Origin of the sequence: Mesorhizobium sp. AR02, from assembly GCF_024746835.1 — a bacterium.
Lineage (GTDB): Bacteria > Pseudomonadota > Alphaproteobacteria > Rhizobiales > Rhizobiaceae > Mesorhizobium.
On sequence record NZ_CP080531.1, the window covers coordinates 794076 to 908627 of the forward strand.

At 64.0% G+C, this 114552-nt stretch carries 100 protein-coding genes and 2 pseudogenes (2 of these 102 running past the window's edge); 48 read left to right on the forward strand and 54 right to left on the reverse strand.

Translation table 11 applies throughout. From position 1 onward, the window contains the following. Together DBIPINDM_RS08400 and DBIPINDM_RS08405 are read right to left on the reverse strand one after the other, a co-directional pair. On the reverse strand, window positions 1-417 hold the 5' portion of the coding sequence (locus DBIPINDM_RS08400; RefSeq protein WP_258585303.1) for an amino acid synthesis family protein. It extends 168 nt beyond the left edge of the window; only the first 417 of its 585 coding nucleotides appear in the window; it begins with the start codon at window positions 415-417; its stop codon lies off the left edge, out of view. Next, window positions 414-998: an amino acid synthesis family protein gene (locus tag DBIPINDM_RS08405; protein WP_258585304.1), complete on the reverse strand. Its 585-nt coding sequence runs from the start codon at window positions 996-998 to the stop codon at window positions 414-416. The genes DBIPINDM_RS08400 and DBIPINDM_RS08405 overlap by 4 nt, the downstream gene beginning before the upstream one ends. A 256-nt stretch (window positions 999-1254) precedes the next feature. On the opposite strand from DBIPINDM_RS08405, the gene DBIPINDM_RS08410 reads away from it, so the two are divergent. The 6 genes from DBIPINDM_RS08410 to DBIPINDM_RS08435 all read left to right on the forward strand — a co-directional run bounded on the left by DBIPINDM_RS08410 (window position 1255) and on the right by DBIPINDM_RS08435 (window position 7902). Further along, the gene (locus DBIPINDM_RS08410; protein WP_258585305.1) at window positions 1255-2259 is read left to right on the forward strand and encodes a BMP family lipoprotein; all 1005 of its coding nucleotides are present in this window, start codon (window positions 1255-1257) and stop codon (window positions 2257-2259) included. Window positions 2260-2402: 143 nt separating this feature from the next. Further along, window positions 2403-3920: an ABC transporter ATP-binding protein gene (locus DBIPINDM_RS08415; protein WP_258589221.1), complete on the forward strand. Its 1518-nt coding sequence runs from the start codon at window positions 2403-2405 to the stop codon at window positions 3918-3920. Next, window positions 3920-4960 (forward strand): ABC transporter permease, encoded by a 1041-nt coding sequence (locus DBIPINDM_RS08420; RefSeq protein WP_258585306.1) that lies wholly within the window; start codon window positions 3920-3922, stop codon window positions 4958-4960. Before DBIPINDM_RS08415 ends, DBIPINDM_RS08420 begins: the two co-directional genes overlap by 1 nt. Then, the gene (locus DBIPINDM_RS08425; RefSeq protein WP_258585307.1) at window positions 4948-5934 is read left to right on the forward strand and encodes an ABC transporter permease; all 987 of its coding nucleotides are present in this window, start codon (window positions 4948-4950) and stop codon (window positions 5932-5934) included. The genes DBIPINDM_RS08420 and DBIPINDM_RS08425 overlap by 13 nt, the downstream gene beginning before the upstream one ends. Window positions 5935-5944: 10 nt before the next feature. Further along, window positions 5945-6958 (forward strand): nucleoside hydrolase, encoded by a 1014-nt coding sequence (locus DBIPINDM_RS08430; protein ID WP_258585308.1) that lies wholly within the window; start codon window positions 5945-5947, stop codon window positions 6956-6958. Window positions 6959-6969: 11 nt separating this feature from the next. Beyond that, complete coding sequence (locus tag DBIPINDM_RS08435) at window positions 6970-7902, forward strand: nucleoside hydrolase (RefSeq protein WP_258585309.1); 933 nt, start codon at window positions 6970-6972, stop codon at window positions 7900-7902. Window positions 7903-7939: 37 nt separating this feature from the next. On the opposite strand, the gene fghA is transcribed toward DBIPINDM_RS08435, so the two are convergent. After that, window positions 7940-8812 carry an S-formylglutathione hydrolase gene (gene fghA / locus DBIPINDM_RS08440; protein ID WP_258589222.1) on the reverse strand — a complete coding sequence of 291 codons (873 nt, stop codon included), beginning with the start codon at window positions 8810-8812 and terminating at the stop codon, window positions 7940-7942. A gap of 74 nt (window positions 8813-8886) precedes the next feature. Next, window positions 8887-10956, reverse strand: coding sequence for an NAD(P)-binding protein (locus DBIPINDM_RS08445; protein WP_258585310.1), 2070 nt, complete (start codon window positions 10954-10956; stop codon window positions 8887-8889). A 272-nt stretch (window positions 10957-11228) separates the two neighbouring features. On the opposite strand from DBIPINDM_RS08445, the gene argE reads away from it, so the two are divergent. Then, window positions 11229-12395 carry an acetylornithine deacetylase gene (gene argE, locus DBIPINDM_RS08450; RefSeq protein WP_258585311.1) on the forward strand — a complete coding sequence of 389 codons (1167 nt, stop codon included), beginning with the start codon at window positions 11229-11231 and terminating at the stop codon, window positions 12393-12395. Between the two features lie 12 nt (window positions 12396-12407). Here the strand turns inward: argE and DBIPINDM_RS08455 are convergent, their stop codons facing one another. The 11 genes from DBIPINDM_RS08455 to DBIPINDM_RS08505 all read right to left on the reverse strand — a co-directional run bounded on the left by DBIPINDM_RS08455 (window position 12408) and on the right by DBIPINDM_RS08505 (window position 26683). Continuing rightward, the gene (locus DBIPINDM_RS08455; RefSeq protein ID WP_258585312.1) at window positions 12408-13343 is read right to left on the reverse strand and encodes a LysR family transcriptional regulator; all 936 of its coding nucleotides are present in this window, start codon (window positions 13341-13343) and stop codon (window positions 12408-12410) included. A 50-nt stretch (window positions 13344-13393) separates the two neighbouring features. Beyond that, window positions 13394-14884 (reverse strand): aldehyde dehydrogenase, encoded by a 1491-nt coding sequence (locus DBIPINDM_RS08460; RefSeq protein ID WP_258585313.1) that lies wholly within the window; start codon window positions 14882-14884, stop codon window positions 13394-13396. 40 nt (window positions 14885-14924) lie between these two features. Continuing rightward, complete coding sequence (locus DBIPINDM_RS08465; RefSeq protein WP_258585314.1) at window positions 14925-15599, reverse strand: DUF1028 domain-containing protein; 675 nt, start codon at window positions 15597-15599, stop codon at window positions 14925-14927. Between the two features lie 5 nt (window positions 15600-15604). After that, complete coding sequence (locus DBIPINDM_RS08470) at window positions 15605-16021, reverse strand: RidA family protein (protein WP_112394870.1); 417 nt, start codon at window positions 16019-16021, stop codon at window positions 15605-15607. 44 nt (window positions 16022-16065) lie between these two features. Next, the gene (locus DBIPINDM_RS08475) at window positions 16066-17340 is read right to left on the reverse strand and encodes a flavin-containing monooxygenase (protein ID WP_258585315.1); all 1275 of its coding nucleotides are present in this window, start codon (window positions 17338-17340) and stop codon (window positions 16066-16068) included. Window positions 17341-17573: 233 nt separating this feature from the next. Beyond that, window positions 17574-19949 carry a beta-glucosidase family protein gene (locus DBIPINDM_RS08480; protein WP_258585316.1) on the reverse strand — a complete coding sequence of 792 codons (2376 nt, stop codon included), beginning with the start codon at window positions 19947-19949 and terminating at the stop codon, window positions 17574-17576. A gap of 79 nt (window positions 19950-20028) precedes the next feature. After that, entirely contained in the window at window positions 20029-21099 is a 1071-nt protein-coding gene (locus DBIPINDM_RS08485) for an ABC transporter ATP-binding protein (protein WP_258585317.1), read from the reverse strand. A 2-nt stretch (window positions 21100-21101) separates the two neighbouring features. Further along, window positions 21102-21986 (reverse strand): carbohydrate ABC transporter permease, encoded by an 885-nt coding sequence (locus DBIPINDM_RS08490; protein WP_258585318.1) that lies wholly within the window; start codon window positions 21984-21986, stop codon window positions 21102-21104. Continuing rightward, entirely contained in the window at window positions 21983-22858 is an 876-nt protein-coding gene (locus DBIPINDM_RS08495; protein ID WP_258585319.1) for a carbohydrate ABC transporter permease, read from the reverse strand. Before DBIPINDM_RS08495 ends, DBIPINDM_RS08490 begins: the two co-directional genes overlap by 4 nt. Before the next feature lie 122 nt (window positions 22859-22980). Continuing rightward, on the reverse strand, window positions 22981-24216 hold the full coding sequence (locus DBIPINDM_RS08500) for an ABC transporter substrate-binding protein (protein WP_258585320.1): 1236 nt from the start codon (window positions 24214-24216) through the stop codon (window positions 22981-22983). A 100-nt stretch (window positions 24217-24316) separates the two neighbouring features. After that, window positions 24317-26683 (reverse strand): beta-glucosidase family protein, encoded by a 2367-nt coding sequence (locus DBIPINDM_RS08505; RefSeq protein WP_258585321.1) that lies wholly within the window; start codon window positions 26681-26683, stop codon window positions 24317-24319. 194 nt (window positions 26684-26877) lie between these two features. Between DBIPINDM_RS08505 and DBIPINDM_RS08510 the strand changes: the two genes are divergently transcribed. Beyond that, on the forward strand, window positions 26878-27921 hold the full coding sequence (locus DBIPINDM_RS08510; protein ID WP_258585322.1) for a helix-turn-helix transcriptional regulator: 1044 nt from the start codon (window positions 26878-26880) through the stop codon (window positions 27919-27921). A 68-nt stretch (window positions 27922-27989) separates the two neighbouring features. Here the strand turns inward: DBIPINDM_RS08510 and DBIPINDM_RS08515 are convergent, their stop codons facing one another. The 12 genes from DBIPINDM_RS08515 to DBIPINDM_RS08570 all read right to left on the reverse strand — a co-directional run bounded on the left by DBIPINDM_RS08515 (window position 27990) and on the right by DBIPINDM_RS08570 (window position 41774). Continuing rightward, entirely contained in the window at window positions 27990-29261 is a 1272-nt protein-coding gene (locus DBIPINDM_RS08515) for a GMC family oxidoreductase (RefSeq protein ID WP_258585323.1), read from the reverse strand. A 10-nt stretch (window positions 29262-29271) separates the two neighbouring features. Next, window positions 29272-30075 (reverse strand): ABC transporter ATP-binding protein, encoded by an 804-nt coding sequence (locus tag DBIPINDM_RS08520; protein ID WP_258585324.1) that lies wholly within the window; start codon window positions 30073-30075, stop codon window positions 29272-29274. A gap of 13 nt (window positions 30076-30088) precedes the next feature. After that, a complete protein-coding gene (locus DBIPINDM_RS08525) occupies window positions 30089-30901 on the reverse strand; it encodes an ABC transporter permease (protein ID WP_258585325.1) in 813 nt (270 codons plus the stop codon). 151 nt (window positions 30902-31052) lie between these two features. Next, window positions 31053-32042, reverse strand: coding sequence for an ABC transporter substrate-binding protein (locus tag DBIPINDM_RS08530; RefSeq protein WP_258585326.1), 990 nt, complete (start codon window positions 32040-32042; stop codon window positions 31053-31055). 333 nt (window positions 32043-32375) lie between these two features. After that, complete coding sequence (locus tag DBIPINDM_RS08535) at window positions 32376-33119, reverse strand: amino acid ABC transporter ATP-binding protein (protein WP_318036929.1); 744 nt, start codon at window positions 33117-33119, stop codon at window positions 32376-32378. Then, window positions 33116-34090, reverse strand: coding sequence for an amino acid ABC transporter permease (locus DBIPINDM_RS08540; RefSeq protein WP_258585327.1), 975 nt, complete (start codon window positions 34088-34090; stop codon window positions 33116-33118). Before DBIPINDM_RS08540 ends, DBIPINDM_RS08535 begins: the two co-directional genes overlap by 4 nt. A gap of 158 nt (window positions 34091-34248) precedes the next feature. Continuing rightward, on the reverse strand, window positions 34249-35082 hold the full coding sequence (locus DBIPINDM_RS08545) for a transporter substrate-binding domain-containing protein (protein WP_258585328.1): 834 nt from the start codon (window positions 35080-35082) through the stop codon (window positions 34249-34251). Window positions 35083-35347: 265 nt separating this feature from the next. Continuing rightward, window positions 35348-36175, reverse strand: a complete 828-nt coding sequence (locus tag DBIPINDM_RS08550; RefSeq protein WP_258585329.1) for an alpha/beta fold hydrolase — start codon at window positions 36173-36175, stop codon at window positions 35348-35350. Between the two features lie 2 nt (window positions 36176-36177). Then, window positions 36178-37254 (reverse strand): LLM class flavin-dependent oxidoreductase, encoded by a 1077-nt coding sequence (locus DBIPINDM_RS08555; RefSeq protein WP_258585330.1) that lies wholly within the window; start codon window positions 37252-37254, stop codon window positions 36178-36180. A 28-nt stretch (window positions 37255-37282) separates the two neighbouring features. Continuing rightward, window positions 37283-38794: an aldehyde dehydrogenase gene (locus tag DBIPINDM_RS08560; protein ID WP_258585331.1), complete on the reverse strand. Its 1512-nt coding sequence runs from the start codon at window positions 38792-38794 to the stop codon at window positions 37283-37285. A gap of 22 nt (window positions 38795-38816) precedes the next feature. Next, window positions 38817-39800, reverse strand: a complete 984-nt coding sequence (locus tag DBIPINDM_RS08565) for a flavin reductase family protein (protein WP_258585332.1) — start codon at window positions 39798-39800, stop codon at window positions 38817-38819. 174 nt (window positions 39801-39974) lie between these two features. Further along, a complete protein-coding gene (locus DBIPINDM_RS08570; RefSeq protein ID WP_258585333.1) occupies window positions 39975-41774 on the reverse strand; it encodes a helix-turn-helix domain-containing protein in 1800 nt (599 codons plus the stop codon). Between the two features lie 162 nt (window positions 41775-41936). Between DBIPINDM_RS08570 and DBIPINDM_RS08575 the strand changes: the two genes are divergently transcribed. Both DBIPINDM_RS08575 and DBIPINDM_RS08580 read left to right on the forward strand, forming a co-directional pair. Then, window positions 41937-42527, forward strand: a complete 591-nt coding sequence (locus DBIPINDM_RS08575; RefSeq protein ID WP_258585334.1) for an amino acid synthesis family protein — start codon at window positions 41937-41939, stop codon at window positions 42525-42527. 117 nt (window positions 42528-42644) lie between these two features. Further along, a pseudogene (locus DBIPINDM_RS08580) lies at window positions 42645-43144 on the forward strand (peptide deformylase). A 51-nt stretch (window positions 43145-43195) separates the two neighbouring features. On the opposite strand, the gene DBIPINDM_RS08585 reads toward DBIPINDM_RS08580, so the two are convergent. Then, on the reverse strand, window positions 43196-44413 hold the full coding sequence (locus DBIPINDM_RS08585; RefSeq protein WP_258585335.1) for an NAD(P)/FAD-dependent oxidoreductase: 1218 nt from the start codon (window positions 44411-44413) through the stop codon (window positions 43196-43198). Window positions 44414-44427: 14 nt separating this feature from the next. Then, on the reverse strand, window positions 44428-45192 hold the full coding sequence (locus DBIPINDM_RS08590; RefSeq protein ID WP_258585336.1) for an HpcH/HpaI aldolase family protein: 765 nt from the start codon (window positions 45190-45192) through the stop codon (window positions 44428-44430). A 119-nt stretch (window positions 45193-45311) separates the two neighbouring features. Here DBIPINDM_RS08590 and DBIPINDM_RS08595 point away from each other — a divergent pair. From DBIPINDM_RS08595 to DBIPINDM_RS08680, 18 genes and pseudogenes are all read left to right on the forward strand, one after another. Next, a pseudogene (locus DBIPINDM_RS08595) lies at window positions 45312-45395 on the forward strand (NAD(P)-binding domain-containing protein); the annotation flags it as partial. Window positions 45396-45514: 119 nt separating this feature from the next. Further along, window positions 45515-46327, forward strand: a complete 813-nt coding sequence (locus DBIPINDM_RS08600) for a shikimate dehydrogenase family protein (protein ID WP_258585337.1) — start codon at window positions 45515-45517, stop codon at window positions 46325-46327. Continuing rightward, window positions 46320-47126: an SDR family NAD(P)-dependent oxidoreductase gene (locus DBIPINDM_RS08605; RefSeq protein ID WP_258585338.1), complete on the forward strand. Its 807-nt coding sequence runs from the start codon at window positions 46320-46322 to the stop codon at window positions 47124-47126. The genes DBIPINDM_RS08600 and DBIPINDM_RS08605 overlap by 8 nt, the downstream gene beginning before the upstream one ends. A gap of 40 nt (window positions 47127-47166) precedes the next feature. Further along, window positions 47167-47514, forward strand: coding sequence for a RidA family protein (locus DBIPINDM_RS08610; protein WP_258585339.1), 348 nt, complete (start codon window positions 47167-47169; stop codon window positions 47512-47514). 175 nt (window positions 47515-47689) lie between these two features. Continuing rightward, window positions 47690-48478 carry a FadR/GntR family transcriptional regulator gene (locus DBIPINDM_RS08615; protein WP_258585340.1) on the forward strand — a complete coding sequence of 263 codons (789 nt, stop codon included), beginning with the start codon at window positions 47690-47692 and terminating at the stop codon, window positions 48476-48478. 287 nt (window positions 48479-48765) lie between these two features. After that, entirely contained in the window at window positions 48766-49476 is a 711-nt protein-coding gene (locus DBIPINDM_RS08620) for an SDR family oxidoreductase (protein ID WP_258585341.1), read from the forward strand. A gap of 12 nt (window positions 49477-49488) precedes the next feature. After that, on the forward strand, window positions 49489-50238 hold the full coding sequence (locus tag DBIPINDM_RS08625; protein ID WP_258585342.1) for an SDR family NAD(P)-dependent oxidoreductase: 750 nt from the start codon (window positions 49489-49491) through the stop codon (window positions 50236-50238). An 81-nt stretch (window positions 50239-50319) separates the two neighbouring features. Next, entirely contained in the window at window positions 50320-51267 is a 948-nt protein-coding gene (locus DBIPINDM_RS08630) for a LysR substrate-binding domain-containing protein (protein ID WP_258585343.1), read from the forward strand. An 88-nt stretch (window positions 51268-51355) separates the two neighbouring features. Further along, the gene (locus DBIPINDM_RS08635) at window positions 51356-52390 is read left to right on the forward strand and encodes an amino acid ABC transporter substrate-binding protein (RefSeq protein WP_258585344.1); all 1035 of its coding nucleotides are present in this window, start codon (window positions 51356-51358) and stop codon (window positions 52388-52390) included. A gap of 82 nt (window positions 52391-52472) precedes the next feature. Next, window positions 52473-53639, forward strand: a complete 1167-nt coding sequence (locus DBIPINDM_RS08640; RefSeq protein WP_258585345.1) for an ABC transporter permease subunit — start codon at window positions 52473-52475, stop codon at window positions 53637-53639. A 3-nt stretch (window positions 53640-53642) separates the two neighbouring features. After that, entirely contained in the window at window positions 53643-54716 is a 1074-nt protein-coding gene (locus DBIPINDM_RS08645; RefSeq protein ID WP_258585346.1) for an amino acid ABC transporter permease, read from the forward strand. 12 nt (window positions 54717-54728) lie between these two features. Next, a complete protein-coding gene (locus tag DBIPINDM_RS08650; protein ID WP_318036930.1) occupies window positions 54729-55493 on the forward strand; it encodes an amino acid ABC transporter ATP-binding protein in 765 nt (254 codons plus the stop codon). A 54-nt stretch (window positions 55494-55547) separates the two neighbouring features. Further along, window positions 55548-56954 (forward strand): FAD-binding oxidoreductase, encoded by a 1407-nt coding sequence (locus DBIPINDM_RS08655; RefSeq protein WP_258585347.1) that lies wholly within the window; start codon window positions 55548-55550, stop codon window positions 56952-56954. Window positions 56955-57070: 116 nt separating this feature from the next. Next, window positions 57071-58741: a thiamine pyrophosphate-dependent enzyme gene (locus tag DBIPINDM_RS08660; RefSeq protein ID WP_258585348.1), complete on the forward strand. Its 1671-nt coding sequence runs from the start codon at window positions 57071-57073 to the stop codon at window positions 58739-58741. Beyond that, complete coding sequence (locus tag DBIPINDM_RS08665) at window positions 58738-60834, forward strand: hydantoinase/oxoprolinase family protein (protein WP_258585349.1); 2097 nt, start codon at window positions 58738-58740, stop codon at window positions 60832-60834. Before DBIPINDM_RS08660 ends, DBIPINDM_RS08665 begins: the two co-directional genes overlap by 4 nt. Beyond that, the gene (locus tag DBIPINDM_RS08670) at window positions 60831-62450 is read left to right on the forward strand and encodes a hydantoinase B/oxoprolinase family protein (RefSeq protein WP_258585350.1); all 1620 of its coding nucleotides are present in this window, start codon (window positions 60831-60833) and stop codon (window positions 62448-62450) included. The genes DBIPINDM_RS08665 and DBIPINDM_RS08670 overlap by 4 nt, the downstream gene beginning before the upstream one ends. Beyond that, complete coding sequence (locus DBIPINDM_RS08675; protein WP_258585351.1) at window positions 62447-63649, forward strand: pyridoxal phosphate-dependent aminotransferase; 1203 nt, start codon at window positions 62447-62449, stop codon at window positions 63647-63649. Before DBIPINDM_RS08670 ends, DBIPINDM_RS08675 begins: the two co-directional genes overlap by 4 nt. A 3-nt stretch (window positions 63650-63652) precedes the next feature. Beyond that, complete coding sequence (locus tag DBIPINDM_RS08680) at window positions 63653-64465, forward strand: NAD-dependent epimerase/dehydratase family protein (RefSeq protein WP_258585352.1); 813 nt, start codon at window positions 63653-63655, stop codon at window positions 64463-64465. A gap of 65 nt (window positions 64466-64530) precedes the next feature. Here DBIPINDM_RS08680 and DBIPINDM_RS08685 read toward each other — a convergent pair whose 3' ends face one another. Then, window positions 64531-65565 carry an aldo/keto reductase gene (locus tag DBIPINDM_RS08685; RefSeq protein WP_258585353.1) on the reverse strand — a complete coding sequence of 345 codons (1035 nt, stop codon included), beginning with the start codon at window positions 65563-65565 and terminating at the stop codon, window positions 64531-64533. A 186-nt stretch (window positions 65566-65751) separates the two neighbouring features. On the opposite strand from DBIPINDM_RS08685, the gene DBIPINDM_RS08690 reads away from it, so the two are divergent. From DBIPINDM_RS08690 to kdgD, 4 genes are all read left to right on the forward strand, one after another. Then, window positions 65752-66843, forward strand: coding sequence for a sugar ABC transporter substrate-binding protein (locus DBIPINDM_RS08690; RefSeq protein WP_258585354.1), 1092 nt, complete (start codon window positions 65752-65754; stop codon window positions 66841-66843). A 142-nt stretch (window positions 66844-66985) separates the two neighbouring features. Continuing rightward, complete coding sequence (locus DBIPINDM_RS08695) at window positions 66986-68059, forward strand: ABC transporter permease (RefSeq protein ID WP_258585355.1); 1074 nt, start codon at window positions 66986-66988, stop codon at window positions 68057-68059. Further along, the gene (locus DBIPINDM_RS08700; RefSeq protein ID WP_258585356.1) at window positions 68056-68883 is read left to right on the forward strand and encodes an ATP-binding cassette domain-containing protein; all 828 of its coding nucleotides are present in this window, start codon (window positions 68056-68058) and stop codon (window positions 68881-68883) included. The genes DBIPINDM_RS08695 and DBIPINDM_RS08700 overlap by 4 nt, the downstream gene beginning before the upstream one ends. 85 nt (window positions 68884-68968) lie before the next feature. Beyond that, window positions 68969-69901, forward strand: coding sequence for a 5-dehydro-4-deoxyglucarate dehydratase (kdgD, locus tag DBIPINDM_RS08705; RefSeq protein ID WP_416361746.1), 933 nt, complete (start codon window positions 68969-68971; stop codon window positions 69899-69901). Window positions 69902-69949: 48 nt separating this feature from the next. Here the strand turns inward: kdgD and DBIPINDM_RS08710 are convergent, their stop codons facing one another. Next, window positions 69950-70681 (reverse strand): FadR/GntR family transcriptional regulator, encoded by a 732-nt coding sequence (locus DBIPINDM_RS08710; protein ID WP_258585358.1) that lies wholly within the window; start codon window positions 70679-70681, stop codon window positions 69950-69952. A gap of 155 nt (window positions 70682-70836) precedes the next feature. Between DBIPINDM_RS08710 and DBIPINDM_RS08715 the strand changes: the two genes are divergently transcribed. Further along, window positions 70837-71664, forward strand: coding sequence for an NAD-dependent epimerase/dehydratase family protein (locus DBIPINDM_RS08715; RefSeq protein WP_258585359.1), 828 nt, complete (start codon window positions 70837-70839; stop codon window positions 71662-71664). 224 nt (window positions 71665-71888) lie between these two features. Here DBIPINDM_RS08715 and DBIPINDM_RS08720 read toward each other — a convergent pair whose 3' ends face one another. Then, window positions 71889-73484 (reverse strand): GMC family oxidoreductase, encoded by a 1596-nt coding sequence (locus DBIPINDM_RS08720; protein WP_258585360.1) that lies wholly within the window; start codon window positions 73482-73484, stop codon window positions 71889-71891. Window positions 73485-73699: 215 nt separating this feature from the next. Between DBIPINDM_RS08720 and DBIPINDM_RS08725 the strand changes: the two genes are divergently transcribed. The 4 genes from DBIPINDM_RS08725 (at window position 73700) to DBIPINDM_RS08740 (ending at window position 78368) form a co-directional block, all read left to right on the forward strand. After that, on the forward strand, window positions 73700-74782 hold the full coding sequence (locus tag DBIPINDM_RS08725) for a sugar ABC transporter substrate-binding protein (RefSeq protein ID WP_258585361.1): 1083 nt from the start codon (window positions 73700-73702) through the stop codon (window positions 74780-74782). Window positions 74783-74903: 121 nt separating this feature from the next. Then, window positions 74904-75887: an ABC transporter permease gene (locus tag DBIPINDM_RS08730; RefSeq protein ID WP_258585362.1), complete on the forward strand. Its 984-nt coding sequence runs from the start codon at window positions 74904-74906 to the stop codon at window positions 75885-75887. A gap of 5 nt (window positions 75888-75892) precedes the next feature. Beyond that, a complete protein-coding gene (locus DBIPINDM_RS08735) occupies window positions 75893-77395 on the forward strand; it encodes a sugar ABC transporter ATP-binding protein (protein WP_258589225.1) in 1503 nt (500 codons plus the stop codon). A gap of 4 nt (window positions 77396-77399) precedes the next feature. Beyond that, a complete protein-coding gene (locus tag DBIPINDM_RS08740) occupies window positions 77400-78368 on the forward strand; it encodes an ABC transporter permease (protein WP_258585363.1) in 969 nt (322 codons plus the stop codon). An 83-nt stretch (window positions 78369-78451) separates the two neighbouring features. On the opposite strand, the gene gloA is transcribed toward DBIPINDM_RS08740, so the two are convergent. Beyond that, on the reverse strand, window positions 78452-78862 hold the full coding sequence (gloA, locus tag DBIPINDM_RS08745) for a lactoylglutathione lyase (protein WP_019856614.1): 411 nt from the start codon (window positions 78860-78862) through the stop codon (window positions 78452-78454). Between the two features lie 161 nt (window positions 78863-79023). Here gloA and DBIPINDM_RS08750 point away from each other — a divergent pair, with 161 nt between their 5' ends. The 3 genes from DBIPINDM_RS08750 (at window position 79024) to DBIPINDM_RS08760 (ending at window position 82837) form a co-directional block, all read left to right on the forward strand. After that, entirely contained in the window at window positions 79024-80466 is a 1443-nt protein-coding gene (locus tag DBIPINDM_RS08750) for an FAD-binding oxidoreductase (RefSeq protein WP_258585364.1), read from the forward strand. Window positions 80467-80469: 3 nt separating this feature from the next. Beyond that, window positions 80470-81267 (forward strand): FadR/GntR family transcriptional regulator, encoded by a 798-nt coding sequence (locus DBIPINDM_RS08755; RefSeq protein WP_258585365.1) that lies wholly within the window; start codon window positions 80470-80472, stop codon window positions 81265-81267. 373 nt (window positions 81268-81640) lie between these two features. Further along, a complete protein-coding gene (locus DBIPINDM_RS08760; protein WP_258583994.1) occupies window positions 81641-82837 on the forward strand; it encodes an IS256 family transposase in 1197 nt (398 codons plus the stop codon). 281 nt (window positions 82838-83118) lie between these two features. Here the strand turns inward: DBIPINDM_RS08760 and DBIPINDM_RS08765 are convergent, their stop codons facing one another. Together DBIPINDM_RS08765 and DBIPINDM_RS08770 are read right to left on the reverse strand one after the other, a co-directional pair. Continuing rightward, on the reverse strand, window positions 83119-84426 hold the full coding sequence (locus DBIPINDM_RS08765; protein ID WP_258582665.1) for an IS4 family transposase: 1308 nt from the start codon (window positions 84424-84426) through the stop codon (window positions 83119-83121). A 292-nt stretch (window positions 84427-84718) separates the two neighbouring features. After that, window positions 84719-85624 carry an NAD(P)-dependent oxidoreductase gene (locus DBIPINDM_RS08770; RefSeq protein WP_258585366.1) on the reverse strand — a complete coding sequence of 302 codons (906 nt, stop codon included), beginning with the start codon at window positions 85622-85624 and terminating at the stop codon, window positions 84719-84721. Window positions 85625-85763: 139 nt separating this feature from the next. Between DBIPINDM_RS08770 and DBIPINDM_RS08775 the strand changes: the two genes are divergently transcribed. Beyond that, entirely contained in the window at window positions 85764-86504 is a 741-nt protein-coding gene (locus DBIPINDM_RS08775) for a FadR/GntR family transcriptional regulator (RefSeq protein ID WP_258585367.1), read from the forward strand. An 8-nt stretch (window positions 86505-86512) separates the two neighbouring features. Here DBIPINDM_RS08775 and DBIPINDM_RS08780 read toward each other — a convergent pair whose 3' ends face one another. From DBIPINDM_RS08780 to DBIPINDM_RS08800, 5 genes are all read right to left on the reverse strand, one after another. Next, window positions 86513-87235 carry an ABC transporter ATP-binding protein gene (locus DBIPINDM_RS08780; protein ID WP_258585368.1) on the reverse strand — a complete coding sequence of 241 codons (723 nt, stop codon included), beginning with the start codon at window positions 87233-87235 and terminating at the stop codon, window positions 86513-86515. After that, window positions 87232-87954, reverse strand: coding sequence for an ABC transporter ATP-binding protein (locus DBIPINDM_RS08785; RefSeq protein ID WP_258585369.1), 723 nt, complete (start codon window positions 87952-87954; stop codon window positions 87232-87234). Before DBIPINDM_RS08785 ends, DBIPINDM_RS08780 begins: the two co-directional genes overlap by 4 nt. Continuing rightward, window positions 87951-88964 (reverse strand): branched-chain amino acid ABC transporter permease, encoded by a 1014-nt coding sequence (locus DBIPINDM_RS08790; protein ID WP_258585370.1) that lies wholly within the window; start codon window positions 88962-88964, stop codon window positions 87951-87953. The genes DBIPINDM_RS08785 and DBIPINDM_RS08790 overlap by 4 nt, the downstream gene beginning before the upstream one ends. Next, on the reverse strand, window positions 88961-89833 hold the full coding sequence (locus DBIPINDM_RS08795; RefSeq protein WP_258585371.1) for a branched-chain amino acid ABC transporter permease: 873 nt from the start codon (window positions 89831-89833) through the stop codon (window positions 88961-88963). The genes DBIPINDM_RS08790 and DBIPINDM_RS08795 overlap by 4 nt, the downstream gene beginning before the upstream one ends. 100 nt (window positions 89834-89933) lie before the next feature. After that, on the reverse strand, window positions 89934-91139 hold the full coding sequence (locus DBIPINDM_RS08800; RefSeq protein ID WP_258589226.1) for an ABC transporter substrate-binding protein: 1206 nt from the start codon (window positions 91137-91139) through the stop codon (window positions 89934-89936). 185 nt (window positions 91140-91324) lie between these two features. Here DBIPINDM_RS08800 and DBIPINDM_RS08805 point away from each other — a divergent pair, with 185 nt between their 5' ends. Continuing rightward, window positions 91325-92311, forward strand: a complete 987-nt coding sequence (locus tag DBIPINDM_RS08805) for an aldo/keto reductase (protein ID WP_258585372.1) — start codon at window positions 91325-91327, stop codon at window positions 92309-92311. Here DBIPINDM_RS08805 and DBIPINDM_RS08810 read toward each other — a convergent pair. The 3 genes from DBIPINDM_RS08810 to DBIPINDM_RS08820 are packed head-to-tail and all read right to left on the reverse strand — an operon-like array spanning window position 92283 to window position 95039. Further along, complete coding sequence (locus DBIPINDM_RS08810) at window positions 92283-92840, reverse strand: 4-vinyl reductase (protein WP_258585373.1); 558 nt, start codon at window positions 92838-92840, stop codon at window positions 92283-92285. The two genes, DBIPINDM_RS08805 and DBIPINDM_RS08810, sit on opposite strands and share 29 nt — an antisense overlap. Window positions 92841-92851: 11 nt before the next feature. Further along, a complete protein-coding gene (locus tag DBIPINDM_RS08815; RefSeq protein WP_202351108.1) occupies window positions 92852-94126 on the reverse strand; it encodes a metal-dependent hydrolase family protein in 1275 nt (424 codons plus the stop codon). Between the two features lie 28 nt (window positions 94127-94154). Beyond that, entirely contained in the window at window positions 94155-95039 is an 885-nt protein-coding gene (locus DBIPINDM_RS08820) for a fumarylacetoacetate hydrolase family protein (RefSeq protein ID WP_258585374.1), read from the reverse strand. Between the two features lie 145 nt (window positions 95040-95184). Here DBIPINDM_RS08820 and DBIPINDM_RS08825 point away from each other — a divergent pair, with 145 nt between their 5' ends. Next, complete coding sequence (locus DBIPINDM_RS08825) at window positions 95185-95886, forward strand: GntR family transcriptional regulator (RefSeq protein ID WP_258585375.1); 702 nt, start codon at window positions 95185-95187, stop codon at window positions 95884-95886. Between the two features lie 72 nt (window positions 95887-95958). On the opposite strand, the gene DBIPINDM_RS08830 is transcribed toward DBIPINDM_RS08825, so the two are convergent. The 10 genes from DBIPINDM_RS08830 to DBIPINDM_RS08875 all read right to left on the reverse strand — a co-directional run bounded on the left by DBIPINDM_RS08830 (window position 95959) and on the right by DBIPINDM_RS08875 (window position 106146). Continuing rightward, a complete protein-coding gene (locus DBIPINDM_RS08830; protein WP_258585376.1) occupies window positions 95959-97005 on the reverse strand; it encodes an extracellular solute-binding protein in 1047 nt (348 codons plus the stop codon). A 31-nt stretch (window positions 97006-97036) separates the two neighbouring features. Continuing rightward, window positions 97037-97840 carry an ABC transporter permease gene (locus DBIPINDM_RS08835; protein ID WP_258585377.1) on the reverse strand — a complete coding sequence of 268 codons (804 nt, stop codon included), beginning with the start codon at window positions 97838-97840 and terminating at the stop codon, window positions 97037-97039. Then, window positions 97840-98706 (reverse strand): ABC transporter permease, encoded by an 867-nt coding sequence (locus tag DBIPINDM_RS08840; protein WP_258585378.1) that lies wholly within the window; start codon window positions 98704-98706, stop codon window positions 97840-97842. Before DBIPINDM_RS08840 ends, DBIPINDM_RS08835 begins: the two co-directional genes overlap by 1 nt. Window position 98707: 1 nt before the next feature. Continuing rightward, the gene (locus DBIPINDM_RS08845) at window positions 98708-99706 is read right to left on the reverse strand and encodes an ABC transporter ATP-binding protein (protein WP_258585379.1); all 999 of its coding nucleotides are present in this window, start codon (window positions 99704-99706) and stop codon (window positions 98708-98710) included. A gap of 177 nt (window positions 99707-99883) precedes the next feature. After that, window positions 99884-100975, reverse strand: coding sequence for an ABC transporter ATP-binding protein (locus DBIPINDM_RS08850; RefSeq protein ID WP_258585380.1), 1092 nt, complete (start codon window positions 100973-100975; stop codon window positions 99884-99886). 4 nt (window positions 100976-100979) lie between these two features. Beyond that, window positions 100980-101909, reverse strand: a complete 930-nt coding sequence (locus DBIPINDM_RS08855; protein WP_258585381.1) for an ROK family protein — start codon at window positions 101907-101909, stop codon at window positions 100980-100982. Beyond that, on the reverse strand, window positions 101909-102952 hold the full coding sequence (locus tag DBIPINDM_RS08860; RefSeq protein ID WP_258585382.1) for an SIS domain-containing protein: 1044 nt from the start codon (window positions 102950-102952) through the stop codon (window positions 101909-101911). The genes DBIPINDM_RS08855 and DBIPINDM_RS08860 overlap by 1 nt, the downstream gene beginning before the upstream one ends. A 57-nt stretch (window positions 102953-103009) precedes the next feature. Then, the gene (locus DBIPINDM_RS08865) at window positions 103010-103885 is read right to left on the reverse strand and encodes a carbohydrate ABC transporter permease (protein ID WP_258585383.1); all 876 of its coding nucleotides are present in this window, start codon (window positions 103883-103885) and stop codon (window positions 103010-103012) included. A gap of 8 nt (window positions 103886-103893) precedes the next feature. Further along, complete coding sequence (locus DBIPINDM_RS08870; RefSeq protein WP_258585384.1) at window positions 103894-104781, reverse strand: carbohydrate ABC transporter permease; 888 nt, start codon at window positions 104779-104781, stop codon at window positions 103894-103896. 96 nt (window positions 104782-104877) lie between these two features. Further along, complete coding sequence (locus DBIPINDM_RS08875) at window positions 104878-106146, reverse strand: ABC transporter substrate-binding protein (protein WP_258585385.1); 1269 nt, start codon at window positions 106144-106146, stop codon at window positions 104878-104880. A gap of 176 nt (window positions 106147-106322) precedes the next feature. On the opposite strand from DBIPINDM_RS08875, the gene DBIPINDM_RS08880 reads away from it, so the two are divergent. Together DBIPINDM_RS08880 and DBIPINDM_RS08885 are read left to right on the forward strand one after the other, a co-directional pair. Then, the gene (locus DBIPINDM_RS08880) at window positions 106323-107360 is read left to right on the forward strand and encodes a Gfo/Idh/MocA family protein (RefSeq protein WP_258585386.1); all 1038 of its coding nucleotides are present in this window, start codon (window positions 106323-106325) and stop codon (window positions 107358-107360) included. Window position 107361: 1 nt separating this feature from the next. Next, the gene (locus tag DBIPINDM_RS08885; protein WP_258589227.1) at window positions 107362-108147 is read left to right on the forward strand and encodes a GntR family transcriptional regulator; all 786 of its coding nucleotides are present in this window, start codon (window positions 107362-107364) and stop codon (window positions 108145-108147) included. Between the two features lie 65 nt (window positions 108148-108212). Here the strand turns inward: DBIPINDM_RS08885 and DBIPINDM_RS08890 are convergent, their stop codons facing one another. Continuing rightward, window positions 108213-111053, reverse strand: a complete 2841-nt coding sequence (locus DBIPINDM_RS08890; RefSeq protein ID WP_258585387.1) for an ATP-dependent Clp protease ATP-binding subunit — start codon at window positions 111051-111053, stop codon at window positions 108213-108215. A 337-nt stretch (window positions 111054-111390) separates the two neighbouring features. Between DBIPINDM_RS08890 and tssA the strand changes: the two genes are divergently transcribed. The 3 genes in view from tssA to tssC are tightly spaced (at most 6 nt apart) and all read left to right on the forward strand, a layout consistent with a single transcriptional unit that may run on beyond the window. Further along, complete coding sequence (gene tssA, locus DBIPINDM_RS08895; protein ID WP_258585388.1) at window positions 111391-112563, forward strand: type VI secretion system protein TssA; 1173 nt, start codon at window positions 111391-111393, stop codon at window positions 112561-112563. A gap of 6 nt (window positions 112564-112569) precedes the next feature. Then, window positions 112570-113109 carry a type VI secretion system contractile sheath small subunit gene (gene tssB, locus DBIPINDM_RS08900; protein ID WP_258585389.1) on the forward strand — a complete coding sequence of 180 codons (540 nt, stop codon included), beginning with the start codon at window positions 112570-112572 and terminating at the stop codon, window positions 113107-113109. Window positions 113110-113112: 3 nt separating this feature from the next. Next, a protein-coding gene (gene tssC / locus DBIPINDM_RS08905; protein WP_258585390.1) for a type VI secretion system contractile sheath large subunit crosses the window boundary here: on the forward strand, window positions 113113-114552 show its 5' portion. Its footprint extends 66 nt past the window's final position; 1440 of the gene's 1506 nt are visible here — the first part of the coding sequence; its start codon is at window positions 113113-113115; its stop codon lies off the right edge, out of view.

The following is a 114552-nucleotide window of genomic DNA, read 5'->3' on the forward strand; positions in this document are numbered from 1 at the left end:
GTCTTTGTGGCCGAGCGGAATGTCGAGCGGCACGCCGAGACCGCCGCGCTTCTTCGATGAGGGAATGAGCGCGGCGCCCTTGCCCAGCACGTCGCGGAACGGGGCGCCAAGCGTTGGGTGAAGAATGGCGGCGGCATGTTCAAGCTCGCCGTCGGCGCCGACGGCGGCTGCCTTGCCGAAGCTCTCGACCTGGTCGCCGGCAATGCCAAGAGCAGCCACCGCACGCCTGGGCAAGATATCGCCCAGCGCTTCGCCAATATCGCTCAACGCCGACAGATCCTCGACAAACGTGCCGGCATAGGGATTGCGGATCACCGCGATCGCCGCGGCACGCCGGGTCGGCGGGTCGACGGGGCGGCCGCCTTCGATCCGGGTTTCCTCAACGATGGTGATGATGCGGCGGATTTCCATGCTCATCGCAATCCGTCCTCGCCCTTGATGTCGGCCGCCGCCAGGCCGCCGACCCGCGCATGAACGCGGGCACCGGTGGTCATCGCCAGGATCACCGCCATCTCGTCGCTGCGCGGTGCATCGCCAACGCCGATCTCGATCGCGTCGAAATGGCTGCGCACATAGGAGGCGTTGATGTGGGTGATCGGAATATCGATACGCGTCCCGGGGCCGCCGACCTTCTTGGTCGAGGGCACGATGGCCTTGGCGTCGCCAAGAAGTTCGCGCATCGCGTAGCCGCCTGGATTGTGCCAGAGCGCACCATGTTCAAGCTCGCCGGCGGCGCCGACGATGGCCCCCTTGCCATAGCCTTCGACAGCGGCGACGCCATCGCCTATGGCATCGATCAGGCGCCGCGCCATTTCGAGGCCGAGCGGCTTCAGATCCTCCATGAAGCCGGTGATCTCTTCGACGTAGCGTCCGGCAAAAGGGTTGGCGATGACGGCGACGATCGCGCCACGCTTGGGCGGGCGTGCGGCGGGGGGCCCGCCCTCATGGAATATCTCCTCGACCTGGACCAGAAATTTCCTGACCACCACAGCTGGCATTGCGCGTATCCTTCGTCCCGTCACTCATGAAAACTCGTTAGAGTATCAACAATTATGCATCGCCGATATTTGTCAAGCGGCGAGGTGGAGGACGCGGATGACAGGCCCAAGAAAACTGCATCGGATGACGATTGACAGCCTGTTTAGCCGCTCCTAAACTCATATGACCATCAACGAACTCGCCGGCATTCCGGCGATATGTGGGGGATGGTCAAGGCGTGGCTTCAAAAGCTGAAAAAAGCTGAAGGGGAATAACATGACAAGGGCGCTCAAGAGTTTGTTTCTGGCCGGCACGATGCTGGCCGTTTCGTTGGGATCGGCCGCCGCACAGGCCAAGGTTTCGGTGGCCGCCATCTCGGGATATTTCGCCCAGGGTTTTGGCGTTTCGATCGTCAACGGCCTCAACAAGGCCAAGGCCGATTTCGGCATCGACCTCAAGCTGGTCGACACCGGCAATCGCGCATTGGACTATCAGGAGCAGTTCGAAAACCTCGCCAAGGGCAAACAGTACGACCTCATCTTCGTGATGGGCTGGGAGCTGGTGGATTCGCTGCAGAAGGTCAGCAAGGAATATCCAGACCAGCGCTTCGTCTTCATCGACGGCGTGCTCGACAATCCCAAGATGATCTACGCCAACTTCGCCGAAGAACAGGGCTCCTTCGTCGCCGGCGCGCTGGCCAGCATGATCGAGGCCAAGGGCAGCGAATTTCCCAAGATCGGCGACGGCAAGGCAATCGGCTTCGTCGGCGGCCGCGACATCCCGGTGATCCGCAACTTCCTTGGCGGCTATGAGCAGGGCGCCAAATACGCCGCGCCCGACGTGAAGGTGAATTCCGTCTTCGCCGGCACTTTCGATGATCCGGCCAAGGGCAGCGAGCTTGCCCAGGCGCTTTACGGCCAGGGCTCCGACATCGTCTATAACGTCGCCGGCCCGACCGGCGAAGGCGTGATGCAGGCCAGTGCCGCCGCCGACAAATATTCGATCGGCGTCGATATCGACATGTGCGGCACGGCCCCCGGAAATGTGCTCGGCAGCATGCTGAAGCGCGGCGACATCGCCGTCTACACGCTAATCAAGGACGAGGTCGGCGGCAACAAGGTCACCGCCGGCACTCGCACCTTCGACCTCGCATCGGGCGGCGTCGAGTTCAAGGTCTGCGACGACATCGCGCCGAAGATCCCGGCCGACGTCACGACCAAGCTCGACGAGATCAAGAAGGGCATCCTCGACGGCAAGATCGTGATCGCCAAGGCGAAATAGGCCAGCAACAGCGCATCCCTCCCAAGAAAGCGCTACACTGATCCGCCGCGGCTTGCCGCGGCGGATCAGTGTCCAATCTGCCAGTCTGCGAGAGCATCGTGTCGAACGCGCCGGAGTCCCCGACCCTGCACAGCACAGCCGCGATGGCCGTCGAGTTGACGGCTATCACCAAGCGTTTTGGCGCCTTCATTGCCAATGACGGCATCGACCTTGCCGTGCGCCGGGGCGAAATCCACGCCATCATCGGCGAAAACGGCGCCGGCAAGACAACGCTGATGAACATCCTGTTCGGCCTGCTGCAACCCGACGAAGGCTCGATCCGGCTGAATGGCGAGGCGACGGTGGTCGCCGACCCGGCGGCCGCCATCAAGGCGGGCCTCGGCATGGTGCACCAGCATTTCAAGCTGGTGCCTTCGCTCTCGGTCGCCGACAATGTCTTTCTCGGCATGGAAATCCGCCGTCATGGGTTGATCGACCATGCCGCGCAGATCGCGCGCACACACGAACTGTCGAAGCGTTTCGGCCTGCATGTCGATCCGACCGAGCGCGTCGGGCTGCTCTCGGTCGGCATCGAGCAGCGCATCGAGATCCTGAAAGTTCTGGTGCGCGGCGCCCGCACCATCATCCTCGACGAGCCGACCGCGGTGCTGACGCCGCAGGAGAGCCGCGAACTGTTCCAGACGCTGCGCAGCTTCGTGGCCGAGGGCATGACGGTGATCTTCATCTCGCACCATCTGGAAGAGGTGATGGAGGTGTCCGACACGGTGACGGTGCTGCGCAACGGCCGCAAGGTCGCGACCCGCCCGACGTCGGAACTCAACAAGGACGAGTTGGTGCGCATGATGGTCGGCCGCGAGGTCAGTTTCGACCGGCGGCCGCGAGCAGCCCTGCACGGCGACATCGTGCTGGACGTCAAGGATCTGTGGGCTCGTGATGATCGCCGCTTGCCGGCCCTTCGCAACGCCAGTTTCACTGTCCGTTCCGGCGAGGTGGTGGGGATTGCGGGCGTCGCCGGCAATGGGCAGACGGAACTGGCGGAAGTGCTTTCGGGCCTGCGGCCGGCAAGCCATGGCGAGGCCCGGCTGAAGGGCCAGGACCTCACCACGCTCTCCCCCGCCGCAATCCGCGAGGCCGGCCTTGCCCATGTTCCGGGCGACCGCATGGTGCGCGGGGTCGATCGCAATGCCTCGATCGCGGCGAACACGCTGATGGGCCGCCAGCACCGCGCACCGTGGAGCCGCAGCGGCCTGCTCGATTGGAAGGCGATCGCCGGGAATGCCGGAGCGCTGATCAAGAGCTTCGATATTCGCGCGCAAGGAGCGGGCGACGCCGTCAAGCGGCTTTCCGGCGGCAACATCCAAAAGGTCGTGCTGGCGCGCGAATTCACCAATGGCGCCGACTTCCTGCTGATCGATCAGCCGACGCGCGGCGTCGATATCGGCGCCCAGGAAGCCATCCATGACGAGATCATGCGCCAGCGCGCGGCCGGCCGGGCGATCCTGCTGATTTCCGTGCAGCTTGACGAACTGGCGGCGCTCGCCGACCGCATCCTGGTGATGTTCAACGGGCGGATCATGGGTGAAGTCGCCGGCGACGATGCCGACGAAGACAGGATCGGCATGATGATGGCGGGCGTGTCGCCGCAACTGGAGCCCGCATGATGAGCGACCGTTTGCGCGCCTTTTCCGGCCAGATCATCGCCGTGGGTGTAGCCTTGCTGCTGGGGGCGATCATCATCCTCCTGGTCGGCGAAAGCCCGGTGCGTGTCTTGATGACGCTGCTGCGCGGCGCATTCGGCGACCAGGAAAAGGTTGCCGGCACCCTGCTGCAGACCACGCCGATCCTGATCTGCGGCGTTGCGGCCTGCATCGGCCTGCGCGGCGGCATGTTCAATGTCGGCATCGAGGGCCAATTGTTCCTCGGCGGATTTGCCGCCGCCTGGGTCGGCTTCAGCTTTTCCCTGCCCGCGGGCATCCACACCCTGGCGGCGCTGGCGCTTGCTGTCGTCGCCGGTGCCGCCTGGGTCGCCATCCCTGCCTATTTCCGCGCCCGCTACAACACCAACGAAGTCGTCTCGACGATCCTGTCGAACTACATCGCCGTGCTGCTCACCTCCTACTTCACCATCTTCCTGTTCAAGCGGCCCGGCGGCTGGTCGGAGACGCCGCCGATCCTGGCGACAGCCTATCTGCCGGAGATCTTTGCCTTCTCGCGGCTGAACTGGGGGCTGGTGATTGGCCTGCTGCTGGCAGTCGGTGTCGCATTGGTCTTCCGCTACACCAGCTGGGGCTATGGTGTGACCATGGTCGGATCGGCGCCGAAATTCGCCGAATATGGCGGCGTCAACGTGAAGCGGCAGGGCTTTGTCGTGCTGCTGCTTTCGGGCGCCGTCGGCGGCCTGGCCGGTGGCGTCGAGACGCTCGGTGTGCATCACCGGTTCATGGAGGGCTTTGCTCCAGGCTTCGGCTTCGACGGGCTGATCGCCGCCCTGCTCGCCAACGGCTCGCCGGTCGCCACCATCGTCACGGCACTGTTTTTCGGCGCGCTGCGCAGCGGCTCGCTGCTGCTCGAGGTCGACACCAGCGCGTCGCGCGAAATCATCACCGTGATCCAGGCGCTGATCATCCTCAGTGTATCGGCGCAGGTCCTGATCAAACGCCGCGGCGATAGCCAGGCGGGGGAGCGGCGATGGAAATTCTAGACAAGCTGATCAACGTCGCGCTGATCGCGGCGACGCTTCGCACCACCGCGCCAATTCTCCTGGTCGCGCTTGGCGGGTCGTTCACCACCAAGGCCGGCATCTTCAACATCGGGCTCGAGGGCCAGATGCTGGCCGGCGCCTTCTTTGCCGTCATCGGCTCGATCTGGACGGGTTCGGCATTCGCGGGGGTTGCTTGCGGCGTTGCCGCGGCGCTTGCCTTCGCGCTCGCCTTTGCCGTGCTGGTGGTGACGTTCCGGGCCAATGAAGTGGTCGTCGGCCTGGCGCTCAATATCCTTGCCGGCGGCATGACGATCTCGCTGATGAAAGCGATTTTCGGCACGCGCGGATCGATCGTCGGTCACGGCATCGTCGGCCTGCCCAAGGTGCAGATACCTGGCGCCCAGGCGCTGCTCGGCTCGTGGGCGCCGCTGATTTCGGGCTTCACGCCGATTGTCTATGTCGCGTTCATCGCTGTGCCGCTGCTGGTGCTGTTCTACAACCGCACCCGGCTCGGCCTCTATATCCGCGTCGTCGGCGAAAAGCCCGAAGCCGCCGAGGCGCTCGGCATCTCGATCACCCGCGTCCGCTACACCGCCTCGCTGCTGTGCGGATTGCTGGCAGGCCTGGCCGGCGCGCATCTGTCGCTTGGCTACATCACCATGTTCACCGAGAACATGTCCTCGGGCCGTGGCTTCATGGCGGTGGCCATCCTGATCTTCTCCAATGGCGATCCGCTGAAGGTGCTGGCCGGCTGCCTGCTTTTCGGTTTCGCCGATGCCTTCTCGCTGCGCCTGCAGACCTTTGGGTTTCCGTCCTATCTGGTGCTCACCGTGCCCTATGTCGTCGCGCTGACCGCCCTGTTCGCGCTGTCCTACCGGGCACGGCCAAGGATCATCAAGGAGACGCTGGCGTCGATGCAGAAACTGCTGTCGGTGGACAGGAACAACGCCCCGGTCGACAAAAATCCGCAATGAAGGAACTCTCATGGAACGCATAATCCTCGACGTGGATTCTGCCGGCGACGATATTCTCGCCGTGCTGTTTGCCGCGGCGAACCCGAATGTCCGGCTCGAAGGCGTCACCACAGTCACGGGTGCCGCCGGCCCGATCGAACAGGTCACCAATGTCGTCCTCAACACGCTGACGCTTGCCGGGCGCGACGACATCCCGGTTCACGCCGGCGCGTGGCGGCCGATCGTCGGCAATGCCAAGGCCGACATGGAGGCGCCGGTGCATTTCGAAAAGCGGCTGGTTGCCCGCTTCGGCGACCGGCTGAAGAAGTTCAATCCACCAGCGCCGACCCCCTCACGCCAGGCGACGCCGGGGCATGCCGTCGACTTCATCATCAACACGGTGATGGCCAACCCGGGTGAGATCACGCTGGTGACGACGGGGCCGCTGACCAATGCGGCGATGGCGCTGCTGCAGGAGCCGCGCCTGACGGGCGCACTCAAGCGGCTCTTGGTGCTAGGCGGCAACTTCCAGACGCCCGGCAACATGACGCCGCTGTCGGAGTACAACATCTGGGCCGATCCGGAGGCGTCGCGCATCGTGCTCAACGCCGATGTCGACAAGATTCTGGTGCCGCTCGACATCTGCGAGGACAACCGCGTCGCCGCCTCGATGCTGACGCGCGACGACATTGCCGACATGCAGGCCGTTACGCGGAAGAATGCCGTCTTCGACATGATCGCCGACAGCTTCCCGATCTATATCGACATCTGGCGCGAGTTCTTCGACCTGGTCGGCTTTCCGATGGACGACGTGATCACCGTGGCGCTGGCCTTCGACCCGACGCTTGCCACCATGACCGAACCGCTCTTCGTCGATGTCGTGCTGGACGGGCGTCTCGCACGCGGACAGACGGTTGCCCATCGCGGCCGGCAATTGCTGCCCGGCGGCGGGCCGAAGACCACGCGCATCTGCACCGATCTCGACGGCCGCCGCTTCCTGAACATCTTCAAGCAAACCATCGCGCGCTACGAACAAGCGGCGTGAGGACCGATAAAATGACCATTGCAACTCCCATCCTGTTCGATTGCGATCCCGGCCATGACGACGCCATCGCGCTGGTCATGGCGCATCGTTCGCCGGCCATCGAACTCATCGGCGTCACCACCACCTGCGGCAATGCCGAGGTCGAGAAGACGACGGCCAATGCGCTGCGCATCCTCGAGTATATAGGCGCCGGCGACGTACCAGTCGCTCAAGGGTGCCATCGTCCGCTGGCGCGGCCGTTGGTGCTTGGCACCGCCGATGGTCCGAGCGGCCTCGAAGGCTCGCCCTACCTGCCGCAGGCCACAATCAAGCCGGTCGACCAGCACGCCATCGATTTCCTGGCCGACAAGCTGCGCGCCGCGCCCGAACCGATCCTGGTCGTCGCCACCGGCCCACTGTCCAACATCGGCCTCATGATCCTCAAGCATCGCGACGTGCTGCCCAAGATCAAGGAATTGATCTGGATGGGCGGCGTCTTCTACCGCAAGAGCGAGATCATCACGCCGACGGAGTTCAATGCCTTCTGCGATCCGGAGGCGCTGAAGATCGTGCTGGACAGCGGCGTGCCGATCCTGATGGTCGGGCTCGATGTCACCATGCAGGTGCTGATCGAGGCGCCGCAATATGCCGAGCTCGCCACGATCGACACGCCGCTGGGCAGGCTCGTCAACGACTGGCTGCTGTTCTACGAGAAGCTGCACCGCAACTCGATGGGTGTCGGCGGCGCCATGCACGATCCGTTGGCGCTGGCGCTGGCCATCGACCCGACGCTGGTGCGCACGCGCCCGGCCCATATCGGAGTCGATCTGTCCGGCACCTATGCCTTTGGCGCGACGGTTGCCGATTTCTGGGGCGAGCGCGGCGAGAAGGACAATGCCCGTATCGCCCATGAGGTCGACGCGGATCGTTTCTTCAAACTGATGTTCGACCTGCTGCGGGATTAGGAGCCGCGAGAACCCGCGGCCGAAACATTCCCTTGCTTCAGCGTGACCCGGTGCCGAGGACCGGGTCAGACAATCTTTCGGCATGCCATCTCAGATGGTCGTCCATGAATGTCGAAATGAAGAAATACGAGTGATCGTAGCCGTCCTGCATGCGCAGGGTCAGCGCAATACCGGCCTTGGCGCAGGCCGCTTCCAGAAGCCAGGGTCTCAGCCCGTCGTTGAGAAAACCGTCCGACGTCCCTTGGTCGACGAAAAGCTCGGGGAAGCGGTGGCCATCCTCGATGAGCAAGGTGGCATCGTAGCCCCGCCATGATGTCTCGTCCGCGCCGAGATATTTTTCGAGGGCCGGCCGCGACCAGCCGGCAGTGCTCGGCTGCACGATCGGCGCGAAGGCCGAGCAGCTTTTGAAGCGCTCGGGATTTTTGAGCGCGATCGTCAGTGCGCCATGCCCACCCATCGAGTGGCCGAAGATCGCCTGGCGCGTCATGTCGGCCGGAAATTCCTGTGCGATCAGCGCCGGCAATTCCTCGGTGACATAGGAGTACATGCGGTAGTTCGTGGCGTAGGGCGCTTGCGTCGCATCGACGTAGAAGCCGGCGCCGCTGCCGAACTGCCAATTGTCCTTCTCGTCGGGAATGTCGGCGCCGCGCGGGCTGGTGTCGGGACAGACGACGATCAGGCCAAGCTCGGCGGCCATGCGCCTGTACTCACCCTTGTCCATCACATTGGCATGGGTACAGGTGAGGCCGGAGAGATACCACACGACAGGGCAAGGCTTTTCACGGGCCTGCGGCGGCACGAAGACGGCGAAAATCATGTCGCAGGCGCAGACATCCGAAGCGTGGGAATAGACGCCCTGCACGCCGCCATGCGACCTGGCCGAGGAGATGGTCTTCATCCGGTCCGACATGTTCTTTTTCTCCGCCATCGGCAAACTTCAGGGCTGCCTGTCTAAGGACCATGGTTGCCAGGCGCAAGTCCCGCCTATTCCGCCGCCAGCGCCGTCACTTCCCGCCGGAACGGCAGCGCATCACCGATATCGTCTTCGTCCAGTTCGCGGGCGAAGCGGTGGCCGGCATAGGTTGCCCAGGCGATAGGACCCGGCGCCTCGGCATCGCCTATGACCTTGATCGAGCGAATGCCGTTGTCGGCCCATTCGTCGCGCCGCGCTTTCAGGTCGCGCCAGACCTCGTCGTCCTGCTGGCGCGACGTCACCAGCACCACGGCGTCGGCGGCGATGTCGCGTTCGGCGCCAGTGTAGGCGCAGGCGGTGGCAACGCCTCCCGGCACGACGCGCGTCACGGTCCGGTTGAGCACGATCTCGACGCCAAGCTCGGCCAGACGGCGGTGGATGGCGCCCTGCTCCAGCGTGTTGCGGGTCCAGTCCGACACATAGGCGGACGGCGTCACCAGCGTCACCCTAGCGCCGTTGCGCGCCATCAGCTCGGCCAGGACGCCGCCCATATAGTAGTGGTCGTCGTCGAACAGCACGACGTTGCCGGCAGGCACATTGCCGCCCATCAGGTCGTCCGGCGTGTAGACCGGCATGGCCGGGTCGACCGGCATCGGCACGACATGGGCGCGCGCCACGCCGTCGCGGCGCCATGTCGAGCCGGTGGCAAGCGCGATGTTCTGAAAACCGAAGGCCAGGATGTCTTCGGCCGACAAACGGCTTTCGAAATAGACATCGACATTGGACATCTGGCTGAGCTGGTACTGGCGATAATCGCGCACGCGGCCCCAGGCCGACAGTCCAGGCAAGCGACACTCGCGCGCGACGCGGCCACCGAGTTCGGTGCCGGCTTCGGCAATGGCCACCTGATAGCCGCGTAGGCCGAGCGCGCGGGCGGCCTCCAGTCCGGCGGGGCCGGCGCCGACGATCAGTACGCTGTCGCTGTCGCCCTTGGCCTGCATGCGCTCGGGATGCCAATCCTTGCGCCATTCTTCCATGAAGGTCGGGTTCTGCGTGCAGCGCGAGATCGACATGGTCATGTCGCCGGTGATGCAGATGTTGCAGCCAATGCACTCGCGGATGTCCTCGATCCGCCCCTCCTCCACTTTCTTCGGCAGGAAGGGATCGGCGATCGACGGGCGGGCGCAGCCGATGAAATCAAGCGTGCCGGACTTGATCATCCTGACCATGACGTCCGGCGAGGTGAAGCGGCCGACACCGACGACAGGCTTCGACGTCAGCGTCTTGATGCCGGAGACCAGGCTCTCTTGCGCGCCCTCCTCCTTGAAGCGCGACGGCCCCGAACAATCCTCCCAGGCACCATGCGCCAGGTCCCAGAGGTCGGGCAGCTCGGCATGCATCTCGATCATGTCGCGCACCTCGGAGTTGGCGAAGCCAAGCTCGCCGATCATCTCGTCCAGCGACAGCCGCAGTGTCAGGCCGCAGGTGTCGCCGATGGCATCCCTGCCTTCCTCGATCAGTTCACGCATCAGCCGCGAGCGGTTTTCCAGCGAGCCGCCATATTCGTCGCTGCGCTGGTTGGTGGCGGTGGACAGGAAGTGCTGGATGATGCCGAAGCCATGCGCGCCGTAGAGACACACCAGGTCGAAGCCCGCCAGCTTGGCGCGTTTGAAGGCATTGCGGTGCCAGCGCCTGAGGTCGCGTATATCCTGCTTGTCCATGGCGCGGGCCTGAACCGGATCGTTGGTGAAAGTGCGGATGGGCAAGGCCGACGGTCCGCGTGGCACCTCCTTGGTGTAGAGGTTCGGGCCATTGATGCCGGAATAGGCCAGCTGGATGCCGGCCAGCGCGCCATGCTGGTGCATGGCCTTGGCCATTTTGGCCAGCGCCGGGATATCGGCGTCGTCCCACAGCCGGAGTTCGATGAAGGGCGTGATCTCCGAAGTGTGGTGCATCTCGGTCTGCTCGGTGAAGATGACACCCCAGCCGCCTTCCGACTTGATGCGCCGCATCTCGGCCGCGGCGGAGGGATCGCGATAGCCGCCGCCATTGCAGTGCGGCACCTGGTAGAAGCGGTTCTTGGCGGTCACCGGACCGATCTTCACAGGCTCGAACAGAATGTCGTAGCGTGGATCACGCATGGTGCTTCCTTCCTGCCAGCGTCGCATCGCGGCATGCGCGGTGATGGTTTGGCGCAAGCCGGTCCGCCCGGTGGGTAGATGCCGTGAGCCTACTCATAAGTTGCGGCGCGTGCCGGAAAACTACAGATTTCTTCTGTGCCGATTAGGACGCGCCTAATCAGCCCTCGCCGCCTGGATTAGCATCCGGCAAATCCCGGCTGAGCCAAATGCGACTTCAAGGCTATGGCCACGCGATGCTAGATAGCGCACACGGCCAACGAGACGTGAGACGCATGGACAGCATCCAGATCCTTGAAAAGCTGATCGCCTTTCCGACGGTCAGCCGCGACTCGAACCTCGACCTCGTCGGCTACGTGACGGAGTTGCTGGCGGCACAGGGCATTGCTTGCCAGATTATCCGCAGCCCGGATGGCCACAAGGCGAACCTGTTCGCCACCATCGGGCCGGCCGACGCTCCTGGTGTCATGCTGTCCGGCCATACCGATGTCGTCCCCATCGACGGCCAGGACTGGACGCTGCCGCCTTTCGAGATGACCGCGCGCGACGGCAAGCTGTATGGCCGTGGTGCTGCCGACATGAAAGGTTTCGTGGCCTGCGCGCTTGCCGCGTGTCTCAAGGCCGCGAAAATGGGCCTGCAAACGCCGTTGCATCTGGCGCTTTCGTATGACGAGGAGGTCGGCTGCATCGGCGTGCACAGCCTGATCGACATGCTGCGGTCCGCGCCGCACCGGCCATTGCTGTGCATCGTCGGCGAGCCGACCAACATGCAGGTTGCGACCGGCCACAAGGGCAAGCTTGCGGCGCGCGCCATCTGCAATGGACGCGAAGGCCATTCGGCGCTCGCCCCCCTGGCGCTCAATGCCATTCATCTCGGGTGCGACTTCGTCTCCGCACTGCGCCGAGAACAGGACCGGCTGGCGCGCGATGGCGCGCGAGACGGCGACTACGACATTCCCTACACGACCGTGCACGTCGGCAAGATGAATGCCGGCGTGGCGCTCAACATCGTGCCGAACCTCTGCCAGCTCGACTTCGAGATCCGCAATGTCGCGGCCGACAATCCCGACCAAATCCTCGATGGCCTACGCGCGGAGGCCGCGCGTATTGCCGCGGCCGCGTCAACGATCGCGCCGGAGGCGGCCATCGACATCGATATCACCAACGCCTATCCGGGCCTGGACACGCCGGCGAATTCGCAGGCCGTCGCCTTCGTCAAGTCATTGACCGGGGCCAACGATACCATCAAGGTTGCCTTCGGCACCGAAGGCGGATTGTTCAGCCGCGACCTCGGCACGCCGACCATCGTGTGCGGGCCGGGGTCGATGGCGCAAGGGCACAGGCCGGACGAATTCGTCAACGTCGAACAGATGCGCCGCTGCGACGACATGCTGGACAATCTGCTGCAACGGCTTGCCGATCACCAACTGCAGGTCGCCTGACAGAGGTCGCCGCTATTCTACGACCCGCCCGCTGCCGAACACGCCCTGCTCGACGACAAAACGGCGGCAATGATCGATGAATGCCTGCACCGTCTGGGTGCGGTGCTCGGCATTGGGCAAGGCGACCCCCATAGTCAAAGGCCGCAAATCCCCCGCCAGGGGCACGAAGACCAGCGGCTTGCCGTCCGGCGCCAGCGTGTTGAGCGGCCGCATGTTGGCGATGCCGTAGCCGAAGCCGTTGGCAACCATCGACCGCATCACCGCGATGTCGCCGGTGCGCTCGGCAATGTTCGGCCTGATGCCCCGCATCTGGAAGGCCGAGAGAAAATATTCGCGGCTGTATGGCAGGTCGAGCAGCACCATCGGCTCGTCGACCAGTTCTTCCGTCGTGATCGAAGCCTTGCCGGCGAAGCGGTGCCCTTGCGGCAGCATGACATAGGCCGGCACCAGCATCAGCGGTTCGAACGTCGTGTCCTGCGACAGTTCGAGATCGTAGGTCAGCGCCGCGTCGATTTCGCCTCGCTGCAACATTTCGAGCAACTGGCCCTGGTTGCGCTCGAACTGCCGGAACCGCACCTCGGGATAGGCGCGCTCGAACTTCATGCGCAGCGTCGGCATGACGATCTGCGCGAAGGTCAGCAGGCATCCGACCGCCAGCGGCCCACGCACCTTCTCGGCGATGTCGCCGGCAATATCGTGCAGAGCGTCGGCGTCGGCCAGCAGCCTGGCGGCCTCCTTCAGGAAAACGCGCCCGCCAGCCGTGAGCGACAGGCCATGCGAATGCTTGCGCACAAAAAGCTGGACGCCGAATTCGGCCTCCAGCTGCGCGATCGACGCCGAGATCGAGGGCGGCGAAACATTGACCTGTTCGGCCGCCTTGGTAATGGAGCCGGCTTCGCCGACGGCGACGAAATACTCCAGTTGTCTCAGCGTGAAGCGTAACGGCATGGGCTTCTATGTTGCCGGTTTGGGCGCTGCGATCAAGCGATCGCTTTGCCTCAGTACTTGATCCATGTCGTTTTCAGCGCGGTGTACTTGTCCAGCGCATGCAGCGACAGGTCGCGGCCGAAGCCGGATTGCTTGATGCCGCCGAACGGCGTCATCGGGCTCAGCGCATCGACCGTGTTGACGGAAACCGTGCCAGCGCGGAGCCGGCCCGCAACGCGGTGCGCGCGCGAAAGACTGTCGGTCCACAGCGATGCGGCCAGCCCGTACGGGCTGTCATTGGCGATGCGGATAGCCTCCTCTTCACCGTCGAAGGCTATGACCGAGAGCACCGGCCCGAATATCTCATCCCTTGCAATCGGGTCGTCATGGGCAACGTTGTCGAAGATGGTGGGCTGTATGAAGCTGCCGCGACCATTGATCGTGACCCGATCGCCGCCGGCAACCAGGCGCGCGGTCTTCTTGCCGGCCTCGACGAAGCGCATGACGTTGGCCGCGTGGCGAGCATCGACCATAGCGCCCATTTTCGAGGCCGGGTCGAGCGGATCGCCTGGCTGGGTGGCCGCCGCGCGCCCAGCCAGTTTCTCCACGAAGGCATCCTTGATGGAGCGTTCAACGAGCAGGCGCGAATTGGCCGAACAGACCTCGCCCTGGTTGAAGAAGATGCCGAAGGCCGCCATGTCGGCCGCCGCATCGAGATCGCCGCAATCGGCGAAGACAAGGTTCGGGCTCTTGCCGCCTGTTTCGAGCCAGACCTGCTTCATGTTCGACTGGCCCGAATACTGCAGGAACATCTTGCCGACCGAGGTCGATCCGGTGAAGGCAAGGCAATCCACATCCATGTGGCGGCCGAGCGCCTGTCCGGCCGTCTCGCCAAGGCCAGGTACGACATTGAGCACACCGGCGGGCAGGCCCGCCTCCATGGCGAGCTCCGCCAGCCTGAGCGCAGAGAAAGGCGACTGCTCCGCCGGCTTCAGCACCACCGAATTGCCCGCCGCCAGCGCCGGCGCGCATTTCCAGGTCGCCATGTCGAGCGGGAAATTCCACGGCACCACGGCACCGACCACGCCGAGCGGCTCGCGCCGCACCAGCACCAGATCGCTGCCGCCGGTCGGCGCCACTTCGTCATAGATCTTGTCGATGGCCTCGCCATACCACTGGAAGATCGCTGCAGAACCCGGGACATCGACAGTCGCTGCATCGGTGACCAGCTTGCCCATGTCGAGCGACTCGAGCAGGGCAAGCTCCTGCAGGTTTTCGCGCAGCAGCCGCGCCAGCCGCAGCAGCACCTCCTTGCGGTGGGCCGGGCTCGTGCGGGACCAGACGCCGGCCTCGAAACTGCGGCGCGCCGCGGCAACGGCCAGATCGATATCCTCCTCGCCGCACGACGCCACCTCGGCCAGCGTTTCGCCGGTGGCCGGATTGATGCTGGCGAAGGTGCGGCCCGAACGCGCGGCAACCGTCTTGCCGTCGATGAACGCCCGGTCGCGGAAACGGAGCGCGGATGCCTTGCCGATCCAGTCCTTGTGACTGAGTTCGCTCATGCGAATGCCTCCCCCTATGTGTTGGCTGCTCGCGTGCCGGCTACTCGTCGCCGGGCACGCCGTAGCTCGGCGCATCGGACGGATTGATCGCACGGGTCACATAGGCATCGAGCTGCGGCTTGTAGCGATCCCACAAGGCCGCCAGTTCCTCGATCGGGCAGCTTTCGCTCCAGTCGCAGCGCAGGTCCGCGACGGGCCATGCGACCTCGCGCACCAGCTTCATTCCAGCCGAATGGACCGGGCCCGCCTCGCCACCCGCCTTTAGCGCGGCGCGCATGGTCGCGATCAGGCGGTCGCCGAGATGCCCTTCAGAGGCGAGGAAAGCCTCGACCATGGCTTGCGGCACGCCGTCATGGGCCAGCATGTTGCCGCCGCAGGCGACATTGTCCGCGCGCGCTTCCGCCCAGATGCCGAGCGCCCTGGGCCCGGAATGGATAGAAGTGATCCCGGCGGCATCGACAGCCAGCACCTGCCGGTAGTCGCTGTAGGCGCCAGTGCGCTTGAGGATAGCAACCGCCTCGGCGGCCGAAGCGCCGCGCGCCAGCAGTTCGAGGCCCCTTGTGCCGAGCGTCGGATCGGTGACGTTCTGGCTGGCGACTGCGCCGACGCCCGCTTGCGCATAGGCGCAGCGCGCCGCCACCGCCGGAGAGGAGGACGACACCGCGACGCCGAACATGCCGGTGCGGCTGCATCGCGCGACAATGGAAAACGTCATAAGAATCAATCCGGAATGACGGCGGTGCCGTCGATCTCGACCAGCCAGTCCGGCCGCGCCAGGGCCTGCACGACGAGGCCGGTCGAAACGGGATGCACGCCTTTGATATACTCGCCCATGGTGCGGTAGACCGCCTCGCGATGGCGCACGTCGGTGATGTAGACCACCACCTTGACCAGATGCTCCATGGTGCCGCCGCACTCTTCGATGAGCTGCCTGATGTTCTGCATCACCTTGTGCGTCTGCTCGGCCGGATCGTGGCTGTCGATATTCTTGGCGGTGTCGAGATCCTGCGGACACTGGCCACGCAGATAGACCGTCCGGCCGCCCCGCGTGACGACCGCCTGGCACAGATCATTGTCGAGTTTCTGCTCGGGATAGGTATCCTTCGTGTTGAACTTGCGGATTCTTGTATGCGCCATCCTGGTCTCCATCAGATCGGGCTCGTGGCTGTTGTCAGCGTCGGTCAGGCGTCCACTGTCTCGCGCTGCGCGGCAGCGTGATAGGCCAGATATTTGCGCTGCGTCGAAATACGGTCCGCGACATGCTTGGCATCATGCCAGACACCCCAGATGAAACTCGACCCTCTTCGCGACTGCCAAGGCAACCCCAAGAAGTAGATCCCAGGCTCGGTCGAGACGCCGCGCTGGTGCCTTGGCCGGCCCTTCTCGTCAAAAGCATCGACCTTCAACCAGCTGTAATCGACGGCAAAACCTGTCGCCCAGATGATGGCCGCTATCCCGGCGCCAGCCAGATCGAGCTCACGAAGCGGGTTTGCCAGACAGTCCGGATCCGGGTCGATCCGCCGGGCCGCAGGCTCCTCCGGGAGGTCGAGACCGTTGCGCGCGACATAGGCGTCGGCCTCGTCCAGCAGCGACATCAGGTTGGCGTCACCGCGGGCAATGTTCTTCGCCAGATCGGGCGCGAAGGTCAGCACGCCGTCCTGATATGTTTTGGTCATGCCGACCAGGGTGAGCCCCTGCGCGGCCAGCCGACGGAAATCAATGGTTTCGCCGCCACGCGCGCCGCTCACCGCGATCGTGACATGCTCCGTGCCAGGCCCCGGGGTTTCGAGGTCCCATTTGCCGAGGACGCCAAGCCACCAGCAGAAATCGCGTCCGCGATAGGCGCGCGGCGGGCGGTCGTGCGGGCCGACCGAGAGGTAGACGCGCCGCCCCGAGCGCTGAAGCTCATCAGCGATCTGCACACCTGACGATCCCGCCCCGACCACCAGCACCGCGCCCTTTGGCAACTGTCCGGGGTTGCGGTACGCGCTGGAATGAATCTGCAGAATACAGGCATCGCCGGGGACAAGAGCGGGAATGACGGGGACCTGGAAAGGTCCGGTTGCCGCGACGATGCTGTTGGCTTCGATCACCCCATCCGACGTCTCGACGCGGAACCCGGGTCGACCGACATTTCTTTGCGCGAGCTTGACCTCGACGCCGCAGCGAATCGGCGCATTGATCTGCCTTGCATAAGCGGCGAAATAGTCCGCAACCTCCTCCTTGGAGGGAAAGCCGTCGGGACCCGTCACGGGAAATTCCATGCCCGGGAAACGGTCATGCCAGGCCGGGCCATTGGCAACGAGCGAGTCCCATCGCTGAGAACGCCAGCGCTCGGCGATCCGGCCACGCTCGAGAACGAGATGCGGCACCGCGCATTTGCTCAGATGCTCAGACATAGCCACCCCCGCCTGGCCACCGCCGACGACAAGCGTGTCTATTTTTTCCACCGACATTTCTGCGTCCTTTCCCCCCAAGAGTTTCTGCGGATGCGAGGAGGTCAGATCGCTGGTGTACTGGAGGGACTGATTAGCGAAAATTACGATTTCACGTGGCAGTGGTTAGCTTGTCCCTAAATGCCGGGAGAGACGTCCGGACATGCAGAGCGCGAACCGCGGCGTGCGGCTTCATCGCACCCGATGTGGGCGCGATTGCCAATCACGTCCGGGAAGCATCGGCCGCCAGGAGATCAGGCGGCGCGACGCTCCTGCTCGTCCGCCTCCTGATTGATCTCGGCAAGCAGCGCCTCGATGTCGGCCTTCGGGAAGGTGCGGCGGAAACGCCGATCGAAGGTCGTGAAGATGCCGACGAACGAGTTCGTGCAGTGTTCCAGCATGCGATCGGCATCTTCGGCAGAAATGTCGAGCTGTTTCTGGAGAAAGCGGTTGAACTTGCGGCGAGCGGCCGGGTTTTCCAGAATGAAGATCGGTTGCGTATCCCGTTCGATGCGGCGGTGAACCGCGACGGCGGAGACCGTCTGCAATTCGGCGCTGAGACGGATATCGCGTGACGACGACGCCACCTCGATGGTGACCGCGTCATTGTCGAGTACCCAGGCTTGAACGGCGGTATCGTAGACACAAAGATCCTCCGCGGCGATTTCCACCGTCACCGTCCGGCTCTCACCGGGCTCCAGCTCGACCTTGGCAAAGCCCTTCAGCTCGCGCACCGGGCGCTTCAGCCTTGGCTGGCCGTAACGCGCATAGACCTGGCAGATTTCCTTGCCGCCGACCTTGCCGGCGTTCGTTACGGTAAAGCTGACCGCGACCTTCTCGCCGGACCGCAGGATGGTGCGGTCAAGCGCCAGATTCGAATAGGCGAACGCGGTGTAGCTCAGGCCGAAGCCGAACGGAAAAAGCGGCTCGATGCCACGCGCGTCATACCAGCGGTAGCCGACGAAAATGCCTTCGCTGTAGACGTGCCGCCCGTTTTCGCCGGGATAGGTGAGATAGGTGGGCATGTCCTCCATGCGCTTCGGGAACGAGGTCGTCAGCTTGCCCGACGGGTTGACGCGGCCAAACAGGATGTCGGCGACGGCACCTCCTGTCGCTTGACCGGAGAAAAACATCTCGATGACTGCCGGCACCTCACCGATCCAGGGCATGGCGACCGCATCGGGGCTCGATATGACGACGACAATGTTCGGATTGGCGCGGGCAAGCCGCTCCACCAGCGCGTCGTGGCCTGGCGCGAGGCCGAGCGAGCGGCGATCGGACCCTTCGCCGTCATAGCCATTTTCCGTATTCACGAAGACCAGCACGATATCGGCGCCGACCACGCCCTGCACTGCCTCGTTGACCAATGCCTCGCGCTCGGACGCGATCTCGCTGGTTCCCTGGAAGACATCGATCGAGATCTCGCTGCCGGCGAGCTTGCGGATTTCGTCCACCGGGACGTCCCTGGATGTCGGCGTCGTCGTCGCACAGCCCGAGCCCTGGATGACGGGAGCCGCGGCCCCCTCGCCCACGATCGCGATCCGTTTGACCTTGGTTTGAGAAATCGGCAGAAGGCCGCCGTCGTTCTTCAAGAGAACCATGGAGTCCGCGGCCAGGCGGCGGGCAAGCGCGTGATGCTGCGCCCGGTCGAACGTCACGGTCCGGTTCTCTCCTTGCCTGGCCTTGCGGACCAGTTCGAGAACCCGCTCGCAGGCGCGATCGACGAGTGCCCGATCGACATCGCCCGCTTCGATCGCCGCCAGAAGATCGGCCTTGCGGGTTTCGCTTTCCGGCATGTCCAGGTCATTGCCGGCGATCAGTGACGCCGGCCTGTCCTTGACACCGTGCCAATCGGAAACGACCAGCCCGTCATATCCCCATTCATCGCGCAAGACCTTGGTCAGCAGCCAGGAATTTTCAGCGGCCTGAACGCCATTCAGCCTGTTGTAGGAGCTCATGACCGTCCATGGCTCGCTTTGGCGGATCGCCCGCTCGAAGCCTTTGAGGTAGATCTCGCGCAGCGCCCTTTCCTCCACGACCGAATCCATCGTGGTGCGCTCGACCTCCGAATTGTTGCAGGCAAAGTGTTTCAGCGAAGCGCCGACACCGTTTTCCTGCAGGCCGTTGATGACCCCGGCGGCAAAATCGCCGGTCAATATCGGGTCTTCCGAATAATACTCGTAGGAGCGCCCGCCAAGCGGCGTGCGCCGGATGTTGATCCCGGGGCCAAGCAGCAGATGCACGCCGAATTCCTGGCACTCCCGGGCCAGCGCCTCGCCCAGCCGGTGCGCGAGGTCGATGTCCCAGGAACAGGCCAGGCTGGTCCCGTTCGGAAAGCAGGTGGCCGGCTTCATCTGCCCCCACGCGGTCTGCACATGGTCCGCGCGCTGGTTCACCACCGAAAGGAACGCCGCGAAATCCATGCCACCGGCCTGATCATCGTCAATCTGCGGGATGGAGTAGCGCACGCCATAGGTGCCATCGGTCATCACCATGTGCGGGATATCAAGTCGTTCGATCGCCTGTGTCTTCCACATGCGATGGCCGGCGAGCAGCGAGACTTTCTCCTCATCCGTCATCTGCGCGACCAAAGCCCTGAAATCGCCGGCCTTGAATTGCTCACTGGTCATTTGACGTCTCCGGAAATCGCTGTGGAACAAGAGCGGCAGGGCCGCGCGTGGCAGGGTTGCGAAGAGAGGAACGCCGCCGTCATAGCCGGCGCTCCGTCGCTGCCGAGAAGAACGATGCCTTGGACATGTTGAACCGAAAGCCAACGTCCTTTTGCATGGCCCGGGCCGCATCGACCGTCAGCTTCACGCTGAACCGCTGGCCGAGGCAGTCGAACCAGCCGAGCGCGTCCGCACCCAGAAGTTCGGTGAACGCGAGCGTCGCGGGAATGCTGTCTGGTGCGCCACGCTCGACGACATCAACATCCTCGCAGCGGATTCCCAATATGACCTCTGCCGCCGTCGGCCCGTCCGCGAAATCGTAAGACGACGCATCGAGGCAGATATCGTGCGTCTTGAACCGCAGCGTCCCTTCCAGATGCCCCTTGAGGAAGTTCATCGCCGGAGAGCCGATGAAACCGGCGACGAACAGGCTGGCCGGTTTTTCGTAGACCGTCTGCGGCTCCGCGAACTGCTCCACCTTGCCCTTGTGCATGACCGCCACCCGGTCAGCCATGGTCATGGCCTCGATCTGATCATGCGTCACGTAGATCATCGTCGACTTCAGCGTCTCGTGGAGTTGCTTGAGTTCCACCCGTGTCTCCGCGCGCAGCTTGGCATCGAGATTGGAAAGCGGTTCGTCAAACAGGCAGATGCTGGAGGAGCGGACCAGGGCCCGCCCGATCGCCACACGCTGACGCTGGCCACCGGAAAGCTGGCTTGGTTTGCGCTCGAGCAGCGCCTCGATCTGCAGGAGCCTGGCGGCCCATGCGACCTTCTCGGCGATCGTCGCCTTGGGCGTGCCGGCGATTTCCATGCCGAAGGACAGGTTGCGCCGCACCGTCATGGCCGGGAACAATGCATAGGACTGGAACACCATCGCCAGGCCGCGCTGGCTCGGCTCCAGGTGGCTGACGTCGACGTCGTCGATGAGGATCTGGCCGGAATCGCAATCATCGAGGCCCGCGATGACGTTGAGCAAGGTGGATTTGCCGCAACCCGAAGAGCCGAGAATGACCACGAATTCGCCCGGCGCAATCTCCATGTCGACGGAGTCCAGCACGGTCAGGCCGGCGAAGGATTTGCGGATCTGGCGGATGGATACGCTTGACATTTCTATCCCTTGACCGCGCCGGCGGCGATGCCGCGCACGAAATAACGACCTGAAAGAAAGTAGACCACCAGCGTCGGAATGGCGGTGATGACGGCGGCAGCCATGTTGACGTTGGGCGATACCGAGCCGCGGGCGTTGTTGACGATGTTGGTCAGTTGCACCGTCATCGGCAGATTGTCGTTACCGGCAAAGATCAGGCCGAGCAGATAGTCGTTCCAGATGCCGGTGAACTGCAGGATCGCCACGACGACGAGGATGTTGGTCGAAATCGGCAGGATGACCGACCAGAATGTCCTCAGGAAACTGGCGCCTTCCATGCGGGCCGCCCGGCTGATCTCGTCGGGCACCCCGACATAGAAATTGCGGAACAAAAGCGTCGTATAGGGCAGGCCGTAGACCACATGCACCAGGACGATGCCCGCATAGGTGCGGAACAGCCCCATGCTGCTCAGGATCTTGACCGTGGGGTAGAGCATGGCCTGGTAAGGGATGAACAAGCCTATGGTGACCAAAAGCATGATCAAATTGGCGCGCCGCGATTTCCATTGCGCCAGGGCATAGCCGTTGAGCGCACCCACCAGGGTGGAGATCGCAACGCTCGGCACCGCGATCTTGATCGAATTCCACAGCCCGGGGCGAACCCCGCCGCATTCGAGCCCGGTGCAGGCGCTTTTCCAGGCCGTGATCCAGGCATCGAAAGTCGGCCTGACCGGCAGAGCGAGGAGATTGCCCTGCCGGATCTCCTCCAGCGGCTTGAGCGAATTGCTGATGATCAGGAGCAGGGGCAGCAGAAAGAACGCCGCTGACACGATGAGAAACGCGTAGAGGCCGAAGCGCGCCACGCGCGGCCCGAACACCGGTCTGTCGACATGAACGGCGTGGCTCATATCCGCTTCCTGAATTCGCTGTAGAAGTAGGGCGCCAGCATCACCAGCGAGATCAGCAGCATGACGATCGAGGCCGCCGAGGCCAGGCCCAGATTGACGCGGGCGAAGTAGAAATCGACGGCGAACTTTGCCGGCATTTCCGTGGCAATGCCGGGTCCGCCCTTGGTCATGGCGATGACCAGATCGTAACCGCGGATGACCTCGGACATGAGCAGCACGACGCAGGATGCAATCACCGGCCGCATGCCGGGAAAGATCACCTGCAGATAGGCGCGCCAGAGCGGAACGCCTTCCATGCGGATCGCCTTCCACAGATCATTGTCGACGCCGCGCAGACCGGCCAGGATGATGACCATGACCAGGCCCGTCGAATGCCAGATGCTGGCAATGACAAGCGTGTAGATGGCGCGGTCGGGATTGGTCAGCCAATCGAAAGTGAAGCTTTCCCAGCCTGCGCTTCGCATCAGGCCCTGCAGACCGTTCACCGGGTCGAGCACCCATCGCCACGACAGTCCGGTCACGATCAGCGACACGGCAAGCGGGTAGAGAAAGATGGTCCGAAACAGCGATTCAGCCTGGATGCGGCGATCCGCGAAGATGGCGAGCAGCGCGCCGAAACAAAGGGTTCCGAGGATGAACAGGACACCGAAGATCACCATGTTCATGCACGACACGAGCCAGCGATAATTGGTGAACAGCTTGATGTACTGATCGAAGCCGATCAGCTCATAGCTGGGCATCAGCGTCGACCGCGTCATCGACATATAGAAGGTCCAGAGGATCGACCCGTAGAAGAATATGGCGACCACGCCGAAGAACACGGCAACCGTGACATCCGGCTTGAAACTCTGCCGATGCAGCCAGGTCCTCATTCTGCCTCCAGACCGCGCATCGATGGCAGGGCCGCGCTCATAAACCCATTCCTCTCAGCACCTTCCATTCCCCGATTACAGCGGCTGTGCCGGGTCGCGAGTTCGCGGCCCGGCTCACCTTACTATTCGCTCTGCAGGATTTTCGAGAAGCTCTCGACCGCGGCTTGCGTCGTCATCGACTTGTCGGTCCAGAACTGGGTGGCAAGGTCGGTCACCTGCCCGTTCAGGTCGCCTGCCAGCGCATCATAGGCCGCCTGCACCGCGGCACCCGGCGTGGCGAGCGTCTTGGCGCCAAGCTGCGCGCAGATATCGAGCTTTGTCGTGTCCACGTCGGTGCGGGACGGCACCGAGCCCTTGACCTCAGCAATCTGCTCCTCCACCGCGGGGTCCATAACCGACTGGGCAAGCAGGGTCTGGCCCTTGATGCGGTCCTCATCCTTGTTCACCGGGAAGGCGAAGACATCGATGAGGATCGCGTAGCTCGGCTTTTCGGCGGGCGTGAGGAAACAGCCGAAATCCTTGCCGGCAACCTTACCAGCGGCGAGGAACTCGCCGCGTGCCCAGTCGCCCATGAACTGGAAGCCGGCCTTGCCGGTGACGACGAGGTTGGTGGTGTCGTTCCAGGAGCGGCCCGGGCTGGCGGGGTCGGCATAGGTCGATACCTTGCGGAAGGTGTCGAAGGCCTTCGCCAGGACCGGCGACTTGAGCGCTTCTGGCGAGCGCTTCACGATCAGCTCGTTCCAATAGTCGGGGCCGCCGATCGCAAGGATCGAGCTGAACAGGATGCCGACTTCCTGCCAGGGTTCGCCGCCGACAGCTATGCCGATGCGGCCGGACGCCTTGATCTTGTCGGCCGCCGCGAAGAGGTCGTCGAAGGTCTTGGGCTGCTCGATCTTCAGTTCGTCCAGGAGGGGCTTGGAGTACCAGACCCAGTTCTGCGCATGGATGCCGACGGGCAGCGCAACGAGGTGGTCACCGACGTTGAGCTTGCTCCACACGAGCGGCGACATCACCTTCTGCCAACCTTCCTTGGCGGCGAGATCGTCGAAATCGCGAAGCTGGCCGGAAGCGGCAAGGTCGCGCAAGGCAGAGTTCGGCGTCATCAGGATGGCGGAGGGCGGTTCGCCGCCGGCAATGCGGCTTGTGGCGGCCGCAAGGGCTGCGTCGAAGTCGGCCGATGGACTGTCGATCCACTTGCCGCCCTTCGACTTGAAGGCATTGGCCACCGTGTTCATCGCCTTGGATTCACTGGAGCTCGTCCAGTAGTGCTGCACGTCGACGGTTTGCGCCAGCGCGGCATTGGAACCGGCGAGCAGGCCGAGTGCGGATAGCGTGAAAGTAAAGCGTCTTAAGTTCATCTCAGTTCCCCTGATGCTTTGTTGATCTCAAGCCCCGGGACGTCCGGGGCGGCGGTCCGGTCACCGTGTTCGGTCAGCGTCGAACGGCGCCGTCATCACGTCATGCTGCCTTGCTGACCGTCTCTGCGATCTCCTTGTTGAGACTGTCGAGAAATGCCGCCATCGTGGCTTTGGAGATCTTTTCGCCGGCCACCCAGGACACGGTCTTGTAGATCCCCAGGAAGGAGCTGGCGCAGTACTCCATCATCCTTGCGGCCTCTTCGTCGTCGAGATCGAGCTGTGCCTTGAGGAAGTCGCGGAAGCGGCGACGGGCGAAATCCTGCTCCAGCACGAGGAAAGGCTGGCTCTCCACGTCGAGGATCGTCGACGGCAGCGCCGGCGCGTCCACCGTGACCGTCTTCTCCAGACGAATGTCGCGCGAAGATGCCCCGACCTCGAAGTCTATCTGGCCCGCATCGAGGAGCCATTGCCGATAGGCAGGGTCGTAGTAGCGCAGATCGCTGCTCTCGACCGTCACCTCGACGCGCCTGGTCTCGCCGGGCTGCAGCTCGACCTTGGCAAAGCCCTTGAGCTCACGGATGGGCCGCGTCAGCCGGGGACTGTGCGGCCGCGCATAGACCTGGGCGATTTCCTTGCCGGCGAAGCTGCCGGTGTTCGTGATGTCGAAGGCTATGCGGATCGTGCCCGAACCATCGATGCGGTCGGTGCTGGTGGCGATGTTGGAATACTCGAACGTCGAATAGCTGAGCCCGAAGCCGAATGGAAACAGCGGGGCAAGCCTGCGCTTGTCATAGTGGCGGTAGCCGACATGGATGCCTTCGCTGTAGACATGGCGGCCGTTCTCGCCGGGATAGCTGAGATAGCCGGGGATGTCCTCCATCTGCACCGGGAACGTCACCGTCAGCTTGCCGCAGGGGTTTTGCCGGCCGAACAGGACATCGGCAATGGCCTTGCCCATGCCCTGCCCGCCGAAGAAGGCAGCAACCACGGCCTGAACGCTGTCGATCCACGGCATGGCGACCGCATCCGGAGCAAACAGGATGACGACGATCCTGCCATTGCGCTTGCCGAGACGCGCGATCAGTTCGTCTTGTCCGGCGTGAAGGTCGAGATGGGTGCGGTCGGAGCCCTCGCCGTCATAGCCGACCTCGGTATTGCCGAAGAACAGCACCACATCGGCGGCATCGACAGCCGCGAGAGCCAATTGTTCGGACGCGCTGCCGGCTTCAAAATCGGCAACGGCATGGAAGCTGACCGCGGCGCCGGGAGCAAGCTTGCGGATTTCATCCAGCGGAATATCCACTTCGGTCGGACGTGTCGTCGCGCAGCCGGAACCCTGGATGACCGGCTCGGCGGCAGCCGCGCCGACCACGGCGATCTTGCCGACGTTTGCCGCATCGACCGGCAGGATCGCCATCTCGTTTTTCAGCAGCACGATCGATTCCGCCGCCATGCGCCGCGACAGCGCGTGGTGCTTCCTGAAGTCGGCCTCGGCGTTCGGCCTGATGGCGTTGCGTGCCGAGCGAACAAGCTTGAGGACGCGCAGGCAGGATCGGTCGAGCGCTTCCATCGGCACCCGGCCGTCCTTGACCGCGTCGATCAAGTCCTGCTTGCGCGCGCCGCTTTCCGGCATGTCGAGATCATTGCCGGCATTGATCGAGGCGGGACGATCCTTGATCCCGTGCCAGCCGGAAACGACAACGCCGTCGTAACCCCACTCGTCGCGCAGCACCTCGGTCAGCAGCCAGTGGTTCTCGGCCGTCTGGACGTCATTCAGCCGGTTGTAGGAGCTCATCACCGTCCAGGGATTGCCCTTGCGGATGGCCCGCTCAAAGCCCGCGAGATAAATCTCGCGCAAGGCGCGCTCATCGACGACGGAGCTCATCGTCGTGCGCTGGACTTCCGAATTGTTGCAGGCGAAGTGTTTTAGCGAGGCACCGACGCCGTTCTGCTGCAGACCGTTGATGACGGCCGCGGCGATCTCGCCGCTCAACACCGGATCTTCGGAATAATATTCGTAGCTTCGGCCGGCGAGCGGCGTGCGCCGGATGTTGATGCCGGGACCGAGCAGAATGTTGACGCCGAAAGCCTGGCATTCGGCAGCCAGCGCCTCACCAAGCGCATGGGCCAGACCAACATCCCACGAGCACGCCAGTGAAGAGCCGTTTGGAAAGCAGGTTGCCGGACGGGTGGAGCCGAATGCGCTTTCGACATCAGTCGAAAGATCCGTGTTGACGACACCGAGGAACGCGGCGAGTTGCCCGTCGTCGTCCTGCATGCCGTCGATCTGATCGATCGAATAGCGCACCCCATAGGTGCCGTCCGTCATCAGCAATTCGGGTATGTTGAGGCGATAGTTGGTCGCGGTGCGCCACAATCCGTGACCGCTGACCGCGGCGACTTTCTCTTCGACGGTCATTTCCGCGACGAGGGCACTGAGTTGCCTATCGGAAACATTCCAGCTCATGCACGTTTCATCCGCTTTGCCATGCGCCGCAGGCTCGCCGCCCACGAATTGCCGGGCAGCGCCTGAGCGTCCGATCTCTTCCAGGACGACGATTTGATGACATCCGGCGGGGCGCAAATCTAGCCGCGAAACTTGTACTGGAAGTACGACAGTTTTTGATGCTTACTGAGCGATGCCTTGACGGAGGATGAGAGATGAACATCGCCTATTTGCGGCCCGGTGAGCTGCGCGGCAAGCAGGATGCCGGCTTTGAAAGCCATGCCCCCACGGCGACACGGCACTTTTGGGCGTTCGTCCACGGCGCCATAGACGTTCCGTATCACTGGCATCGCGAGATGGAGATACTTCTTGTGCTGCGCGGCCGATTTCGACTGGTGGTTGATGGACAGGTCTGCGAGATGAACCAGGACGACGTGATCGTCATCAACTCGGACGTGCCGCACAACTCCACGTCGGTCTCACACGATGCGCTGATCTGCGGTGTGCATCTCGACGCCGCCTATTTCGATCGGCTGGGTTTGCCCGGCTTTTCGTCCCGGCATTATCTGTGCCGCACCTTCCTGCACGGCCGCTCTTTCATGGACAGGATCGCTCCCATGAAAGCGCTGATGGCGCGGCTGGTGCTCGACCAGACCGGGCATCCCGAGGAGATGATGGTTCGCGACACAATCGCCAATCTCCTCGCCTGTTTCGTCTACCGCGCGATCCCCTGGGAGGAGCCGGATGGGGGCGCGGCCCAGCTCCGCTCCGCCAGCCGCAGTCGAATACTCAAGATCATGGACACGGTCGGGGAACAGCAGGACAATCAATCCCTGAGCGAGATCGCGGCTGCCGAAGGTTTGACCTTGAGCCACCTTTCGCGCCTGTTCAAACGTCATCTGGGGATAGGCTATCGCGATTATTGCCAGAACCAGCGGCTTGACACCGCCGCGCATGAACTTCGCATCACCGACCATACGATCAGCGTGATCATGGAGCGCAACAGTTTCGGCAACCCGGCGGTCTTCTACAACAAGTTCAGGGCCCGCTTCGGCTGCAGCCCCGCCGAGTTTCGGCGTGGGCAGGGGCTGCGCGGCGCAAAGAGCAAACTGACCGAGGAAGACGCGTCCGAGACACTTCGGATACTCACGCACCATGCCGCCGAAATCGGCAGGGCCGCGGAAGTCTCCGTTGGCATCGGCTTGATGGGGCGCCGGCAGGTCACGCTTCGCGCTCCCTACAATGCAAGCGCTCGCTGAGGACGCTGGAAGAAGACGCCCCGCGATTGTTCCGTCTCTCGTGCAATTCGGGGTTGCCCCGAGGAGTGCTATGACAGCATCGCCCTGGCTGCTTTTTCGCCGATCATCATGGACGGCGCATTGGTGTTGCCGCCGATCAGCGTCGGCATGATCGAGGCGTCCGCCACGCGCAGATTGTCGAAGCCGCGCACCTTGAGGCCGGCGGGATCGACCACCGCCATGGTGTCGTTGCCCATCTTGGCTGTGCCGACCGGGTGATAGACGGTGAGCGCCTCGGCACGCAGATAGGCGAGGATTTCGTCGTCGGTGATGACATCGGGTCCCGGCAGGATTTCCGGGCCGCGAATATCGGCAAAGACCGGCGAAGCCAGGATCGATCGCGCCAGCTTGATGCCTTCGACAAGGGTCAGGGCATCCTGTCCGTCACTGAAGAAGCGGTGATCGATCAGCACGTTGCGGCGGGTGCCGTCACGCTCGAGCGTGATTTCGCCGACGCTTCCGGGCCGCAGCACGCAGGTGTGCACGGCATAGCCGTGGCCATATTCGACGAGCCGGCCGCGATGGCTGCGGTAGCCCGGAACAAAGTGGAATTGGACATCGGGAATATCGCCGGCATATCTGGTCTTGGCGAAGCCGCCGGCCTCGACGTAATTGGTCGTCAGCATGCCCTTGCGCCGGACGAAATACTGAAAAGGCGCCGCCAGCACCGCCGGCAGATTGGCGAGCGACAGGCCGAGCGTCCTGGTGCTGTTCGATCGCATCGTGATCATGCCGTCGACATGGTCGCGCAAATTCTTGCCGACGCCGGGCACATTCATGACCGGTTCTATCCCCGCCGCCTTCAGCTCCACCCACAGGCTGGATACGGCGTTGGGATCGCGCGGATTGTCGACCAGCAGTTCGCCCTCGAAGCCGTGATAGGCCGGGTTCTGCGACAGGAGGTTCCGCTCCAGTCTCTTGAACACCGGCAGCACATCGGCATAGGACCACCCCGCGCAGCCAAGCGCTGCCCACTCATCGTAGTCCTGCGCGGCGCCGCGAATGTAGACCATGGAATTGATCGAACTCGACCCGCCAAGAAGCTTGCCCCGGTTGACCGGTATGCGGCGGTTGTTGAGCAGCGGCTGCGGCACGCCCTTGTAGCCGTAATCGAAGTTCGGATTGCCGTAGAGCGAGAGGATGCCGGCCGGCACGCGCACCCTTGTGCGGTCGTCGCTGCCGCCGGCCTCGATGAGGCAGACGCGGTTGGCTGGGTTCGCGCTCAGCCTGTTGGCCAGGACACAACCGGCCGAGCCCGCGCCGATGACGATATAGTCGAATTCCGCAGCCTCGATGCTCATGCCATGCCTGCTAGTGCTCGTCGTCTTCGTCGTTCTTCAGGAGCTCGAGGATTTCCCGCTTCATGGCGATGAAGTTCGGCTCCATGACCAGATCCATGCTGCGCGGACGCGGGAGGCTGACGCGGATTTCCTTCTTGATCTGGCCGGGCCGGCCGGACATGACGAGCACCCGGTCCGCCAGCAGGATCGCCTCGTCGATGTCGTGCGTGACGAACAGGACCGTTTTCTTGGAATGGTCCCAGATCCTCAGGAGAAGCTTCTGCATTGAGTGGCGGGTCTGGCTGTCGAGCGCTCCGAAGGGTTCGTCCATCAGCAGCACCTGCGGATCGTTGGCGAGCGCACGCGCAATCGCCACGCGCTGCTTCATGCCGCCCGACAGCTGCGAGGGATAATGGTTGGCGAATTTCGCCAGGCCGACCTCATGCAGAAAATGCTCGACGATGGCCCTGCGCTCGGCCGCCGACATGCCCTTGCGCTTGGGACCGTATTCGACGTTCTGCGCCACCGTCAGCCAAGGGAACAGCGTGTAGGCCTGAAACACCATGCCGCGGTCCGGGCCTGGCTCGGTAACCGGCTTGCCACCGACCGAGATCATGCCGCCGGTGCGCTCCTCGAGGCCGGCGATGAGATAGAGCAGGCTCGACTTGCCGCAGCCGGATGGACCGACGATCACGCAGAACTCATTGGGCACGACATGGAACGAGATGCCGTCCAGCGCCAGCACCGCGTTGTCGCCTGTGCCGTAGCGCAGGACGACATTGTCGATGGCGATGTCGGAACTCTTCGGTTTCGTCGCGAGTGTCAGGGCGTCCATGTCAGCGAATTCCTCAATTGGCCCAGGGAGCGACGAGGCGGCGGATGCCCCGGAACAATTGGTCGGTGCAAAGACCAAGGATGCCGATCATGGCGATGGCCATGAAGATGACGTCGACCTGGAAGCCGCGCATCGCCTTGAGCGAGATGTAGCCAAGCCCGCTGCGGGCGGCGACAAGTTCGGCAACGACGAGATAGGTCCAGGCCCAGCCCATGGTGACGCGCAGCACGTCGAGCACGTTCGGAAGCGTGGCCGGAAAGACGATGTGGAAGACCGTGTCGCCGCGTTTCGTGCCGAGCGTATAGGCTGCGTTGACGAGGTCGCGCTGAACGCCGCGGGCGCTGTCGGCGATCATCACCAGCTGCTGGAAGAAGATGCCGAAGATGATGACGGCAACGCGCTGCTCGATGCCGATGCCGATCCACAGGATGAACAGCGGCACGAAGGACGTCACCGGCAGATAGCGGATGAAATTGACGAGCGGGTCGAGCGCGGCCTGGACGATGCGGTAGGTGCCCATGGTCAATCCGAGCGGCACCGCCACGATGCTCGAAATGACGAAGCCGATCAGCACCACCTGGACGCTGGCGAGCACGTGCTCCCACAACGACCCGTCAAGCGCCATGCTGATGGTGGTGGATAAGACGGATTCGGGGCGCGGCAGGAACATTTCCTTGACCGCTCCGGAATAGGTCAAGGCGAACCAGCCGCCAATGACCGCGCCCCAGACCAGGATGCTGAGCGTGATGGAGAGAGGGCGCGACACGGCCTGAAAAGGCGTGGTGATAGCCTTCCAGGCGGATCGACCGGGCTGATTTTTTTCCACGCTCGTTGTCACGATATGGCTGATGGGAGACGTTGCATTCGGTGCCAATGTCACAGGGAAACCCTTTGGGCGGCTAGGACCGCAGGCGAGAGGCTCGGCCTGCGGTCCAGCGACCTCACTTTACAAGGCCAGATCACTTCGTGAGGCCAGATCACTTCGCAAGAAAGGACGGATCGACGAGGTCGTCGAATTTGATGTCCATCTTGAGCTTGCCGAAGCCGCCCCAGACATCGCCGCCGAGCTTGATCAGCTTGCCGGCTTCGCCGCTCTCGCCGCCGGCGAAAAATTCGGCATTGCGCGCCTTGCCGTAGAAGTTCACGCCCGCGGCGGAGGAGGCGAAGTCCTTCGGATCCTTCAGCCAGCCGCCGACGCCCTTGGCCATCACCTCGTAAGCCTTCTCGGGATTTTCCTTGATGAACTCGTTGGCCTTGTAGAGCCCCTTCACCAGCGCCTCGACATCGCCAGGGTTCTTCTTGATGTAGTCGCAGTTCAGCGCCACCACATCGACGATCAAGCCCGGCGTCTTCGAGGAGTCGATCAGCACCTGTCCCTTGTTTGCCTTCTTGGCCAGCGTCAGATGCGGCTCCCAGGTAACGGCAACAGGAATGCGATCGGCCATGAAGGCCGCGGCGGCATCATCCGCCGTCATGTTGGTGACCTTCACGTCGGCCTGGCTGAGACCGGCCTGCTTGAGCAGGATGTTGAACCAGAACTGGGACACCGAGCCTTCGTTCAGCCCGACTTCCATGCCCTTCAGATCGGCGACGCTCTTGACCTCGGTGGGCGCCAGGACGCCGTCGCCGCCATGGCTGTCGTCCAGGGCATAGACCGATTTGAAGCAGACATCCTTCGAGCGGTATTTCATGATTTCGTCGATGGTCGAGGCGCTGCCGTCGAGCTCGCCGGCGGCGACGGCCGCCATGTACATCGACGCTTCCTCGATGATTTCGAGCGAGACATCGAGGCCCCCTTCCTTGAAGTAGCCCATGTCCCGCGCAAGGAAGAGCGGGCCGTATCCGACCCAGGTCGTCATGCCCAGCCTCAAGCTGCCAGCTTCGGCGTGGAGGCTCACCGAAAGGGCGCTGAGGGCAATGCCGGCCGCAAGCGCGGCGCGGCGAAACTTCGAGATTATTGTCGTCATCACGTTCCCCTGTCTTTTTCTGAGGTCAGACGCTGTCGGCGCCAAAACAACCCGCTTCGGACGCATCGCCGAAGGCTGCCGCCTGACGTTCTTTTTGTTGTCTTTCAGCCGGCAGATGGAGCAAAGCACGCTGTGTGCGATGCACAAATAATGATTTTCGATAATTCTGCTTAGGCTGGGCCTAACCAGGCCGGCGCTGACCGCGCTCGGGCCTTAGGCGCATGCATGACGGCCTCAGTGTCGAGGCGGCTGTGCGAAGAACACGGGCGTTCGCAGCGCCCCCTGGATGCCGTGCCGACAGAGCATTTCCGTAAAACGGTGGAAACGCTCCGGTCAGTGCTTCAAGATCTGGCTGAGGAACAATCTGGTTCGATCGTGGCGTGGCTGGCTGAAGAATTCGTCCGGCGTACCCGCCTCGACGATCTGCCCGGCGTCCATGAAGATGACGCGGTCGGCCACGGCTCGGGCAAAGCCCATCTCATGCGTCACGCACACCATGGTCATGCCGTCGCGCGCAAGTTCCGTCATGGTGTCCAGCACCTCCGAGACCATTTCCGGGTCGAGGGCGGAGGTCGGTTCGTCGAACAGCATGACAGCCGGTTGCATGCACAGGCTGCGGGCAATCGCCACACGCTGTTGCTGGCCACCAGACAGCTGGACGGGAAACTTGTTCGCCTGCTCGGGAATGCGGACCCGCTCGAGGAACTTCAGCGCGGTCTTGCGCGCCTCTTTTTCCGGCACGCCTTTCACCCACATCGGGCCAGCCATGCAGTTCATCAGCACCGTCATGTGCGGAAACAGGTTGAAATGCTGGAACACCATGCCGACGTTGGAGCGCACGTCGGCGACGTTGCCCATCTTGCCATGCAAGGCAACGCCGTTGACGGTGATATCGCCCTCCTGATGCGCCTCCAGGCGATTGAAGCAGCGGATGAGTGTCGATTTGCCGGAACCCGAAGGCCCGCAGATGACGATCCGCTCACCCTTGTGGACGGTCAGGTTGATGTCCTTCAGGACGTGAAAGGCGCCGTACCACTTCGATACGTTGCGCGCTTCGATGATGGCATGAGCGCTCATCTGATCTTGCTCCTGCGGTAATGCCGCTCGATCCGCGCCTGGATCAGTTCGAGGCAGATGGACAGCATCCAGTAGATCATGGCCGCCGAGATCAGCATCTCCATGTGCTGGAAGGTCTTCTGACCGAGTGTGCGCGCCAGGAACATCAGCTCCCACACGCCGATGACCGAGACCAGCGAGGAATCCTTCAGCATCGAGATGAACTGGTTGCCGGTCGGCGGAATGATGACCGGCAGCGCCTGCGGCAGGATGATGCGGCGCATGGTCAGCGCGAAGCCGAAACCCATGGAGCGCGACGCCTCCCACTGGCCGCGATCGATGCTTTGTATGCCGGAGCGGAAAATCTCGGTCATATAGGCGCCATAGCAGAGCGAAAGCGCCAGTATGCCGGCAGGCACGGCATTGATGACGAAGCCGAGTTGCGGCAGGCCGAGATAGATCAGGTAGACCTGCATGAGCAGCGGAAGACCGCGGAAGAAGGAGGTGTAGAAGCTGGCGATGGCGTAAGCGAAGCCATTGCTGGAGAGCTTGGCAACCGCGCCGGCCACCGCGATGACCGAAGCGATGACGATGGAAATCGCCGAGACGTAGAGCGTGGTGACAACGCCCTGGCTGATCAGGAACGGCAGCTTCTCCCTGATGAAGGGCAGGCTGAGGTGGAACGTCTCGAAGAAGGCAATGAACAGCAGCAGCAGTTCGAGCCAGACGATGCCGATCTGGAACTTGATCGGCGCGAAACCGATCAGCACGACGTTCAAGCTGAAGATCACCGCTATGGCGAAGGCAATGGCAAAGCGGCCGTAGAAGCCACTCACCGACGGTTCGCCGATCACCGGACGCATCAGTTCGGCGAAGCTGGTGCCCGACATGTTGAAAGCCATGAAGAGAAGCAGAACGATGCCGAACATCGTCGCCACGAACCAGGGTTTGTGGACGAGGATTTCGGCTTCGACGGTATCCGGATAGAGCATCTTTGAGCACCGGCTGTTCGGCGACCTGCCCGAGGGCAGGCCGCCTTTGAAGGGGCCTAGAGCAATTCCAGGAAAAGTGTGAAACGGTTTTCCGCCCGGAATTGCGCCAAAACACAGAGTTAGAGCGGTTCGCCGTTTCCGTGAAACGGCGAAAGGCTTTAGTTGGTCTTCGAATAATCCTGCCCGTACCACTTTTCGGAAAGCTTGCTCAGCGTGCCGTCCTCCTTCATCGCCTTCACGGCGTCGGCGATCTTGGCGGAGAGTTCCGGATCGCCGCGTTCGATGGCGATCGCAAGCGGCTCGTAGAAGACCGGATCGCCCAGTTGCTTGATCGGGTAACCGGCCTTCTCGGCATCGAGGATCGACGGCAGTGAAGAGACCACCGCGTCGAGACGCACGCCGTCGCCGAGGCGGAGGTCGTCGAAGGCGGTCGTCGAATTCTCGTAGGAGTGGACCTCCTTCGGGTTGAGCTTGTACTCGAATGGCGGCGCGCCGGCGGCGTCGAGCGTCAGATCCTTCTTGGCATAGGCCTCGAAAGTGGAGGTGCTGGTGGCGCCGACCACCTTGCCGTCGAGATCGGCCAGCGTCTTGGCCTTGCTGTCCTTGTGCACAGCAACGGCCGCCGGTGTGTAATAGTAGACCGCCGGAAAATCGAAGATCTCGGCGCGCTTCTTGGTCGGCGTCATCGAGCCGGCATGCATGTCCCAGCGCCCTGCCCAATGGCCGGCGGTGATGATATCCCAGCCGGGCGTGATGAACTCGACCTTGACGCCGAGGTGCTTGCCGATCGCCTTGGCGACGTCGACATCGAAGCCGTCCAGCTCGTTGCTGGCATTCACGAAGGACTGCGGCGCCCAGTTGGCATCAGTCGCCACCTTGAGCGTGCCGGCCGCCATCACGCGGTCGAGCACCGCGCCGGCGTGAGCAGGATATGCGCCAAGCGCAAGCGCCACCGCGGCTATCGTCACTTGTCGTCTGTTCCAGATTGTCATGTGCGTATTCCCCTGTTGTTGTTCAGTCCCTTGCGGTCACGATGGTTCAGCCGGTCGTGACGTCGCAATTTCGTGCCGACCAGGTCGGCGTCCTCTCCCAAAGGCTCGTGGATTTAGCGACGCCGCCACGGGTCCGGTCTTCCGATGTCGCGGAGGATGTTTGCCGTCGCCATTCCCCCGATCACAGGGAAGGTCCCGGGCTGTTGCCTGCGAGCCCTCGTACAGCACCTGCTGTCCGATATTCTCTGCCGCATCGCGAACGCTGCTATTCATGGGCGGTGGCCCCTTCCCCACTGTCAGCGTCCAGCAGGAAATCACCCATCACGGCGGCAACCCGAGCCGGCGCCTCGATCAGGATCGAATGGCGAAGTCCGGGCAGGATGGCGAGCTGCGACCCTTGCACCTGCTCGTGCATCAGCCGTGCCATGCGCGGGCTGGAACCCTGGTCGTCCTCGCCGGTCACGATCAGCGTCGGGCAGGTGATGCGGTCGAGAATGCCGCCGAAATCGGTCTCGGCCAGAACGCGATAGGCGGCCGCGTAGCAGTCGCGGTCGTTCTCGGCGTCACGCCGGCGCAGCTCGGCGATGACGTCCGGGTTGCTGTCCTGAAAATCCTCGGTCAGCCAGCGTGACAGCGAGGCGGCGTGATGCGCGGAAGCATCGCTCGCCATCAGCGCCGCAAGCCGGCCGCGCACCGCGTGCCGCTCCTCGGGCGTGCGGCCGGCAACCGTCGAGAGCAGCACCAGTTTTTGCAGACGCTCGGCATGCGTCAGCGCCAGGCGCTGCGCGATGAGGCCACCCAGCGAAAACCCGGCCAGATGGAAGGTGGCAAACCCGACATGGTCGGCCAGCGCCAGCGTCTCCTTGACGAAATCGTCGATCTCGTAGCGGCCTTTGACCCGGCTGGAGCGGCCGTGGCCGCGCAGGTCGAAAGTGAGGACAGCAAAGCGATCTTTCAGTTGCCCGGCCACGCCATTCCAGGCTTCGAGATAGGAGCCGACCCCATGGATGCAGACCAGCGGCACGCCACCCTCGCCCTCAAGGCGCCAGTTGAGCAGCACGCCCTCGACATCGAGCTGGCCGGAGCGCGCCATGGTCAGGCCCTCGCCGCCTGGCGCACCCTGTCGCGCTCGCGCGCGGCAAAAACCGGCATCACCTCGTCGACCCACAGCTTGATCGTCTTCTTCTGCAGCTCGAACGGCAGGTTGAACGTCAGGCCGAGGCAATATTGGTCGACGCCCGCCGCTTCATAGTCGAGCAGCTTCTCGATCACCTCGTCCGGCGTGCCGAACATCAGGTTGCGGCGGATGTTCTCGGGATTGTAGTTGTCCTTGCCCTTGACGCTCTCGTAGGGGACAGCTTCGGGAAAGCCGTTTTGCACGGTGCCGATGTTCTGGAACAGGTTCTCGAAGGCACGGCCGTAGTCGATGGCATGCCCGACCGCGATCTCCCAGTCCTGCACCCGTTCGTAGACGCAGGTGCGCCGCTGCATCATCAGGCGCGGGCGCGGCACCTCGGGATGATCGGCGACGGCCTTGCGGAATTTCTCGCCGAGCACGGCGATCTCGGCCGCCGGCGCCGACAAGGGCGTCGACAGGATCGAGGCGCCGATGCCCACCGCCCAGTCGAAGGTTCCCGGATCTCGCGCGGCCACCCAGATCGGCGGATGCGGCTTTTGCAGCGGCTTCGGGACGCCGGCGGCGAGCGGGAACTTCCAGTAGTGGCCGTCATGGGCATAATCCTGCGCCCACAGTTTCTTCACCGCCGGCACCAGCTCCTTCAGATAGGCAACGCCTTCCTGCTGCGGCATGCCGCCGGCCATGCGGTCGAACTCATATTGGTACGAACCGCGCGCGATGCCGAACTCCAGCCGACCGCCGGTCAGGTGATCGCAAAGTGCCGCCTCCCCTGCCAGCCGGATCGGGCTCCAGTAGGGCGCGACCAGCGTCGAGGTGCCGAGCCGGATCTGCTCGGTATGCTGGGCAAGCCAGGTCAGCGTCATCAGCGGGTTGGGCGAGATCGTGCATTCGATCGTGTGATGCTCCGCCGTCCACAGCGTCTCGAAGCCGCCTTCGTCGGCCAGGCGCGCCAGCTCGAGCAGATTGCTCTTCACCTTCGACATCGGGATGTCGGGCGAGAAGCGTTCCATGGTCAGCGAAACAGCGAATTTCATGTCGGTCTCCCCAGTGCGTCGGGTTTGGTCAGCGAAGGCGGATAATGAAGGGGTCCTGCATGGCGCCGGAGTAGTCGATGACGACGTTCTTCAGGCGCGAGAACTCCTCCATGGCGTCGAAGCCGCCGCGCCGCCCATAGCCGCTCTCCTTGAAGCCGCCATTGGCTGACATGAAGGAGGAAGCGCGGTAGGTGTTGATCCAGACCGTGCCGGCCTCGACATTCCTGGCGAAGCGCAGCGCGCGGTTGATGTCCCGCGTCCAGATGCCCGAGGCCAGCCCATAGCGTGTGTCGTTGGCGAGCCGGATCATCTCGTCTTCCGACGAGAACGGCATGACGCCGACGACCGGACCGAACAGCTCCTCCTGCATGAAGTCCATGCCGTTGTCGGCATCGGTCATCACAGTCGGCTCGAAATACCAGCCGCCGGCAAGCTCGGCCGCCTGCGGACGCCGGCCGCCCGCCGCGATCCGGGCGCCCTGGCGCACGCCCGAGGCGACATAGCCTTCCACCTTGGCAAGCTGCGCCGACAGAGCCAGCGGTCCGATGTCGGTTTCTTCCAGCATCGGCAGCCCGACCCGCACGCGCTTCGTGCGCTCGACCAGCGCCTCGACGAAGCGATCGTAGACGCTGGCTTCGACGAAACAGCGCGAACCGGCGACGCAGGTCTGCCCCGCCGCCGCGAACACACCGGACACGACGCCGTTGACGGCATGGTCGATGTCGACATCGCCGAAGACGACATGCGGCGACTTGCCGCCGAGCTCCATTGAGCAGGGAATGAGGTTCTCCGCCGCATTGGCGGCAATCCGCCGGCCCGTCGCCGTCGAACCAGTGAAGACGAGTTTGGCGATGCCCGGATGCCGCGTCAGTGCGTCGCCGGCCACAGCACCCGTGCCGGTCACAACGTTGACGACGCCGGCCGGGAAGCCGGCCTCCATGATCAGCTCGGCCAGAGCGAGCGTGGAAGCACTGGCATGCTCGGACGGCTTGACGACCACCGTGTTGCCGAGCGCCAGGCATGGCGCCAGCGTGCCGGTGAGCAGCATCAGCGGCGAGTTCCATGGCGTGATCATGCCGACGACGCCGATCGGCTCGCGCAGGTTGAAGTTGAGCATGTCGAGCTTGTTGACCGGAATCGTGTCGCCGAGCAGCTTGTCGGCCATCCCTGCGAAATAGGTGTAGCTGTCGGGCATGGCGCGCATCTGCGCCCGCATTTCCTTGAGCAGCTTGCCGTTGTCGCGCGTCTCGATCAGCGCCAGCTCGTCGGCGTGCTCCAGCACCAGTTCCGCCAGCCGGCGCACCAGCCTGCCGCGGTCAGTCTGGGTCATACGCCGCCAGGCCGGATTGGCGAAGGCAGCACGTGCTGCCTCGACAGCCGCGCCGACATCCTCGGCGCCGGCCTCGGCGAACTGGTACCAAGGTTTGCCGGTGGTCGGATCGAAACTGTCGATGTATTGCCCGCTCCTGGGCGCCACGAAAGCACCGCTGATGAACAGGTTCTGGCGTGAGCCTTCGAGCGATCCGACCGTCGTTTTCATGCTGTCTGTCCTGCGTGAACCATCATTCGGACACGGCCTGCGTCCACGATTGCGACTGGCCGTCGATCATGGCGACGCGGCCGCCGTCACCGGTGTCGATGTAGATGCCGAAGCGCTTGTCCTGGCGCTCGCGCGCATAGCGGCGCAGCATGGCGCGCAGTTCATGCGTGGCGATCCGCTCATAGGGCAGCGCGTCGATGGAAAAGAAGGCGTGGCCATCCGGAAGTGCGGCTTCAGCGCTCTCACGGCTCAGTTCGGCACGGTAGATGAGATAGCCAGGGTCGCTGTCGGCGACGTCGAACACCGAATAAAGGAAGGTGTTTTCCGGGACGAGGCTCAGCGCCTCGCCGCCATCGAGGACGAGCTGGCTGTCGGCCTTGCGGCGCCGCGCCGTCGGCAGCACCCAGCTTCCCTTGCCATCGCTGCGCAAAAGGATGCGGTCACCAGCTTCGACCAGATAGCCGATGATCATGTCCTGCGAGGCCAGCCAGCCGGCGGGCAGCGGATCCTTGACGCTGGCGTAACGGCCGCGGCAAAATCCGAGCGGCGCCGATGGGCTAGTGCCGAAAGCCTGGACCTGGCCGATCAGGATGATGTGGTCGCCGGCCTCGATGCGGTTGTGAACGGTGCAGTCGAACCAGGTCAGGCTGTCGGTGAGGATCGGCGCGCCGGTGTGGGCGCGGTCATGGTTGACCGACTGGAACTTGTCCGCCGCTTTGGACGCGAACACCGAAGAAACATCGACCTGGCCTTCATGCAGGAAATTGACCGCGAAGGACCGTGTTTCGTTGAAGGCGGGAAAGCTCGCCGCCGCCTTGCCGACGCAGACCAGGAGCAGCGGCGGGTCAAGCGAGACCGAGGTGAAGGAGTTGGCGGTCATGCCGCGCGGATTGCCGTCGCAGTCGCGCGTGGTGATGATCGTGACGCCGGTGACGAAGGTGCCGAAGGCACGACGCAAGGCGATCGGATCGATCGTCCTTTGTGCCACGGCCGTTGCGTCCGTCATTGCTCTCCCTCCGCGTTGTCGGACGAAAGCTAGGCAGGAGCCGGTCCCCGTTCTTCCTCTGGTCTGTAGGAAAGATGTCGCGGCGTGCTGCTGCCATCCCGAGCAAGTGCAGGCGCGGCGAGCCTGCGCTTGGCGACTGCCGCGTCGCAACAGTGGCGGCGAGGTCAAGAGAGTCTAGCGGGCTGACGGCACGCGGCTGTCGATGATGCCGCTGAGACGGATCGCGAGTTCAACCGCGAAGCGCTGTTCGGGCGTGTCGAGCCGGATCCCGAACAGTTCCTCCATGCGCGACAGGCGATAGCGCAAGGTGGTGACATGCAGGCCGATGGCGTCGGCGCAGGCCTGGCTGCGGCAACCCTCGCGCAGATAGGCAAACAACGTGTCCAGATAGGGCGTGCCGTGCTCGCGGTCGTGCGCGATCAGAGCGCCGACACTGTCCTCGACGAAGCCGCGCACGTCGGGAGCGTCGGCAGCGGCGACCAATATCGGCAGCGGACCGAAATCCTGGCCGGCGAAGACACCGGTGCGCCCGAAGGAACGGCCGATCCGGATCATGCGGCGGCACCGCTCCCAGGCGATGGGATAATCGGCCAGCGCGGCACAGGCCTCGGACAGCACGACCACCGGTTCGCGTTCGAAATAGCGGCCGAGCTCGGCCGCGATCCGGTGCGGCAATTTCCCGAGGCGCGCGCCGTCCTGTCCGGCATCGGCCGGAACGAGGCAGACAAGGCCGTCTTCCACCGCGATTGCCGTGCCGGCAATGCCGGCCTGCTGCAGCAGGCGCACGAGCGCGTGATGCGGATCGGCAAGGCCGATGGCCCCGTTCTTCACCTGCTCGGCGAGATCGACGACGATCATCTTGTGCGCAACGGTCAGATCGAGCCCCAGCCGGCGTGCCCGGTTGACGATATCGGCCTCGTCGCGCCAGCGGCGCTCCGCCACCTCCAGGAAAAGCTCGGTCAGCGAACGCGTCTCGAAACGGAAGCGGACGAAGCTGCGCATCATCTGCACGCTGAGCGCGAATTTGGTGCTGTCGAGCAGCATCTGGTCGAGCTGGCCCGATGCCTGCGGCGTCGGAAAAATCATCAGCGCGCCAACCACTTCGGCGTCGATGGTGAGCGGCTCGATGCGCACCGAAAGCTTGAGCTGGCGCTTGCCGTCATCGACGAACAACGTCTCGGTGTGACGTCCGTCGGACGCGCCGCGCGCTATCTTGAAGATCTGCCGGCTGAGCGTTCCGCTCACCGTCTGCTGCCAGGAGGCGACGTCGAAATGCGCCTCGCTCGGGGAACGGCCGGACACGACCAGATTGGCATGGAAATCGATCACCACCACCGGATTGGGCAGAAGCTCGCTGACCTTTTCGGCGAGCGAAACCACCGATCCGTCCGATAAGGCCTGCTGCAGAAGCGAGGTGTGCGCCGAAAGGGCGCGTTGCAGGCGTTCGCCGGCCTGCTTCTCCTGGCGCAGCCGATGCTGCTTCTCGACCGCGATCTCGCCGAGATGCACGATCATGCCAATGAAGGCGATATCCTGCGCCGTCACTTCGGTGATCTCGCGCGAGACGACGGTCAGCACCATCGGCCGGCCGTCCTCGTCGACGCAGTTCATCGGCATGACCAGCACGCTGCGGTAGTCACGCTCGAAGGCCTCGCGGCGATAGCCCGGGAACTCCTCCGACACCCGCGCGTCCCTGATATAGACCGGCTCATTGCGGTTGAGCGCGACGATCGAAGGACTGGTGGCCAGTTCCCAGCGATCCGGCAGCGTGCGGTGAATGAGCGTCGGGTCGTGGCGCACGATGACATAGGCGTGGCCATGCGGTGCATCGATGCCCATGATCGAGCCCAGTGTCCATTTGGCATGACGGCAGGCCGCCAGCACGAGGTCGCGCAGCACGGACTGGAGATCGCCGCCCGAATTGATGAGGCTGGCGGCGTCCCGCAAGGAGAGAATTTGCGACTCGTGGTCCACGGTGATTTTCCGCCACTCGCGAAGGGCGAATTTAAGCCGTCGCGGATATACGAACGCTACACCGCTTCCAAGCGGGGTGCACGCCGATTCTTCCTACGAACCGGAGGAATACCCGCCGATTGGCGCACATTAGATTTGAGCTTCCACGTGGAGAGGCCAATCATGGAATTGCGAAAAATCTGCACCTTCATCGAGGAAGTGCACTTTGAAGGCAGCAGGGCGGCCGCCAGGCCGGTGACATCGATCGTCGTCGCCGCCGTCTTGGGCAACCCATGGGCCGGGCGCGGTTTCGTCGAGGATTTGCGGCCGGAGATTGTCGCCATCGCGCCCCGGCTCGGTCAGGAACTCACGCGCCGCCTGATTGGGCTGATGCCGGCGGAACGCATCGAAAGCTACGGCAAGGCCGCAGCCGTCGGAACCGCCGGCGAGATCGAGCACGCCTCCGCCATGATCCACACGCTGCGCTTCGGCAATGTCTTCCGCGACGCCGTCGGCGGCACGACCTATCTCGAATTCTGCAACACACGCAACGCGCCTGGCGCGCTGCTGTCGCTGCCGATGATGCACAAGAGCGAGAACGGCCGCCGCTCGCATTTCATCACCGCCAACTTCCAGATCGCCGACGGGCCGGCCGCGGACGAGATCGTCGTCGCCATCGGTGCGGCGGATGGCGGCCGCATCCATCCCCGCATCGCCGACCGCTTCCAGGACATGGCCGAGATGGAGCAAGAGCGGCTCGCCGTTCAACCCTGACACAGGCATAGCCGGGCTTGGCTGCGTTCTTTTGCGTTGCGGGCATGGTCATTCCAGCTACTCTGGGGGAAGAGCCGCGCAGCTTGAGGTTGGCCTCTGCGAATGCGGGAGTGACATGTGACGATACGGCCAATCGTGAGATTTCCCGATCTTCGTCTGCGCTCCGTCGCCGAGCCCATATCGGTCTTTGACGAGGACCTGCACCGGCTTGCCGGCGATCTCACCGACACGATGCGCGCCGCTCCAGGCATCGGAATCACCGCCCCTCATATCGGCATCCTGAAACGGCTGGTGGTCCTCGAACTGTCGCCCGCGGCGGGCCTGCGCAGCTACGTCAATCCCACCATTCTTTGGGCATCCACTGAGATGATCCGCCATGTCGAAGGCAGCGTGTCCATGCCAGGGTCACCGAGGAAATCGAACGGCATGCACGTGTCCGCATCGGCTACCGAACCCTGGACGGCGACGAAGCTATAGAGGAGGCCGAAGGCCTGCTCTCTGTCTGTCACCAGCACGAGATCGACCAACTCGACGGTCTCTTCTGGATCGAGCGACTCTCCCGCCTGAAGCGGGAGCGGCTTGTCAAACGATATCAGAAACAGCAACGGGGCTTTTAGCCGACGGCGTCCACGTATCCGCCGTCGCCAGGCTGCCAGACGCCCCTCGCCTCAGATCACCGCTTCTTCCAGGAACGGCTCGTTGCGTGCAATGCGCTCGTAACAGAACGGCGACAAATCGAGCGTCTGGAAAGCGCCGTGAACGATGAGTTCCGACACCGCGCGGCCCACGGCCGGCGACTGTTGCAGCCCGTGCCCGGAGAAACCATTGGCGAACATGAAGTTGGTCACCTCCGGGTGGAAGCCGACAATGCCGTTGTGGTCGAGCATGTTGTATTCGTAGTGGCCGGTCCAGCTGGTCTGGACCTTCAGCGCATCGAAGGCGGGGATGCGGTGCCAGAGCGCCGGCCAGATATAATCGTCGAACTCTTCAAAATGCATTTCGAAGTCGTTGTAATCGGCCGGTCCGTCGCCCTGCGGCGTGTTGCCGGTGAGGAAAAGCTCGCCTTCCGGCCGCACGAAGGCGCCGGAGAGGTCGATGACATTGGGCATGCGGCCGGGGATCGGAGTGGCGCTGGCGAAGACGAAGCTGTAGCGCTTGTAGGGGGCGACCGGGATGGACAGGCCGGCCATGGCGGCGACCTGCTGCGCGCGCGGGCCGGCGGCGTTGACCAGGGTTCCGCAGGAAATCGTCTGGCCGGTCGCAAGCCGGGCCGCGACGACGCGCCCGTCGACGAGCTCCAGTCCGGTCACGGCGTTGTCGATGTATTCGACGCCGCTGGCACGCGCCGCGCGGCGGAAGCCGTTGAGCAGGCCCATGGAATCGAACCAGCCCTCTTCGCGCGAGCCCCAGGAGCCGCCGCCAAGATCCTCGACATTGAGCCAGGGGAAACGTTCCTTCAGCGGGCCCGGCTCGAGGAAGACGGTGTGGGCGCCGAGGCTGCGCTGCAGATCCACCCTTTCACGCGCGGCCTCCACGCCTTCAGGCGAGCAACAGTAGAGATAGCCATATTCCTTGAAGCCGAGATCAGGCGCCGGCTCATCCTTGTAGAACGGCGCCATCCGCTCCGGGAAATTACGGATGATGTCGATGCCGAACTGGCTGATCTTCACATTGATCGGATTGGAATATTGCTGGCGGATGGCGCTGGTGGAGAGTGCGGTCGAAGAGAAGGTGTAGCTCGAGTCGCGCTCGACCACGAGGATCGAGGCGCCATTGCCCAGCGCCTGGCTCAGCCAGTAGGCCGTCGACGAACCGACAACCGCGCCGCCGACGATGACGATGTCATACGCCGTCCGCGAGGGGGCCTTGTAAGGAGGAATTGCCACGGTTTGTCTCCGGTCTACTGGTTGAAGGAAGCGATCAAGGCATCCGAGCCCCGCGCCAGCAGGCCGAGGTCCGATCCGACGGCGACCATGGTGAAGCCATCGGCAAGATAGCGGTCGGCATCGGCCTTTGCCGGCGCCAGTATGCCGCTGGCCTTCCCTGCGGCGGCGGCCGCCTTGCGCACCGCGGCAATCGCCTCCTGGACATGCGTGGCGCCCGGATTGCCCATCGCGCCCATATTGGTCGAGAGATCGCCGGGGCCAACGAAGAGGACGTCGACGCCGTCGACGGCGGCGATCTCGGCGGCATTGGCCACGCCTGTCTCGCACTCGATCTGCACGGCGAGAAGCTGCTGCTCCCGCGCCTTGGCGTGGTAGCCGGCGATGCGGCCGAAGGCGTTGGCACGGTGACCCACCGAGAAGCCGCGAAACCCGCCAGGTGCGTAGGTCATGGCGGCGACGATGGCGCGGGCCTGATCGGCCGTGCGCACATTGGGGATCATCAGGCTGCGCGCGCCGATGTCGAGCGCCTGCTTGATCAGATTGGGGTCGTCGGAAGGCAGCCTGACGACGGCCTCGCTGTCGAAGCCGCCCATCACCTGAAGCTGCGCCATGATGCTGCGCAGATCGTTCGGGCTATGCTCGCCATCGATCAGCACCCAGCCGGCTCCGGAGCCGGCGACGATCTCCGTGGTGAGTGCGGAAGCCAGCGAGCACCAGATGCCGATGTGAGCCCGGCCGGCCGTCACGGCGGCCTTCAAAGTGTTGCGGCGCTCCTGCATTTTTGCGGTGGTCTCCAGCCAAAGAAGGTGCATTGAAATTTGTATGATGTCCTATATCATATGGCTGACTTTGGCTGCAAGGCCGGTTTCACCAGCGGTGTCTCCCAGGGAGTTTGGACATGAAGATCGGCTTCATCGGGCTTGGCGTCATGGGTGCACCGATGGCGCGCCATCTCGCCGATGCCGGGCATGAGATTGTCACCGTTCTGAACCGCTGCCTGCTCGGCCCGTACGGGCGGCGCGGACGCCGACCACTCCTCCCTCGTCAAGGCGCTCGAGATGCTGGGCGACCATGAACTCTCAAACGGAAAGGAATAAATCGATGCGCGGAACCGGCAAGGCCGATGTCTTTGTCATGCTGGCCCATCCCGTGGGCCATGCCAAGAGCCCCGGCATGTTCAACGAGATCTTCGAGCAGAAGGGACTGGACAGCCTGATGGTGCCGCTGAGCTGCCGCCCGGAGGATTTCGACACCTTCTGGGCCGGCCTCACGGCGGCCGAGAACATTCGCGGCGTCATCATCTCGGTGCCGTACAAGGTCGCGGTCTACCACAAATGCTCGGCCGCGCATGACCGTGCGGCGCGGGTTGAGAGCGCCAATTCCGTGCGGCGGCTGCCCGATGGAAGCTGGTACGCCGACAATTTCGACGGTGTCGGCTTCATCGACGGCCTGAAGGCGGGCGGGCATCAGATTGCCGGCCGCCGCATTCTCCAGGTCGGTGCCGGCGGCGCCGGCGCGTCGCTGACCTACTGCCTGGCCGAGGAAGGCGCGGCGGAAATCCGGCTGACCGACATCGACAGGGGACGCGCGGAGAGGCTGGCCGCGCTGGTCGGCAAGTCTTTTCCAAAATGCCGTATCGAGGTCGGCCAGCCCGATCCGTCCGGCATGGACATGGCGATCAACGCCACGCCCTCCGGGCTGAAGGCCAGCGATCCGCTGCCCATGGACGTGAGCAAGCTGACTCCGGACATGACGGTCGTCGACATCATCATGGAACCGGCCGAGACGGCGCTGCTCAAGGCAGCGAAGGCGATCGGCTGCCGCGTCCAGCCAGGACGCCCGATGATGGACTTCCAGGTTGAAGCCATGGCCGAATTCTTCGACATCGAGCGCAGGGATCGCGGTCATGGCTGAGACATTGACGGCCGTCGTCATCGGCGGCACCTCGGGCATAGGCCGCGCGATCGCCCAGCGCTTCGCCGAGGACGGCTACCAGGTCGCCGTCGCCGGCCGGGACGCGACACGAGGCAAGGAGGCGGCCAGCGCCTGCGAGGCAGCGGGCGCCCCGCGCACTTTGTTCGTTCAAACCGATGTCGCTGAAGCCGCCTCGGTGGAGTCGCTGGCCGAAGCGGTCGTCGCTGCGTTCGGCGCGCCTGGGGTCGTCGTCAACTGCGCCGGCATCCTGCAGAGCGGCAAGCACGTGCTCGACCAGGACCTGGACGAGGACGAGAAGATGTGGCGGGTCAACTATCGCGGCACGCTGCTGGGTTGCCAGGTGTTCGGCCGGCTGATGTCGGCTGCCGGGCGCGGCGCGATCCTGAATGTCGGCTCGCTCGCCTCTTTCGCGCCGCTGTCGTTGCCGGCCTACACGCCTGGCAAGCACGCTGTCCTGGCGCTGACACAGATCCTCGCCGCCGAACTCGGCCCGCACGGAGTGCGCGTCAACGCGGTCGCGCCCGGCTACACACTGTCCGATGGGCTGAAGGCCAGGATCGCCAAGGGCGAGCGCAATCCCGAAGCGATCCAGGCCACGACGGCGCTGCGCCGCTTCGTCGAGCCGCGCGACGTGGCCGAGGCGGCCCTGTTCCTGTGCTCGGACCGTGCCGCGTCGATAACCGGCGTCACCTTGCCTGTCGACGCCGGTTGGCTCGTCCAGGCGCCTTATGCGCAGTACCTGCAAGGCAACCCCATCCGTCGCACGCCGGCAATCTGACCCCATCCGGCGGACGCCGGAAATCTGACGAGGACAACCAGTGAACGATATCCAGCGTTTCGACTTCGACACCCGCATCCACCACGGCGTCATCCACAATGGCACGCTCTATCTCACTGGCCAGGTCGCGAGGCCGGGTCAGTCCGCCGCCGACCAGATGCGCGAGGCGCTCGGCAAGATTGATGCACTGCTGGCCAAGGCAGGCGCGGACAAGACCCGCATCCTGCACGTGCAGATGTGGCTGGACGACGTCAGGGATTTCGACGAGGTCAACACGGTGTGGGACGCCTGGATGCCGAAAGAGCATGCGCCGGCGCGTTCTTCCGGCGAAGGGCGGATGGCCAAACCTGGGATGCTGGTCGAACTGATCGTCACAGCGGCGGTTTGAATGGTCCTGCCGGTTCGGGCATCATGGCGAATCTGGCGAGAGCAATTCCAGGAAAAGTGTGAGCGGTTTTCCCGGGAAAAGCGCGTAGCGCTTTCCCCAGGAAATTGCGTCAAAACAAAGAGTTAGAGCGGTTCGCCGTTTCCATGAAACGGTGAACCGCTCCAGAGGGAGACAGATGACGAAGCGCAAGCCGCTTTCCACCGTCGTGGCGGAGAGCCTGTCCGAAAAGATCCGTTCCGGATCGCTGCTTCCCGGCGCGCAACTGCCGACCGAGGCGGAGCTTTGCGCCGAATACGATGTCAGCCGCACGGTGGTGCGGGAAGCGGTGGCACGGTTGCGCTCCGACGGCATGGTGGTGCCGCAGCAAGGGCGCGGCATGTTCGTCAGCGAAACGCCGGCGCCGCGCAATTTCTCGATCCCGGACGAGGCGTTGAGGACCTTGCCGGAAACCATCGCCTTGCTCGAATTGAGGTTGAGTGTCGAAGTGGAGTCCGCCGGGCTCTGCGCGGAACGGCGAACCGACGCGGAGGCGAACGACATCCGCGCGCTGATGGAACAGGTCGACGCCCAGCAAGCCGATCCGGCCGTCGTCCAGATCCACTACGACTATGACTTCCACCTGGCGATCGCCAAGGCGGCGCGCAATGAATTCATCCACGGCTTCCTCGCCTATCTCAGGCCGATGATCGTTCCCCGCTTTCAGCTTGGCTACGTGGTCACGCCAGAGCGCAAGGACAGCTACTACACGCGCATCCACAACGAGCACAAGGCCATCGTCGACGCCGTCGAAAGGCAGGACGGCCGCGCCGCACGCCAGGCGATGCGCAAGCACCTGCACAACAGCCTCGGGCGTGTGCGCGCGCTGGCCCGGGCCTCCGGCGTCGAGGCGACGGAGGCGGAGCAGAAGGCGGCAGCGGCCTCGCTGTTCACCGATATGAAGAGGCCCTCCCCGACCGGCGGGTAGCTGGCGACTTCGATCGCACAGGTATTCGCCGGGGCTCAGATTAGCCATGCATTGCGAAAGCCATGTTTTGCTCCGCCGGCTGACCGAAACCGTTTCTGGCAGGCTTAGAATGCCGTTATCCGCCCGTTTCCCTGGATTTGCAGCCTCGGCACCGGGGTGACCATCTGCCCGGTTTTCGGGCGGGAAAAGAGAATTCGAAAGTTTATCTTTCCTTTTTGCTGGTTTTCTTGGTTTCGCGGCGCCGGCCTGCGCCGCACACTCAAATCCAGGCAAACGGGGAAGCCCAGGTGACGACAGCCTTCATCACAGGAGCGACGAGCGGCATAGGTCGGGCCATGGCGATCGCGTTGAGCGATGCCGGTTACGACGTCTATGCGGTCGGGCGCAGCCAGGCCGCGCTCAAGGCGTTGCAGGCCGAGCGGCCCGGCATCGTGCCGATCGCCGTCGACATCACCGATCGCGAGGCGCTGGAGGCGGTTCTGGCGGATCTGACCATCGACGTGCTGATCAACAATGCCGGGATCATGCCGCCGCTTGGCAATTTCGCCGACATGAAGATATCAGACATCGACACCACGCTGGAGATAAACCTCAGCGCGGCGATCCTGCTCACCCGCCTTGTCGTTCCGCAGATGCGCGAGCGGCAGTCTGGCCACATCCTGTTCACCGGCTCCGTCGCCGGCCACACAGCATTCTCCAACATTGCCGTCTACGCCGCCACCAAGGCGGCGATATCAGGCTTTGCCGGCGCGCTGCGCGCCGACCTCTCCCCATCAGGCATACGCGTCACCGAGATCGTCGCCGGCCGTGTCGAGACGCAGCTCTATCAGGACATACTCGACGCCAAGGCGCGTGCCGCCATGTACGCCAGCAAAGTCGTGCAGCCGGAGGACGTGGCCAGGATGGTCGTCGCGGTGCTTGCGCTCCCCGCATGGGCCGACGTCACCCGTTTCGACATCATGCCGACCTGGCCGACCTCGCCAAGCGGCACCAAGTAAGGAAAACTTTAAATGAAGGATCTTTCCGTTCTGATCGTTGGCGGCGGCGCCGGCCTCGGCGCCCTCCTGGCTGAGATGGCCGTCGAGGCCGGGGCAGCGAAGATCGGCATCATCGACATCAATCAGGAGGCGGCCCAATCCGCGCTAGCGCCAGCGAAGGCCAAGGGCCTGCCGACCGCGGCCGCCGCCTGCGACATCCAGGTCGGCCCGCAATGCCACACAGCCTTCGACGCCATCGTTTCCAAGCTCGGGCGCATCGACACGCTGATCAATTGCGCCGCGATCTACCCGCGCCGTCCGCTTCTGGAAATCAGCGACGCCGATTGGGACGCCTCCAATGGCATCAACATCAAGGGTACCTATCACATGATGGTGGCGGCGGTTCGCCATATGCAGGCGCAAGAGCCGAAGGCCCACGTGCGCGGCCGCATCGTCAACCTGACTTCGGTCGACGCTTTCAAGGCGCATCCGCAGAACGCCCATTATGCGGCAACCAAGGCCGCGGTCGTCAGCCTGACACGGTCCTTCGCCCACCACGTGGCGAAGGACGGGATCCTGGTCAATTCGGTGGCACCGGCCGGCATGGCCACGGAGAAGGCCAAAGCCCTCGGCTTCCTGGAGGAGCTGGCCAAGGCAAGCCCGCTTGGCCGCGGCGCCGAGCCGACCGAGATCGCCGAATGGGTGCTCATGACGGGTGGCCCGAAGAACACTTACATGACCGGCGAAAACGTCATTGTTTCAGGTGGTTATATCTACGCCTGAGGCGGCTTTCCGCAACCGGCGGTGACTGAGTACGGCAGTGCATGATCAACGGAACCTCGAGCGGAAGGAGCGGAATTTTCGATGACCGGCAAGCTGCGTCTTCCCTCGCTGAACGCACTTCGCGTCTTCCACGCCGTGGCGCAGCACAAGAGCTTTCGGCAGGCGGCGGATGAATTGCTGGTCACACCGCAAGCGGTCGGCCAGCAGATCAAGCTTCTGGAAGACACGCTTCAGGTGACGCTGTTCGAGCGCAAGGGCCGGTCGATCGAGTTGACCGAGCAGGCCATCCTTCTCTCGCACTACATCAAAGCCGGCTTCGACGAGTTTTCGGAAGGCGTGCGCCGCGTCACCAAGTCGACCTACCGCGACCGCATCAACCTCAATGCCAGCCCGTATTTCGCCACGCACTATCTGCTGCCCAGGCTTTCGCTGTTCCGGGAAATCCTGCCGGGCGCGGACCTGCGCCTGACGACGATGGTCGACCTGCCCGATTTCGGGCGCGACGATATCGATATGACGGTGCAGTGGGGCTACGGCAACTGGCCGGACTACGAAACCACGCTGCTGGTGCCGGACCCGAAGATCATCTGCTGCACGCCTGACATCGGCGAAAAAATCAAGTCGGCACATGACCTGACGAAATTCACGCTGCTCGACACCGTCAAGTCGAAGCGCCTGTGGCCGGACATATTGCGCCACCTTGGCGTCGAGCTGACGGATGGCGACCGCAGCATCAGCTTCGACGATGCGGCGACCATGCGCCGGGCAACCCTGCAAGGCATCGGCGTGGGCCTGGTTTCCGTCATCGACGCCGAGGAGGATTTCCGGGCAGGCACGCTGGTCGCGCCGATCGGCCGCGACGCCATCGCCGATATGCGGCCGGAGGAAGTCCCCGGCTTCTATCTTGTCGTCCCGCGCGGACATCTGCGCGTGAAGGCAGTCGCCGCCCTGCATCGATGGCTGGCCCAGCAGGACTGGCGAAGCGACCTCACCATCTCCTTGCCGAAACCGACCCCGCTTTCCGACTAGGAAGCGGCTTCGAGACCGGGCCCCGAAAGCTCTTTTTCGCGGCTCCAACAACAAGAAACGGAACAACCTCAACAGCGGAGACGACAACATGAAGACGATGAAATGGGGGGCTGCGGCCCTGGCCCTTGGCCTCGTGCATTTTTCGGCGCCGGCGCAAGCCGCCGGCGGCAAGACACTCGAAACAGTCAAGGCACGCGGCGTGCTGAACTGCACCGGCCATGACGGCTCCTATCTCGGCTTTGCCGAGGTGGACGACAAGGGCAACTGGAAGGGCATGGACATCGACCTCTGCAAGGCAGTGGCCACGGCCGTCTTCGGCGATCCGACCAAGCTGAAGGTCGTTCCGATCAGCTGGGCGCAACGCTGGCCGGCTTTGCAATCGGGCGATGTCGACATCATCATCAAGGCGTCGGGCGGCACGCTCAGCCGCGACACCGAACTCGGGCTGCAGTTCTCGATGTCCTACTACCTCGGCACGACCAAGGTGATGGCGCACAAGGAACTCAATCTGAAGTCGCTCAAGGATGCCGCGGGCGGCACGATCTGCATTCCCGCCGGCACCTCGCAGGAGCAGCAGGTCGCGGCCTATACGGCCAAGCTCGGCATCAAGCTCGAGCCCGTGCTCATCGAAAAGACCGAGGAACTCGAACAGGCCTATTTCTCGGGACGCTGCGATCTCTATGCGCAGTGGGGTCCGACGCTGGCGATCGCCCGCATCGCCAAAGGCAAGGTCGAAGACCATGTCATCCTGCCCGACGTGCTGGCGGTCGAACCCGAAGTGATGATCATGCGGCAAGGCGACGACAATTGGGTCGACATCGCCAACTGGACGCTGAGCACGCTGATCTTCGCCGAGCAGGAAGGCATCACCTCCAAGAATGTCGACGAGATCAAGGCCAAGCCGACCTCGCCGCAAGTGGCCAAGTTCCTCGGCGTGACGCCGGGCATGGGCAAGGGTCTCGGGCTCTCCGACGACTGGGCCTACAAGGTGATCAAGAATGTCGGCAATTACGGCGAAATCTTCGAGCGCGATCTCGGCAAGGATTCGCCCTACAAGATGGACCGTGAGCTGACCAATTTGTGGAACAATGGCGGCGTCCTGTTCCCGCTGGTCATCGACTGATCGGGTCTGAACGCATCCTGTTCCAGGCTCTGCCCGGCCTTTGCCGGGCGGAGCCGACGGCAATTTCGAGGAAGATTGATCGATGGTCAGCCTGCTGAGAAATCAGAAGGTCCGCAACACGCTGTTGCAGGTTCTCTATGTCGGCTCGATCGCAGCCCTGGTGCTCGCCGGGGTCGTGATCGCGCGACGGAATCTGGCTGAGCAAGGCATCACCTCCGGCTTCGACTTCCTGTTCAAGTCGACAGGCTGGGACGTGAACTTCACGCTGCTGCCCGCCACCGCCAATGACCCCTATTGGTGGTTCTTCCTCATCGGCATCACCAACACACTGTTTCTGGGGACCGTCGGCCTGATGCTGGCGACAACAGTCGGAACCATCGTCGGCCTGGCGCGCACCTCCACCAACGAATTGGCGCAGTTGCTCGGCCGCACCTATGTCGACATCTTCCGCAACATACCGCTGATCCTCCAGGTCTTCTTCTGGTACGCGCTGATCACGCATTTGCCGGCACCGCGCGCCGCGCACGAAGCCTGGGGCTTTCTGCTCACCAGCCGGGGGCTCTACATCCCGTTCCCGAATGTCGGCGGCGTGACAATGGCGCTGGCCCTGTTGGCCCTGGTCGCGGCAATAGCGCTGCCGCTCTGGCTGGGCAGCACATCGCGGCTCAGCCAGGCGATCGGTCAGCGGCGTGGCATCCAATTCGCCACTGCTGCGGCAGCGCTTGCCTGCGCGGCGATCATTCTTCTGGTGATCGGCCGCCTGCCCGACGCGCCATTCATCGACTTTCCGGCACTGCAAGGCCTGAACCTCAGGGGTGGCCTGCGCATTCCACCGGAGTTTTCCGCGCTCGCCATCGCCATCGCGATCTATGGCGGCTCCTACATCGCCGAGATCGTGCGCGGCGGCTTCAAGTCCGTCGGCAAGGGTCAGATGGAGGCGGCGCTCTCGCTGGGCCTCAGCCCCTGGCGGGTGTTCACGCTGGTGCGGCTGCCGCTGGCGCTGCGCGCCATGCTGCCGATCCTTGCCAACCAGTATGTCTGGTTGATGAAGGCGACCACGATGGGCATTGCGGTCGGCTTCACGGATTTCTTCATGATCGTTGCGCTGACGATCAATCATTCCGGCCAGACCCTCGAAGTGATCGGCATCCTGATGGCGGGCTTCCTCGCCATCAATCTCAGCCTGGCCGCGCTGTTTAATCGCCTCAACAAAGCCATTGCCCTCAAGGGCAATCAGTTGAGGGGCTGAGATATGGACATTGTTGCTCCGCCCGCCCCCGGAAAGCTCGAGGATCTGAAGCGACGGTTTTTCGCGACGCCGCTTCAGGCCGTGATGTCGCTGATCTGTCTGGCGATCATGGCTTTCATCGTCTGGAAGCTGCTCAACTGGGCGGTCTTCTCCGCCGTCTTCACCACGAGCGGCGGGCCGGAAGCCTGCCAGGCCGCGGCCGGGGCGTGCTGGTCGGTCATCGCGGCGAGGTGGCGCATCATCCTCTTCGGCCTCTATCCCTATGAGGAGCAATGGCGCTCGGCGCTCGCCTGCGTGGCCGTGGTGGTGATGACGGTGCTGAGCTGTATTCCAGCCTTCTGGACGGGCCGCCGCATCGCGCTGGTATGGGGGATCGGAACCACCGTCTTCTACGTGCTGATGAAAGGCGGCGTGCTCGGTCTGCCTTTCGTCGGCGAGGAAGCCTGGGGCGGGCTGGCGCTGACCCTGTTCATCTTCGTCACCACCTGCCTGATCGGCTTCCCGCTGGCGATCTGCCTGGCCTTGCTGCGCCGGTCGGAGCTGCCCTGGATTTCCCGCACCACCGGCCTGATCATCGACGGTGTGCGCTCGCTGCCGCTGATCTCGATCCTGTTCACATTCGCCATCGTCCTGCCCTTCGCGCTGCCGCAATGGCTGCAAGGCGACAAGCTGTACCGGGTGATCCTCGGTTCGGCCCTGTTCTTCTCCACCTACCAGGCGGAGATCGTGCGCGGCGGCATGCAGGGCGTTGCCAAAGGACAGGAAGAAGCCGCCATGGCGCTTGGCATGCGCTATTGGCAACGCATCGGCCGCATCCTGCTGCCACAGGCCATGCGGAACGCTTTGCCGGCGACGATCAACCAGTTCGTCATCTCGTTCAAGGAGACCTCGCTGGTGGTCATCGTCGGTTTCTTCGAGATCCTGGCTTCCGGCAATGCCGCCTACGGAACCGGCGAATGGCGCTTCGCCTATGTCGAGGTCTACGCCTTCATCGCCTTCATCTACTTCGTCTTCGTTTTCAGCCTGTCCCGCTACGGCGCCTTTCTTGAACGCCGCATGTCGGTCAGCGAACGTTAAGGAGGCGCGGACGTGATCTCAGGCAAGTCGACCCCATCAGCAGGGCTAGCACTCCGCATCGAAAACCTCGACAAATATTACGGGACGTTCCGCGCGCTGCGGAGCGTGAACCTGTCGGTGGAGCGCGGCGAAAAGATCGTCGTCTGCGGTCCCTCCGGCTCGGGCAAGTCGACCATGATCCGCTGCATCAACCGCCTCGAACAGCACAATGGCGGCCGCATCACCGTGCTCGGCACCGAGCTCAACGACGATGTCGGCAACATCGACGAGATCCGGCGGGAGGTCGGCATGGTGTTCCAGCACTTCAACCTGTTCCCGCACATGACGGTGCTGGAGAACTGCATGCTGTCGCCGATGATCGTGCGCAAGCAGCCGCGCGCTGAAGCCGAGGCAACCGCCCGGCGCTATCTGGAGAAGGTCCGCATTCCCGAGCAGGCGATGAAGTTTCCCGGCCAGCTCTCCGGCGGCCAGCAGCAGCGGGTCGCGATCGCGCGGGCGCTTTGCATGCAGCCGCAGATCATGCTGTTCGACGAGCCGACCTCGGCGCTCGATCCGGAAATGATTTCGGAAGTGCTCGACGTCATGGTGACGCTCGCCTCCGAAGGCATGACGATGATCTGCGTCACGCATGAGATGGGCTTTGCCCGAAGGGTCGCCGACCGGGTGGTCTTCATGGATGGCGGCGAGATCGTCGAGGAGGCGCCGCCGGAAGAATTCTTCACCGCGTCCCGCAACGAGCGCACCCGACAATTCCTGTCGCAGGTGCTGGGGCATTGAACAGCATTTTTGAAGATGCAAGGTTTGAAGCAGCACACATCTTCAGGTAGTTCCATGACTGACCCCACAGCCGCACTGCGCGCGATCCTCGGACCGAAAGGCTGGCTTTCGGGCGCCGATGCCGCGCCCTACCAGCGCGATTGGCTCAACCGTTATGGCGTCGCACCTCTCGGCGTTGCGAGGCCGGCCACCACCGCTGAAGTGGCCGCGGTCGTCACGGCGTGCCGGGAGGCCGGGCTGGCGGTGGTGCCGCAAGGCGGCAACACCGGGCTTTGCGGCGGTGCCGTCGCGGAGCAGCCGAACGCGGTGATCGTCTCGCTCTCGCGTATGACGGCGATCGGCGAACCGGATCGGGAGAGCGGATCGATCACCGTCGAGGCAGGCGTCGTGCTCGCCGCGCTGCACGAGGCGCTGGAACCGCATGGCCTGATGTTTCCCATGCATCTCGGCGCGGAAGGCAGCGCCAGGGTCGGCGGCCTGATCGGCACCAATGCCGGCGGCAGCCAGGCTTTCCGCTATGGCATGATGCAAGATCTGGTGCTCGGCCTCGAAGTCGTGACACCGGACGGCACGGTTTGGGACGGACTGCGCGCCGTGCAGAAGGACAATGCCGGCTATCAGCTGCGCAAGCTGTTCTGCGGCGCGGAAGGCACGCTCGGCATCGTGACGCGCGCGGTGCTGCGGCTCTATCCCGTGCCAGGGCAGCAGGCGGGCGCGCTCCTCGTCATGCCCGACTTTGCCGCCGCCGTGTCGTTCGGCGCCTTCCTGCGCGGCGAGGCAGGCGAATTCCTCACCGGCCTCGAATTCTTCAGCGATGTCGGCCTGGCACTGGCGCTCAAGCACTTGCCCGATCTCGCCTATCAGTTGGAGACACGCGGCGACGTCTATCTGCTCGTCGAGCTGGCCTCCGGCTCGCCCCGCGTTCCCCTGGACGACATCCTGAATTCGGCGTTGGAATGGGGCATGGAGCAAGGCCTGGTCCTGGATGGCGCGCTGGCGACATCGGGCGCACACCGGGCGCAGTTCTGGCGGCTGCGCGAGGAGCAGCCGGAAGGACAGCGCCTGGAAGGCGAACAGCTCAAGCACGACATCTCGGTGCCGCCGGGTGCGATCGCCCGCTTTGTCGAGGCCGGTGCAAAAATCTGCCACGAGATTCTGCCCGGCGTGCGGATCAATCCGTTTGGCCATCTCGGCGACGGCAACATCCACTACAATCTGTCGCCGCCGGAAGGCCGTGCCGATTTCGACGGCAAGGCGGGGCAGTTTGCCGAGGCACTGTCGGCGCTTGCCACGCAAATGGGCGGCAGCTTCGCGGCCGAGCATGGGTTGGGCCGCGCCAAGATCGCCCTGGCCGAGCGCAATCGCGGCGCGGTGGAGCGGCAGCTCATGGCGCGGCTGAAGGATGCGTTCGATCCGCTGGGCACGATGAACCCCGGCGTTCTGCTGCGGACTGCTGGGTAAAGAAAAACTTTCGAATAGACGGCATTTCTTGATTTCGTCCCACTGCGCCAGCGTGCACGTATGAATCCGAAAGGCAGGCTGGATCCGCTTGCCGCCAGACCGAGGATGTCGAAAACATGATCCGCAATGGCGGCCGCCTTCTTGTCGAATGCTTGATCGCGCTCGGCGCAACCAAGAGCTTCGGTGTGCCCGGCGAAAGCTATCTGGCCGTTCTCGACGCGCTGCACGACACGCAGGGCAGCCTGGACTATGTGCTCTGCCGCAATGAGGGTGGCGCGGCGTTCATGGCTTCGGCCTATGGCAAGCTGACGGGATCGCCGGGCATCTGCTTCGTCACGCGCGGCCCGGGCGTCACCAATGCCAGCATCGGTGTCCACACGGCCATGCAGGACAGCTCGCCGATGATCCTTTTCGTCGGCCAGGTCGGCACCGACATGAGGGGCCGCGAGGCTTTTCAGGAGATCGACTACCGGGCTGTCTACGGCACCGTCGCCAAGTGGGCGGTCGAGATCGACGACGTCTCGCGCCTGCCGGAGATCGTCGCGCGAGCCTGGACCACTGCCTCGACCGGACGGCCCGGCCCCGTGGTGGTCGCCCTGCCGGAGGACATGCTGACCACACTGACCGAAGCCGCTCCGCTAAACGGGCCGGCGGCGATTTTCGAAGCCGCTCCGGCACAGGATGCGATGGCTGCGGCGCTCAAGTTGCTGGCGGCCGTGGAAAAGCCGGTCCTGCTCATGGGCGGCGCCAACTGGACAGAGGATGGACGCACGGCGCTGCAGGCTTTCGCCGAGGCCTCCGACATCCCGGTCGTGGCGGCCTTCCGCTACCAGGACCAGTTCAACAACCATTCACCCGCCTTCGTCGGCGAGGCCGGCGTCGGCATGGTGGCGCATGTGAAGAACCTGATCCGCGACGCCGATGTGATCCTGGCCGTCAATGTGCGCTTCGGCGAGATGACCACGGATGGCTACACGCTGCTGTCGGTGCCGCAGCCGCGCCAGAAGCTGATCCATGTCCACGGCTCCGACCGCGAGATCGGTAAGATTTATGTGCCTGCAATCGGCATCCATGCCGGCCCGAATGCCTTCGCCAGGGCGCTGACCCCGGTCAAGGGCGCCTGGGCCGACTGGCGCGCGGCGGCGCGCAAGGCCTATGAAGGGACATTCGCGGCACCCGTCCAGCCCGGCCCGGTGGATATGGTGGCTGTCAGCGCCTGGCTGCGCGAGACCTTGCCCGCCGACGTCATCCTCACCAACGGCGCCGGCAATTTCACCGTGTGGCCGAATAAGTTCTTCAAGTTCGGGCCGCAGGCACGGCTCCTTGCGCCGCAGTCGGGCGCCATGGGCTACGGTCTGCCGGCAGCTGTCGCCGCCAAGGTCGTATTCCCTGAGCGTACGGTCGTCTGCTTTGCCGGCGACGGCGATTTCCAGATGAATTGCCAGGAGCTTGGAACCGCCATGCAGGCGGGCGCGCAACCGATCGTGCTGATCATCAACAACGGTATCTACGGCACCATCCGCGCGCATCAGGAGCGCCACTATCCCGCCCGCGTCTCGGGAACCTCGCTCGAGAACCCGGACTTCGTCACGCTGGCCAAGGCCTATGGCTTCCACGCCGAACGGGTCGAATCCACCGGCGATTTTGCCGCGGCATTTCAGCGAGCGCTCGCCTCGGCGACAGGCGCCGTCCTCGACATCGCCATCTCGCCCGAAGCGCTGACGCCCCGGCAGACCCTCTCCCAGATGCGCGAAGCCGCGCTCGCTTCGCAGAAGGCCAAGGCATGACCTCCAGAACCGACGATATCCGTCTTGGCGCTGATATAGGCGGCACGTTCACCGATATCGCGCTTGAGCTCCGGGGAACGCTGTTCTCCACCAAAGTGCTGACCAATTATGCGGCGCCCGAGCAGGCGATCCTCGACGGCATTGCCGTCGTTACCCGCGATGCCGGGATTTCGCCTGCCGAGATCGGCATCATCATCCATGGCACGACGCTCGCCACCAACGCCCTGATCGAGCGCCGCGGCGCCGAGACCGCACTGGTCACGACCGAAGGCTTTCGCGACGTGATCGAGATGCGGACCGAAAACCGCTTCGAGCAGTATGATCTGAACCTGCAACTGCCGACGCCGCTCATCCCGCGCGAACACCGCTTCACGGTCAAGGGCCGCATCGGCGCCGAGGGGCAGGAGTTGCAGCCGCTCGACGAAGCCGCCCTGGAGGAGATTGCAGAGCGGATCGCTGCCGGCGGCTTCGGCTCGGTGGCGATCGGCTTCATCCACGCCTACACCAATCCGGTTCATGAGCGCCGTGCGCGCGAAATTCTCTCCCGTAAGCTGACCATCCCGATTTCGATCAGCGCCGAAGTGTCGCCACAGATGCGCGAGTTCGAGCGCTTCAACACGGTCTGCGCCAACGCCTATGTGCGGCCGCAAATGGCCGACTATCTCGCCCGCTTCCAGACGCGGCTGAAGGAGATGGGCGCCGAATGCCCGGTCTTCATGATCCATTCGGGTGGTGGCCTGATCTCGGTGGAGACGGCTTCCGAATTTCCTGTGCGCCTGGTCGAGTCCGGCCCGGCCGGCGGCGCCATCTTCGCCGCCGATATCGCTCGGCGCTTCGGCCTGGAAAAGGTCGTCTCCTACGACATGGGCGGCACGACCGCGAAGATCTGCCTGATCGAGGACTTTGCGCCACGCACGGCGAGAACCTTCGAGGTGGCGCGCACCTACCGCTTCTGTAAGGGCTCGGGGATGCCGATCTCTATTCCCGTGATCGAGATGATCGAGATCGGCGCCGGCGGCGGCTCGATCGCCTGGGTCGACGCCATGGGCCGGATCCAGACCGGACCGGAAAGTGCCGGGTCGGAGCCGGGCCCGGCCTGCTACGGCCGCGGCGGCAAGCGCCCGGCGATCACCGACGCCGACCTGGTGCTCGGCAAGCTCGACCCCGACAATTTCGCCGGCGGCGCGATCCGGCTCGACACGGCAGCATCGGAACAGGCCATCCTGCGCGATGTCGGCGAGCGCCTGTCGCTCGACGCCATGTCGACGGCCTTCGGTATCTGCGAAGTGGTGGACGAAAACATGGCCAATGCCGCCCGCGTCCATGCGGTCGAGAATGGCAAGAACATTTCCGACAATCTGATGATCGCCTTTGGTGGTGCTGCTCCCCTTCACGCGGCAAGGCTTTGCGAAAAACTCGGCATCGAACGCTGCATCGTCCCCAAGGGCGCAGGCGTCGGGTCGGCCATCGGCTTCCTCAAGGCGCCATTCGGCTACGAGGCGCTGGCGTCGAAGCTCACACGCCTGTCGCGGTTCCAGCCGGCCGAGGTCAATGCCTTGCTTGGCGATCTCAAGGCATCAGCCGAAAGCTTCGTGCGCAGCGGCGCCAGCGGCAGCATCACCTGCGAAATCACCGCTTTCATGCGTTATGCCGGCCAGGGCTGGGAAATCCCGGTGCCGGTGCCGGATGAGCCGTTCGGCGAGGATGCCGTCGCAGGGCTCAGGGACCTGTTCGAGGCGAACTACGAGCGCTTCTTCGGCCGCGCCATCGAAGGGCTCGATGGGCTGGAGATCGAGATCGTCACCTGGTCGGTCAAGGCGACGGATATCCGGCCTGATGTCGCCAGGCATGAACTTACGGCAGGCACGCGGACCAGCCAGCCGGCCACCACTCGCGCGGTGTTCGATCCGGCAAGTGGCGAGCCGCAAACCTATGGCATCGTCGAACGTGATACGCTCTGCGCCGGCGACCGCGTCGCGGGGCCAGTGGTCATCGTCGAACGCGAGACGTCCACCGTCGTCACCACCAGCTTCGACGCCGTCATCCAGAGCGATGGCGCCATCCTTCTGATCCGCAAAGGCAGCCAGTCATGAGCGACATCGGCGACATCCGCATGCAGGTGATGTGGAACCGCTTGATCTCGGTGGTCGAGGAGCAAGCGCTGACCTTGCTGCGCACCGCCTTCTCGACCTCGGTGCGCGAGTCCGGCGACCTGTCGGCGGGCGTGTTCGATCCGCGCGGCCAGATGCTGGCGCAGGCGGTGACCGGCACGCCCGGCCATGTCAACACCATGGCCGAGGCCGTGCTGCATTTCATGAACGAAATCCCGCGCGACGCCATGTTCGAGGGCGACACCTATGTCACCAACGATCCCTGGCTGGGCACCGGCCATCTGCACGACATCACCATGGTGTCGCCGTCCTTCCTGAACGGCGAGCTGGTGGCTTTCTTCGCCTGCACCGCGCATGTCGTCGATGTCGGCGGGCGCGGCTTCGGCGCCGACGCCAAGTCGGTCTATGAGGAAGGCATCCAGATCCCGATCATGAAGTTCGCGGAAAAGGGCAAGGTCAATCTCGACCTCGTCAGGATCCTGCGCGCCAATGTCCGCGAGCCGAACCAGGTGGTCGGCGATTTCTATTCGCTCGCCGCCTGCAACGAGGTCGGTCATCGCCGTCTCGTCGACATGATGAAGGAGATCGGGCTCTCCTCGCTCGACGGGCTCGGCGGCTTCATCTTCTCGCGCACAAGCGACGCCATGCTCGAACGCATCAAGGCGCTGCCGAAGGGCAGCTGGTCGAACGAACTCGTCACCGACGGCTATGACGCGCCGGTGAAACTGGCGGCAAAAGTGTCGGTCCGCGACGACCATGTCGAGGTCGATTTCACCGGCACCGACCCGATGAGCCGCTGGGGCATCAACTGCCCGATCATCTACAGCAAGGCCTATGCCTGCTACGCGCTGAAATGCGTGGTGGCGCCCGACATTCCCAACAACGCCGCTTCGCTCGCCTTCTTCACCGTGACATCGCCGGTCAACATCCTCAACGCGGTGCGGCCGGCGCCGGTGGCGCTCAGGCACATCTTCGGCCACATGGTCCCCGACCTGGTGCTGGGCGCGATCTCCCAGGCACTGCCCGGCAAGATCCTTGCTGAAGGCGCCGGCGCGCTGTGGAACATCCACATCTCGGCGCGTCCGGTCGCGGGCGGCCACGGCCGCCGCGCCGAAGTGCTGATGTTCAATTCCGGCGGCATGGGCGCGCGCCCGGGCCTCGACGGCCTGTCGGCGACGGCTTTCCCGTCGGGCGTGCACACCATGCCGATCGAGGCGACGGAGCATACCGGGCCAATCGTCATCTGGCGCAAGGAGCTGCGGCCGGACTCCGGTGGCGACGGCGAATTCCGTGGCGGCCTCGGACAGATTATCGAGATCGCCGCGATCGAAGGCCATGAGTTCGACTTCTCGGCCATGTTCGACCGCGTCAATCACCCGGCCCACGGCCGCAATGGCGGCGAGCCCGGAGTGGCCGGGGTCGTCAAGCTCGACGATGGCACGCAGATGCGGCCCAAGGGCTGGCAGCACGTTCCGGCCGGCCGGCGGCTGATCCTGGAATTACCGGGCGGCGGCGGCTATGGCGATCCGGCCAAACGCAGCACCGAGGCGCGGGCGAACGACCGCTCCAAGCAATACATTTCGGAGGACGGCAAATGAGCTACATTGCCTCGCGCCTGTCGGCGGTGAAGCCCTCGGCCTCGATGGCTGCCTCGCAAGCCGCCAAGGCGCTGCGCGCCAAGGGCGTCGACGTGATCGATCTCGGCCTGGGCGAACCGGATTTCCCGACGCCCAGCCACATCATCGATGCCGCCCATTTCGCAGCGAAAGCCGGACAGACGCTCTACACCGGTGCTGCCGGCACGGCCGAGGTGCGCGAAGCCATTGCCGGCAAGCTCCGGCGCGAGAACGGGCTGGATTATACGGCCGACGACATCGTGGTGGCCAACGGCGCCAAGCAGATCATCTTCAATGCCCTGATGGCGACGCTGGAGAGTGGCGACGAGGCCATCCTGCCGGCGCCCTATTTCGTCTCCTATCCCGAAATGGTGAAGCTGCTCGGCGGCACGCCTGTTACCGTCGAATGCCCGGAGACATCGGGTTTCCGGCTGACGCCGGACGTGCTGGAGAAGGCCATCACGCCAAGGACGAAATGGCTTTTCCTCAACATGCCAGGCAACCCGTCCGGTGCGGTCTATTCGCAATCGGATCTGCAAGCGCTGGGTGCGGTTCTGGCAAGGCATCCGCAGGTGCTCGTGCTCTCCGACGAGATTTACGAGCACATCCTTTTCGACGGCCGCGAATTCGTTTCGTTCGGCAAGGCCTGCCCGGAACTCAGGGATCGCACACTGATCGTCAACGGCGTCTCGAAATCCTATGCGATGACCGGCTGGCGTGTCGGCTATGCGGCCGGACCGGCGCCGCTAGTGAAGGCGATGTCGACCATCCAGAGCCAGTCCTGCACCTCTGTCTGCTCCATCGCGCAGGCAGCGACGGTGGCCGCGCTCAACGGCCCACAGGACGAGGTGGCACGATTCCGGCAAGCGTTCGAGGCGCGCCGCGATCTGGTCGTCGATGGGATCAGGAAGATCAATGGCCTCGCATTGTCACCGCCGGACGGCGCCTTCTATGCCTATATCGGCTGCGCCAGCCTGATCGGCCGCAAGACGCCGAAGGGCATTGTGCTGGACGACGATACGGCGGTCGCAAACTATCTTTTGAACGAAGGCCGCGTGGCATCGGTGCCGGGTGCTGCCTATGGACTTTCACCCTATTTTCGTATCTCGACCGCGACCAGCGAAGAGGTGCTGACCGAGGCGATCGCGCGGATCAACGCCGCCGTCGCGCAAGTGGAGTAGATGATGCCGCATTACGACCGTATCCTGATCACCGGTGCTGCCGGCCGCCTCGGTTCGGAACTGCGCAAGGGCCTGGTGCCGCTGGCGAAGACGATCCGCCTGGCAGGACGTGAACCGTTCGGCGATCTCGCGCCGCACGAAGAAGAAGCGGTGTTCGACCTCGCCGACATGGAGGCGACGATCGCCGCCACCAAGGATTGCGACGCCATCGTGCATTTCGGTGGCGCGCCGCTCGAATGCGAGTGGCAGACGATCCTGGATTCCAGCATCCGCGGCTCCTACCATATCTACGAAGGCGCCCGGAAACACGGTGTGAAGCGCGTCATCTACGCTTCCTCGGTGCATGCCATCGGCTATCATGAGGTCGAGGCCCATATCGGCGTCGACGCGCCGGTGCGCCCCGACAGCCTCTATGGCGTGTCGAAGAATTTCGTCGAGAGCCTCAGCCGGCTCTACTGGGACAAGTTCGGCATCGAGACGGTGTGCCTGCGCATCTTCTCGTCCTTCCCCGAACCGGCGGACCGGCGCATGATGTGGTCCTACCTTTCCTTTGCCGACTGCGTGCGGCTGGTCGAGGCATCGCTCACCGCGCCGCGTGTCGGCCACACGATTTCGTTCGGCATATCCGATAACAGGCTGAAGATGGTCGACAACAGCGGCGCCGACCATCTGGGGTTCATCCCGCAAGACAGCGCCGAGCCGTTCCGCGCCGCCGTGGAAGCAAAGACCCCCGTTCCCGATCCGAAAAGACCGTCGGTAAAATATCTAGGCGGCTGGTTCTGCGAGCTCGGGCATCCGGACGACAAGCCCGCGTGACAGAAGAGCGATGCGCCGTCCGAGGCATTTCTCCGACATGCCGCTGAACTGCCGGCCATCGCCAATCACGCCGCGGGAACAGGTGCGCCGGCTTCGATGAGACCGGCCTGCTTGAGATCGGCCCACAGCGCTGGCGGAATATCCTCTCGCAGATAGGCCAGATTCTGCTTCAGTTCCTCGGCCGAACGGGCGCCCGGGATGACGCTCGACACCAGGGGATGGCCGAGCGGGAACTGGAGGGCGGCCGCCGGCAGCGATACATGATGGCGGGCGCACACCGCTTCGATGCGGCGGACGCGTTCGAGCACCGGCTCGGGCGCCGGTCTGGTGTTGAAGGTCGCGCCCTTGACGGCGCCCGTTGCCAATATGCCGGAATTATAGGGGCCGCCGATGATGATCCTTGTGCCACGCTGCTCGCAGAGCGGCAGCAAGGTCGCCAGCGGCTCCTGTTCGAGCAACGTGTAGCGGCCGGCGAGCAGGAAATAGTCGAACGCACCTGCGACGACGAAATCAGACAGCATCTGCCATTGGTTGATGCCGACACCGACCGCCTTGATGACGCCTTGCGAACGCAATTCGTCGAGCGCCGGATAGGCGCCGTCCATGGCTTCCCTGAAACGGCTTCTGGCATAGGGGTCCTCGCCCGGAGCGAAATGAATGGCCTCGTCCGGATCGTGGATCGAGACCATGTCGACATAGTCGGTGTCGAGCCGCTTCAGCGTGCCCTCGAGCGAACGCATCACGGCATCGCGTGAATAGTCGAACTCGGCGCGGAAGGAGCCGGGCTGGTCCCACAGTGCCGGCTTCAGCTCCTCCGGCGGAATGGGCACGAGGTCGTAACCGATCTTGGACGAGATGACGATGTCGGCACGCGGCAGCGACTTGATCGCCAACCCAAGCCGGGCCTCGCTGACGCCGAAGCCATAGACAGGCGCGGTGTCGAAATAGCGGATGCCATTGTCGTAAGCCGCCTGTACGGTCTTGACCGCGGCGTCGGTATCGACGGCGCGGTACATGTTGCCCAGGCCGGTGCCGCCGAGCCCGATCGTCGTCACCTTCAGGCCATTCTTCGCGACAGCCCTGAATTCGATTTCAGCCATTTTCTCTTCCTGTAATTCCTGATCGTCCATTTGTGCCGCCCAGACGGCCGTCTTCCCGCGCCATTGAGACCGCAGAGGGCCGTCCTGAACTCGGCGGCGAAAAAGCATTGACACAAAAGTTGTCATATAACAATGTAACCAGACGACAAATGCAGCGACGCCTACAAAGTGACAAGGGAGGAACGCATGGACGACGAGACGAAAAATCAGATGGAGATGGTGAATGCCGGCATCAGCCGGCGCAGTGCCTTCGCACTGGCCGGGAAGCTCGGCCTCGGCGCAGCGGGCCTCGCCAGCGGCCTGGCGGGCGCCGGCCTGGCTGGCGGCATCAGCGCTGCCCGGGCAGCCGATTCATCGCCCGGGCTGCCGAAGAAGCCCTACAAATTCCACTTCGTCTGCCATGTGACGCTCGACCAGTTCTTCACCCCGACCGTCTACGGCATCCAGGATGCCTGTGCCGCCTTCGGCTGCAGCTATCAGTGGACGGGTTCGCAGAAGAATGTCGTCTCCGAAATGGTCAGCGCCATGCAGACAGCGATCGCGCAGAAATCGGACGGCATTGCGGTGTGCCTGGTCGATCCGACGGCTTTCGACGCCGCCACCGACATGGCCGCCCAGGCTGGCATCCCGGTCGTTGCCTTCAACGCCGACGTGCCGGTCGGCAGCCCCAACAAGCGGCTCTCCTATGTCGGCCAGCCGCTCTATCAGTCCGGCTACAACTCGGCGCTGAAGTGGCTGAAGCTGATCCCCAAGGGCGGCCACGTCATGCTGTCGATCGGCGTGCCGGGCTCGCTCAACACGCAGCCGCGCCTCGACGGCTACATCCAGGCGATCAAGGACAGCAACAGCGGCGTCACCTACGATGTCGTCAACACCGGTCCGGATCCGGCAACCGAAATCTCGCGCGTCGAGAGCTATTATCTCAGCCACAAGACCGTCAACGGCCTGTTCGGCACCGGCGGTTCCGACACCTATGCCTGCGGTTTCGTGTCCAACAAATACGGCCTGGTGAAAGCTGGCGGTGCGGTGGCCGGCTTCGACCTGTTCCCGCAGACGCTGGACTTCATCAAGGCCGGCGACGTCAACTTCACCACCGACCAGCAGGCCTATCTGCAGGGCTTCCTGCCGGTGCAGCAGATGTATCTCTACAAGCTGTCGGGCGGCCTCGTCGGCCCGGCCAACAGCGACACCAGCCAGGCCTATGTGACCAAGGACAATGTCGACGCCTATGTCGGCAAGTCGCGCTTCGAGGGCCGCAGCGACGTCGAGCCGACCTGACACGGTCAACCCCGTGAACGCCTGCCCTCGTCGCTTCATTTCGGATGATGTGGCGGGGGCAGCAACGGCTGCCGATCTGGCGGCTTTCGCCTTCGTCGCCGATCCGGTTCTTCGCCCAAAGTTCGCAATCAGGAAGACAAGAGTGCCGCCCACAGAAACCAAACCTGCGAAGAAGAGCGCCGTCGGCGTCAAGGTCCCGCACACGATGACGGAAAGGCTGCTGATCCTTTTGTCCCGCTATCGCGAGGCCAGCATCGCCGTCGTCGCCATCGTGCTCGTCATCTATTTCCAGTTCGGCAGCGATGGCGGTTTCCTGTCGCCGCAATTCATGAGCGTGGTGCTGCGCGACACCGGCCGGCTCGGCCTGATCGCCGCCGCCGAGGTGATGCTGATGATCACCGGCGAGATCGACCTGTCGCTCAGCGCCATCTTCTCGATCGCCCCCTATGTCATGGCGCTGCTGTCGGTCACATATGGCGTGCCGCTGGCCGTCGGCGCGCTGATCGGCGTGCTGATCGGCATACTGGTCGGCGCCATCAACGGCATCATCACCGTGCGCTTCAAGGTGCCGTCGCTGATCACCACCGTCGGCATGCTGTTCTTCCTGCAAGGCATCGTCGTCTCGATCTACAACAGCCAGCCGATCGTGGCGCCGGTCGAGCAACCCTTCAACGCCATCCTCGGCCAGAGCCTCTACCAGCCGTCGGATACGCTCTTGTCCTGGCACGGCATTACGGCGTTCACGCCCTTCCTGTGGGCGGTGCTGGTCGTGCTGGTGCTGGCGCTGGTGCTGAACCGCACGACTTTCGGCCTGCACACCATCGCGACTGGAAGCAACATCATCGGCGCCCGCGAGATCGGCGTGCGCACCGACCGCATGAAGATCTACAATTTCATGATCGCCGGCGGCTGTGCGGCCTTTGCCGGCATCATCAACACCGCCCAGTTCACCTCGGCCGACCCGCAGGCCGGCAGCCCGTTCCTCACCTTGCAGGCGATCGCGGCCGCGGTCATCGGCGGCACCTCGCTGCTGGGCGGCTCCGGCACCGTCATCGGCGCGCTGATCGGCGCCTTCGTCGTCGCCTCGCTCAACAACGGCCTGGTGATGATCGGCGCCCAGGCCACCGTATCCGACATCTATCTCGGCGCGGCCATCATCGCCGCGATGATCCTCTCAATCCAGGTCGACCGCCTGCGCACACGGAGGCGCGTATGAACACGCAAGATATTCCACCCCTCAGCAAGGATTCGCCCGTCGTGCTGGAGATGTCCAACATCTCCAAGAGTTTCGGCGCCGTCACCGCCCTCGTCGATGTCTCGATCAAATTACGCCAGGGTGAAGTCCTGGCGCTGGTCGGCGACAATGGTGCCGGCAAGTCGACGCTGATCAAGATCCTGTCCGGCTTCCACCAGCCCGATACCGGCACGATCGTCTCGCAAGGCAAGGAGGTGCGTTTCGCCTCGCCGCGCGATGCGCGCGCCCAAGGCATCGAAACCGTTTATCAGGACCTGGCTCTGATCGGCGACCTCAGCGTCTTCCACAACATGTTTCTGGGCCGCGAGTACCACAAGCGCTTCCTTGGCCTGAACCTGCTGGACAACAGGAAGATGCGCGAACAGGCCCAGCTCTATCTCGATACGCTCGGCATCTCGATCCCCAGCGTCAACAGCACGGTCGACCTCCTGTCGGGCGGACAGCGCCAGTGCATCGCGGTCGCCCGCTCGATCTATTCGTCACCCAGGATTCTGGTGCTTGACGAACCGCTGGCGGCACTGGGCGTGCGTGAGAGCGCGCATGTGCTGGGCCTGATCCAGAATTTGCGCCAGCAGCGCCAGGTCTCGGTGATCCTGATCGTCCACAACTACAACCAGATTTTCGAAGTCTGCGACCGCATCAACTTCCTGCATTCGGGCGAGGTCGCGCTCGACGCCTCCACGGCCGACACCAGCGAGGAGGAATTGATCCGCATCGTCAAATCGGGCCTCGGCCGCAAGGCGATCGACGCCGCCGCGGCCGAAGTGCGGCCGGGCCTCGTATGAACCCGCCGTCGGCAAACGCCACCGCCGCCAAAATCCCTGCCGACAAGACCATCCACTTGCCGGCTCCCTACATGGAGTGCTTGTTTTGACGTTCTCACCCACCGAACTGACCAGATCCCTTGGCCGCGGGCTGCTGTCCTTTCCGCTGACCTTCTTCGACGATGACGGCGCCTTCAACGAAGCCGGCTATCGCGCCCATGTCGCCAGCCAAGGCGATGCCGGCGCGAGCGGGCTTTTTGCCGCCGGCGGCACGGGCGAATTCTTTTCGCTGACGCTCGAGGAGTACAAGCGCGTCGTGCGGGCGGCGTCTGACGAGGTGCCCGATCATCTGCCGTTGCTGGCCGGCGTCGGCTACGGCACGCATATGGCGGTGGAATTCGCCAAGGCCGCTGAAGCCAATGGCGCCGATGGACTGCTGGTGCTGCCGCCCTATTTGGTCAAGTCCGAGCAGGAAGGCCTGCGCCGCCACTTGACGGCCATCTGCCGTTCGGTCGGCATCGGCGTCATCGCCTACAACAGGGACAATGCGGTGCTGACGCCCGAGACGCTTGAGCGCCTGGCGCAGGATTGTCCGAACCTGATCGGTCTCAAGGACGGCGTCGGCGACATCGAGCTTCTCACCGCCTTGCGCTACCGCATGGACGATCGCCTGATCTTCATCGGCGGCATGCCGACGGCCGAAGTCCATGCCACTGCCGCGGCGGCCATCGGCATGACGACCTATTCGTCGGCGATCTACAATTTCGCGCCCGAGATTGCGCTGCGCTTCTTCAATGCGCTGCGCGCCGGGCGCACGACCGAGGTCGGTGATGTCATCCGCTCGTTCTTCCTGCCCTACCTCGCCATCCGCAACCGGCGCGCCGGCTATGCCGTGTCGATCGTCAAGGCCGGCGCGCGCATTGCCGGGATCGACTGCGGCCCGGTGAGGTCACCGCTTCTGGACCTGACTGATGATGAGGAGCGGCAGCTCGCGGCGCTCATGCAGTCCTGCAAAATGCCGGTCGCGGAGCTGGCGTAGGACGGGATGATCTGCGGAAGCGGATCGAAGACCGGAGTTGACGGCTTGCTACGATCTGGCGTGACCATCGACCATGCGGCGATAGCGTTCCCGCCCGGCTTCGAGATGTTCGCGCAAGGTGAAGCGGGCGGCTTCGACATTCTGCCGCTCGATGGCCTGATAGATGCGGCGGTGCTCCATCTGGACCTGCTCCAGATAGTGCCGCCGCTGCTCCGGCGTTTCGTCCCGCGGGCGGATCGATTGGCGAGGAATGACGACAGGTCCGAGAAAATGCATGAAGCGCTCGAAATAGGGATTGCCGGTGGCCGAGGCGATCGCCCGGTGGAAGGCAAAATCCGGCTCGATGGCGCTCTCTCCCGCTGCGATCGACGCATCGATGGCGTCAAGACAATCGCGCATGCGGGCAAGGTCGTCGTCGCTGCGCTTCTCGGCGGCGATGCCGGCGGCTTCCTGTTCCACAGCAAGCCGAAGCTGCAGCACGTTCTGGACTTCCGTCAGCGAGTGCAGCTCGTCGGAGACGATGCGGAACGTGGTGCTGGCCTGATGGTCGGCGACGAACACGCCGGATCCCTGTCGGCTGACGACAAGGCCCTCCGATCGAAGAGAAGCCATGGCTTCGCGGATCACCGTGCGGCTGACACCGAATTGCGCGATCAGTTCCTGCTCGGTCGGCAGTTTCTCGCCGCTCGTCAGATGGCCGGCACGTATTTCGCGCGCAAACCAGTCGGCAACCTGCGCCGTGCGGCTGATCTGCGGGGGAAGGCCAAAGGAACGTTTCATCGCCACCAAGCAATAAACGAACCGCCGTCCTTGGCAACCCATTATTTATACGGTGATATGATGACATTTGCGACGCGTTTGCCGCGACCAGCCTTCATTCGCCTTGCCAGCTCCGCGCGAACATATCTGCGGCCTCAGCGAAAGGACAGGGCGTGATGATCCCCGACAAACCGGTGCTGTTGACCGGAGCCTCCGGCACGATTGGACGGCTGCTCTCAGCCCGGCTGGCGGCGCTGGGCTGGACCTTGCGGCTCACCGATGTCGTGCCGTTGCCGATCCCGCTGCCGCCAAACGCAAGCTTCACCATCGCCGATCTCGAGGACCAGCGGGCGGTGAACGATCTGGCGGAGGGTTGCGGCCTGATCCTGCATTTCGGCGGCATCTCCACCGAGCAATCCTTCGAGACCGTGCTTGGCCCCAATTTTCGCGGCACCTACCACGTCTACGAGGCGGCGCGCAGCCAGAAGGCGCGCGTGGTCTTCCCGTCTTCGGTGCATGCGGTCGGGCTCTACGAGCGGACGGAAATCCTCGACCAGGACTGCCTGCTGCGCCCGGACGGCTATTACGGCCTGTCGAAGGCCTATGGCGAGATGCTGGCGCGGCTCTACTTCGACAAGCATGCGGTGGAAAGCGTGCTGATCCGTATCGGTTCGGTGTTGCCCGAGGTGCCCGACGAACGCATCCTGTCGACCTGGATATCGCACGACGATTTTGTCCGCCTGATCGAGCGCTGTGCCGAAGCGGAGCGCGTCGACTGCTCCGTCATCTGGGGCCAGTCCAACAACAGCCGTGGTTTCTGGCGGCACGATGCCCGCAAGAAGATCGGCTGGACGCCGCTCGACAGTTCCGACAACCAGGCCGAGCGCGTGCGCGGCAAGGTGACGGACAACCCAGTGGTCGAGCGCTACCAGGGCGGCAAGTTCATTTTGGTGGACTACAGCCGCGATGATTTTCCGCCAAGCGCGATGTTTCCGGCGGAGTGAGGTTGTTGCGCTGTCAGACTATCGCCTATGGCGCTCCCCCTCTCCGTCTCGGCTTCGCCGAGCCACCTCTCCCCCGCTCCCGCGGGGGCGAGGAACCCAAGCCTTTGAAGGCCGCGCCCTCTGCGATTAGCGTTTCCTCGCCCCCATGAAATGGGGGAGAGGTGGCTCGGGCGAAGCCCGAGACGGAGAGAGGGGGCTGGCGCGACCGTATGCGATTATCCTACTTACGCCGTCGGCAGCTTCCGCCCCACAATCAGATCTGCCGCCTTCTCGGCGATCATGATGACGGCGGCGTTGGTGTTCGAAGACACGATGCTCGGCATGACCGAACTGTCGCAGACACGCAGACCCTGAAGGCCGCGCACACGAAGCTCGGGATCGACGACGCTGTCGGCATCGCCGCCCATGCGGCATGAGCCGACCGGGTGGTAGGCGCTGCGACCGTGTTCGCGGGCGAAGGCTTCGAGCGCCGCGCGTCCCTGCATTGCCGCGCCCGGAAGGTGCTCGCGGCTGATGTATTTTGAAAAAGCCGGCTGCGACAGGATCTCGCGGCTGATTTCGATACCGTCAATGGCGCGCTCCAGATCGTAGCGCTCGGCGAAGGGATTGGGATCGATGATCGGCTTGTCGCGCAAATCCGCCGAGCGCAGCGTGACGCTGCCGCGCGAACGGGGGCGGACATGGTAGGAATTCAGCGTACAGCCATTGCCGCCGGGCACCGAGCCGATGCCTTCCTCGACGCCGGCGCCGGGCAGGAAATGGAACTGGATGTCGGGCGTCTTCTCCGCACGGTCGCCCCACCAGAAGCCACCGGCCTCGACGATGTTGGACGCCACCGGCCCCTTGCCGAACAGCGCGTATTCCAGGCCGGCGACGGCCTGCCAGCGCTTCTTCTTGTAGCGGTCGATGCCATGCGGCCCGTTGAGCTCGGCGACGACGTCGACATCCATGTGATCATGCAGGTTCTGGCCGACGGCGGCGAGATCATGGACCACCTCGATGCCATGCTCGCCGAGATGCGCGGCCGGGCCGATGCCGGACAGCATCAACAGCTTCGGCGAGCCGATGGCGCCAGCGGTGACGATCACCTCGCGCTCGGCGCGCAAGAGTTCGCTACGGCCGTTGGCGATGATCTCGACGCCGATGGCGCGGCCGTTCTCGACGACGATGCGGCCGACCGTCGCGTCGGTGCGCAGCCTCAAATTCCTGCGGCCAAGCGCCGGCTTGAGATAGGCGACCGCCGTGCTTGAGCGTTTCCCCTGACGGGTCGTCGTCTGGTAGAAGCCGGTGCCTGCCTGCTCGCCGGCATTGAAGTCGGCGCGAAAGGGAAGACCCGCCTGCTGCGCCGCCTTGACGAAGATGCGGGTCAGCGGATGCGGGGCGCCGCTGGAAACGCCGAGCGGTCCATCGATGCCGTGCTCACGGCCGGCGAAGGTGTCGTTGCCCTCGGAGCGGATGAAATAGGGCAGCACCTCGGTGTAACTCCACCCCACGCAGCCATCGTCAGCCGCCCAGCCGTCGTAATCCTGCGGGCAACCACGCGTGAAGACCTGGGCGTTGATCGAGGAGCCGCCGCCGAGCACCCGCGCCTGCGGATAGACCATGATGCGGCCGTCGATCGCCTTGCCGGGGGCGGTGTCATAGCCCCAGATCAGCGGTCCCGACGTCATCTTGAAGAAGCCGACCGGCAGATGGATGTAGCGATCGGTGTCGGGCGGACCGGCCTCGGCCAAGGTGACCGACACGTCCGGATCCTCGCTCAGCCTGGCGGCCAGAATACAGCCGGCCGAGCCGCCGCCGACGATGATGTAGTCAGACATTCTCACTCCCTTGGCAGCGCGAAATCAGTGCCCTGCTCTCCTCCACGCAACGATCTCAAGTCGCTTGTGTCGCGTCAAGAGAAAGGGTATGGTTATCGTGTTGAAGGGTTGTCGTACAAGTGGAGGAGCTTGGCAATCCATCGATCGGAGGCCCGGCCGCGCCGTCAGCGCATGCCGCCGGGCGGGAAACAGAATTCAATCGGGAGGTTCGAACAATGAAGGACAAGACAGATTTTACGCTTACCGGCAGGGTCAACCGCCGGACGCTGATGATGGGCGCCACCGCCGGCGTGGCGGCGCTCGCCATGCCGACTGTATTGCGCGCCGCCGACAAACCGACGCTGGTGACGTCGATCCGCTCGCTCTCCAACCCCTACCACGCGGTGTGGAAGACGGGTGCGGAGGCCTATGCCAAATGGGCGGGGCTGGAACACGTCACACTGGTTTCGGAAGGCAACAGCGAGAAGGGCATTGCCGACATCAAGGCGATGCTGGCCAAGACCGGCGGCAATATGGTGCTGAATTCCGATCCCAATGACACGCCGGATGCGCGCCCCATCGTCGAGGCCTGCGCCAAGGCCGGCGCCTATGTCGTGACGCAATGGAACAAGCCGGCGGATCTGCATCCGAAGGACTTCAACCCAAACTATGTCTCGCATATCGAGTTCGACGGCATCGCCAGCGGCAAGACCATTGCCGAGATCCTGTTCAAGACTATCGGCGGCAAGGGCGGCATCGTCGCGCTCGGCGGCCTGATCTCGACCACGGCGGCGATCGAACGCAAGAAGGGGCTCGACGCCGCACTCGCCGCCAATCCCGACATCAAGCTGCTCGACTTCCAGGTCGCCAACTGGAAATCGACCGAGGCCTTCGACCTGATGGGCAATCTGCTCACCCGCTTCGGCGACGACATCAAGGGCATCTGGGCCGCCAATGACGATATGGGCTCCGGCGCCTTGGAAGCGTTGCGCGCCGAAAACCTTGCCGGCAAGGTGCCGATCGTCGGCGTCGACGGCATCAAGACGGCGGTCGACGCGGTGCGCACCGGCGAGTTTGCCTGCACCGTCACCTCGGATCCGTTCTGGCAGGGCGGCATGGGACTGGCCATCGGCTACAACGCCAAGATCGGCAAGTTCGACCCGACCAAGGAGCCGCCGGAACATCGTGAATTCTACGGCAAGGCGGTGCTGATCTCGCACGACAATGTCGAGGAATATTATAAGACCAATGTCGATTCCAAACCTGAGATCGACTGGAACGACCTCTGGGGCCGGGTGACCGGAGCGATCCGGACCTGACCGCCGGGCGGGCCGCTGCTCCCTGGCGGCCCGCTCCCCTTTTCAGCAGACGGGAAGCGGTTTCTTGACAATCCATACAGAACCCCTGAAGTCCGTTTCGGACATCGAGCGGACGACGCTTATGACAGTTCTCCCCGGCCGCATCGCCACTGTGTTCGGTGGCAGGCGCTGGCGCAGCCTGGCGCCGCTGGCGGTGCTGATCGTACTCTGCCTGCTGATCGCCATCGCCAATCCCAATTTCATCGAGCTGCGCAATCTGGTGCGGCTTGCCAACTCGGCCGCCGTGCCGCTGACACTGGCGATGGGGCTGACCTTCATCATCCTGATGGGCAGCATCGATCTTTCGGTCGAAGGCACGCTGTCGGTGTCGGCGATGGTGGTGGTGCTGCTCGCCGCCAATGACGGCAATGGCAATGATTATGGCTGGTGGGCGGTGCTCGCCGCCGTGGTCGCCGGCACTGCAATGGGTTTCATCAGCGGCCTCGTCCAGACCATGCTGCGCATTCCCTCCTTCATGGCGACGCTCGGCATGTGGTTCATCGGCCTTGGCCTCTCGGTCTATATGCTGGGCGGCTCGGCGATCCGCCTCAACGACGCCTCGATCCGCGACCTGGCATTGCACCGTTTCCTGGGCTTGCCGGTGGCGGTCTGGGTCGCATTTGCAGCGTTCCTGCTCGCCGCTGTCATCCAGTACCACACCAAGCTCGGGCGCCACATATTGGCGATCGGCGGTGACGAGGACGTCGCCAAGCTCTCCGGTGTCAACGTGGTGCGCGTGCGCATCACCGCCTTTGCGCTGGCCGGTTTTTTCTTCGGCATATCAGGCGTGCTTGCCGCCGCGCAGCTCGGCCAATCGCATGCCGTGATCGGCGACGGCAGGCTGTTCGCAGCCGTCACTGCGGTGGTCGTCGGTGGCACGGCGCTGACCGGCGGCGAAGGTGGCGTCGTCAACACGCTGATCGGCGTGCTGATCGTCACCGTGCTTGCCAACGGCATGATCCTGCTCGGCATCTCGCCCTATATCCAGCAGACGGTACAGGGCCTGATGATCATCGCTGCAGTGGCGCTGTCGCTCGACCGCGTCCGCCTCAGGATCGTGAAGTGAGCGCCATGCTGAACGCATCCGGCATCATCAAGAACTTTCCTGGCGTCCAGGCCTTGCGCGATGTCTCGATCGAGGTCCGCCCGAACGAGGTGGTCGGGCTGATCGGCGAGAATGGCGCCGGCAAGTCGACGCTGATGCGCGTGCTGGCCGGCAGCTACCGCCCTGATGGCGGCAGCCTGACGCTGGACGGCGAACAGCTGCGCATGCGCTCCCCGCGCGACGCGGCCCGGCACGGCATCGGCATGGTCTTCCAGGAACAGTCGCTGGTGCTCAATCTGACGGTCGCCGAAAACATCTATCTCGGCGAGGAGGGCCGTTTTACCCGCTTCGGCATCGTCAACTGGCGCGCCATGAACGCGGCGGCGCGCCGGCAACTGGCCAAGATCGGCATCGATATCGATGTCACGGCGCGCACCTCCGAACTCACCTTCGCCGCGCGCCAGATGGTCGAGCTGGCCAAGGCGCTGACCTTGGAGGAAGTGGTCGAACGGCAGTTGCTCATCTTGCTGGATGAGCCGACCTCGGTACTCAACGCCGCCGACATCGAGGTGCTGTTCGCGCGCGTGCGCTCGCTCAAATCCCGCGCCAGCTTCGTCTTCGTCTCGCATCGCCTCGACGAGGTGCTGGCGATATCGGACCGCGTCTACACGATGAAGGATGGCGCGGTGGTCGCCGAGCACCGCGCGGCCGAGGTCACTGCGCCGGAATTGCACGAGATCATGGTCGGGCGCGGCCTGCAGGCCGAATATTACCGCGAGGCCCGCCAGCAGGCGCCGCGCGAGACGGTCATGGTCGAAGCCAGGGGGCTTGGTGCGAATGGCTGTTATCACGGCGTCGACCTGAAGATCAGGGCCGGCGAGATCGTCGGGATTGCCGGCGTCGTCGGCTCCGGTCGCGAGGAAGTAACGCGCACCATCGGCGGCTTCCTGCAGCATGATGCCGGGGAGATGAAAATCGCCGGTGATCCCGTGCATTTCAGCTCACCGGAACCCGCGGTGCGCAGGGGTATCGGCTATGTGCCGCGCGAGCGCAGGCTTGAGGGGCTGGTGATGTTCCTGTCGATCGCGGAAAACATTTCGCTCGCCGATCTCTCCAGCGTCATGCGCCATGGCGCCATCGACTATGGCAAGGAGCGGCGGCTTGCCGCCGACTGGATCAAGCGGCTGCGTATCAAGGCGCCCGGCCCCGATGCCGCCTGCCGCAAGCTCAGCGGCGGCAACCAGCAGAAGGTGGTGCTGGCGCGCTGGATGACGGCGGGCTCGCGCATCCTGGTGCTCGACCACCCGACGCGCGGCCTCGATGTCGGCGCCAAGGAGGAGGTCTATGAACTTGTGCGCGATCTCTCCGCGCAAGGCGTGGCGATCCTTTTGATTTCCGACACGCTGGAAGAGACGATCGGCCTGTCGCACCAGGTGCTGGTGATGCGCGACGGCGAGATCACCGCGCGCTTCGACGCCAGCCCCGGCAAGAAGCCGAACCAAGTCGACCTGTTGCGAGCGATGGTGTGAGCCGATGAACGAACCTTTCCCCTTCAGGCAGGTGTTCGAAGGCAAGTGGACGCAAGGCGCCATTCCGCTGGTCCTGCTTGTCGCGCTTCTGCTGATCATCGAGATCGCCGCGCCCGGCTTTCTCACCGGCGAGACCGTGGCGCTGCTGTTTGCCAACACCGCGGTGCTGTTCATCCTGGCGACGGGCGTCACCTTCGCCATCCTGCTCGGCGGCATCGACCTGTCGATCCAGGCCGTCGCCTCGCTGGCCAGCGTCATCCTGGCGCAGCTGCTGCCCTCGCTCGGGCTTGCCGCCTTCCCGGTGGCGATCCTGTCCGGCCTTGCCTTCGGAACGCTGAGCGGCATCGTCCATGTCAAGCTGCGCGTGCCTTCCTTCGTGGCGACGCTCGCCACCGGCGGCGTCGTCACCGGCCTGGCGCTCTGGGTCTCCAACGGCCGCGCCATCACCATCGAGGAAGGCGGCCGCGAAAACACCGCCTGGATCAATGCGACCGTCGCCGGCCTGCCTGTGGTGGTGCTGATTTCGGCGGTCATCGGCATCGCCGCCTTTCTGGCGCTGCGCTACACGCGCTTTGGCCGCCAGGCGATCGCGGTTGGCGCCGGCGAACCGGCCGCCTGGGCGGCGGGCATCAATGTCGACCGCACCAAGATCATCGCCTTCGCCGCCTCCGGCATGCTGGCGGCCATTGCCGGCGTCGTGCTGGCGGCCAGATTGTCGAGCGGCTCGCCGGTGCTGGCCAACCAGCTGCTGTTGCCGGCCATCGCCGCCGTCATCGTCGGCGGTACCGCCATCACCGGCGGGCTGGGTGGCGTGGCGCGCACGGCGGTCGGCGCGCTGATCATCTCGATCGTGCGCATCGGCATGACCTTCGTCGGCGTCAACATTTTCTTGGAAAACATGGTGTTCGGCGCGGTGCTCATCGCCGCCGTCGCCATCACCATCGACCGCAGCAAGATCGCGGTCATCAAGTGACAGATCGATCCGCACCGCCTCCCAAGCCAGCGCGGACAGGACGGGGTCGCATCACAAGCCCGATGCGACCCCGCCCGGCCGGATCACATCGTGTCGAGGCCGATCAGTTCGATCTTGTAGCCGTCCGGGTCTTCGACAAAGGCGATGTGGGTGGTGCCGTGCTGCATCGGGCCGGGCTTGCGCGGGATCTTGGCGCCGCGCTTTTCCAGTTCGGCGCAGACGGCGTAGATGTCGTTGACGCCGAGCGCCAGGTGGCCGAAGCCGGTGCCGATCTCATAGGGCTCTTCCCTGCCCCAGTTCAGCGTCAGCTCGACGACGGCCTCCTTGTCCTCGGGACCGTAGCCGACAAAGGCGTTGGTGAACTTGCCGCCGGGATAATCGTCGCGGCGCAGCAAGGTCATGCCGAGAACCTCGGTGTAGAAGGCGATCGACTTGTCGAGGTCGAGCACCCTGATCATGGTGTGCATATAGCGAAAGCCCGGGGCGTCGCTCATTGGGAAAGTCCTCCGAATTGGGTGATTTGCGGGTCTGACCATCCACATCAAACAGCTGGTTGGAACGTGACCTCGCTTGATGTTCTAAATCAGGGTTGTATGATAACACGACAAGAATGGTGGTTGTCCAGTCGTTTTCCCCCGGGGTGCAGAGTCAATTCATGAATGCCGTGCCGCCCACTTCCGCATCGCTGATCGCAGCCCTTGCCGGCGTGCTGCCGAATGGCGGGCTGCTGACCGAGGACGCGGATCTGGCGCGCTACAGCCGCGACTGGTCCGGCGATCATTACGGCCGCCCGCTGGCGGTGGCGCGTCCGGCTTCGGTCGAGGAGATGTCGGCGCTGATGCGGCACTGCCATGCCGAGCGCATCCCTGTCGTGCCGCAAGGTGGCCTGACCGGCCTCGTCGGCGCCGCGGTGGCGGCCGATGGCGGCGAGATCGTCATCTCGCTGGAGCGCATGAGCCGGATTCGTTCGATCAGCCCTATCGACTTCGCCATGGTGGTCGAGGCCGGCTGCATCCTCGAGGACGCCAAGCGCGCCGCCGAGGACACCGACTGCCTGCTGCCGATCACCTTCGGCGCGCAGGGAAGCTGCCGCATCGGCGGCAATGTCGCCACCAATGCCGGCGGCTTCAACGTGCTGCGTTACGGCATGACGCGCGACCTCGTGCTCGGCCTCGAAGTGGTGCTGGCCGACGGCCGCATCTGGAACGGGCTGAAGGTGTTGCGCAAGGACAATCGCGGCTATGACCTCAAGCAGGTCTTCATCGGCAGTGAAGGCACGCTCGGCATCGTCACCGCCGCGGCGCTGAAACTCTTCCCCAAGCCGACGCAGATCGAGACCGCGCTGGTCGGCCTGCGCTCCGTCGAGGATGCGATGGCACTCTATGCCCGCGCCCGGCGCGATTGCAGCGACCTGCTCACCGCCTTCGAACTGATCCTGCGCGGCGGCATCGAGATCACCATGCGCGAGGGCAAGGATTTTCCTGATCCGCTCGGCAAGGCCTATCCGGCCTATGTGCTGATCGAGGTTTCCTCCGGCGGGCTGATCGACCTGTCCGCCATGCTGCTGGGGTTCCTCGACGGTGTCTCCGATCTGGTCGAGGACGGCATCGTCGCATCGACGCGGGCGCAAGCCGAGCGGCTGTGGCTCTATCGCGAGATCATGGTCGAGCGGCAGGGACGCGGCGGCCGCTATCTGCGCACCGACGTCTCGGTGCCGATCTCGAAACTTGCCGATTTCGTCAGCGACGCGCTCGCCGAATTGCAGCGGGCGCGCCCGGACGCGCTGGCCGTCACCTACGGCCATGTCGGCGATGGCAACATCCATCTCAATGTCGTGCCGCCGGAAGGCATGGGCGTGGAAGCGATCGAGCATCTGTTCGAGGAGGCGGAAGCCGAGATCTTTGCCGTCGTCGACCGCTATGGCGGCTCGATCAGCGCCGAGCACGGCATCGGCCGCGTCAAGCAGAAGGCATTCCTAGAACGCATCGATCCGGTGACGCTCGACCTTGCCGCAGGCATCAAGGAGGCGTTCGATCCGCGCCACATCCTCAGCAACGGCCGCATTCTGGCGTCCGCATCCGCCGTCGACTATAGGTGAGCGATGACGCTGAAACTCGACAAGGTCAATCGCGGTCCGCACCTCTCCACTTTGGTGGCGAGTTCCATCTCGCGCGAGATCGCGCAGGGGCGCCTGAAGCCAGGCGACCAGCTGCCGACCGAGCAGGCGCTGGCAACCACCTTCGGCGTCAGCCGCAACGTCGTGCGCGAGGCGATCGCGCGGCTGCGCTCGGAAGGCCGCATCTGGTCGCAGCAGGGGCGCGGCGCCTTCGTGGTCGAGAGCAACAACCCGACGGTGCTGACCATCGACTATGAGGCGCTGCAGCGCGCCGATTCCTTCCGCAACCTGTTCGAGTTGCGCGGCATCCTCGAAGTGCAGGCGGCAGCCTTGGCCGCCAAGCGGCGTTCAGAAACCGATCTCACCGCGATGGGCGATGCGCTGGCCGGCATGCGCGCGGCACCCTATGGCAGCGTTGCCTGGCTGCGCAGCGACCTCGAATTCCACCGCACCGTCGCCGAGGCGACGCGCAATTCCTACATGGGCCAATTCCTGGTCTTCGTGTCCGAACGCGTGCGCGAAAGCATCCTTGCCGCCGGCAACCAGCAGAAATCGGACGACATGGCCCGCATTACGCTCGGCGAACACGAGCGCATCCTCGCCGCCATCCGCGCCGGCGACGCGGAAGGCGCGCAAGCGGCGATGCGCGACCATCTGGCAGGCGCGGCGCTGCGGGTGGGGTTGCTTGATGGGGAGGCGGCGGAGCCGGTAGCGCCGGCGCAGGAGGTGCCGTCTCCGGTGCGGCATTCGCGGCTGCGGAAGGCTGTGCGCGGGCGGGCGTAGGGATAGCGGCATAGCCGCTGCCTTTCGTTGCAAGGTCATCAACCGGCAAATCGCGTATGGGCAGCGCCGGCCCCCTCTCCGTCTCGGCTTCGCCGAGCCACCTCTCCCCCACGTCCGTGCTACGCTATGCACACATTCTGTGACTGGCGTGACTGATCGCCCCGAGGCTTGATTGCCACGTGGTTCCCCCAATCCGTCGCTGCTTCGCAGCGCCACCTTTCCCCCCTCCGGAGGGAAAGGAAGGGAGCGTTGCTGGCAAAAAGCTTGGCGCCTTCGGTAGTGTGCTGAGAGTTCTGCAAATTCGCTGAGAGAGGGGCGGTCATGGCAGGCTGGTGATTGTTCACGTCACCGATTCCCGCGAAGGAACGCCACCATGACCAAGATTGAAAGTAAGACCGCCAGCGCCTCCGTCAAAGACATTCTGCTTTCGAACCCGGACGGACTTCACGAAGTGATCCGTGCGGTGATGCAGGAGGTGCTCGAGGCCGAGATGGATGAGGCGCTGAGTGCTTCGAAGGGCGAACGCACGCCCGAGCGGCTTGGCTATCGCTCGGGTTACTATGGCCGCACCCTTGTGACGCGCGTCGGCAAGCTTGAGCTGCGGGTTCCGCAGGACCGCTCGGGGCGCTTCTCGACCGAGTTGTTTGAGCGCTATCAGCGTTCGGAACGGGCTTTGGTGGCGACGCTGGCCGAGATGTATGTGCAGGGCGTGTCGACCCGCAAGGTGAAGGCGATCACCGAAGAGCTGTGCGGCCATGCTTTCTCGGCCTCGTCGATCTCGGCCATCAACAAGCGGCTGGACGAGAGCCTCGCTGCCTTTGCCAGGCGTCCCCTTCAAGAGCCGTTTGCTTACCTCATCCTCGATGCGCGCTACGAGAAAGTGCGTGAAGCCGGCGTCGTCATGAGCCAGGCGGTGCTGATCGCGGTCGGCATCGACTGGGACGGCCGGCGCCAGATCCTGGCTGTGGAGATGGCCAATCGCGAGAGCCGTTCGGCCTGGAAAGACTTTCTCGTCTCACTGAAGGCGCGCGGCCTCAAGGGCGTCGAATTGGTCGTGTCCGACGATCACGCCGGCCTGGTGGCGGCGATCGGCGAGGTGATCCCGGAAGCCGCCTGGCAACGCTGCTACGTGCACTTCCTCAGGAACGCGCTCGATCATCTGCCGCGCAAGCACGGCGATGACTGCCTGCAGGAGCTGCGCTGGCTCTACGACCGACGCGATCTCGCCGAGGCCAGGGCCGATCTCGCCGCATGGCTTGCCAAATGGTCACCTCGCTATCCGCGCCTGACAGGCTGGGCCGAAGATGCCATCGAACAAACTCTGACCTTCTTCAGGCTGCCGAGACAGCACCACAAGCATCTCAAGTCCACCAACATGCTCGAGCGCCTCAACGAGGAAATCCGCCGGCGCACCTATGTCGTACGCATCTTCCCCAACGCCGAAAGCTGCCTGCGCCTTGTCAGGGCCTTGGCTGTCGAGACCAACGAAAACTGGATGGAGGCCAACCGCTACATCAACATGGACGACCTGCGCGAGCACAAAAAGCTCGCTCTACGCCAAGCCGCATGACCAGCACTATGGCCGCCCCTTTTTGCAGAACTTGACGCACACAACCGCGCCTTCCTCTACCCCGTCGATCGGGGGAGAGGTGGCTCGGCGAAGCCGAGACGGAGTGGGGGTCGACCAGCGCAGCATAAGAAAATGCATGCGCCAAGCTGCCATGCACGCTGTCGCCAAAGACCAGCTGCTTGGAAATGTGTGCATGCCGTAGCACGTCCGTGGGGGCGAGGAACCCAAGCTTCCCAAAGCCGCGACCTCGGAGATTGGCGTTTCCTCTCCCCCATGAAATGCTACGGAATGCACACATCTCTGAGTTCCCAGCCTTTTGCGATGGCACGGAAGTATTCGAGGCCGTGTCGGAAGGTGATGGGACCAGGTGGTTTGGAGGAGGGATAGCCATTCCAGCCGCCAAGGCGGGCAATGATCCAGGCGGCCCATGCGAGACTGTGCCTTGGGTGCGGGTTGTTTTGCAAGGCAGTGCGACCTTGATAGCTGGCATCGAGGCTGTCGAGCACGGCGATGTCGGAAGTGCTGAAGGCATTGGCGGCGTGTTCGCCACCAATGCCTTCGCGGGCCTGGACGAGTTGCAGGATAACCGCCGCAGCCTTGGTGGCGATGGCGGCGAGCTTGATCAAGACCTCGGCGCTGGCGAGTTGGCTGTCCTCGAGGCGCAGGCCGTGCGTCTTCATCAGACGGAACAACTGCTCGATGGTCCAGCGCCGCCTGTACCAGTCGACGATCTGCCAGGCGGCGGCGACGTCGCTGATCTCATGGGTGGTGAGCAGACGCCAGTGCACTGGCTCGGCCGCGGCTGGAGGACCAAGTTCGACGACTTCGACAAGGTTCAGCGTCACGGTCTTCGGCAAATCCCTGGCGCCGGGATTGTCGGGACAGCACACCTCGACCTTGCTGAAGCGCAGGCTCACCTGGGTGCTGCGTGCCGCCCGCTTGTGCGTGGCCAACAACTCAAGCCTGCGCGCGGCCACGAACGGCAGCGCTGCCGTCACGCTCGACAAAGTACCGCCGCCCGCTACGGCACGATCGTGCATCACACGCGTCAAAAGGTGGACATTGCCGCCGGGCAGTGTCGCCCATTCGGCATAGATGTCGCTCTCGCGGTCGGCCACGATCGTAACAGTGGCGGCTTTGGCCAGCACGCTTCTGGCCTGAAGGGCCGTGTCGATCCAGCGGCGCGATTCCTTGTCCTTGAGCGAGCGCTTGGCGTGCGGTGTCTCGACCCGGCCCTTGCGCGTGTAGACGCTGCCGGCCACCAGCCCCAGACAACCGCCGCTCACCGCATCGATGGCCACCATCGCATGCACCAGCACGCCGCGCCCACCACCTTTGCCGATCTCACCCAGGCCGCGTCGCCGCTCGGGCGTGGTGGCAAAGGTGATCTCGCTGGTGTCCTGGATCGCCAACACATGCCGCTCGGCGGCCGCAGACACCGTCTGTTCGCTCCAGCCTTGGATCAACCGCTCGATCGTCACCTTGTCATTGGCCAGCAGGCGATGGAACCCGACCTCCTGCGCCCGCCGGCCCTCGCCAAGCCGGCGCAGGCAGATATCTTGGCGCGCAACCATGCGGTCGAGCAGCATCGCCCCCTTTTGTCGAGGCGCAAATCCCCGAAACGGCCCAGCGACGGTTGCTCAACAAGCATGCGACACCTCGAATCAAGCAAAGTGCCTGACACAGAATCACGCCGAAAGCCGAGACCGCCAGCCCTCCTCAAGCCGAGAGTCAATCCGCCGCACCCCACTCCTAGATGTGTGCATTCCGTAGCCATGAAATGGGGGAGAGGTGGCTCGGCGAAGCCGAGACGGAGAGGGGGAGCGCCATATCCGATTGCCCAGCCCTTGGGGAGAAAGGGGGGCAATTCCATCCCTTCCGTCACATCTCTGGCGCCTCCACCAGCGACACCCCATTCAACCCCGCGACAATATCCGACAGCGCCGGCACGAACTTTTCGCCATGCCCCGTGGCGACCGCCGTCGCAAAGCCGTTGCGCACCACGGCGCCGACCGGGTTCGCAACGCCCGCCGCCTGGGCGAACGAGGCGAGATAGGTCATGTCCTTCAGCGCATTGGCGATAGCAAAACGCTGGGCGTTTTCGTTGCGGTTCAGCACGAAGTCGAAGAAGGCCTGGTAGAAGCCGCAATCCATGCGGCTGCCTGAGATGACGCTGTTGAAGACCTGCGGCGTCAGCCCGGCCTTGGCGCCGAGCGTCAGCGCTTCCGAATAGATGGCGGAATAGCCCATCGAGACGAAATTGTTGAGCAGCTTCATGGTGTGGCCGCTGCCGGTCGGGCCGGTGTGGACGATGCGCGCGGCGAAGGCTTCGAGCACCGGGCGGGCGCGGGCGACCGCCTCGGCAGGGCCGCCGACCATGACGTCGAGCTTGCCCTCGGCGGCTTCCTTGGGCGTGCGCGCCAGCGGCGCGTCGATCAGCGTCACGCCAAGTGCTGCGAGCTCAGCGGCAAGGGCTGTCGTCGAAGACGGGTTGGAGGTCGAGCAGTCGATGATCAGCAGCGGCTTGGCTGCCGTGGCAAGCCCATCCGGGCCCTTGACCAGCGCTTCGACCTCGCGCGAGCCGGTGACGCACAGAATGACGATGTCGCAGGCAGCGGCAAGGTCGCGCGGGGTTGCGACCTCGGTCGCACCGGCTGCGATCAAGCGGTCGGCGGCGGTGCGGCTGCGATGCACGCAGACGGTCAGCGGCCAGCCCTTGCGCAGCAGATTGTCGGCCATGCCGGCGCCCATGCTGCCCAAGCCGATGAAGCCAATGCGTTCTTTCATGCAAACCTCCTATGGCCCGCGCCGGCGGGCTCAACTTTCGTCACCTTGCGGCGGGCACCTGTCGATGCAATGCTTTGAAGAAGAATCGGCCTTCGAACAAGAAACGACCTTTGCCGAAGACTCGGACCGGAGCCCCACGATGGCGGAAACCATGCTTTTCGATGCCATACCGCAGGCGCCCAATCTGCGGACCGGGCTCGTCAACACGCTGATCGCGCAGATCGAGTCCGGCGACCTCGCGCCGGGCCAGAGGCTGCCGACCGAGCAGGAGATCGTCGCCGCCACGGGTGTGAGCCGCACAGTGGTGCGCGAGGCGCTTGCGGCATTGCGCGCCCGCGGGCTGATCACCACGCGTCAGGGCCTCGGCGCCTTCGTCGCCAAGGATCCGCTGCCGCGGACCTTTTCGATCCTGCCCGACGATCTCGAATCGATCGACGAGGTGCTGCGCGTGCTGGAACTGCGCATGGGCATCGAGGTTGAGGCGACCGGCCTTGCGGCCGAGCGGCGCAGCGAGACAGCACTTGCTCAGATGGGCTCGCGGCTGGATGCGCTGGAGGCGGCGGTGCGTGCCGGCGGATCGGGCTCGGAAGAGGATTTCGGCTTCCACCGCGCCATTCTGGCGGCGACGCAGAACCCCAATTTCACCCGGCTGTTCGACACGTTCGGCAGCGCCATGATCCCGCGCCAGTGGACACGGCTCGACCGGATGACCGAGGCCGAGCGGGAAAAATACCTCGACCGCATGCAGCGCGAGCATCGCGCCATCCTCGCTGCCATCGAAGCCAGGGACGTCAACGCGGCGCGGCGCGCCATGCGCAACCATCTGAACAAGAGCTATGCCCGCTTCGAGGATCTGCGCGACAAGGCTGCCCACGACTGAGGGATTGCTCACCCGGCGACTCCGCCGAGATAGAGTTCGCGCATCAGCGACATGTCGCGCAGTTCGGCGATCGGGCCTGAAACCACGATGCGGCCGTTCTGCATGAGATAGCCGCGCGAGGCGACGGCGAGCGCCAGGCCGGCATTCTGCTCGACCAGCAGCACCGAAGCGCCGAAACGCGCGCCGATATCCAGAATGATCGCCTTGATCTCCTTGACCAGCAGCGGCGACAGGCCGAGCGACGGTTCATCCAGCAGCAGCACGCGCGGCCGCGTCATCAGCCCGCGCGCGATGGCCAGCATCTGCTGCTGGCCGCCGCTCAGCGAGCCGCCCTTGTCACGCCGCTTGGTGGCGAGGATCGGAAAGAAGGCCAGCATGGTTGCGAAATCGACTTCCACGGCGGCCTCGTCGCGGCGCGCATAGGCGCCAAGCCGCAAATTCTCCTCGACCGTCATGTCGACGAAAATCTTGCGCCCTTCCGGCACCAGCACGACGCCGCGCCTGGCCATGACATCGGCGGCCAGCCCAGTCACCTCGGCGCCGTCGAAAGCGATGCTGCCAGAGCGAGGTTTGATCAGCCCTGCGATGGCTTTCAGCAGCGTCGACTTGCCGGCGCCGTTAGGCCCGAGGATGGTGACGATCTCGCCTTCGGCCAATGTCAGTGAGACGCCGCGGTTGACGATGGTCGGCCCGTAGCCGGTGACGAGATCGGAGACGGCGAGCAGGCTCACAGATCGCCTCCGAGATAGACTTCCAGCACTTTGGGATCGGCAAGCACCTTATCGGTCGGCCCGTCGGCGATCTTGGAGCCGAAATCGAGCACGGCAAGGCGCCGGCACAGCATCTGCATCAGCTTCATGTCGTGGTCGATGACGCAGACAGTGATGCCGTGGCCGGGCAGCTGGCGGACGAGCCCGACCAGGGACGTGGTTTCGCGGTCGTTGAGGCCGGCGGCGGGTTCGTCGAGCAGGAGCAGCGACGGCCGCGTGGCCAATGCCAGCGCCAGGCCGAGCAGGCGCAAGCTGCCGAAGGGCAGCACGCCGGCTTTTTCTCCCGCGAGAGCCTTCAGGCCGACGAAGTCGAGCAGCGCCTGCGGTGTCGGCCAGGGGTTGGCGCCCGCCCTCGCCCGCACGTGCTCGCCGGCGATCTGGACATTCTCCAGCACGCCAAGCCCGGCAAAGGCCATGGCCTGCTGGAAGGTGTAGCCGATGCCGGCCCGCGATATAGCGTGCGGCTTGAGACCAGTGATGTCTTGCCCGCGAAACGCAACGCTGCCGCCGCTTGGCTTGTGGACGCCGGTGACGACGTTGAACAAGGTCGTCTTGCCCGACCCGTTCGGGCCGACGACGCCGAGGATTTCGCCCTCTTCGATGGCAAGGTCGACGCCGGCAAGGGCGGTGACGCCGCCGAACTGTTTGCTGAGGCCGCGGATCGCCAGGATAGGGCTCATCGCCGCGCCTCCGACGGGGCGGCATCGCGCTCCGTCTCCTGTTTCGGCTTGCTGGCGAAAAGGCCGCGCAGCGCGCGCACGATGCCGCCGATCAGGCCGTCGGGCAGAAGCATGATCACCGCGATCAGGCAGACGCCGTAGACGATGCGCGATTGCACCGGATCGAGGTTGAGCACTTCCGGCAGGAAGGCGACGAGGATGCCGCCGGCGAGCGGCCCCTCGATCAGCCTGGCGCCGCCGATCATCACCATCAGCGCCAGATAGATGCTGGGGAAGGAGGAGAATTGCGCGGGCGAGATGTGGCCGAGGAAATAGGCCAGCAGCACGCCGGAGATGCCGGCAAAGACGCCGCTGACGACGAAAGCGCCGATCTTGTGCCGGCCGACATTGATGCCGAGCGAGGCGGCAAGCTTCTCGTTTTCCCTGATGGCGCGTAGCGTGCGGCCATAGGAGGAGTGGATGATTGCCCAGCTTGCGACGGCCGCGACCGTGACGAAACCCACCACCGTCAGATAGTAGCGCGTCAGGTCGGTCATATCGGCGCCGAACAGGGTGACCGGACCGGCGATATCAAGCCCGGTCGCAGCGCCGGTATAGTCGCCGCCATTGGTGAGCACGATGGCCAGCAACTGGCCGAAGGCGAAGGTCATGATGACGAAGTGATGGCCGCCGACGCGCAGCGAGGGAATGCCGACGATCATCGCGAAGACAGCACTCGCAAAGGCGGCCGCCGGCAGCGCTGTCCAGAAGCCGACGCCGAAGTCGCGCGCGAGGATCGCTGCGGCATAGGCGCCGACACCGACCAGGGCTGCATGGCCCATCGACAGGATGCCGGTCTGGCCGAACAACACCGACAGGCCGTAGAGCGCGATGACGTTGATGCCGGCAGAGATCGCCAGCGACAGGAAACGGTTGCTTGGCGAAAACAGCGGCACGGCCGCGATCAGCGCCAGGATGACCAGCACCGGCAGAAGCGACCGCAACGGCTTGAGGGCGGAACCCGCATTCATGACGCCATCCGGGGTCCGCTGGTGCCGCCGAACAGGCCGTGCGGGCGCACGATCAGCACCAGGATCATCAGGGCGAAGGAATAGGCGTCGGTCCATTGCGAGAAGCCGTAGCCGGCGCTGAAGCCTTCGACGATGCCGAGGATGAGGCCGGCGGCGACGGCGCCGTAGATGTTGCCGAGCCCGCCGATCAGCGCGACGGCGAAGCCCTTCATCACCATGGTGCCGCCGGTGAACGGCGTGATCGGAAACAGCGCGATCAGCAACGCACCGCCAAGGCCGGCCAGCGCACTGCCGAGCACGAAGACGCCGGTGATGTAGCGGCGCACCGGAATGCCCATGAGTGCGGCCGTATCACGGTCCTCGACACTGGCCCTGAGCGCGCGGCCGTAGCGGCTGGCGGTGATCATGCGGAAGCTCAGCGCCACCACGGCGATGGTGATCAGAATGACCATGACGCGGACGGAAGCGATGCGCACGCCGCCGACCTCCCACACCGTGGTCAGCGGGCGCGGAATGCTCTTCTGGTTGGGGTTCCAGAACAGCACGACGACATGCTGCAGGACGACGATGAGGCCGAGCGAGACGATGAAGCCATTGGTCGGCCGCTCCAGCGTGAAGCGGAACAGGCCGCGCTCGAGAATATAGCCCATCAGCCCGACCGCCAGGATCGCCAGTACCACGGCAATGGGGAAACCGAGGCCGGCGCTGACGGCAAGCCAGGTGACGATGCCGCCGATCATCAGGAACTCGCCATGAGCGAAGTTGATGATGCCGGTCAGGCCGAAGATCAGGGTCACGCCGATGGCAATGAGCGTGATGACGCTGGCGATGGAAAGGCCGTTGAGGATTTGCTGGATGAAAATATCCACGGCTGACTTCCGTTGTTCAGGGGTAGCCGGCGATCGAGCCTGCCTGCTTCAGAAAAGAAGGAGTTGGCGGCGGATGATGCCGCCAACTGAGGGATGACACTTAGCTCTTCGGCGCTTCGGCCGGTGGCTGTTGCATGGCGCAGGAGATGGCGCCGCCGGGTGCCGCGGCGCAGACCTCGGTGGCGTGGGTGACCTGGTGCGTCGGATTGAAGGTCAGGTCGTCCGAGACCACGCCCTGATGGTGGAGGCTCAGCAGCGCCTCGACCGTCTTGTCCGGATCGAAGCTGTCGGCCTTCTGCCAGGCTTCGACGAGGAAATGGACATAGTCATGGTAGAGCAGCGACACCGAAGAGGTCACGCCGTGCGGCGCGCCGGCGGCGAAATAGGCGTCGAAATAGGCCTTGGCCTTCGGGTTGGAGGACTCGCCCCAGCACACCGGCACGCAGCTCATCGCCACCGGCACATCGGCCGAAAGCTGCTTTTCCTTCCAGATGCCGGGGTCGACGCCGAACAGGAAGTAGCTTTTGGCGGCGCCGAGCTCAAGCGCCTGCGGCAGCGCCGTCAGCGTTGAATCGCCATTATACCAGAAGTGGATGATGTCCGGATTGAGGCTCTTGGCCCGCGTCAGGAAGGGCGAGAAATCGGTCGTGTCAGGCGGATAGAAGATGATGTCCGGCACGTCCTGCCCTTCGGCCTTCAGCGCCTTGTAGTAGTAGGACGACAGGAACTGGCCGGTGGCATCGTTTCCGACGATCATCACCGATTTCTTCGGCTTGAAGCCGAGCAGCGGCTCGAGCAAGGACAGGACACCACGCGCCGTCGATCCGGAGCGCTGGAACTCCTGCGGTTCGGACTGGAAGAGATAGTGGTCCTCGCCGCCCGGCTTGACGGAGTCCGGGTTGAGGATTTTCGCCAGCGTCGAATTGCCGGCGAAATGGATGATCTTGGCCGGCTGGGTGATCTTGGCCATGGCCAAGGTGAAGTCATGCGTTTCCGAGCCGAAGATCGCCTGCACCTTGACGTCGCGCACCAGTTCCTGGGTCGCGGCGATTGCCGTGGCGATATCGGTGCGGTCGTCGCGCTTGACCATTTCGAGCTTGTAGGTCTTGCCGCCGACCTTGAAGCCGCCGGCATCGTTGATCTGCTTGACGGCAAGGCCGACGCCCGCCGGCAAGGTGTGGCCGGCGGAAACGAACGAGCCCGATTCCGCCGCGACGACGCCGATCTTGACGATGTTGTCCTCGGCGAACGCCGGATGAGCAAGCGCGCCAAGGCACAAGGCCGCCGAGGCGGCCAGTTTAAGCACGGTTTTCAATTTGAGATCCTCCCGACTCCAAATCATTGCAGTCTTACCTGGTTGTCATACAACCCTGTAATCTGGTAAATCTTGTGGACGGGGATGTCAATCGCGTTGCCATGCGATAAGAGGCTTCCCGAAAATCAGAATCGCAAAGCCGGAATTGCCGGCAAGCCGCAGTCAGGAACAGCAAGATGCAATCACGGAAATTCGGCCGCACCGGCAGATCAGTCAGCGAAATCGGCTTTGGCGCCTGGGCAATCGGCGCCGCCTGGGGCGAGGTCAATGACGATGACGCGGTCGCTGCCTTGCATGCCGCACTCGATGCCGGCGTCACCTTCCTCGATACGGCCGATGTCTATGGCGACGGCCGCTCGGAGAAGCTGATCGCCAGGGTGATGAAGGAGCGTGGCGGCGAGCGGCCGTTCATCGCCACCAAGGCCGGACGGCGACTGCCGGCGCAGACCGTCGAAGGCTACAGCCTGGAGAACCTGACCGGCTGGATCGACCGCAGCCTGAAATACCTCGAGGTCGACACGCTCGATCTGGTGCAGCTGCACTGCCCGCCGACCGACCTCTATTACCACCCGGAGGTGTTCGAGCGACTCGACCGGCTCGTCGCGCAAGGCAAGATCCGCAACTACGGCGTCAGCGTCGAGCGTGTCGAAGAGGCGCTGAAGGCGATGGAGTATCCGGGCGTCGTCAGCGTGCAGATCATCTTCAACGCCTTCCGCCAGCGCCCGGCCGAACTGTTCTTCGACCAGGCGAAAAAGAACGATGTCGCCATCATTGCCCGCGTGCCGCTGGCCAGCGGGTTGCTGTCGGGCAAGTTCAAGGCGGACACCAAATTCGAGACCACGGACCATCGCCTGTTCAACCGCAACGGCGAAGCCTTCGATGTCGGCGAGACGTTTTCGGGCGTGCCCTATGAGGTCGGGCTGGCGGCGGTCGAGCGCATCCGGCCGCTGGTGTCAGGCGACACGACGATGGCGAAATTCGCGCTGCGCTGGATCCTGATGTTCGACGCGGTGAGCGTGGTCATACCCGGCGCCCGCAACCCGGCACAGGCGGTTTCCAATGCGGAAGCGGCAGCGCTTGCGCCATTGTCGGCCGAGCTGATGAGCAAGGTGAAGGCGATCTACGACCAGGACATCAAGCCCTACGTGCACCAGCGCTGGTGATTGGCCTAGAGCCGGCTTCGAAATCGAACCGGCAATGGTCGTGCTGGCCGTCGCAGACGCAGTGTGTCTCCTCGCATGCGACCGCCGTCGGATCCGCTATGCCGAGCAGGAATGAGAAGGCGCCGGTGACGAAGCCTTCGAACATGTAGCAGACGCGCTGGCCGGGTTGCTGCCCGGCCTCGAGCGCGAAGATCGAATTCCTCAGGCTGATGCTGCCGCGCCGGCCGGCGATATCGAGCATGTCGACTGAGAACTGGCCCCAGCCGCGTTGCGACAGGCGCTGGAAATAGTGCCGGAACGTGGCTTGCGCGTCGAGGCCCTTGCCCCGCACCTGCGCCTGGCACCATTCGATGGCGGACTTCGCCGTCGATGCGCGCAGGATCGTGCTGTAAGCCTCGCGGCCGAGGGCTGCCTCGACCGCGAGATGATTGTTCACCAGGAAATGCCTGGGCAGATAGACCATCGGCAGCCCGTCGGTCCGCCAGATGCCGCTGGTGTCATCGACATCGATCGGAACCACGGGCTGCATGATGCCGTGGTCTAGGCCGCTTGCCGCTGCGACGCGACCGAGGCCGACTGGTCCTTGTAGAGCTCGCCATCCTTCATGATGACGATGAGGTTCTTCTCATGCACCATCATGTCGAGGTCCTTCAGAGGATCGCCATTGACTAGCAGAAGGTCGGCGATGAAGCCTTCCTTGACCATACCGAGTTCGTCGCCGAGGCCCATCACCTGGCCGCCGAGCCGCGTGCCGCACTGCAGCGCCTCACTGGGCGAATAGCCCAGCAGGTCGACGAAGTGCTTGAGGTCGCGCGCGTTGGTGCCTTGCGGCGTCTGCGCGAAACCATAGTCGCCGCCGATCAGTGCGCGCACGCCGCGCTTGCGCAGTTCGGTGTAGACCTTGCGGCTGTCGTCGAGGATGCGCTGCATGCCGAACTTCACCGCCATCTCATGGGTGAAGCCGAAGGGCTCGCCCTCATAGAGCGTGCCGTAGATGATGCCGATGGCCGGGCCGACGAAGATGCGGTCCTTGGCCGATTCCAGCGCGTCGAGCGCTTCCTCGTCGGCGGATTCGCAGTGGTAGATGACGTCGACGCCGCACTTGACGGCGCGCTTCACCGAACCGGCGGCGCGGGCATGGCAGTTGATCTTCTTGCCGAAGTCGCGCGCCACCTGCACCGCCGTGAGAACTTCGGCCTCGCTCATGACGGTGAGGCCGCCATGCGCCGCAGGGCTCAGATCATCGCCCGAAATGTTGATCTTGATGTTGTCGGCGCCTTCGCGGCAGCAGAGCCGCACCGCCTTGGTGATCTCCTCGACGCCGTCGGCGATCATGCCGAAGCTCTCGTGGTACATATGCTGCTGGCGCTCGTCGCCGAGGCCGCCGGTGACCGTGATCTCCGGACTGCCGGCGCGCATGCGCGGTCCCGGCAACCGGCCGGCATTGATCTCGTTGCGGATGACGATGTCGAGCCTGAGCTTCGAGGTGGCGGCGCTGTAGGCGCTGGTGAAACCATGGTCGAGCAAGGTCTTGGCATTGCGCATGGTCAGCAGCAGATGCTCCTCGGGCGGGATCAGGCCGAGGTCGGAATCCTTGATCGCGCCCCCAAACGAAATATGGGCATGGCCTTCGACAAGGCCCGGCATCAGCGTCATGCCGCGGCATTCGACCGTCGTCGCGCCCTCGCCCGACAATTGTCCGGGCGTGCGTGCGATGGTGACGATGCGGCCATTGTCGACCAGCAGATCGGCCGGATAGGCGTCAGCGCCCGTGCCGTCCCAGATCATGGCATTTCGAAACATCACTCTTGTCATGACTTCGTCCTTTCGGAGTTGGCGAGGGTTATTGGTTGACGGCCTGGGCTGCGATGACATCGTCGGCCACGACATTGGACAGGATGCCGACGCCTTCCAGCTCGACTTCGCAGATATCGCCATGCTTCATGAACAGCTGCGGCTTGCGCGCCACGCCGACGCCGGACGGCGTGCCGGTGACGAGGATGTCGCCCGGCTCCAGCGTGATGGCTTCACTGATGATCGAGATCAGCGAGACGACATCGAAGATCATGTCGTCGGTCGAGGCGTTCTGGACGATCTCGCCGTTGAGGCGCGTCTGGATGCGCAGGCCCTTGCCGCCAGGCGGCAACTCGTCCGCTGTGACAAAGATCGGCCCGAAGGAACCGGTGCCATCGAAATTCTTGCCGACGGTCCATTGCGGCGCCTTGGTCTGGAAGTCGCGGATCGAGCCGTCGTTGAAGATGGAATAGCCGGCGACATGGCTGAGCGCCTGGGCCGGTGCAATGTGGCGGCCGGCCTTGCCGATGACCGCAACCATCTCGCCCTCATAGTCGAGCTGGATCGAGGCCTCCGGCCGGCGGATCGCCGCACCATGGCCGATCAGGCTGGTCGAGAAGCGGGCGAACAAAGTCGGATAGGTCGGCGGCACGAAGCCGCTCTCGATCGAATGGTCGACATAGTTGAGGCCGACGCAGATGATCTTGCCGGGCCTCGAGATCGGCGGCAGCCATTCGACGGATTTCGCATCGATCCGCCGCCCGCAGGCCAGCTTCTCGCCGGCGGCCTGCAGCGCCGGCGTGCCTTCGGCAATCAGCTCGTCCAGCCATCCGGGAAACATCGCATCGCTGGCGTCGATGCCGCGGAACTCACCTGCCGGCAAGGCAATCGCCAGCCCAGGTCCCCGCGACGATTTATAGGCTGCAAATCGCACTGGCCACTTCCTCGCTTGTGAAGGCTGGACTTTGTTGAGAAATTATATATCTGTCAACAGAGAATATATTATTTTGCATTCTGATTTTCCGCTGGGATAATGTATCAAGGCCCCTCGAAGGATGGATTCGCCCGCAGGCAAACGAATGGCTAGGGAAGGCTCGATCAATCTCACCCAGGGCGCGTATGAGGATTTGCGCGCCGACCTGTTGTCGTGCCGGATCGCACCCGGCAGCCGGCTCAAGGTCCAGGAGCTGTGCGACAGGCTGTCCGTCAGCCTTGGCGCCATCCGCGAGGCATTGTCGCGACTGACGTCCGAAGGACTGGTCGTGGCCGAACCGCAGCGCGGCTTTCGCGCCGCGCCGATCTCGGCCGAGGACCTGCTCGACCTCACCAAGACGCGCATCCAGATCGAAACACTGTGCATCCGCCGCGCCATCGAGGTCGGCGACGTCGCCTGGGAATCGCAGCTGGTCGCAGCGCTCCACCGGCTGTCGCGCACGCCCGAGCACACGCCGGATGATCCGGTGCATTCGAGCGACGAATGGGCGACCGCGCACGCGGCCTTCCACAAGGCGCTGGTCGCCGGCTGCGACAGCCGCTGGCTGCTGCGCCTGCGCGACCAGCTGTATGACCAGAGCGAACGCTATCGCCGGCGGTCGGTCTCGCTGGCGCCAAGGGCGCGCAACATCAGCAAGGAACATCAGGACCTCGCCAACGCGGTGCTCGACCGCAATGCGGAGAAGGCATGCGAATTGCTGGCGGCGCATCTGGCTGTCACCACAGACATCCTGCTGGCCGCCGAAGCCGACGACCTGCCGGCGCGCAAGACGATCGAGCGGGCGTAGCTTTTCATTCAGCTTCCTCCGGCGAAAAACAAAACGCCGCTCCTGCGAGGAGCGGCGTTTCGCGTTGCAGTCTTACTGGCGCAGGTTCGTCCAGATCCGGTCATAGGCGCGGATCGCCTTCTCGTCGCATGACGGCGCGAAGGTGATCTTGAGATCGGCCGGCGGATTGAATTCGGGCGAGCCGCCGACGTCCGGCGCCAGCAGTTTGTTCGATCCGGCGATCCCGCTCTGGTAGCCGGTGTATTTCTGCTGCAGCGCGATGTTTTCCGGGTCCATCAGGAAGTTGAGGAACTTCTTGGCATTGTCGAGATTGGGCGCCGTCGTCGGCACCGCGACATTGTCCATCCAGCCAACCACGCCTTCCTTGGGGTAGACGTATTTGACCGTCGACTTCTGCTGGCGGGTCGCCAGCGCCTTGCCCGACCACTGCTCGTGCATGACCGTTTCGCCGGCGACCTGGCGCTCGACGATGCCGTCGGAATTGTAGACTTTCACGAACGGCTTCTGCGCCTCGAGCAAGGCATCGAGTTCTTTCAGATCCGCCGGATTGCTGTTGCACTGGTCCTTGCCGAGATAGACCAGCGCGAGCGATATCACCTCGGTCGGCGAGCCGAACATGCCGACCTTGCCCTTGAGCTCCGCCGGCGGATCGAACAGCGGCTTCAGGCTGTCGGTCGGGCCTTTGTAGACCGCGGTATCGACCGAATAGGAGGTGGTGCCCCACACCCATGGCACGGTGTATTTCGCATCCGGATCCCAGGGCCGGTGCTGCCACTTCGGATCGACATTCTTGAAGTTCGGCATCGCCGCAGCGTCGACTTCCTGGAACAGCTTCTGCTTGACGAAGATCGGCACGAAGTCGTTGCTGATGATCATCACGTCGTAGCCGGCGGCACCCGAGCTCAGCTTGGCGAGCGCGGTTTCGTTGGAATCGTAGGTGTCGATGGTCACCTTGATCCCGGTCTCGGCCTCGAACTTCTTGATCATCTCGTCCGACGTGTAGTCGGTCCAGTTGTAGATGTGCAATTCGCCGGCATCGGCGAGCGCGCTGGTGGTGATTGCGCCGAGCATGGCGGCGGCAAGAGCTATCCTCGAAAGTCCTTCTTTCCATTTGGTCACGGTTGTTCTCCTCTGGTCTGGTCTTATTTTTCTAGGCAAGTCTGTTGCGTCGTCCGACGAGCAGGGCCGCGGCGACGAAGACGATGGAAACGGCAAGCAGGATGGTGGAGATGGCGTTGACCTCCGGCGTCACGCCAAGCCGCATCATGCCGTAGATGTAGACGGGCAAGGTGGTCGATCCCGCGCTCGACACCATCATCGAGATCAGGAAATCATCGAGCGAGACGACGAAGGCCATGATGGCGCCGGCCGAGATTGCCGGCAGCAGCAAGGGCAGCGTGACGCGGCGAAACAGCCGCCACTCGTCGGCATAGAGGTCGCGCCCCGCTTCCTCCAGTGTGCCGCCCATATCGCGCAGCCGCGCCTGGATCGGCAGCAGCGCGAACGGAATGCAGAAGACGGTGTGGGCGATCATCAGATTGATCAGCCCGTGATGCATGCCGAGCCCGGAAAAGAAAATCAGCGTGGTGATCGCCACGACGATCTCCGGCACCACCAGCGGCATCGCGATCAGCGCTGTTGCAGCACCCCGCCCGAAGCGCAGCCGGCCACGTTCCAGCGCAATGGCGCCGGCAGTCGCAATCGCTGTCGAGGCGATGGTGGCGACGATGGCGATGATGACGCTGTTGAAGGCGGCGTCGCGGATCGCGCCATTGTTGGCGACGGCGACGAACCATTTGAAGCTGAAGCCGGCCCAGACGGTGACCAAGCGGCTCGAGTTGAAGGCGTAGATGACCAGGATCAGCAGCGGCGCGTAGAAGAACACGAAGATCAGCGCGGTGTAGGCCGACAGTCCGGGCGTGTGCCGCCAGTCGAAAGGCTTTGCGCCGTTCATCATCGTTCCTCCTGCGCCCGGCGCGAGCGGATGACGAAGACGGTCAGCACGACGACCGTCACGACCGTCGAGAGTGCCGCGCCAAACGGCCAGTTGCGCGATGAGGTGAACTGCATCTGGATCAGGCTGCCGATGAGCAGCTTCTTGCCGCCGCCGAGCAGGTCGGGCGCCAGGAAGGAACCCAGCGCCGGCGCGAAGACAAGCGTGGCGCCGGCCAGCGCGCCGGGCCTCGCCAGCGGCCAGACGATGCGGCGGAAGACGGCGGCGCGGCTGGCGTAGAGGTCGTGAGCCGCCTCGATCAGCCTGACATCGATGCGCTCCAGCGTCGAATAGATCGGCAGCACCATGAAGGGCAGGAAGGTGTAGACGAGGCCGAGCAGGATCGGCCCGTCATTGTAGAGCAGCGGCAGCGGATCGGAGATGATGCCGGCATGGCGCAGCGCGCCGTTGGCCAGGCCTTCGTCGCGCAGGATCAGGATCCAGCAATAGGTGCGGATCAGCGTGTTGATCCAGAATGGCAGCGTGACGGCAAACAGAAGGATGCGCCGGCGCTCCGGTGTCTGGCAGACGATATACCAGGCGACGGGAAGGCCGAGCACGAGGCAGATGACGGTGGTGGCGATCGCCAGATAGATCGAGCGCAGGATGATCAGCGCATAGCTCGGCGAAAACACCAGGCTGTCGTCGAAGTCGCGCTGGTAAAGGAACTGCAGATAGGCGTCGAATGTCGCCGGCGCGGTGACGCCGCCATAGGGATTGGCGGTCATGAAGGAATAGGCGACCGCCAGGAACAGCGGCAGCACCATGAAGATGCCGATGACCAGCATGGCCGGCGCAATCAGGAGATAGGTGCGGTTCGGACCCATCTCAGTTCGCCAGCTCGCGTTCGACGGCACGGGCCCAGTCGACGACGACCTTGTCTCCTGTCGCGAGGGACGCACCGCCGCGCGAGCGCGAATGCAGTTTTGCCCCCTCCTCCAGCACGACCTCATAGAGCGTGTCGGAGCCGAGGAAGGTGATGGCCGAGACCGCGCCCGTGGCGTGGCCGCTGGCGCCGTCCGATACCGGCGAGACGACGATGTGTTCGGGGCGCACGACGATCGTCTTTGCCGGATCGCGGCCAAGGGCGGCACCGGGCAAAAGGTTGGACTCGCCGATGAAGTCGGCGACGAAGCGGTCCCGCGGATTGTCGTAGATGTCGCGGGGCGTGCCGACCTGCAGCACGTCGCCGCTGCGCATCACCGCGATCCGGTCGGACATGGCCAGCGCCTCCTCCTGGTCGTGGGTGACCAGCACGAAGGTGATGCCGGTTTCGCGTTGCAGCCGCTTCAATTCGCTCTGCATACCCTTGCGTAGTTTGAGGTCGAGGGCCGATAGCGGTTCGTCGAGCAGCAGCACACTCGGCTTGGGCGCCAGCGCGCGCGCCACCGCGACACGCTGCTGCTGACCGCCCGACAATTGTGCGGGGCGCCGCGTGGCAAAGCCTTCGAGCCGGACCATTTCCAGCGCTTCCCTGACGCGCTCGTCGATCAGCGCTTTCGGCGCGTTCTGCATTTCCAGCCCGAACGCGACGTTTTCGGCGACGCTCATATGCGGGAACAGCGCGTAGCTCTGGAACACCGTGTTGACCGGCCGCTTCTGCGGCGGCAAGGCGGCGACGTCGCTGCCCGCGATGCGGATGGCACCCGAACTTGGCGCCTCGAAGCCGGCGATCAGGCGCAAGAGGGTTGTCTTGCCGCAGCCCGACGGGCCGAGCAGCGTGAAGAACTCATTGTCGTAGATTTCCAGGCTGACTTCTTTCAGCGCATGCACCGGATCGGCGTCCCTGGTCACGAAGGACTTTGACACGCTGTGGATGTCGATCATGACCGGCACATTCCTGGACTGCAGGGAGATGGCCCGAAGGCCATCACGGCCGCCTGGCGCCGCACTTAAAAATTCGCTCCAAAATTATATTTGTCAACGGATAATATATTGTTTTTGCGTTTCGACACACGAATGTGTGGTAGGCCCGTTTTCGACCTGTGTTGGAGCCTTCGCGTCTCAGAGCACCTTGCCGCTTTCGAGGTCGAGCAAATGCATGTGGCCCATGCCGAGCGACAGCGTCGCCATCTCGCCCGGCTTCGGTGTCGCAGCGGGGTCGATGCGTGCCGTCGCCTCCGCCCCGGCGACAAGCACATGCAGCAGCGTCTCCATGCCCATCGGCTCGACGACCTCGACCGGCACCTTGATGTCGACTGTATCGGGCCGCTCGCGCTGCTCGGTGATGTGCTCGGGACGCAGGCCGAATTCAAGCTCGCGCCCGACATGGCCGGCATAGCGCGCGGTGCGGGAAGCAGGCACTGCGAGTGCCGTGCCATCGCCGAGCACGACCGCCAGCCTGTCGCCGCGCCCTTCCAGCCGGCACTTGAAGAAATTCATGCCGGGACTGCCGATGAAGCCGGCGACGAAACGGCTGGCCGGCTCGTGATAGAGATCGTTGGGCGGCCCGATCTGTTCGATCCGCCCCTTGTTCATCACCACGACGCGGTCGGCCAATGTCATCGCCTCGACCTGATCATGGGTGACGTAGACCGTGGTGGTGGCGACCATCTGGTGCAGCTTCTTGATCTCGGCGCGCATCTTGACCCTGAGCTTGGCGTCGAGATTGGAAAGCGGCTCATCGAAGAGAAAGACTTTCGGCTGGCGCACCATGGCGCGGCCCATGGCGACGCGCTGGCGCTGGCCGCCGGAGAGCTGGTGCGGCTTGCGCTGCAAGAGCTCGCTGAGGTCGAGTATGTCGGCGACACGGGCGATGCGTTGCGTCACCTCGGCGTCCGGCACCTTGCGGATGCGCAGGCCGAAGGCCATGTTCTGCGCTACCGTCATTTGCGGATAAAGCGCGTAGCTCTGGAAGACCATGGCGATGTCGCGGTCCCTTGCCTGGACGTCGTTGACCAGCCTGCCGCCAATATGGATCTCGCCACCGCTTGGCCGGTCCAGCCCCGCCACCATGCGCAGCGTCGTCGACTTGCCGCAGCCGGAGGGTCCGACGAGAACGACGAACTCGCCCTCGGCAATGTCGAGATCGATGTCGTGGACGACCTTCAGGTTCTGAAAACTCTTGGAAATCTTGCGCAGTTCGACGTCGGCCATGGCGCTATTCCTTTGCCGCGGGTGCGAACATGTCGAGCGCCAGTGCCGCGGCACCGATCACGCCGGCATCGTTGCCGTGCTCGGCCGCCACGATAACCGGCGGGCGGCCGGGTTTGAGCAGCACGAAATCCCTGACATTTTTGGCGATGCGATCGATGAAGAAGGGACCGGCCAGCGACAGGCCGCCGCCGATGATTGCCGCCTCGATGTTGAGCATGTTCGACATGATGCCGATCATCTGGCCGAGCCAGCGCGCCACTTCGTCGACCACCTGCAGCGCGATCGGCTCGCCACCCTTGGCCAAATCCACGACGGTCTCGGCGTCTTTGGCATCCGTGTCCGGCTTGAGCTGGCGATAGCGATTGACCAGCGCGCGGGCGCTGGCCAGGTTCTCGACCATGCCAGGCACCGGATCGGCGATGTCGGTGCGGACCGGATCCAACGAGATGCAGCCGAATTGCGGCGGCAGCCCATCCGGGCCGTCGATGACCTTGCGATCGATGACCATGGATCCGCCAATGCCGGTGCCGAGCGTCAGCAGCGCAAAGCGCGAGAACGGACGCCCGGCGCCGTGGCGCATTTCGCCATGGGTGGCGCTGACGGCATCGTTGCGGACAACGGCCGGCACACCGAAGCGGATGCTGAACAGCTTTGACAGCGACCCTTTCAACAGGGCCGGGATTGCCGGGCAGCGGCCATTGAGCATGCCGGTCTCGGGATTTGGCGTGCCGGGCACGCCAATGCCGATGGCGGTGATGTCGGGATACGCCTTTCTCAGCTCTTCGGTTGCCTCGGTGACCAGATGGACGAAATCTGAAAATTCGATGTCGCGATGCACCGGGACAGCACCGCGCGCCAGGACCTTGCCTGAACCGTCGACGACGCCGAGCTTGACCAGGCTGCCGCCAATGTCGATTCCAACAGCGGTTACCATCAGGCCTCCTTGCGGATGCGCACGTTGAGCCGCCGTCCGAGGTTGGGGTAGATCATCTTGTCGGGATCGATGCCGCGCGCGATCGCCAGTTCGCAACCGTACCATTGCAGCGGCATCGGCGCCCAGCAGCCGGCAAGCCATTGCTGCTCCGGCGCTGTCGGCCAGCTGACATCGAGGTCGAAGCGGGTCGGGTGGCCGGAGAGGTTGAGGACGGCCGCGCGCGGTCCGAGCTCGGCCAGCGCCTCGCCGAGATTGGCGGCGACCTTCGCCTCGGTCTCGGTCTGCGCGATTGATATCACCAGGCTGTTGTCGGTCGTGCCATAGACATGGCCGTGCAAGGCCTCCTCAGTGTCGAAGGCAGCGGTTGGCACGCCGCTGATCTCGGCGATCTTGAGCGAGGCCTCGAGTGCTGTGCCGAGATGCGTCGCCTGTCCGGCGACCAGTATGTAATCGGGGATGCCGAAGCGGGTGATCAGATCTTTGGCTGCCGCCAGACCGGTTTCCGCAGTCTGCTCCAGTTGCGCGACCAGACCCGACAGATCGATCGTCTTGTCGGCGAGCTTGGCGGCGACGGCCAGCACCGAGATGACGGTCGCGGTGTAACCCATGGTCTTGGGGCCGACCGTCTCCGGGCCGATCGGCATCACGATGATCTCGGCGCCGGTCTCGGTGATCAGGCTGCCGGCCTCTCCGGTGATGACAAGGGTGGGAAAGCCTAATTGCACCGACAGGCGCACCGCCTCGATCGTGGTGATGCTCATACCGGACTGCGAGGCAGCCAGAACCAGCGTGCGCTGGTTCGACGCCCTGGGCGGCAGGCGCAGGAAAGCCTCCGGCTCCTTGGCGATCACCGAGGCGCCCGTGCCCTCCTCCAGCGCCTCGGCGCCGGCCAGCAGCGCATTCATCGACGATCCGGTGCCGAGCAGCACGATCCGCTCCGGCTTCTGGCGCAGGCTCGCAAAACCAGCGAGGTCCGCGCCGATCGCCGCGGGGAGACCGGTGAGGGTCGCGGGCTGCCGGCGGATGTAAGTGCCTATCTGCATTTCAGTGTTCCATCAGTTCGAAATTGTCGGTCTTGTTAAAATCTGTCGGAGGTACGGCTATTTGCTGTAGCCCTTGCTCAGGCCGCTGATGAATTGCCGCGAGAACAGGGTGAACAGCAGCACCAGCGGCACCGCGCCGAGCGTCAGCGCGGCGAGCAGTGCCGGATAGTCGTTCATGAATTGGCCGACGAACCGCTGCACGCCGAGCGTCACCGTCTGGTTCTGCCGGCTTGGCGCCAGGATCAGCGGGAACCAGAGGTCGTTCCAGACCGGCAGCATGGTCAGCGCTGCGACAGCGGCGAGGCCCGGCCTGACCAGCGGCAGCACGATCCAGAAGGTGCGCAGCTCGCTCGCGCCATCCATGCGGGCAGCTTCCTTGAGATCGGTCGGCACGGTGCGGAAATAGGTGACCATCAACGTCACCGCGATCGGGATACTCATGGCGGTGTAGACGAGGATGAGCGCCGCCAGCGTGTCCATCAGTCTCCAGGCGAGCATCATCTGGATGAGCGGGATGGTGCCGAGCCGGATCGGCAGCATGATGCCGAGCACGAACAGGCCGCTAAGCAGCGACGCCGCCCGCACCCGGTATTCGACCAGCGCAAAGGCGGCGAGCGTCGACAGCACCACCGTCAGCACGATCGTCGTCACCGTGACAATGAGGCTGTTGCGGTAGTTGACGATGAAATTGCCACGCGTGAAGACGCGCTTGTAGCCTTCGAGGCTGAAGGTCTTGGCCGTCGGCAGGTCGAACGGCCCGCTGAAGATCGCCGGCGTCGTCTTCAGCGAATTGATGATGACGATCAGCACCGGTCCGATGGCAAGCAGCACGAACAGGATCAACAGTGCGTGCACGATGATGCGTTCGAATGTCCAGGGTTCGCGATCCTGGCGGCGACGGGCGGCTGGAATGGTGAGGCCTGGAGCGCTCATCTCAGCTCCTAGACCGAATAGGATTTCAGGCGGCGCTGGATCAGCCAGAAATAGGCCGCGGTGACCAGCAACACCGTGAGGAAGATGACCGTTGCGACCGCGCTACCCAGATCGAGATCGGCAAGCTGCCCGCTCGAGCCGAAGAAGGTGCGGTAGAAGTAGGTGCCGAGAATGTCGGTGCTGTAGTTCGGTCCGGGTGCCGAGCCGTTGAGCGCGAACACCAAGTCGAAGCCGTTGAAGGTCCAAATGTAGGTGAGGATCGCGATCAGCCCGAATTGCGGCGCGATCAGCGGGAACTTGATCTTCCAGAAGGTCGTCCAGCCGCCGGCGCCGTCGATGTTGGCGGCTTCGACAAGCTCGTTGGGCACCGCCAGCAGGGCGCTGTAGAGGAAGACCATCGGAATGCCGAAATACTGCCAGACCGACATCAGCGAAATGGTGGTGAGTGCTGTCGATTCCGTACCCAGCAAGGGAAAGCCGACCAGGCCCCAGAGCGGGTTGATGATCAAGCGCCAGACGAAGCCGACAATGACCACCGACAGCGTCGCCGGAATGAACAGCAAGGTGCGGTAGATGCCTTCCGACCGCGCCAGTTTGCCTGACGTCAGCAACGCCGCCAGCAGCAGCCCCATCGGCACTTCGACGATCAGGTGGATGGCGAAATACTGCATGTTGTTGAGCAACGCATTCCAGAAGCGGGCGCTGATGGTCGGGTGGGTGAACAGGCGCTCGTAATTGGCGAAGCCGACGAAGACATCACCCGAGGCGCCGCTGGTCTGGAAGAAGCTCATGACGATCGAGGTCGCCAGCGGCAGCACGGCAAAGACCAGATAGACGGCCAGCGCCGGCAGCACGAACAGCAGCAGGTTTCGGTAAGCGGCAGCGGGAGATATCAACGTAAGACCTCATGTTCACGCCGGCCTGGCGCCGGCGTGCCGGGAGGCTTGCGCATGCCCCGCCATCTGGCAAGGCATGCGCGAAGCGGTGCCGGATTACTTCTTCTGCGGTCCGTACCAGGAGGCAAGGCCGGCCTGGAGTTCAGTGGCGACCTGCTGCGGCGTGACGTCGGATTTGGTGAACATCACCTGCAGCAGACGCCAGGTCTCGTCGTCGAGCGGCGGCGTGCCGGCACTCAGACGATCCAGCGCCAAACGCGGGGTCAGCTCGGCGCCCTTCTTCAGGTCGGCGAAATCCTGCGCCAGCTTGTTCTTGTAGGTGACCGGCTTCGAGCTCATGGCGAAGAAGCCGGGGGCGGCGTTGACATAGAGTTCCTGGAACTCAGGCCCGGCCACCCAGTCGAGGAAGGTTTTTGCCGCGTCCTTGTGCGTGCTCTTGGCGTTGATGCCGATGCCCATGTCCGGCATTTCCTGCAGGTAGCGCTTGTCACCGGCTTTCGGCACCGGCGGACCGAACACACCGACATTGAGGCCGGTCGAGGTCGCCTGGTTGATGTCCCATGAACCGTCGGGAAGGATGGCCGCCTTGCCGAGCGTGAACAGCTGCGTCATGTCGGCATAGTTCAAGCTCTCCTGCCCGGCGGGCAGGAACGGCTTCCAGGCTGCGAAGGCAGCGATGGCGTCGACGAATTCGGGATCGGTCAGCTTCTTCTTGCCGTCGATCAGGCCGAGCCGGCCCTCCTCGCCTTTCCAGTAGGCGGGGCCGATCGAGTAGAGGCCGTTATAGGCGAGCTGCCAGGATTCGGCCGCGCCATAGGCCAGCGGCGTGTAGCGGCCGTCCTTCTTGATCGCCGTGAGCACATCGATGAACTCGGCGCTGGTGGTCGGCACCTTCAGGCCCAGTTCCTTGAAGATGTCGGCGTTGTAGTAGAAGCCGGCGAGCACGGCGGCGACCGGCAGGCAGTAGGCCTTGTCGTCGGCGCCCGACCACGCGGCCCGCGAGGTTTTGTCGAAATTTGCCAGGCCCGGCAGGCCTTCGAGCGACTCGAAATAGCCGCGCTTGATCCATTCGCGGTTCACGTCGAAGGGGCGGCAGGTGATCAGGTCGCCGCCGGCGCCGCCTTCGATCTGCGACTGGATGGCGGCGTTGTATTCATTGGTGTTGATCGGCGCGAACTCGACCTTGATGTCGGGATGCTTGGCCTCGAAGGCCGGAAGGATGGTGTCCTGCCACACCGCGATATCCTCGGTGCGCCAGCTGTTCAAGGTGATGGTGACCGGGTCGGCAAACGCGGCACCGACACCGCCTGAAAACATCACGCCGAGCGTCGCCGCCAGCGGGATCGATACACGTATGGAACGCATTGTCCTGCTCTCCCTCAAGATGGTGCCTCGTGTGGATTCACGATTTGCACTGTTGCCTCGGACCATACCTACTGATACATCTTGTGACAAGTGGTATTGTGTTGTCTTTTCCATTAAGCGGCCGTTGCGGGGCTGAGCAGCACCAGGCTGATGGGCAAAAATCTGGGAGGATTTGAATGATTGGCGTTGGAATTCTGGGCTCGGGCTTCATCGCCGAGACCTATGCGGACTCGCTGCTCGACGTGCGCAATGCCGAGCTGGTCGCCTGCTCGTCGCGCAGTTTCGAACGCGCCACAGCCTTCGCGAAGAAGTGGGGTCCCAAGGTTACCGCCCACAGGGACATCGACGCGCTGTGCGCCGACAAGGCGGTCGAGCTGGTGGTGATCGCGCTGCCCAATGAAATCCATCTCGAAGCCGTCAGGATCGCCGCCAAGCACGGCAAGGCCGTGATCTGCACCAAGCCATTGGCGCGCACCGGCAAGGAGGCGCAGGAGATCCTCGACATCGTCCAGCGCGCCGGCATCTGGCACGGCTATGCCGAATGCGCGGTGTTTTCGCCCAACATCGCCAAGGCCCACCAGATGATCCAGGCCGGCGGCATCGGCAATCTGCTCACCATGCGCGCCCGCGAGGCGCATTCGGGGCCGCATGCACCGCATTTCTGGAACGCCGAACTCGCCGGCGGCGGCGCCCTGCTCGACATGGGCTGCCACACCGTCGAAAGCGCGCGTCACTTCTTCGGCAAGGACAACGAAATCACCGAGGTGATGGCGTGGGGCGCAACGCTGGTGCACGGTGACAAGACAACCGGGGAAGACACGGCGATCGCGCTGCTGAAATTCGCCGGCGGCCAGCTGGCCACGATCGAATCCTCGTGGATCGAGAAAGGCGGCATGCAGCTGCGTCACGAACTGGTCGGCTCGGCCGGCCGCATCGTCACCGACACGTCGGTCGGGCCGGTCTGGGGTTTCATCGAGAAGCCGGTGGGCTATCTCGTCGAGAAGGCCGATGCCGAGACCGGCTGGGTCTATCCGGTGCCCGAGGAAACTCGCGCCTACGGTTTTTCGCAACAGATGCGGCATTTTGTGGAACACTTCGCGGCGGGGACGACGCCGCTGGAAACGTTCGAGGATGGCGTCATCGTCAACCACATAATTGACGCCTGCTACCGTTCGATGCGAACGGGCGTGTGGGAAAAGATCAGGGGTGACTGAGATGGAGGGCTCGCCACTGCAGTCGGACGGACCGGAGCCACTCTGGCGGCAAGCGGCCGATGCGATCCTGCAGGAGATCGCCAGCGGCAAGCTAGCCTCGGGCGCGCGGCTGCCGGCCGAGCGCGACCTGTTCACGCGCATGTCGATCTCAAGGGTGACCTTGCGCCGGGCCCTGCAGAGCCTTGTCGAGGAAGGCGTGCTGACGCCCTCGCACGGGCGCGGCTGGTATGTCTCGGCCAAGGTGCCGAAGGAATTTCCCAACACGCTGGAATCGTTCAGCGAAACCGCCAGGCGTCTCGGCCTGACGCCGTCCTCCGACGTGTTGCGCGCCGAACAGGCGCCGGCCTCGCTGGACGAAGCCGAGGAGCTTGCGATCGCGCCAGGCGCGACACTGTTTCATCTAGAGCGGATCCGGCGCCTCGACCAGGTTCCGGTCGCCGTCGACACCTCGTTCTTTGCAGCAAGCCTCGTTCCCGATCTCGGCCGCATCGACTTTCGCAACGCGTCGCTGTTCGGCCTGCTGATCGATGCCGGCGTCGACCTGGCGCGCGCCGAAACCACGATCGAAGCGCATGACGCCGATCCTGTACTGGCGCGCCATCTCGACATCGATGTCGGCAAGTCCACGCTGGTCATGCGCCAGCTCATCGTCGACACCGCCGGCCGGCCGCTGCTGTCCTCGACGATCCGCTACGCCGGCGACCGCTATCGCCTGCGCACATCCTTCTCCCGCACGGGCAAGACCGCCGCCCCTCGTATTGCGCCGCCACGGGTGGACCGCGAATAGCCGCCCGGGACGGCAGGAGCCGAGGGCGAAGAGGTCATAGCGGGTAAGCCAGCCATGATCAGAACCTACTCGAAGGAATAGGTGAAACCTTCCTTGGAGGCGCCGACCGTGACTTTTGTCATCTTTTCGCCCTCGAGCGAGCGGTTGAGCACGCCGCGGCTCAGTTCCGGCAGCAGCGTGTTGGTCAGGATGGCATCGATCATCCGCCCGCCGGATTCGATCTCGGTGCAGCGGGCCTTGACCAGATCCATGACACCGTCGCCGATCACCAATTCCGCATCGTTGGTTGCCCGCAGCCGGCGCGCGATCTTGGCAAACTGGTGACGGGTGATCGCCTCGATCATCGAATCCGAGAGCGGATAGTAGGGAATGGTCACCACCCGGCCGAGGAAGGCTGCAGGGAAGACCTTCAGCAATGGGCTGCGCAAGGCGGTATCGAGATCGTCGAGCCCGGCCCGCAGCGTACCATTCTTCGTGCGGTCCATGATGACCTCGGAGCCGACATTCGAGGTGAGCAGGATCAGCGTGTTCTTGAAATCGATCCGGCGGCCCTCGCTGTCGTCCATCATGCCCTTGTCGAAGACCTGGAAGAAGATTTCGTGCACGTCCGGATGCGCCTTCTCGACCTCGTCGAGCAGGATCACCGAATAGGGTTTTCTGCGCACGGCCTCGGTCAGGATGCCGCCCTTGCCGTAGCCGACATAGCCGGGCGGTGCACCCTTCAAGGTGGACACCGTATGCGCCTCCTGGAACTCGGACATGTTGATCGAGATCAGGTTCTGCTCGCCGCCATAGAGCGTTTCGGCCAGTGCCAGCGCGGTTTCGGTCTTGCCGACGCCCGAGGGGCCGCAGAGCAGGAAGACGCCGACCGGCTTTTCCGGCGCGCCGAGCCCGGCGCGGCTGGTCTGCACGCGTTTGGCGATCATCTCCATCGCATGATCCTGCCCGACCACGCGCTCGGACAAAGTGGCGGCGAGCTTGAGCGCCTTCTCGGTCTGGCTGGACAGCATCCGCCCGGTCGGGATGCCCGTCCAGTCCTGGACGACAGCCGCCACGGCATTGCGGTCGACCGACGGCAGGATCAGTGGTGTTTCGCCTTGCGCCTCGGCCAGTTCGGCCATCAGCTCGCGCAACCGGGCGAGATCGGCGGCCGGATCTGACGGCGCAGGATCGGCAACCGCCGGCACCTCGGCCTTGGCTTTGGCCGCCTTGCTCTTCGTCGTTTCCGTCTTTGTCGTTTCAGCCTTGGGCGGCTCAGTCTTGGGCACCTCAGTCTTGGGCACCTCGGTCTTGGGCACCTTGGTCTTTTCTGCGTCCGCCGCTGCCGCTTCGGTATCGGCCTCAGCGGTCGCCGCCGTATCGAGCGGCACGCCCTCGCCGCGCAGCCGCGCGCGCAATTCGAGGATCTCGGCAACCAGCGCCTTTTCGCGCTCCCAGCGCCCCTCGGCGGCGGCTAGCGTGGTCTCGGTTTCGGCGAGCCCGGCTTCAACGCGCGCCTGGCGGTCAGTCACCTCGATGCCGATCGCGGCCTCGCGACCGATGATGCCGCGCTCGACCTCCAGCGCCTGGCGGCGGCGCATGATGTCCTCGACCTCGGCCGGCGTGGCGTGCTGCGATATGGCGACACGGGCGCAGGCGGTGTCGAGAAGGCTCACCGCCTTGTCAGGCAGTTGCCGTGCCGGGATGTAGCGATGCGACAGGCCGACCGCCGCCTCGATCGCCTCATCGAGTATCTGCACCTTGTGGTGCTGCTCCAGGACGCCGGCCACACCGCGCAACATGAGGACGGCCACCGCCTCCGACGGCTCGTCGATCTTGACCACCTGGAAACGACGGGTCAGCGCCGGGTCCTTCTCGATGTGCTGCTTGTATTCGGCCCAGGTCGTTGCCGCGATGGTGCGAAGTTCGCCGCGTGCCAGCGCCGGCTTCAAGAGATTGGCGGCATCACCGGTGCCAGCCGCGCCGCCGGCGCCGATCAAGGTGTGGGCTTCGTCGATGAACAGGATGACCGGCGTTTCGGACGATTGAACCTCGTCGATGACGGCCTTCAGCCGTTTTTCGAATTCGCCCTTCACGCTGGCGCCGGCCTGCATCAATCCGACGTCGAGCATGCGCACGCTGACGCCTTGCAGTGTCGGCGGGACGTCTTCCGCAGCGATGCGCAAGGCAAAGCCCTCGACGACCGCGGTCTTGCCGACCCCGGCCTCACCGGTCAGGATCGGATTGTTCTGCCGGCGCCGCATCAGGATATCGACGATCTGCCGGATCTCCGGATCGCGGCCGACGACCGGATCGATCTTGCCGTCGCGGGCGCGCTGGGTCAGGTCGGTGGCGTATTTCGCCAGCGCCGAATCCCCGCCTGGAGCCCGCCGCGGCGCCTCTGGAGCGGAGACCGTGGTCGAGGCGCCGGCTTCGAGCGAACCCTCCACGACGTCGGCGAACCGCGCGATGACCGCGTCCGCGTCGATCTTGTCGAACTCGCCGCTGATCTTCGACAGCAGGCCTTCCAGCACCGGCGTCTTCAGGCAGGCAAGCAGAATATGGGCGCTGCGGACTTCCTCGACGCCGAACTCCAGCGTCGCCAGGTTCCAGGCTTCCTGAATGGCATGAAAGATATGGTCGGAGAATTCCTCGATCGAGGTGGCGCCATAAGGCAGCTTGTCGACGGCGCGGGTCATATCGGCCGTGAGCCGGCTCGCATCGACGCCTGCATCGGCGATGATCATCTGCACATCCGAGCGGTCGGAAAGCACCAGCTGCTCGATGAAATGGACGAGTTCGACGTAAGGATTGCCGCGCAGTTTGGCGGTGTCGGCAGCTGCCTTGAAGGCGCGGACACCGACAGGATTGAGCTTGCCGACCAGTTCCTTGCGCTTGAAAGTCTGCGATGACCGGCGCTGTTCCATCGAACGTGCTCCTGCAATCTGCCAGCCGGTAACGTGCCACATAAGCCGTCACTTGACAAAGCGCGTGATGGACCGATGTCGCGATGCCCGGTTTAGCCGGCTCCTTTCCATTTGTGGAAAGTCCCGCACCACTGGCTGCAAACAGCCACGGACTTGGGCGCGGCTCCGCAATGCGGTTCGCCTGCAGCTTCGGCAACCACACCACGGATTCCGGCACTCTGGAGGCGGTTGCGTTTAGCTTCTGTTAATTTTTGAGCCGTCGTTGAATTGTGGTAAAGTGCAACCGTGTGATAACGTCGCGTCACTTACGGTTTGAGGCCGGTCGCTGGGGGTTTGTGTGATTGATGTCGCACTCTGGCTTAGTCCGCTCGACGGTGGAAATCCGTCAGGGGAGGATTTGCGCAACGACCCGGCTTTTCATGAGCTGGAGCGCCTGACGGAGCCCGAGGTCAAGGTCGTCCACGACGGCAACAACAAGCCGACTTCGCAAAGCACCATTCCGGTCGACTGGTCCGCGGTGCTGGCAAAGGCGGCGGAATTGCGTGCGCATGGCCGCGACCTGCGCCTGCTCGTCATCGTCACGCGCGCGCTGGCCAATGAAGACGGACTGGCCGGGCTCGCGCAGGGTCTGACCCTCATTGCGCAGACCTTCGATCAGCATTGGGAAACCATGCATCCGGCCCTGCGGCCCAACGCTTCGCCTCGCGATGCCGCCTTGCGCCGTATCAACGCGCTGCTCGACCTCCAGAATGGTCAGGACGGGCTGTTGGCGAACCTGCGGCAGATGATTTTCTTTGCGCCACGCTCGATCGGGCCAATCAGCGGGCGCGACCTGGAACAAAGCGCGCTAGACGACCGTGTCATGCTCCAGGAAGCCGCCTCGGGGTTGAACACGGCAGAAAAGGCCGCACTTGTCAGTGCACACGGGCAATTGTTGAACCGGGTGCGTGCCGGATGTGCGGCACAGATAGATCAGGCCGGCGCAGAGATGGTCACGCTCGTTACCGACGCCCGGGCGGCGATCGCGGCCCTTGACGCGGTCGAAACCGCCCTCAACGCCCGCCTTGAGGGCGGCGGCGCTCCCGTTCCGGAATTAAAGCGGTTTCTGCAGCGTTTGCTGACGACCCTCGAACGGAACGCGGCAGCCGGCGCCGTGGCGAATGGTGCGGCCAAGCCGCCCACCCCGGCAGAACCGGCAACGCCTGCTCGAAACGGTCATGGAGCCGAGACTATGGCAAGTGCGGCAAGCTACGCGGACTCGAGCACGGGGCTACCCGACCGGATCTCCTCGCGCGACGACGTGGTCAAATGCCTCGACCTGGTCGTCGCCTTCTATGACCGCACCGAACCGTCGAGCCCCATACCGCATCTGGCACGGCGTGTGCGCCGCATGGTGCACATGGATTTCGTTGAACTGATGGAAGATCTCGCCCCGTCTGGGCTGAAGGAATTCCGGCTCCTTGCCGGCGTTCCCGATGTCAAGAAGACGGCTCAGAAGGATGAAAGGTAACAGCACATGCCAGCCGAAAGCAAAGCGAAGGTCATCGAACGAAATCGCGCGCCGCGGGTGCAGATCGCCTACGACGTGGAAACCTACGGTAGCCCGACGACGATCGAATTGCCGTTTGTCATGGCCGTGATGGCCGACCTTTCCGGCTCTTCGCAGACCAAGGAAGCGTCAAAATCGGTGCTGGACCGATCCTTCGTCGAGACCGACGCGAATCGCTTCCCCAAATTCATGGAGGCGCTCGGGCCACGCGTCAAAGCCCGGGTGAAGAACACGCTGCCGCAGGCCGAAGGTCAGGAGCGTGACGAGGAACTGGCGCTCGATCTCACCTTCACCAAGATGGCTGATTTCGCTCCGGACAAGGTTGCCGCGCAGGTGCCGCAACTGGCCGAGATCCTCAAGATGCGTCGTCAACTCGAGGAACTGCTCGGCTTCATGGATGGCCGCGTCGACGCCGAAAAACGCATTGCGCAGCTTCTCAACAACGAGCCGCTGCTTGGCAAGATCGCCAGCCAGGCGCTCGCCGACGACGACAAGGCAGGGGAGTAAACCATGGCCGAACAGCAAAAGACTGCTACCGTCGCCGCCGAGGCCGAAGCCATCGACCTCGGCGAATTCAGCGGGCTCCTCGAGAAGGATTTCAAGGTCAAGAAGGACGACAGCGAGAAGCTGCAGCAACTCGTGCGCAATCTCGCACTCGCGGCGCAATCGCGTTCCGACACCACGACCATTTCGTCCAATGCGATCAAGTCGATCAAGTCGCTGATCGCCGGCATCGACAAGATGCTGACGACACAGGTCAACGAGATCCTGCACGCGCCGGAAGTGCGCGAGATGGAAGGCACATGGCGCGGCCTCTGGTATCTCGTCAACAACACCGAGACGGATCAGAAGCTGAAGATCCGGGTGATGAACATCTCCAAGGAGCAGCTGGCCGACACGCTTGAAGACTATGAAGGCCAGATGTGGGACCAGAGCCCGATCTTCAAGAAAGTCTATACGGACGAGTATTCGATGCTGGGTGGCGAGCCGATCGGCTGTGTGATCGGCGCCTACGAATTCTCCAACCACCCGCGCGACGTCGGCCTGCTGCGCAATATCTCCGGCATCTGCGCCTCGGCGCACACGCCGTTCATCGCCGCCGCCTCACCGCGCCTGTTCCGCATGGACAGCTGGCAGGAATTGCCGAACCCGCAAGACCTGCAACAGATCGTCTCCAACCCGGCCTATGCCTCGTGGCAGTCGCTGCGCGAGAGCGAGGACGCCCGCTATATCGGCCTGACCATGCCGCGCGTTCTGGCTAGGCTGCCCTACGGCACCGATACCGTTCCAGTGAAGGGCTTCACCTTCGAGGAAGAGGTGCAGGGCGATCACAACAAATATGTCTGGATGAACGCCGCCTTCCCGATGGGCGTCAACATCAACCGCAGCCACAAGCTTTTCGGCTGGGGCACGCAGATCCGCGGCGTCGAGAATGGCGGCACGGTGCTCAATTTGCCGGTGCACAGCTTCCCGACCGACGATGGCTCGATCGCGATGAAATGTCCGACCGAAGTCGCCATCGACGACCGGCGCGAGGCCGAACTGGCCAAGCTCGGCCTGATGCCGATCCTGCACCGGAAAAACACCGATCTGGCGGCCTTCATCGGCGCCCACTCGCTGCAGGACGACGAGACGCGTGCCGGCCGGCTGGTCGACCCCGACGCCCAGTCGAACGAAAGGCTGAGCGCCAACCTGCCTTACCTCTTCCCGGTCTCGCGCTTCGCGCACTACCTCAAGGCGATCGCCCGCGACAAGGTCGGCTCGTTCAAGGAACGCTCCGACATGCAGATCTGGCTGACCGAGTGGATCAACCGCTACGTGCTGGCCAACCCGGCCTTCGCCGACGACAAGGCGCGCGCCAAACGGCCGCTTGCGGCGGCGGAAGTCCAGGTGGACAGCGTGGAAGGACGGCCGGGCTACTACAACGCCCGCTTCTATCTGCGCCCGCAT

What these genes read in the sequence shown, in the direction of transcription:
- DBIPINDM_RS08405 (WP_258585304.1), bottom strand. Translation starts at nt 998, where the DNA reads ATGCCAGCTGTGGTGGTCAGGAAATTTCTGGTCCAGGTCGAGGAGATA.
- DBIPINDM_RS08410 (WP_258585305.1), top strand. Translation starts at nt 1,255, where the DNA reads ATGACAAGGGCGCTCAAGAGTTTGTTTCTGGCCGGCACGATGCTGGCC.
- DBIPINDM_RS08415 (WP_258589221.1), top strand. Translation starts at nt 2,403, where the DNA reads ATGGCCGTCGAGTTGACGGCTATCACCAAGCGTTTTGGCGCCTTCATT.
- DBIPINDM_RS08420 (WP_258585306.1), top strand. Translation starts at nt 3,920, where the DNA reads ATGAGCGACCGTTTGCGCGCCTTTTCCGGCCAGATCATCGCCGTGGGT.
- DBIPINDM_RS08425 (WP_258585307.1), top strand. Translation starts at nt 4,948, where the DNA reads ATGGAAATTCTAGACAAGCTGATCAACGTCGCGCTGATCGCGGCGACG.
- DBIPINDM_RS08430 (WP_258585308.1), top strand. Translation starts at nt 5,945, where the DNA reads ATGGAACGCATAATCCTCGACGTGGATTCTGCCGGCGACGATATTCTC.
- DBIPINDM_RS08435 (WP_258585309.1), top strand. Translation starts at nt 6,970, where the DNA reads ATGACCATTGCAACTCCCATCCTGTTCGATTGCGATCCCGGCCATGAC.
- fghA (WP_258589222.1), bottom strand. Translation starts at nt 8,812, where the DNA reads ATGTCGGACCGGATGAAGACCATCTCCTCGGCCAGGTCGCATGGCGGC.
- DBIPINDM_RS08445 (WP_258585310.1), bottom strand. Translation starts at nt 10,956, where the DNA reads ATGCGTGATCCACGCTACGACATTCTGTTCGAGCCTGTGAAGATCGGT.
- argE (WP_258585311.1), top strand. Translation starts at nt 11,229, where the DNA reads ATGGACAGCATCCAGATCCTTGAAAAGCTGATCGCCTTTCCGACGGTC.
- DBIPINDM_RS08455 (WP_258585312.1), bottom strand. Translation starts at nt 13,343, where the DNA reads ATGCCGTTACGCTTCACGCTGAGACAACTGGAGTATTTCGTCGCCGTC.
- DBIPINDM_RS08460 (WP_258585313.1), bottom strand. Translation starts at nt 14,884, where the DNA reads ATGAGCGAACTCAGTCACAAGGACTGGATCGGCAAGGCATCCGCGCTC.
- DBIPINDM_RS08465 (WP_258585314.1), bottom strand. Translation starts at nt 15,599, where the DNA reads ATGACGTTTTCCATTGTCGCGCGATGCAGCCGCACCGGCATGTTCGGC.
- DBIPINDM_RS08470 (WP_112394870.1), bottom strand. Translation starts at nt 16,021, where the DNA reads ATGGCGCATACAAGAATCCGCAAGTTCAACACGAAGGATACCTATCCC.
- DBIPINDM_RS08475 (WP_258585315.1), bottom strand. Translation starts at nt 17,340, where the DNA reads ATGTCGGTGGAAAAAATAGACACGCTTGTCGTCGGCGGTGGCCAGGCG.
- DBIPINDM_RS08480 (WP_258585316.1), bottom strand. Translation starts at nt 19,949, where the DNA reads ATGACCAGTGAGCAATTCAAGGCCGGCGATTTCAGGGCTTTGGTCGCG.
- DBIPINDM_RS08485 (WP_258585317.1), bottom strand. Translation starts at nt 21,099, where the DNA reads ATGTCAAGCGTATCCATCCGCCAGATCCGCAAATCCTTCGCCGGCCTG.
- DBIPINDM_RS08490 (WP_258585318.1), bottom strand. Translation starts at nt 21,986, where the DNA reads ATGAGCCACGCCGTTCATGTCGACAGACCGGTGTTCGGGCCGCGCGTG.
- DBIPINDM_RS08495 (WP_258585319.1), bottom strand. Translation starts at nt 22,858, where the DNA reads ATGAGGACCTGGCTGCATCGGCAGAGTTTCAAGCCGGATGTCACGGTT.
- DBIPINDM_RS08500 (WP_258585320.1), bottom strand. Translation starts at nt 24,216, where the DNA reads ATGAACTTAAGACGCTTTACTTTCACGCTATCCGCACTCGGCCTGCTC.
- DBIPINDM_RS08505 (WP_258585321.1), bottom strand. Translation starts at nt 26,683, where the DNA reads ATGAGCTGGAATGTTTCCGATAGGCAACTCAGTGCCCTCGTCGCGGAA.
- DBIPINDM_RS08510 (WP_258585322.1), top strand. Translation starts at nt 26,878, where the DNA reads ATGAACATCGCCTATTTGCGGCCCGGTGAGCTGCGCGGCAAGCAGGAT.
- DBIPINDM_RS08515 (WP_258585323.1), bottom strand. Translation starts at nt 29,261, where the DNA reads ATGAGCATCGAGGCTGCGGAATTCGACTATATCGTCATCGGCGCGGGC.
- DBIPINDM_RS08520 (WP_258585324.1), bottom strand. Translation starts at nt 30,075, where the DNA reads ATGGACGCCCTGACACTCGCGACGAAACCGAAGAGTTCCGACATCGCC.
- DBIPINDM_RS08530 (WP_258585326.1), bottom strand. Translation starts at nt 32,042, where the DNA reads ATGACGACAATAATCTCGAAGTTTCGCCGCGCCGCGCTTGCGGCCGGC.
- DBIPINDM_RS08535 (WP_318036929.1), bottom strand. Translation starts at nt 33,119, where the DNA reads ATGAGCGCTCATGCCATCATCGAAGCGCGCAACGTATCGAAGTGGTAC.
- DBIPINDM_RS08540 (WP_258585327.1), bottom strand. Translation starts at nt 34,090, where the DNA reads ATGCTCTATCCGGATACCGTCGAAGCCGAAATCCTCGTCCACAAACCC.
- DBIPINDM_RS08545 (WP_258585328.1), bottom strand. Translation starts at nt 35,082, where the DNA reads ATGACAATCTGGAACAGACGACAAGTGACGATAGCCGCGGTGGCGCTT.
- DBIPINDM_RS08550 (WP_258585329.1), bottom strand. Translation starts at nt 36,175, where the DNA reads ATGGCGCGCTCCGGCCAGCTCGATGTCGAGGGCGTGCTGCTCAACTGG.
- DBIPINDM_RS08555 (WP_258585330.1), bottom strand. Translation starts at nt 37,254, where the DNA reads ATGAAATTCGCTGTTTCGCTGACCATGGAACGCTTCTCGCCCGACATC.
- DBIPINDM_RS08560 (WP_258585331.1), bottom strand. Translation starts at nt 38,794, where the DNA reads ATGAAAACGACGGTCGGATCGCTCGAAGGCTCACGCCAGAACCTGTTC.
- DBIPINDM_RS08565 (WP_258585332.1), bottom strand. Translation starts at nt 39,800, where the DNA reads ATGACGGACGCAACGGCCGTGGCACAAAGGACGATCGATCCGATCGCC.
- DBIPINDM_RS08575 (WP_258585334.1), top strand. Translation starts at nt 41,937, where the DNA reads ATGGAATTGCGAAAAATCTGCACCTTCATCGAGGAAGTGCACTTTGAA.
- DBIPINDM_RS08590 (WP_258585336.1), bottom strand. Translation starts at nt 45,192, where the DNA reads ATGCAGGAGCGCCGCAACACTTTGAAGGCCGCCGTGACGGCCGGCCGG.
- DBIPINDM_RS08600 (WP_258585337.1), top strand. Translation starts at nt 45,515, where the DNA reads ATGCGCGGAACCGGCAAGGCCGATGTCTTTGTCATGCTGGCCCATCCC.
- DBIPINDM_RS08605 (WP_258585338.1), top strand. Translation starts at nt 46,320, where the DNA reads ATGGCTGAGACATTGACGGCCGTCGTCATCGGCGGCACCTCGGGCATA.
- DBIPINDM_RS08615 (WP_258585340.1), top strand. Translation starts at nt 47,690, where the DNA reads ATGACGAAGCGCAAGCCGCTTTCCACCGTCGTGGCGGAGAGCCTGTCC.
- DBIPINDM_RS08625 (WP_258585342.1), top strand. Translation starts at nt 49,489, where the DNA reads ATGAAGGATCTTTCCGTTCTGATCGTTGGCGGCGGCGCCGGCCTCGGC.
- DBIPINDM_RS08630 (WP_258585343.1), top strand. Translation starts at nt 50,320, where the DNA reads ATGACCGGCAAGCTGCGTCTTCCCTCGCTGAACGCACTTCGCGTCTTC.
- DBIPINDM_RS08635 (WP_258585344.1), top strand. Translation starts at nt 51,356, where the DNA reads ATGAAGACGATGAAATGGGGGGCTGCGGCCCTGGCCCTTGGCCTCGTG.
- DBIPINDM_RS08640 (WP_258585345.1), top strand. Translation starts at nt 52,473, where the DNA reads ATGGTCAGCCTGCTGAGAAATCAGAAGGTCCGCAACACGCTGTTGCAG.
- DBIPINDM_RS08645 (WP_258585346.1), top strand. Translation starts at nt 53,643, where the DNA reads ATGGACATTGTTGCTCCGCCCGCCCCCGGAAAGCTCGAGGATCTGAAG.
- DBIPINDM_RS08655 (WP_258585347.1), top strand. Translation starts at nt 55,548, where the DNA reads ATGACTGACCCCACAGCCGCACTGCGCGCGATCCTCGGACCGAAAGGC.
- DBIPINDM_RS08660 (WP_258585348.1), top strand. Translation starts at nt 57,071, where the DNA reads ATGATCCGCAATGGCGGCCGCCTTCTTGTCGAATGCTTGATCGCGCTC.
- DBIPINDM_RS08665 (WP_258585349.1), top strand. Translation starts at nt 58,738, where the DNA reads ATGACCTCCAGAACCGACGATATCCGTCTTGGCGCTGATATAGGCGGC.
- DBIPINDM_RS08670 (WP_258585350.1), top strand. Translation starts at nt 60,831, where the DNA reads ATGAGCGACATCGGCGACATCCGCATGCAGGTGATGTGGAACCGCTTG.
- DBIPINDM_RS08675 (WP_258585351.1), top strand. Translation starts at nt 62,447, where the DNA reads ATGAGCTACATTGCCTCGCGCCTGTCGGCGGTGAAGCCCTCGGCCTCG.
- DBIPINDM_RS08680 (WP_258585352.1), top strand. Translation starts at nt 63,653, where the DNA reads ATGCCGCATTACGACCGTATCCTGATCACCGGTGCTGCCGGCCGCCTC.
- DBIPINDM_RS08685 (WP_258585353.1), bottom strand. Translation starts at nt 65,565, where the DNA reads ATGGCTGAAATCGAATTCAGGGCTGTCGCGAAGAATGGCCTGAAGGTG.
- DBIPINDM_RS08690 (WP_258585354.1), top strand. Translation starts at nt 65,752, where the DNA reads ATGGACGACGAGACGAAAAATCAGATGGAGATGGTGAATGCCGGCATC.
- DBIPINDM_RS08700 (WP_258585356.1), top strand. Translation starts at nt 68,056, where the DNA reads ATGAACACGCAAGATATTCCACCCCTCAGCAAGGATTCGCCCGTCGTG.
- DBIPINDM_RS08710 (WP_258585358.1), bottom strand. Translation starts at nt 70,681, where the DNA reads ATGAAACGTTCCTTTGGCCTTCCCCCGCAGATCAGCCGCACGGCGCAG.
- DBIPINDM_RS08715 (WP_258585359.1), top strand. Translation starts at nt 70,837, where the DNA reads ATGATCCCCGACAAACCGGTGCTGTTGACCGGAGCCTCCGGCACGATT.
- DBIPINDM_RS08720 (WP_258585360.1), bottom strand. Translation starts at nt 73,484, where the DNA reads ATGTCTGACTACATCATCGTCGGCGGCGGCTCGGCCGGCTGTATTCTG.
- DBIPINDM_RS08725 (WP_258585361.1), top strand. Translation starts at nt 73,700, where the DNA reads ATGAAGGACAAGACAGATTTTACGCTTACCGGCAGGGTCAACCGCCGG.
- DBIPINDM_RS08730 (WP_258585362.1), top strand. Translation starts at nt 74,904, where the DNA reads ATGACAGTTCTCCCCGGCCGCATCGCCACTGTGTTCGGTGGCAGGCGC.
- DBIPINDM_RS08735 (WP_258589225.1), top strand. Translation starts at nt 75,893, where the DNA reads ATGCTGAACGCATCCGGCATCATCAAGAACTTTCCTGGCGTCCAGGCC.
- DBIPINDM_RS08740 (WP_258585363.1), top strand. Translation starts at nt 77,400, where the DNA reads ATGAACGAACCTTTCCCCTTCAGGCAGGTGTTCGAAGGCAAGTGGACG.
- gloA (WP_019856614.1), bottom strand. Translation starts at nt 78,862, where the DNA reads ATGAGCGACGCCCCGGGCTTTCGCTATATGCACACCATGATCAGGGTG.
- DBIPINDM_RS08750 (WP_258585364.1), top strand. Translation starts at nt 79,024, where the DNA reads ATGAATGCCGTGCCGCCCACTTCCGCATCGCTGATCGCAGCCCTTGCC.
- DBIPINDM_RS08755 (WP_258585365.1), top strand. Translation starts at nt 80,470, where the DNA reads ATGACGCTGAAACTCGACAAGGTCAATCGCGGTCCGCACCTCTCCACT.
- DBIPINDM_RS08760 (WP_258583994.1), top strand. Translation starts at nt 81,641, where the DNA reads ATGACCAAGATTGAAAGTAAGACCGCCAGCGCCTCCGTCAAAGACATT.
- DBIPINDM_RS08765 (WP_258582665.1), bottom strand. Translation starts at nt 84,426, where the DNA reads ATGCTGCTCGACCGCATGGTTGCGCGCCAAGATATCTGCCTGCGCCGG.
- DBIPINDM_RS08770 (WP_258585366.1), bottom strand. Translation starts at nt 85,624, where the DNA reads ATGAAAGAACGCATTGGCTTCATCGGCTTGGGCAGCATGGGCGCCGGC.
- DBIPINDM_RS08775 (WP_258585367.1), top strand. Translation starts at nt 85,764, where the DNA reads ATGGCGGAAACCATGCTTTTCGATGCCATACCGCAGGCGCCCAATCTG.
- DBIPINDM_RS08785 (WP_258585369.1), bottom strand. Translation starts at nt 87,954, where the DNA reads ATGAGCCCTATCCTGGCGATCCGCGGCCTCAGCAAACAGTTCGGCGGC.
- DBIPINDM_RS08790 (WP_258585370.1), bottom strand. Translation starts at nt 88,964, where the DNA reads ATGAATGCGGGTTCCGCCCTCAAGCCGTTGCGGTCGCTTCTGCCGGTG.
- DBIPINDM_RS08805 (WP_258585372.1), top strand. Translation starts at nt 91,325, where the DNA reads ATGCAATCACGGAAATTCGGCCGCACCGGCAGATCAGTCAGCGAAATC.
- DBIPINDM_RS08810 (WP_258585373.1), bottom strand. Translation starts at nt 92,840, where the DNA reads ATGCAGCCCGTGGTTCCGATCGATGTCGATGACACCAGCGGCATCTGG.
- DBIPINDM_RS08815 (WP_202351108.1), bottom strand. Translation starts at nt 94,126, where the DNA reads ATGACAAGAGTGATGTTTCGAAATGCCATGATCTGGGACGGCACGGGC.
- DBIPINDM_RS08825 (WP_258585375.1), top strand. Translation starts at nt 95,185, where the DNA reads ATGGCTAGGGAAGGCTCGATCAATCTCACCCAGGGCGCGTATGAGGAT.
- DBIPINDM_RS08835 (WP_258585377.1), bottom strand. Translation starts at nt 97,840, where the DNA reads ATGAACGGCGCAAAGCCTTTCGACTGGCGGCACACGCCCGGACTGTCG.
- DBIPINDM_RS08840 (WP_258585378.1), bottom strand. Translation starts at nt 98,706, where the DNA reads ATGGGTCCGAACCGCACCTATCTCCTGATTGCGCCGGCCATGCTGGTC.
- DBIPINDM_RS08845 (WP_258585379.1), bottom strand. Translation starts at nt 99,706, where the DNA reads ATGATCGACATCCACAGCGTGTCAAAGTCCTTCGTGACCAGGGACGCC.
- DBIPINDM_RS08850 (WP_258585380.1), bottom strand. Translation starts at nt 100,975, where the DNA reads ATGGCCGACGTCGAACTGCGCAAGATTTCCAAGAGTTTTCAGAACCTG.
- DBIPINDM_RS08855 (WP_258585381.1), bottom strand. Translation starts at nt 101,909, where the DNA reads ATGGTAACCGCTGTTGGAATCGACATTGGCGGCAGCCTGGTCAAGCTC.
- DBIPINDM_RS08860 (WP_258585382.1), bottom strand. Translation starts at nt 102,952, where the DNA reads ATGCAGATAGGCACTTACATCCGCCGGCAGCCCGCGACCCTCACCGGT.
- DBIPINDM_RS08865 (WP_258585383.1), bottom strand. Translation starts at nt 103,885, where the DNA reads ATGAGCGCTCCAGGCCTCACCATTCCAGCCGCCCGTCGCCGCCAGGAT.
- DBIPINDM_RS08875 (WP_258585385.1), bottom strand. Translation starts at nt 106,146, where the DNA reads ATGCGTTCCATACGTGTATCGATCCCGCTGGCGGCGACGCTCGGCGTG.
- DBIPINDM_RS08880 (WP_258585386.1), top strand. Translation starts at nt 106,323, where the DNA reads ATGATTGGCGTTGGAATTCTGGGCTCGGGCTTCATCGCCGAGACCTAT.
- DBIPINDM_RS08885 (WP_258589227.1), top strand. Translation starts at nt 107,362, where the DNA reads ATGGAGGGCTCGCCACTGCAGTCGGACGGACCGGAGCCACTCTGGCGG.
- DBIPINDM_RS08890 (WP_258585387.1), bottom strand. Translation starts at nt 111,053, where the DNA reads ATGGAACAGCGCCGGTCATCGCAGACTTTCAAGCGCAAGGAACTGGTC.
- tssB (WP_258585389.1), top strand. Translation starts at nt 112,570, where the DNA reads ATGCCAGCCGAAAGCAAAGCGAAGGTCATCGAACGAAATCGCGCGCCG.